This is a genomic window from Caulobacter segnis, from assembly GCF_031454995.1.
GTDB classification, from domain to species: Bacteria; Pseudomonadota; Alphaproteobacteria; order Caulobacterales; family Caulobacteraceae; genus Caulobacter; species Caulobacter segnis_E.
Window position 1 is genome coordinate 56,435 of sequence record NZ_JAVDRV010000006.1, and the last position, 110,481, is coordinate 166,915.

General features: G+C 67.9%; 109 protein-coding genes, 1 other RNA gene and 7 pseudogenes (2 of these 117 only partly in view). 61 read left to right on the forward strand and 56 right to left on the reverse strand.

Features of this window, described 5'->3' with window-relative positions; translation table 11 throughout:
• From metF to J2728_RS17765, 6 genes and pseudogenes are all read left to right on the forward strand, one after another.
• A protein-coding gene (gene metF, locus J2728_RS17740; protein ID WP_310001293.1) for a methylenetetrahydrofolate reductase [NAD(P)H] crosses the window boundary here: on the forward strand, window positions 1-90 show its final stretch. The gene continues 855 nt to the left of window position 1, outside the view; the window shows 90 of its 945 coding nt (coding positions 856-945); its start codon lies off the left edge, out of view; it ends in the stop codon at window positions 88-90.
• Between the two features lies 1 nt (window position 91).
• Window positions 92-233, forward strand: a pseudogene (locus J2728_RS22340) (hypothetical protein); the annotation flags it as partial.
• Entirely contained in the window at window positions 234-1,091 is an 858-nt protein-coding gene (blaCAU, locus tag J2728_RS17750; RefSeq protein WP_404979800.1) for a CAU/MBL1b family subclass B3 metallo-beta-lactamase, read from the forward strand. It abuts the pseudogene before it with no gap.
• A 157-nt stretch (window positions 1,092-1,248) separates the two neighbouring features.
• A complete protein-coding gene (locus J2728_RS17755; RefSeq protein ID WP_310001298.1) occupies window positions 1,249-2,325 on the forward strand; it encodes a homocysteine S-methyltransferase family protein in 1,077 nt (358 codons plus the stop codon).
• 146 nt (window positions 2,326-2,471) lie between these two features.
• Window positions 2,472-5,144, forward strand: coding sequence for a methionine synthase (metH, locus tag J2728_RS17760; protein ID WP_404979793.1), 2,673 nt, complete (start codon window positions 2,472-2,474; stop codon window positions 5,142-5,144).
• A 222-nt stretch (window positions 5,145-5,366) separates the two neighbouring features.
• Window positions 5,367-6,812, forward strand: a complete 1,446-nt coding sequence (locus tag J2728_RS17765; RefSeq protein WP_310001302.1) for a GH1 family beta-glucosidase — start codon at window positions 5,367-5,369, stop codon at window positions 6,810-6,812.
• Window positions 6,813-6,933: 121 nt separating this feature from the next.
• On the opposite strand, the gene J2728_RS17770 is transcribed toward J2728_RS17765, so the two are convergent.
• Window positions 6,934-7,722 carry a hypothetical protein gene (locus J2728_RS17770; RefSeq protein WP_310001304.1) on the reverse strand — a complete coding sequence of 263 codons (789 nt, stop codon included), beginning with the start codon at window positions 7,720-7,722 and terminating at the stop codon, window positions 6,934-6,936.
• 265 nt (window positions 7,723-7,987) lie between these two features.
• Here J2728_RS17770 and J2728_RS17775 point away from each other — a divergent pair, with 265 nt between their 5' ends.
• The 5 genes from J2728_RS17775 (at window position 7,988) to J2728_RS17800 (ending at window position 12,016) form a co-directional block, all read left to right on the forward strand.
• Window positions 7,988-8,683: a tellurite resistance TerB family protein gene (locus J2728_RS17775; RefSeq protein ID WP_310001594.1), complete on the forward strand. Its 696-nt coding sequence runs from the start codon at window positions 7,988-7,990 to the stop codon at window positions 8,681-8,683.
• Window positions 8,684-8,754: 71 nt separating this feature from the next.
• Complete coding sequence (locus J2728_RS17780; protein ID WP_310001305.1) at window positions 8,755-9,093, forward strand: hypothetical protein; 339 nt, start codon at window positions 8,755-8,757, stop codon at window positions 9,091-9,093.
• 90 nt (window positions 9,094-9,183) lie between these two features.
• A complete protein-coding gene (locus J2728_RS17785) occupies window positions 9,184-9,474 on the forward strand; it encodes a putative quinol monooxygenase (protein WP_310001306.1) in 291 nt (96 codons plus the stop codon).
• Window positions 9,475-9,478: 4 nt separating this feature from the next.
• A complete protein-coding gene (locus tag J2728_RS17790) occupies window positions 9,479-10,690 on the forward strand; it encodes an acyl-CoA dehydrogenase family protein (RefSeq protein WP_310001307.1) in 1,212 nt (403 codons plus the stop codon).
• A 234-nt stretch (window positions 10,691-10,924) separates the two neighbouring features.
• Entirely contained in the window at window positions 10,925-12,016 is a 1,092-nt protein-coding gene (locus J2728_RS17800; protein ID WP_310001309.1) for an NADH:flavin oxidoreductase, read from the forward strand.
• Between the two features lie 131 nt (window positions 12,017-12,147).
• Here J2728_RS17800 and J2728_RS17805 read toward each other — a convergent pair whose 3' ends face one another.
• The 3 genes from J2728_RS17805 to J2728_RS17815 form a co-directional block, all read right to left on the reverse strand.
• Window positions 12,148-13,059, reverse strand: coding sequence for an SMP-30/gluconolactonase/LRE family protein (locus J2728_RS17805; RefSeq protein WP_310001310.1), 912 nt, complete (start codon window positions 13,057-13,059; stop codon window positions 12,148-12,150).
• A gap of 95 nt (window positions 13,060-13,154) precedes the next feature.
• On the reverse strand, window positions 13,155-15,233 hold the full coding sequence (locus J2728_RS17810; protein ID WP_310001311.1) for a hybrid sensor histidine kinase/response regulator: 2,079 nt from the start codon (window positions 15,231-15,233) through the stop codon (window positions 13,155-13,157).
• 73 nt (window positions 15,234-15,306) lie between these two features.
• Window positions 15,307-15,822: a dihydrofolate reductase gene (locus J2728_RS17815; RefSeq protein WP_310001312.1), complete on the reverse strand. Its 516-nt coding sequence runs from the start codon at window positions 15,820-15,822 to the stop codon at window positions 15,307-15,309.
• Between the two features lie 114 nt (window positions 15,823-15,936).
• Here J2728_RS17815 and J2728_RS17820 point away from each other — a divergent pair, with 114 nt between their 5' ends.
• The gene (locus tag J2728_RS17820; RefSeq protein WP_310001313.1) at window positions 15,937-16,959 is read left to right on the forward strand and encodes a zinc-binding dehydrogenase; all 1,023 of its coding nucleotides are present in this window, start codon (window positions 15,937-15,939) and stop codon (window positions 16,957-16,959) included.
• Between the two features lie 931 nt (window positions 16,960-17,890).
• Here the strand turns inward: J2728_RS17820 and J2728_RS17825 are convergent.
• The gene (locus J2728_RS17825; RefSeq protein ID WP_310001315.1) at window positions 17,891-18,322 is read right to left on the reverse strand and encodes a PaaI family thioesterase; all 432 of its coding nucleotides are present in this window, start codon (window positions 18,320-18,322) and stop codon (window positions 17,891-17,893) included.
• Window positions 18,319-19,158 carry a thymidylate synthase gene (locus J2728_RS17830; RefSeq protein WP_310001316.1) on the reverse strand — a complete coding sequence of 280 codons (840 nt, stop codon included), beginning with the start codon at window positions 19,156-19,158 and terminating at the stop codon, window positions 18,319-18,321. The genes J2728_RS17825 and J2728_RS17830 overlap by 4 nt, the downstream gene beginning before the upstream one ends.
• Before the next feature lie 95 nt (window positions 19,159-19,253).
• Here J2728_RS17830 and J2728_RS17835 point away from each other — a divergent pair.
• Window positions 19,254-19,353, forward strand: a pseudogene (locus J2728_RS17835) (hypothetical protein); the annotation flags it as partial.
• A 7-nt stretch (window positions 19,354-19,360) separates the two neighbouring features.
• On the opposite strand, the gene J2728_RS17840 reads toward J2728_RS17835, so the two are convergent.
• Both J2728_RS17840 and J2728_RS17845 read right to left on the reverse strand, forming a co-directional pair.
• The gene (locus tag J2728_RS17840; protein WP_310001317.1) at window positions 19,361-20,314 is read right to left on the reverse strand and encodes an SH3 domain-containing protein; all 954 of its coding nucleotides are present in this window, start codon (window positions 20,312-20,314) and stop codon (window positions 19,361-19,363) included.
• 75 nt (window positions 20,315-20,389) lie between these two features.
• Window positions 20,390-20,953, reverse strand: coding sequence for a DUF924 family protein (locus tag J2728_RS17845; protein ID WP_310001596.1), 564 nt, complete (start codon window positions 20,951-20,953; stop codon window positions 20,390-20,392).
• 100 nt (window positions 20,954-21,053) lie between these two features.
• On the opposite strand from J2728_RS17845, the gene J2728_RS17850 reads away from it, so the two are divergent.
• From J2728_RS17850 to J2728_RS22345, 5 genes and pseudogenes are all read left to right on the forward strand, one after another.
• Window positions 21,054-21,821 carry an RcnB family protein gene (locus J2728_RS17850; RefSeq protein WP_310001319.1) on the forward strand — a complete coding sequence of 256 codons (768 nt, stop codon included), beginning with the start codon at window positions 21,054-21,056 and terminating at the stop codon, window positions 21,819-21,821.
• Between the two features lie 222 nt (window positions 21,822-22,043).
• Entirely contained in the window at window positions 22,044-23,096 is a 1,053-nt protein-coding gene (gene ilvC / locus J2728_RS17855; RefSeq protein WP_227878922.1) for a ketol-acid reductoisomerase, read from the forward strand.
• 125 nt (window positions 23,097-23,221) lie between these two features.
• The gene (locus J2728_RS17860; RefSeq protein ID WP_310001320.1) at window positions 23,222-23,581 is read left to right on the forward strand and encodes an ArsR/SmtB family transcription factor; all 360 of its coding nucleotides are present in this window, start codon (window positions 23,222-23,224) and stop codon (window positions 23,579-23,581) included.
• The gene (locus J2728_RS17865; protein ID WP_310001321.1) at window positions 23,565-24,041 is read left to right on the forward strand and encodes an SRPBCC family protein; all 477 of its coding nucleotides are present in this window, start codon (window positions 23,565-23,567) and stop codon (window positions 24,039-24,041) included. The genes J2728_RS17860 and J2728_RS17865 overlap by 17 nt, the downstream gene beginning before the upstream one ends.
• A 26-nt stretch (window positions 24,042-24,067) precedes the next feature.
• Window positions 24,068-24,158, forward strand: a pseudogene (locus J2728_RS22345) (hypothetical protein); the annotation flags it as partial.
• 78 nt (window positions 24,159-24,236) lie between these two features.
• On the opposite strand, the gene J2728_RS17870 reads toward J2728_RS22345, so the two are convergent.
• Complete coding sequence (locus tag J2728_RS17870; RefSeq protein ID WP_310001323.1) at window positions 24,237-25,046, reverse strand: CAP domain-containing protein; 810 nt, start codon at window positions 25,044-25,046, stop codon at window positions 24,237-24,239.
• Between the two features lie 66 nt (window positions 25,047-25,112).
• Between J2728_RS17870 and J2728_RS17875 the strand changes: the two genes are divergently transcribed.
• The gene (locus J2728_RS17875) at window positions 25,113-25,673 is read left to right on the forward strand and encodes a nucleoside 2-deoxyribosyltransferase (protein ID WP_310001324.1); all 561 of its coding nucleotides are present in this window, start codon (window positions 25,113-25,115) and stop codon (window positions 25,671-25,673) included.
• Between the two features lie 99 nt (window positions 25,674-25,772).
• On the opposite strand, the gene J2728_RS17880 is transcribed toward J2728_RS17875, so the two are convergent.
• Both J2728_RS17880 and J2728_RS17885 read right to left on the reverse strand, forming a co-directional pair.
• Window positions 25,773-26,789 (reverse strand): YybH family protein, encoded by a 1,017-nt coding sequence (locus J2728_RS17880; RefSeq protein WP_310001325.1) that lies wholly within the window; start codon window positions 26,787-26,789, stop codon window positions 25,773-25,775.
• Window positions 26,790-26,887: 98 nt separating this feature from the next.
• Window positions 26,888-27,253 carry a ribonuclease E inhibitor RraB gene (locus J2728_RS17885; protein WP_310001327.1) on the reverse strand — a complete coding sequence of 122 codons (366 nt, stop codon included), beginning with the start codon at window positions 27,251-27,253 and terminating at the stop codon, window positions 26,888-26,890.
• A 1,009-nt stretch (window positions 27,254-28,262) separates the two neighbouring features.
• Between J2728_RS17885 and J2728_RS17895 the strand changes: the two are divergent.
• Window positions 28,263-28,382, forward strand: a pseudogene (locus J2728_RS17895) (hypothetical protein); the annotation flags it as partial.
• Window positions 28,383-28,423: 41 nt separating this feature from the next.
• Here the strand turns inward: J2728_RS17895 and J2728_RS17900 are convergent.
• Window positions 28,424-29,167 carry a tRNA1(Val) (adenine(37)-N6)-methyltransferase gene (locus J2728_RS17900; protein ID WP_310001329.1) on the reverse strand — a complete coding sequence of 248 codons (744 nt, stop codon included), beginning with the start codon at window positions 29,165-29,167 and terminating at the stop codon, window positions 28,424-28,426.
• Between the two features lie 103 nt (window positions 29,168-29,270).
• On the opposite strand from J2728_RS17900, the gene J2728_RS17905 reads away from it, so the two are divergent.
• Both J2728_RS17905 and J2728_RS17910 read left to right on the forward strand, forming a co-directional pair.
• Window positions 29,271-30,296: a polyprenyl synthetase family protein gene (locus J2728_RS17905; RefSeq protein WP_310001599.1), complete on the forward strand. Its 1,026-nt coding sequence runs from the start codon at window positions 29,271-29,273 to the stop codon at window positions 30,294-30,296.
• Between the two features lie 112 nt (window positions 30,297-30,408).
• Window positions 30,409-30,807 (forward strand): YccF domain-containing protein, encoded by a 399-nt coding sequence (locus J2728_RS17910; RefSeq protein WP_310001330.1) that lies wholly within the window; start codon window positions 30,409-30,411, stop codon window positions 30,805-30,807.
• A 58-nt stretch (window positions 30,808-30,865) separates the two neighbouring features.
• On the opposite strand, the gene fumC is transcribed toward J2728_RS17910, so the two are convergent.
• On the reverse strand, window positions 30,866-32,257 hold the full coding sequence (fumC, locus tag J2728_RS17915) for a class II fumarate hydratase (protein WP_310001332.1): 1,392 nt from the start codon (window positions 32,255-32,257) through the stop codon (window positions 30,866-30,868).
• Window positions 32,258-32,382: 125 nt separating this feature from the next.
• On the opposite strand from fumC, the gene J2728_RS17920 reads away from it, so the two are divergent.
• Window positions 32,383-32,922, forward strand: coding sequence for a DUF1697 domain-containing protein (locus J2728_RS17920; RefSeq protein ID WP_310001334.1), 540 nt, complete (start codon window positions 32,383-32,385; stop codon window positions 32,920-32,922).
• On the forward strand, window positions 32,880-33,320 hold the full coding sequence (locus tag J2728_RS17925) for a RusA family crossover junction endodeoxyribonuclease (protein WP_310001601.1): 441 nt from the start codon (window positions 32,880-32,882) through the stop codon (window positions 33,318-33,320). The genes J2728_RS17920 and J2728_RS17925 overlap by 43 nt, the downstream gene beginning before the upstream one ends.
• A 7-nt stretch (window positions 33,321-33,327) precedes the next feature.
• Here J2728_RS17925 and J2728_RS17930 read toward each other — a convergent pair whose 3' ends face one another.
• From J2728_RS17930 to J2728_RS17955, 6 genes are all read right to left on the reverse strand, one after another.
• Window positions 33,328-35,478 carry a serine hydrolase domain-containing protein gene (locus J2728_RS17930; RefSeq protein WP_310001335.1) on the reverse strand — a complete coding sequence of 717 codons (2,151 nt, stop codon included), beginning with the start codon at window positions 35,476-35,478 and terminating at the stop codon, window positions 33,328-33,330.
• A gap of 147 nt (window positions 35,479-35,625) precedes the next feature.
• Window positions 35,626-36,099 carry a PaaI family thioesterase gene (locus J2728_RS17935; protein ID WP_310001337.1) on the reverse strand — a complete coding sequence of 158 codons (474 nt, stop codon included), beginning with the start codon at window positions 36,097-36,099 and terminating at the stop codon, window positions 35,626-35,628.
• Window positions 36,096-36,581, reverse strand: a complete 486-nt coding sequence (locus J2728_RS17940) for an SspB family protein (RefSeq protein WP_310001339.1) — start codon at window positions 36,579-36,581, stop codon at window positions 36,096-36,098. The genes J2728_RS17935 and J2728_RS17940 overlap by 4 nt, the downstream gene beginning before the upstream one ends.
• Before the next feature lie 328 nt (window positions 36,582-36,909).
• Window positions 36,910-37,274: a transfer-messenger RNA gene (gene ssrA, locus J2728_RS17945) on the reverse strand.
• On the reverse strand, window positions 37,238-37,519 hold the full coding sequence (locus J2728_RS17950; protein WP_310001340.1) for an Atu4866 domain-containing protein: 282 nt from the start codon (window positions 37,517-37,519) through the stop codon (window positions 37,238-37,240). The genes ssrA and J2728_RS17950 overlap by 37 nt, the downstream gene beginning before the upstream one ends.
• A complete protein-coding gene (locus J2728_RS17955) occupies window positions 37,516-37,683 on the reverse strand; it encodes a hypothetical protein (protein ID WP_310001341.1) in 168 nt (55 codons plus the stop codon). The genes J2728_RS17950 and J2728_RS17955 overlap by 4 nt, the downstream gene beginning before the upstream one ends.
• A 186-nt stretch (window positions 37,684-37,869) precedes the next feature.
• Here J2728_RS17955 and J2728_RS17960 point away from each other — a divergent pair, with 186 nt between their 5' ends.
• Window positions 37,870-38,781, forward strand: coding sequence for an AraC family transcriptional regulator (locus tag J2728_RS17960; RefSeq protein WP_310001342.1), 912 nt, complete (start codon window positions 37,870-37,872; stop codon window positions 38,779-38,781).
• Here the strand turns inward: J2728_RS17960 and J2728_RS17965 are convergent.
• The 5 genes from J2728_RS17965 to J2728_RS17985 form a co-directional block, all read right to left on the reverse strand.
• A complete protein-coding gene (locus tag J2728_RS17965) occupies window positions 38,778-39,548 on the reverse strand; it encodes a hypothetical protein (RefSeq protein ID WP_310001343.1) in 771 nt (256 codons plus the stop codon). The genes J2728_RS17960 and J2728_RS17965 overlap by 4 nt on opposite strands.
• An 83-nt stretch (window positions 39,549-39,631) precedes the next feature.
• Window positions 39,632-40,450, reverse strand: a complete 819-nt coding sequence (locus J2728_RS17970) for a hypothetical protein (protein WP_310001344.1) — start codon at window positions 40,448-40,450, stop codon at window positions 39,632-39,634.
• A gap of 13 nt (window positions 40,451-40,463) precedes the next feature.
• Window positions 40,464-41,021 carry an acetolactate synthase small subunit gene (gene ilvN, locus J2728_RS17975; protein WP_310001345.1) on the reverse strand — a complete coding sequence of 186 codons (558 nt, stop codon included), beginning with the start codon at window positions 41,019-41,021 and terminating at the stop codon, window positions 40,464-40,466.
• 41 nt (window positions 41,022-41,062) lie between these two features.
• Window positions 41,063-42,868, reverse strand: coding sequence for an acetolactate synthase 3 large subunit (locus tag J2728_RS17980; RefSeq protein WP_310001347.1), 1,806 nt, complete (start codon window positions 42,866-42,868; stop codon window positions 41,063-41,065).
• Between the two features lie 101 nt (window positions 42,869-42,969).
• A complete protein-coding gene (locus tag J2728_RS17985; RefSeq protein ID WP_193852718.1) occupies window positions 42,970-43,017 on the reverse strand; it encodes a hypothetical protein in 48 nt (15 codons plus the stop codon).
• A 243-nt stretch (window positions 43,018-43,260) separates the two neighbouring features.
• Here J2728_RS17985 and J2728_RS17990 point away from each other — a divergent pair, with 243 nt between their 5' ends.
• Window positions 43,261-44,259, forward strand: a complete 999-nt coding sequence (locus tag J2728_RS17990; RefSeq protein WP_310001349.1) for a serine hydrolase domain-containing protein — start codon at window positions 43,261-43,263, stop codon at window positions 44,257-44,259.
• On the opposite strand, the gene J2728_RS17995 is transcribed toward J2728_RS17990, so the two are convergent.
• Window positions 44,256-44,741 carry a CinA family protein gene (locus tag J2728_RS17995; RefSeq protein WP_310001350.1) on the reverse strand — a complete coding sequence of 162 codons (486 nt, stop codon included), beginning with the start codon at window positions 44,739-44,741 and terminating at the stop codon, window positions 44,256-44,258. The genes J2728_RS17990 and J2728_RS17995 overlap by 4 nt on opposite strands.
• Window positions 44,742-44,872: 131 nt before the next feature.
• On the opposite strand from J2728_RS17995, the gene J2728_RS18000 reads away from it, so the two are divergent.
• Window positions 44,873-45,418, forward strand: a complete 546-nt coding sequence (locus J2728_RS18000) for a hypothetical protein (RefSeq protein WP_310001352.1) — start codon at window positions 44,873-44,875, stop codon at window positions 45,416-45,418.
• Here the strand turns inward: J2728_RS18000 and miaA are convergent.
• Window positions 45,405-46,340, reverse strand: a complete 936-nt coding sequence (gene miaA, locus J2728_RS18005) for a tRNA (adenosine(37)-N6)-dimethylallyltransferase MiaA (protein WP_310001353.1) — start codon at window positions 46,338-46,340, stop codon at window positions 45,405-45,407. The genes J2728_RS18000 and miaA overlap by 14 nt on opposite strands.
• A gap of 76 nt (window positions 46,341-46,416) precedes the next feature.
• Here miaA and J2728_RS18010 point away from each other — a divergent pair, with 76 nt between their 5' ends.
• The 3 genes from J2728_RS18010 to J2728_RS18020 are packed head-to-tail and all read left to right on the forward strand — an operon-like array spanning window position 46,417 to window position 48,376.
• The gene (locus J2728_RS18010; protein ID WP_310001354.1) at window positions 46,417-46,818 is read left to right on the forward strand and encodes a hypothetical protein; all 402 of its coding nucleotides are present in this window, start codon (window positions 46,417-46,419) and stop codon (window positions 46,816-46,818) included.
• Between the two features lie 47 nt (window positions 46,819-46,865).
• On the forward strand, window positions 46,866-47,714 hold the full coding sequence (serB, locus tag J2728_RS18015) for a phosphoserine phosphatase SerB (RefSeq protein WP_310001356.1): 849 nt from the start codon (window positions 46,866-46,868) through the stop codon (window positions 47,712-47,714).
• Window positions 47,711-48,376, forward strand: a complete 666-nt coding sequence (locus tag J2728_RS18020; RefSeq protein ID WP_310001358.1) for an HAD family hydrolase — start codon at window positions 47,711-47,713, stop codon at window positions 48,374-48,376. The genes serB and J2728_RS18020 overlap by 4 nt, the downstream gene beginning before the upstream one ends.
• Here the strand turns inward: J2728_RS18020 and J2728_RS18025 are convergent.
• A complete protein-coding gene (locus J2728_RS18025; RefSeq protein WP_310001360.1) occupies window positions 48,373-48,558 on the reverse strand; it encodes a hypothetical protein in 186 nt (61 codons plus the stop codon). The genes J2728_RS18020 and J2728_RS18025 overlap by 4 nt on opposite strands.
• A gap of 132 nt (window positions 48,559-48,690) precedes the next feature.
• Here J2728_RS18025 and J2728_RS18030 point away from each other — a divergent pair, with 132 nt between their 5' ends.
• The gene (locus tag J2728_RS18030; RefSeq protein WP_310001362.1) at window positions 48,691-49,800 is read left to right on the forward strand and encodes an Mrp/NBP35 family ATP-binding protein; all 1,110 of its coding nucleotides are present in this window, start codon (window positions 48,691-48,693) and stop codon (window positions 49,798-49,800) included.
• A gap of 61 nt (window positions 49,801-49,861) precedes the next feature.
• On the opposite strand, the gene J2728_RS18035 is transcribed toward J2728_RS18030, so the two are convergent.
• Window positions 49,862-51,160, reverse strand: coding sequence for an outer membrane protein transport protein (locus J2728_RS18035; protein ID WP_310001364.1), 1,299 nt, complete (start codon window positions 51,158-51,160; stop codon window positions 49,862-49,864).
• 222 nt (window positions 51,161-51,382) lie between these two features.
• Window positions 51,383-52,288, reverse strand: a complete 906-nt coding sequence (locus J2728_RS18040; RefSeq protein WP_310001365.1) for an SDR family NAD(P)-dependent oxidoreductase — start codon at window positions 52,286-52,288, stop codon at window positions 51,383-51,385.
• Window positions 52,289-52,592: 304 nt separating this feature from the next.
• On the opposite strand from J2728_RS18040, the pseudogene J2728_RS22350 reads away from it, so the two are divergent.
• Window positions 52,593-52,686: pseudogene (locus J2728_RS22350) on the forward strand (hypothetical protein); the annotation flags it as partial.
• 58 nt (window positions 52,687-52,744) lie between these two features.
• Here J2728_RS22350 and J2728_RS18050 read toward each other — a convergent pair.
• From J2728_RS18050 to J2728_RS18070, 5 genes and pseudogenes are all read right to left on the reverse strand, one after another.
• Window positions 52,745-52,843, reverse strand: a pseudogene (locus tag J2728_RS18050) (hypothetical protein); the annotation flags it as partial.
• A 155-nt stretch (window positions 52,844-52,998) separates the two neighbouring features.
• Window positions 52,999-53,064: pseudogene (locus J2728_RS22355) on the reverse strand (hypothetical protein); the annotation flags it as partial.
• Window positions 53,065-53,203: 139 nt separating this feature from the next.
• Window positions 53,204-54,208: an HlyD family secretion protein gene (locus J2728_RS18060; RefSeq protein ID WP_310001367.1), complete on the reverse strand. Its 1,005-nt coding sequence runs from the start codon at window positions 54,206-54,208 to the stop codon at window positions 53,204-53,206.
• Between the two features lie 20 nt (window positions 54,209-54,228).
• Window positions 54,229-54,978, reverse strand: coding sequence for an ABC transporter ATP-binding protein (locus tag J2728_RS18065; RefSeq protein WP_310001369.1), 750 nt, complete (start codon window positions 54,976-54,978; stop codon window positions 54,229-54,231).
• On the reverse strand, window positions 54,975-56,180 hold the full coding sequence (locus J2728_RS18070; protein ID WP_310001372.1) for an ABC transporter permease: 1,206 nt from the start codon (window positions 56,178-56,180) through the stop codon (window positions 54,975-54,977). The genes J2728_RS18065 and J2728_RS18070 overlap by 4 nt, the downstream gene beginning before the upstream one ends.
• A gap of 281 nt (window positions 56,181-56,461) precedes the next feature.
• On the opposite strand from J2728_RS18070, the gene J2728_RS18075 reads away from it, so the two are divergent.
• From J2728_RS18075 to J2728_RS18080, 3 genes are all read left to right on the forward strand, one after another.
• Window positions 56,462-57,742: a NupC/NupG family nucleoside CNT transporter gene (locus J2728_RS18075; RefSeq protein ID WP_310001375.1), complete on the forward strand. Its 1,281-nt coding sequence runs from the start codon at window positions 56,462-56,464 to the stop codon at window positions 57,740-57,742.
• A gap of 68 nt (window positions 57,743-57,810) precedes the next feature.
• Window positions 57,811-58,221: an endonuclease domain-containing protein gene (locus J2728_RS22360; protein ID WP_404979795.1), complete on the forward strand. Its 411-nt coding sequence runs from the start codon at window positions 57,811-57,813 to the stop codon at window positions 58,219-58,221.
• 38 nt (window positions 58,222-58,259) lie between these two features.
• A complete protein-coding gene (locus tag J2728_RS18080; RefSeq protein ID WP_310001376.1) occupies window positions 58,260-58,877 on the forward strand; it encodes a glutathione S-transferase family protein in 618 nt (205 codons plus the stop codon).
• Between the two features lie 123 nt (window positions 58,878-59,000).
• Here the strand turns inward: J2728_RS18080 and J2728_RS18085 are convergent, their stop codons facing one another.
• Entirely contained in the window at window positions 59,001-59,453 is a 453-nt protein-coding gene (locus tag J2728_RS18085) for a PaaI family thioesterase (protein WP_310001379.1), read from the reverse strand.
• A 102-nt stretch (window positions 59,454-59,555) separates the two neighbouring features.
• On the opposite strand from J2728_RS18085, the gene J2728_RS18090 reads away from it, so the two are divergent.
• From J2728_RS18090 to J2728_RS18110, 5 genes are all read left to right on the forward strand, one after another.
• Window positions 59,556-59,846 carry a DUF3253 domain-containing protein gene (locus J2728_RS18090; RefSeq protein WP_310001381.1) on the forward strand — a complete coding sequence of 97 codons (291 nt, stop codon included), beginning with the start codon at window positions 59,556-59,558 and terminating at the stop codon, window positions 59,844-59,846.
• A gap of 52 nt (window positions 59,847-59,898) precedes the next feature.
• Window positions 59,899-60,483, forward strand: coding sequence for a uracil-DNA glycosylase family protein (locus J2728_RS18095; RefSeq protein WP_310001384.1), 585 nt, complete (start codon window positions 59,899-59,901; stop codon window positions 60,481-60,483).
• Entirely contained in the window at window positions 60,480-61,529 is a 1,050-nt protein-coding gene (locus tag J2728_RS18100) for an alpha/beta hydrolase (RefSeq protein ID WP_310001385.1), read from the forward strand. Before J2728_RS18095 ends, J2728_RS18100 begins: the two co-directional genes overlap by 4 nt.
• Before the next feature lie 71 nt (window positions 61,530-61,600).
• On the forward strand, window positions 61,601-62,662 hold the full coding sequence (locus J2728_RS18105; protein WP_310001387.1) for a Leu/Phe/Val dehydrogenase: 1,062 nt from the start codon (window positions 61,601-61,603) through the stop codon (window positions 62,660-62,662).
• A gap of 49 nt (window positions 62,663-62,711) precedes the next feature.
• A complete protein-coding gene (locus J2728_RS18110) occupies window positions 62,712-63,002 on the forward strand; it encodes a UvrB/UvrC motif-containing protein (RefSeq protein WP_310001390.1) in 291 nt (96 codons plus the stop codon).
• A gap of 95 nt (window positions 63,003-63,097) precedes the next feature.
• On the opposite strand, the gene J2728_RS18115 is transcribed toward J2728_RS18110, so the two are convergent.
• From J2728_RS18115 to J2728_RS18145, 7 genes are all read right to left on the reverse strand, one after another.
• The gene (locus J2728_RS18115) at window positions 63,098-64,549 is read right to left on the reverse strand and encodes a DHA2 family efflux MFS transporter permease subunit (RefSeq protein ID WP_310001391.1); all 1,452 of its coding nucleotides are present in this window, start codon (window positions 64,547-64,549) and stop codon (window positions 63,098-63,100) included.
• Window positions 64,550-64,612: 63 nt separating this feature from the next.
• Window positions 64,613-64,759 (reverse strand): hypothetical protein, encoded by a 147-nt coding sequence (locus tag J2728_RS18120; protein ID WP_310001394.1) that lies wholly within the window; start codon window positions 64,757-64,759, stop codon window positions 64,613-64,615.
• A 31-nt stretch (window positions 64,760-64,790) separates the two neighbouring features.
• Window positions 64,791-65,666 (reverse strand): transglutaminase family protein, encoded by an 876-nt coding sequence (locus J2728_RS18125; RefSeq protein WP_310001397.1) that lies wholly within the window; start codon window positions 65,664-65,666, stop codon window positions 64,791-64,793.
• A 45-nt stretch (window positions 65,667-65,711) separates the two neighbouring features.
• Window positions 65,712-66,380, reverse strand: coding sequence for a TetR/AcrR family transcriptional regulator (locus J2728_RS18130; RefSeq protein ID WP_310001399.1), 669 nt, complete (start codon window positions 66,378-66,380; stop codon window positions 65,712-65,714).
• A gap of 181 nt (window positions 66,381-66,561) precedes the next feature.
• Window positions 66,562-67,740 carry a vWA domain-containing protein gene (locus tag J2728_RS18135; RefSeq protein ID WP_310001604.1) on the reverse strand — a complete coding sequence of 393 codons (1,179 nt, stop codon included), beginning with the start codon at window positions 67,738-67,740 and terminating at the stop codon, window positions 66,562-66,564.
• Window positions 67,741-67,932: 192 nt separating this feature from the next.
• Entirely contained in the window at window positions 67,933-68,463 is a 531-nt protein-coding gene (locus tag J2728_RS18140) for a GNAT family N-acetyltransferase (RefSeq protein WP_310001401.1), read from the reverse strand.
• A gap of 39 nt (window positions 68,464-68,502) precedes the next feature.
• On the reverse strand, window positions 68,503-69,510 hold the full coding sequence (locus J2728_RS18145) for a zinc-binding alcohol dehydrogenase family protein (RefSeq protein WP_310001402.1): 1,008 nt from the start codon (window positions 69,508-69,510) through the stop codon (window positions 68,503-68,505).
• A 121-nt stretch (window positions 69,511-69,631) separates the two neighbouring features.
• Between J2728_RS18145 and J2728_RS18150 the strand changes: the two genes are divergently transcribed.
• The 5 genes from J2728_RS18150 (at window position 69,632) to dxs (ending at window position 73,938) form a co-directional block, all read left to right on the forward strand.
• Window positions 69,632-69,973, forward strand: a complete 342-nt coding sequence (locus J2728_RS18150; protein WP_310001404.1) for a winged helix-turn-helix transcriptional regulator — start codon at window positions 69,632-69,634, stop codon at window positions 69,971-69,973.
• Window positions 69,974-70,113: 140 nt separating this feature from the next.
• Entirely contained in the window at window positions 70,114-70,725 is a 612-nt protein-coding gene (locus J2728_RS18155; protein WP_310001405.1) for a histidine phosphatase family protein, read from the forward strand.
• A 96-nt stretch (window positions 70,726-70,821) separates the two neighbouring features.
• On the forward strand, window positions 70,822-71,076 hold the full coding sequence (locus J2728_RS18160; RefSeq protein ID WP_310001407.1) for an exodeoxyribonuclease VII small subunit: 255 nt from the start codon (window positions 70,822-70,824) through the stop codon (window positions 71,074-71,076).
• Between the two features lie 37 nt (window positions 71,077-71,113).
• Window positions 71,114-71,998 carry a polyprenyl synthetase family protein gene (locus J2728_RS18165; protein WP_310001409.1) on the forward strand — a complete coding sequence of 295 codons (885 nt, stop codon included), beginning with the start codon at window positions 71,114-71,116 and terminating at the stop codon, window positions 71,996-71,998.
• Window positions 71,999-72,015: 17 nt separating this feature from the next.
• On the forward strand, window positions 72,016-73,938 hold the full coding sequence (dxs, locus tag J2728_RS18170; protein WP_310001411.1) for a 1-deoxy-D-xylulose-5-phosphate synthase: 1,923 nt from the start codon (window positions 72,016-72,018) through the stop codon (window positions 73,936-73,938).
• Here the strand turns inward: dxs and J2728_RS18175 are convergent.
• The 5 genes from J2728_RS18175 to flgF form a co-directional block, all read right to left on the reverse strand.
• Window positions 73,935-74,402 (reverse strand): hypothetical protein, encoded by a 468-nt coding sequence (locus tag J2728_RS18175; protein ID WP_310001413.1) that lies wholly within the window; start codon window positions 74,400-74,402, stop codon window positions 73,935-73,937. The two genes, dxs and J2728_RS18175, sit on opposite strands and share 4 nt — an antisense overlap.
• A gap of 115 nt (window positions 74,403-74,517) precedes the next feature.
• The gene (gene flgH / locus J2728_RS18180; protein WP_310001415.1) at window positions 74,518-75,252 is read right to left on the reverse strand and encodes a flagellar basal body L-ring protein FlgH; all 735 of its coding nucleotides are present in this window, start codon (window positions 75,250-75,252) and stop codon (window positions 74,518-74,520) included.
• A 14-nt stretch (window positions 75,253-75,266) separates the two neighbouring features.
• Window positions 75,267-76,031: a flagellar basal body P-ring formation chaperone FlgA gene (flgA, locus tag J2728_RS18185; RefSeq protein WP_310001417.1), complete on the reverse strand. Its 765-nt coding sequence runs from the start codon at window positions 76,029-76,031 to the stop codon at window positions 75,267-75,269.
• Between the two features lie 4 nt (window positions 76,032-76,035).
• The gene (gene flgG / locus J2728_RS18190) at window positions 76,036-76,824 is read right to left on the reverse strand and encodes a flagellar basal-body rod protein FlgG (protein WP_310001418.1); all 789 of its coding nucleotides are present in this window, start codon (window positions 76,822-76,824) and stop codon (window positions 76,036-76,038) included.
• 13 nt (window positions 76,825-76,837) lie between these two features.
• Entirely contained in the window at window positions 76,838-77,575 is a 738-nt protein-coding gene (flgF, locus tag J2728_RS18195; RefSeq protein WP_310001419.1) for a flagellar basal-body rod protein FlgF, read from the reverse strand.
• A 227-nt stretch (window positions 77,576-77,802) separates the two neighbouring features.
• Here flgF and fliL point away from each other — a divergent pair, with 227 nt between their 5' ends.
• The 9 genes from fliL (at window position 77,803) to glk (ending at window position 89,002) form a co-directional block, all read left to right on the forward strand.
• Entirely contained in the window at window positions 77,803-78,408 is a 606-nt protein-coding gene (gene fliL, locus J2728_RS18200) for a flagellar basal body-associated protein FliL (protein WP_310001420.1), read from the forward strand.
• 28 nt (window positions 78,409-78,436) lie between these two features.
• Entirely contained in the window at window positions 78,437-79,549 is a 1,113-nt protein-coding gene (gene fliM / locus J2728_RS18205; RefSeq protein ID WP_310001421.1) for a flagellar motor switch protein FliM, read from the forward strand.
• The gene (locus J2728_RS18210) at window positions 79,546-80,100 is read left to right on the forward strand and encodes a DUF6468 domain-containing protein (protein ID WP_310001423.1); all 555 of its coding nucleotides are present in this window, start codon (window positions 79,546-79,548) and stop codon (window positions 80,098-80,100) included. The genes fliM and J2728_RS18210 overlap by 4 nt, the downstream gene beginning before the upstream one ends.
• Complete coding sequence (locus J2728_RS18215; protein WP_310001425.1) at window positions 80,097-80,873, forward strand: MotE family protein; 777 nt, start codon at window positions 80,097-80,099, stop codon at window positions 80,871-80,873. Before J2728_RS18210 ends, J2728_RS18215 begins: the two co-directional genes overlap by 4 nt.
• 9 nt (window positions 80,874-80,882) lie before the next feature.
• Window positions 80,883-83,756, forward strand: coding sequence for a tetratricopeptide repeat protein (locus tag J2728_RS18220; protein ID WP_310001427.1), 2,874 nt, complete (start codon window positions 80,883-80,885; stop codon window positions 83,754-83,756).
• Between the two features lie 273 nt (window positions 83,757-84,029).
• Window positions 84,030-85,490 carry a glucose-6-phosphate dehydrogenase gene (gene zwf / locus J2728_RS18225; RefSeq protein WP_310001428.1) on the forward strand — a complete coding sequence of 487 codons (1,461 nt, stop codon included), beginning with the start codon at window positions 84,030-84,032 and terminating at the stop codon, window positions 85,488-85,490.
• The gene (gene pgl, locus J2728_RS18230; RefSeq protein WP_404979796.1) at window positions 85,490-86,179 is read left to right on the forward strand and encodes a 6-phosphogluconolactonase; all 690 of its coding nucleotides are present in this window, start codon (window positions 85,490-85,492) and stop codon (window positions 86,177-86,179) included. Before zwf ends, pgl begins: the two co-directional genes overlap by 1 nt.
• A 4-nt stretch (window positions 86,180-86,183) precedes the next feature.
• Window positions 86,184-87,992, forward strand: a complete 1,809-nt coding sequence (edd, locus tag J2728_RS18235; RefSeq protein ID WP_310001429.1) for a phosphogluconate dehydratase — start codon at window positions 86,184-86,186, stop codon at window positions 87,990-87,992.
• Between the two features lie 14 nt (window positions 87,993-88,006).
• Window positions 88,007-89,002: a glucokinase gene (glk, locus tag J2728_RS18240; protein WP_310001430.1), complete on the forward strand. Its 996-nt coding sequence runs from the start codon at window positions 88,007-88,009 to the stop codon at window positions 89,000-89,002.
• A gap of 31 nt (window positions 89,003-89,033) precedes the next feature.
• On the opposite strand, the gene J2728_RS18245 is transcribed toward glk, so the two are convergent.
• Window positions 89,034-89,768, reverse strand: a complete 735-nt coding sequence (locus tag J2728_RS18245) for a hypothetical protein (RefSeq protein WP_310001432.1) — start codon at window positions 89,766-89,768, stop codon at window positions 89,034-89,036.
• Window positions 89,769-89,974: 206 nt separating this feature from the next.
• On the opposite strand from J2728_RS18245, the gene J2728_RS18250 reads away from it, so the two are divergent.
• The 3 genes from J2728_RS18250 to pyk all read left to right on the forward strand — a co-directional run bounded on the left by J2728_RS18250 (window position 89,975) and on the right by pyk (window position 95,209).
• Window positions 89,975-90,994: a LacI family DNA-binding transcriptional regulator gene (locus J2728_RS18250; protein ID WP_310001434.1), complete on the forward strand. Its 1,020-nt coding sequence runs from the start codon at window positions 89,975-89,977 to the stop codon at window positions 90,992-90,994.
• A 290-nt stretch (window positions 90,995-91,284) separates the two neighbouring features.
• Entirely contained in the window at window positions 91,285-93,759 is a 2,475-nt protein-coding gene (locus tag J2728_RS18255) for a glycoside hydrolase family 3 protein (protein WP_310001435.1), read from the forward strand.
• A 19-nt stretch (window positions 93,760-93,778) separates the two neighbouring features.
• Window positions 93,779-95,209: a pyruvate kinase gene (gene pyk, locus J2728_RS18260; protein WP_310001436.1), complete on the forward strand. Its 1,431-nt coding sequence runs from the start codon at window positions 93,779-93,781 to the stop codon at window positions 95,207-95,209.
• 7 nt (window positions 95,210-95,216) lie between these two features.
• Here pyk and J2728_RS18265 read toward each other — a convergent pair whose 3' ends face one another.
• The 5 genes from J2728_RS18265 to J2728_RS18285 all read right to left on the reverse strand — a co-directional run bounded on the left by J2728_RS18265 (window position 95,217) and on the right by J2728_RS18285 (window position 99,222).
• Window positions 95,217-95,789: a Crp/Fnr family transcriptional regulator gene (locus J2728_RS18265; protein ID WP_310001438.1), complete on the reverse strand. Its 573-nt coding sequence runs from the start codon at window positions 95,787-95,789 to the stop codon at window positions 95,217-95,219.
• A 33-nt stretch (window positions 95,790-95,822) separates the two neighbouring features.
• On the reverse strand, window positions 95,823-95,945 hold the full coding sequence (locus J2728_RS18270) for a hypothetical protein (protein WP_310001440.1): 123 nt from the start codon (window positions 95,943-95,945) through the stop codon (window positions 95,823-95,825).
• Between the two features lie 305 nt (window positions 95,946-96,250).
• Window positions 96,251-97,384 (reverse strand): acyl-CoA dehydrogenase family protein, encoded by a 1,134-nt coding sequence (locus tag J2728_RS18275; RefSeq protein WP_310001442.1) that lies wholly within the window; start codon window positions 97,382-97,384, stop codon window positions 96,251-96,253.
• Entirely contained in the window at window positions 97,384-97,995 is a 612-nt protein-coding gene (locus J2728_RS18280; protein ID WP_310001444.1) for a 2-hydroxychromene-2-carboxylate isomerase, read from the reverse strand. Before J2728_RS18280 ends, J2728_RS18275 begins: the two co-directional genes overlap by 1 nt.
• Before the next feature lie 21 nt (window positions 97,996-98,016).
• A complete protein-coding gene (locus J2728_RS18285; RefSeq protein ID WP_310001445.1) occupies window positions 98,017-99,222 on the reverse strand; it encodes an acyl-CoA dehydrogenase family protein in 1,206 nt (401 codons plus the stop codon).
• A 174-nt stretch (window positions 99,223-99,396) separates the two neighbouring features.
• On the opposite strand from J2728_RS18285, the gene J2728_RS18290 reads away from it, so the two are divergent.
• Complete coding sequence (locus J2728_RS18290) at window positions 99,397-101,049, forward strand: phosphatidylglycerol lysyltransferase domain-containing protein (RefSeq protein ID WP_310001447.1); 1,653 nt, start codon at window positions 99,397-99,399, stop codon at window positions 101,047-101,049.
• Here the strand turns inward: J2728_RS18290 and J2728_RS18295 are convergent.
• The gene (locus J2728_RS18295; protein WP_310001448.1) at window positions 101,046-101,261 is read right to left on the reverse strand and encodes a hypothetical protein; all 216 of its coding nucleotides are present in this window, start codon (window positions 101,259-101,261) and stop codon (window positions 101,046-101,048) included. The genes J2728_RS18290 and J2728_RS18295 overlap by 4 nt on opposite strands.
• A gap of 292 nt (window positions 101,262-101,553) precedes the next feature.
• Between J2728_RS18295 and J2728_RS18300 the strand changes: the two genes are divergently transcribed.
• Window positions 101,554-104,337, forward strand: coding sequence for a peptidoglycan-binding protein (locus tag J2728_RS18300; protein ID WP_310001449.1), 2,784 nt, complete (start codon window positions 101,554-101,556; stop codon window positions 104,335-104,337).
• A 178-nt stretch (window positions 104,338-104,515) separates the two neighbouring features.
• A complete protein-coding gene (locus tag J2728_RS18305) occupies window positions 104,516-104,977 on the forward strand; it encodes a DUF3429 domain-containing protein (protein ID WP_310001451.1) in 462 nt (153 codons plus the stop codon).
• A gap of 9 nt (window positions 104,978-104,986) precedes the next feature.
• Here J2728_RS18305 and pdeM read toward each other — a convergent pair whose 3' ends face one another.
• The gene (gene pdeM / locus J2728_RS18310; RefSeq protein ID WP_310001453.1) at window positions 104,987-105,694 is read right to left on the reverse strand and encodes a ligase-associated DNA damage response endonuclease PdeM; all 708 of its coding nucleotides are present in this window, start codon (window positions 105,692-105,694) and stop codon (window positions 104,987-104,989) included.
• The gene (locus J2728_RS18315) at window positions 105,691-108,261 is read right to left on the reverse strand and encodes a ligase-associated DNA damage response DEXH box helicase (protein ID WP_310001455.1); all 2,571 of its coding nucleotides are present in this window, start codon (window positions 108,259-108,261) and stop codon (window positions 105,691-105,693) included. The genes pdeM and J2728_RS18315 overlap by 4 nt, the downstream gene beginning before the upstream one ends.
• A 58-nt stretch (window positions 108,262-108,319) precedes the next feature.
• Here J2728_RS18315 and J2728_RS18320 point away from each other — a divergent pair, with 58 nt between their 5' ends.
• Window positions 108,320-110,481: the 5' portion of an ATP-dependent DNA helicase gene (locus J2728_RS18320; RefSeq protein ID WP_310001457.1), read on the forward strand. The gene runs 694 nt beyond the window's last position; the window shows 2,162 of its 2,856 coding nt (coding positions 1-2,162); the start codon lies at window positions 108,320-108,322; its stop codon lies beyond the right edge, outside the window.

A 110,481-nucleotide genomic window follows, 5' to 3' on the forward strand; every position in this document is an offset into this window, starting at 1 on the left:
ACCCTGAACCGCGCGGACCTGGTCTACGCCATCTGCCGCGTATTGGGCCTGCGCGAGGTTTCGCCCGCCGCTTCCGAGGTCGCCGCATGACGCTGCTAGCGCCCCCTCCGTCTCGTCGCGTATCCGCGCCGATCCACCTCCCCCGTTGCTCGGGGGAGGATGCAACCGTTTCCTCCTCACCCGCGAAGCGGGGGAGGTGGCGCGATGCGAAGCATCGTGTCGGAGGGGGCGCTCTGGCCGCGCTGGCGGCGCTGTTCTTTGTGTTGGCCCCCGCGGCCCACGCCGACATGCCCGCCAACTGGACCAAGCCGACCAAGCCCTACCGCGTAGTCGGCAACATCTATTACGTGGGCACCGAGGGTATTTCGTCCTGGCTGATCACCTCGTCGGCGGGGCACGTCATTCTGGACGGCGGCCCGAACGCCGAGGTCGGCAAGCAGATCGAGCGCAACATCGCCTCGCTGGGCTTCCAGCTGGCCGACGTGAAGTTCCTGATCAACACCCATGCCCACTACGACCACGCGGGGGGCTTGGCGCAGCTGAAGGCCGACATCCCGACCGCCAAGCTGTGGATCTCGCGCGGCGACGAACCAGCGATCGAACAGGGCCACCACATCGGCGACAACGAAAACGGTCCGACGCCGATGCCGGCGGTGAAGGTCGATCGCGCGTTCGGCGACGGTCAGAAGCTCAAGCTGGGCGAGACGAGCCTCGTCGCCCACCTGACGCCCGGCCACACCATCGGCTGCACCACCTGGACGACGGCGGTGACCGAGAAGGGGCGGCCGCTGAACGTGACCTTCCCGTGCTCGCTGTCGGTGGCCGGCAACATGCTGGTCGGCAACAAGGGCCACAAGACGATCGTCGCCGACTATCGCGCCAGCTTCGCGACGATGCGGGCCATCCCGACCGACGTCGTGCTGCCCGGCCACGAGGAGCAGGGCGACCTCTTGGCCAAGCGCCAGAAGCAGCTGCGCGGCGACCCGAACGCCTTCGTCGATCCGACCGAACTGGGCCGCTTCGTCGACGGCTACGAGGCCGCCTTCAACAAGGAGCTGGCGCGCCAACAGGGCGCTGGAGGCGCGCAATGAGAGCGCCCCCTCCGTCTCGTCGCTACGCGCCGATCCACCTCCCCCGTCGCACGGGGGAGGATGCAACTGTTTCCTCCTCACCCGCAAAGCGGGGGAGGTGGCGCGCCGCGGATACGCGGCGTGACGGAGGGGGCGCTTGCGCCTCGGAGTTCTGCCGATGACCGACCTGTCCATCCGCGCGAACCGCGTCGCCGCCCTGAAGGCCGCCGCCAAGGAGCGCATCCTCATTCTCGACGGCTCCTGGGGCGTGATGTTCCAGAAGAAGGGCCTGACCGAGGCCGACTACCGCGCCGAGCGCTTCGCCGCCCACGACGGCCAGATGAAGGGCAACAACGACATCCTGTGCCTGACCCGGCCGGATCTCGTGGCCGAGCTGCACGACGCCTATTTCTCGGCCGGCGCCGACATCTCGGAGACCAACACCTTCTCGGGCACCACGATCGCCCAGGCCGATTATCACCTGTCGGCCCAGGACGTCTGGGACATCAATCTGGAAGGCGCCAAGATCGGCCGCTCGGTAGCCGACCGCTGGAACGCCGAGAACACCGACCGCCCGAAGTTCATCGCCGGCTCGATCGGGCCGCTGAACGTCATGCTGTCTATGTCGTCGGATGTGAACGATCCCGGCGCGCGCAAGGTCACCTTCGACCAGGTCTACGAGGCCTATCGCCAGCAGGTGGACGCGCTCTACCAGGGCGGCGTCGACCTCTTCCTGATCGAGACGATCACCGACACCCTGAACTGCAAGGCCGCGATCAAGGCGATCCTCGACTGGCGCGACGAGGGCCACGAGGAGCTGCCGATCTGGATCAGCGGCACCATCACCGACCGTTCGGGCCGCACGCTGTCGGGCCAGACGGCCGAGGCCTTCTGGAACAGCGTCAAGCACGCCAAGCCGTTCGCGGTGGGCTTCAACTGCGCCCTGGGCGCTGACCTGATGCGCCCGCATATCGCCGAGATGGCTCGCGTCGCCGACACCCTGGTCGCGGCCTATCCCAACGCCGGCCTGCCCAACGCCATGGGCCAGTACGACGAGGAACCGCACCAGACCGGCCACGCCCTGCACGAGTGGGCAAAGGACGGCCTCGTCAACATCCTGGGCGGCTGCTGCGGCACGACGCCGGACCACATCCGCCACGTCGCCGACGAAGTGCGCGGCGTGAAGCCCCGCCAGATCCCCGAGCGCCCCAAGGCCATGCGCCTGGCGGGCCTCGAACCGTTCGAGTTGGCTTAGCCGCTACTTTTCTGCCTTCCTGGGCCTTGTGCCCAGGACCCAGTTTTCCGCTGACGCGGAGCCCGACGTCCTAGGCGCCAAGCTAGCGGCGCCCTGGGTCCTCGCCACAAGGGCGAGGAAGGCGGGTTTATTTGGATCGACCGACCATGAGACCCGTCTTCGTCAACATCGGTGAGCGCACCAACGTCACCGGCTCGGCCAAGTTCAAGAAGCTGATCGTCGAGGGCGACTATCCGGCTGCTCTCTCGGTCGCGCGCCAGCAGGTCGAGGCCGGCGCCCAGGTCATCGACGTCAACATGGACGAGGGTCTGCTGGACAGCCAGCAGGCCATGGTCACCTTCCTGAACCTGATGGCCGCCGAGCCCGACATCGCCCGGGTGCCGGTGATGATCGACAGCTCCAAGTGGGAGGTGATCGAGGCGGGCCTGAAGTGCGTGCAGGGTAAGGCGATCGTCAACTCGATCAGCTTGAAGGAAGGCGAGGAGAAGTTCCTCCAGCAGGCCAAGCTGTGCCTGCGCTATGGCGCGGCCGTGGTGGTCATGGCCTTCGACGAGGTCGGCCAGGCCGACACCGAAAAGCGCAAGGTCGAGATCTGCGAGCGGGCCTACAACACCCTGGTCGACAAGGTCGGCTTCCCGCCCGAGGACATCATCTTCGACCCCAACATCTTCGCCGTGGCGACGGGGATCGAGGAGCACGACAACTACGCCGTGGACTTCATCGAGGCCACGCGGCGCATCAAGCAGATGCTGCCCTACGCGCGGGTGTCGGGCGGGGTGTCGAACGTCTCGTTCAGCTTCCGCGGCAACGAGCCGGTGCGCCGGGCGATCCACTCGGTGTTCCTGTACCACGCCATCAACGCCGGCATGGACATGGGCATCGTCAACGCCGGCGACCTGCCGGTCTATGACGACATCGATCCGGCTCTGCGCGAGGCCGTCGAGGATGTGATCCTCAACCGTCCGCAACGCGATCCGAACCAGACCAACACCGAGCGTCTCGTCGAGATGGCCCCCCGCTACAAGGGCGAGAAGGGCCAGCAGCAGGTCGCCAACCTGGCGTGGCGCGAGGGCACGGTGAACGAGCGCCTGACCCACGCGCTTGTTCACGGCATCACCGAGTTCATCGAGGTCGACACCGAGGAAGCGCGTCTGGCCGCCGAGCGTCCGCTGCACGTGATCGAGGGCCCGCTGATGGACGGCATGAACGTCGTCGGCGACCTGTTCGGCGCGGGCAAGATGTTCCTGCCCCAGGTCGTGAAATCGGCCCGCGTGATGAAGCAGGCCGTGGCCTGGCTGATGCCGTTCATGGAGGCCGAGAAGGAAGGCCAGGTCCGCCAGGCCGCCGGCAAGGTGCTGATGGCAACCGTCAAGGGCGACGTCCACGACATCGGCAAGAACATCGTCGGCGTGGTGCTGCAGTGTAACAACTACGAGGTCATCGACCTGGGCGTCATGGTGCCCGCCGACCGCATCCTCGACGAGGCCAAGAAGCACAAGGTCGACATGATCGGCCTGTCGGGCCTGATCACCCCGTCGCTGGACGAGATGGTGTTCGTGGCCGCCGAGATGGAGCGCCAGGGCTTCGACATCCCGCTGCTGATCGGCGGCGCCACCACCAGCCGCACCCACACGGCGGTGAAGATCGAGCCGGCCTATCGCCGGGGCCCCACGACCTATGTCGTCGACGCCAGCCGCGCCGTCGGCGTGGTCTCGGGCCTGCTGTCGGAAGGCGAGCGCGACCGGATCATCGCCGAGACCCGCGCCGAATACGTCAAGGTCCGCGAGCAGTATGCGCGCGGCCAGAGCAACAAGGCCCGCGCCTCGATCCAGGAGGCTCGCAAGCGCGCCTTCGCCATCGACTGGAAGGGCTATGTCCCGCCCAAGCCGGCCTTCCTCGGCACGCGAACTTTCGAGCCGTCGCTGGCCGAGCTGGTTCCGTTCATCGACTGGTCGCCATTCTTCGCCAGCTGGGAGCTGATCGGCCGCTTCCCGCAGATACTGGAGGACGACGTGGTCGGCCAGGCCGCCACCGACCTCTATCGCGACGCCCGCGCCATGCTGGACAAGGTGGTCGCCGAGAAGTGGTTCGGGGCCAAGGGCGTGATCGGCTTCTGGCCGGCCCAGGCCCAGGGCGACGACATCGTGCTCTACACCGACGACACGCGCACGGCCGAGTTCTCGCGCCTGCACACCCTGCGCCAGCAGATGGACAAGGGAGAGGGGAAGCAGAACGTCGCCCTGTCGGACTTCGTCGCGCCGATCGGGCAGGGCGCGGACTATGTCGGCGGCTTCGCGGTCACGGCGGGCCATGGCGAGGACGAGATCGTCAAGCGCTTCAAGGACGCCGGCGACGACTACAACGCCATCATGGCCTCGGCCCTGGCCGACCGCCTGGCCGAAGCCTTCGCCGAGTGGCTGCACTACAAGGCCCGCGTCGAGCTGTGGGGCTACGCCCCCGACGAGGCGGCCGACACCGACGTCATGATCGCCGAGAAGTATCAGGGCATCCGCCCCGCGCCCGGCTATCCGGCCCAGCCCGACCACACCGAGAAGGGCACGCTGTTCAAGCTGCTCGACGCCGAGGCGGCCACCGGCCTGCAACTGACCGAGAGCTACGCCATGACCCCCGGCGCGGCGGTCTCGGGCCTCTATTTCAGCCACCCGCGGGCGCACTATTTCGGCGTCGGCAAGATCGACGCCGACCAGGTCGAAGACTACGCCCGCCGCAAGGGCTGGGACCTGGCCACGGCCGAGCGCTGGCTCTCGCCGATCCTGAACTACGACCCGCTGGCCCGGGCGCGGGGCGCGGCGGCTTAGGACTTAGTCACCAAAACTCTTGTCATCCCGGAAGCCTCGCAGAGGCTATCCGGGACCCAGGGGCCGCAAGCGCTGCGTTCCCGCATCCCTGGGTCCCGGCTCTCCGCTTCGCTGCGGCCGGGATGACGATGGAATGATGTTGATCTGGGCGAGGTCGACGTTCGCTTGCGAACGGCGTTCTTCAACTCCATCCTCCTCCCAACGAATAGCGGGAGGGACGACATGGAACGCTCGGGCGTCAGCCGCCGGGCGCTGGGGGCCTTGGCCCTGGGCGGCGCGGCGGTGGGACTATCTGGGTGCGAGGGGCCGGGCGAAACGGACCTGACGCCCAAGAGTCGCCAGTTTCCCAAGGACTTCGTGTGGGGCGTCGCCACCGCCGCCTTCCAGACGGAAGGCTCCCAGACCGCCGACGGGCGCGGGCCCAGCGTCTGGGACGTCTTTGAGAAGGTCCCGGGTCACGTCAAGGACGGCTCGGACGCCACGGTCGCCACCGACAGCTATCGGCGCTTCCAGGAGGACGTCGACCTGATCGCGGGGGCAAGCCTCGACGCCTACCGCTTCTCGATCAGCTGGTCGCGCGTCCTGCCGACGGGCGAGGGGGCGGTGAACACCGCGGGCCTGGACCACTATTCGCGGCTGGTCGACGCGCTGCTGGCCAAGGGCGTCACGCCCTACGCCACGCTGTTCCACTGGGACCTGCCGCAGGGTCTGCAAGACAAGGGCGGCTGGAAGAACCGCGACACGGCCCAGCGCCTGGCCGACTACGCCCACGCGGTGGTCGAGCGGCTGGGCGACCGGCTGAAGCACTACATCGTCCTGAACGAGGCGGCGGTGCACGCCGTCTTCGGCCACGTGCTGGGCGAGCAGGCGCCGGGCCTCAAGGACGACAAGCTGCTGGGACCCGTGATCCACCACATGAACCTGGGCCAGGGCTTGGCCATGAAGGCGCTGCGGGCGGGGGGCGAGGGCCTCAAGGTCGGCACCACCATGGCGTTGCAGCCCTGCCGACCAGCCGGCGGCCCGTGGGCGATCTGGAACCGCCTGGCCTCGGACGGGCTCGACGCGTTGTGGAACGGCGCGTGGCTAGATCCCTTGTTCAAGGGGACCTATCCCAAGGCGATGGACGACTTCCTGAAGGGCGTCGTGCGCGACGGGGACATGGCGACGATCCGCCAGCCCGTCGATTTCCTGGGCGTGAACTACTACGCCCCGGCCTATGTGCGGCTGGACCTGAACGCGCCGGGCAAGATCGCCCAGGCCGCGCCGCCGAGGGGCGCGGAGCTGGACGCCTTTGGCCGCCACATCGATCCGTCGGGCCTGTTCGAGATGCTGGACCGCGTGCGCCGCGACTATGGCGCGCCGCCGATGCTGGTCACCGAGAACGGCTGCTCGGATCCGTTCGGCCCGGGACCGGCGATTCTCGACGACCAGTTCCGCATCACCTATCTGCGCCGCCACCTGCAAGCCGTGCTGGCGGCGCGCGAGGCCGGCTGCGACGTGCGCGGTTATTTCGAGTGGACCCTGATCGACAACTTCGAATGGGACCTCGGCTACACCTCGAAATTTGGCCTGGTGGCGATGGACCGCAAGACAGGCGCCCGGACGCCGAAGGCCTCGTACCATTGGTTCAAGGCCTTGGCGGAGAGCGGGGTGTTGGCGGAGCGGTAGATCCTCCCCCGCGCCGCGGGGGAGGTGGCCCAGCGGGCCGGAGGGGGCTAGCGCCGCGTTCGCCGAGCTCGCCCCCTCAGTCGCTTCGCGACAGCTCCCCCGCATCGCGGGGAAGCAACCATCAATTCGGCTTGCAGATCAGCACGTCGCGGCCGCCGCGCTTGGCGGGGAGCAGGCTGCCCGCGCAGGGGACCGGATTGACGGGATCGACGATGATCTCGTTGCCGCCGATCGGCGGAAGCTTCTTGGCCGGCGCGGCGGCCGGCTTGACCTTCGGCGCGGCGGCCGTCGCCGCGGGCATGGCGGCCGCGGGCTTCGGAGCGGGTGTCTCGGCGACGGGCGCCGGCGTCGAGGTCTCCGGCTGGGCGGGCGCTGGCGACGGCGCGGTCGGCGTTGGCGTCGTCGCGGAAGCGGCGTTGTAGTTCAGCGCGCGACCCAGGATGGACGACTTCACCTCCAGCGTCTTGGCGCGCTTCTCGCAGTCGCCCGGAGGGCTCCAGCTCATCCACATCTGAGCCAGACGCGCCTTGTCGACCGAGGCCGCGCCCTGCCAGATGGCCGCGCCGCGCTTGACCTGGGCGCCGCCGTATTCGGAGATCGGGCGGGGGCTGGCCTTCTCGGCCGCCGTGATGGCCGAGGCGAAGGTCTTGAGGTCCTTCTGCGCCTGGGCGCGCATTTCCGGATAGGTCTTCAGCGCGGCCTGAACGCCGTCCGGACCCGGGAACGCCTTCTCGATCCGCGTCACCTCCGGCATCACCTGATCATAAAGCGACGCGTAACCGCCTAGCGCGCCGTAGCACCAGGCGACATAGCCGTACTCGTCGGTCGGCGGCGCGTTGGGGGACGTCTGGGCGCTCGCTTGGCCGTCTTGGGCCAGCAGGGCGAGGGCGAGAAAGAGGGCGTTCGCCATGCGGCGGAGGTCCTTTCGAGTAATCGTATGGAGTGACTAGAGCATTTCGATCGGGATTGGGACCGTTGCATGGCGCTGAGACGCCAAGCGGTGCCATAACGAGCCAGCGGCCAATCGGCTCCCGAAACGTTGAAGCGGCGCTTTCGCCGCATTGCAACGAAGTCATGTGAATGATCATTCTCAATGTGCTAGAAGCACCTTGTCGACGTGATCCGCATCGCCTCGATTTCCGTATTCACCTATGTCCGCTGGTTTCGAGGCGTTCATGAGCTTCTGGCGCAATATCGCGAGCATCGCCGCCCGGCGCCTCGACCTAGCCGACTGCACCGAATGTCCGGGCGGTCTGCCGGGCGAGGACCCGGCCTTCTCGACCGCCGTGACCGCCTTGGGCGCGAAGCTGGCCAAGGTCGATGGTCGCGCCGACGGACACGAGTTCGCCGCCTTCACCGAGGTGTTCCAGCCCGACCCGGCCTCCGAGCCCACCATCCACCGCCTGTACGAGCTGGCGCGCCAGACCACGCACGGCTTCGAGAGCTACGCCAAGCGTCTGGCCAAGCGTTATTCCAGCTGCCCGCAGCTGTTGGAGGACGTGGTCGATGGCCTGTTCCACATCGCCAAGGCAGACGGGGTCGTGACGACCGACGAGCTGGCCTATCTGGAGCGGGTGTCGAATCTGTTCGGCATGTCGCCGCTGGCGTTCCGGCGGCTGCGCGCCACGCACCTGGGCGTCGGCGCCGACGATCCCTACGCCATCCTGGACGTGCCGGCCGACGCCGACGACGCGGCGGTCCACAAGGCCTGGAAGATCGCCCTGATCAACGTCCACCCCGACCGGGCTCGCGCCCGCGGCCTCCCGGCCGAGTTCATCGAGGTGGCCGAGGCCAAGGCGGCGGCGATCAACGCCGCTTTCTCGACCGTGATGCGCGAGCGCCGGGAACTGGGTCTCGCCGCCGCCGGTTGAGGTGGGACGTTTAGTCTCGCTTCGGGCGAGGGAAAAAGGCTTTTCATCCGCGTTCGGCGGGTGTTCAGTTGATGTTCAGCGCTTGTGAACCATCTAGGAATGATCATGAGCGTGACGAGAGGACGCCGATGACCAACACCGCCGCAGTTTCGCCCTTGCGTAATCTCGCTTGGATCGCGGGCGCGCTCGCGACGTCGGCGGCCGTGGTGATCGGCGCGGTCCTGGCGGTGGTCTTCGCCGCCACGGTCGTGGTGGTCGGCTTCATCGGCAGCGCTCTGTTTGGCCTGGCGGCCTTCGCCTTCCGCGGTCGCAAGATGGCTGGCGCCCGCGACGCCGATCCTAGCCTGATCGAAGCGCGCAACGTCGGCGGCCATTCGTGGGTCGCCTACGGCTGGAACGAGCGGCCTTAAGCCGAGCCTGCTCGGCTTCCCCAACGTCGCCCTTGCTCCCGAGCCGCGCCTAACTCATCTTGCCTTTCAAACAAATGTTGGGAGGTAATCATGATCGGCGTCGTCGCGACCCTGTACGTCCAGCCGGACAAGTCCGCTGCATTCGAGAAGGTGTTCCTGGACCTGGCCGCCAAGGTGAAGGCCAACGAGTCCGGCTGCCTGATGTATCAGCTGACCAAGTCCAAGACCGAGGCCGGCGTCTACAAGGTGCTGGAGCTCTATGCCGACGCCGACGCCCTCAAGCACCACGGCGGCACCGACTACTTCAAGGCCGCTGGCGCCGCGATGGGTCCGACCATGGCCGCCCCACCGAACATCGAGTACCTCGACGCGGTGGAGTAGGGCGATGAACCTGGCGTTCTCGGCCGAGGACCTGGCCTTCCAGCAAGAGGTGCGCGACTGGATCGCCACCGCCTATGACGACGACCTTCGCCGCCAGATGAGCCAGTCCAAGAACGGCTATCTGGACAAGGCCGGCCAGGTGAAATGGCAGAAGAAGCTCTTCGAGCGCGGCTGGGCGGCGCCGGACTGGCCCGTGGAGCACGGCGGTCCTGGGTTCACGGCCTCGCAGCGCTACATCTTCAACATGGAGATGAGCCTGGCGGGCGTCCCGACCTCGTCGCCGATGGGCCTGAAGATGGTCGCCCCGGTGATCATGGCCTTCGGAACCGACGAGCAGAAGGCCCAGCATTTGCCGCCGATCCTGCGGTCGGACATCTGGTGGTGCCAAGGCTATTCCGAGCCGGGCTCGGGCTCGGACTTGGCGTCGCTGCGGATGAAGGCCGAGCGCGACGGCGACCACTACGTCCTGAACGGCTCGAAGATCTGGACGACCCACGCCCAGTGGGCCGACTGGATGTTCTGCCTGGTCCGCACCTCGACGGAAGGACGGCCTCAGGAGGGCATCTCGTTCCTGCTGCTGCGGATGGACACGCCCGGCATCCAGATCAAGCCGCTGCCCACCCTGGACGGCCCTCCCGAGGGCGAGCAGGAGATCAACCAGGTCTTCTTCGACAATGTCCGCGTGCCCGTCGCCAACCGCGTCGGCGAGGAGAACAAGGGCTGGACCTACGCCAAGTACTTGCTGGAATTCGAGCGCGGCAACGCCTACGCGCCCGGCCTCATGCACATGCTCAAGAAGGTCAAGCGCATCGCCGCCCTGGAGCTGGCCGACGACGGCGGACGGCTGATCGACGATCCTGACTTCCGCAACAAGATCAGCAATCTGGAGATCCAGGTCCAGGCGCTGAACGCCAGCGAGCTGCGGATATTCTCCGGCCGCTCGGCGGGCAAGGCGATCGGCCCGGCTTCGTCCATGCTCAAATGCGTGGGCTCCGAGCACCAGCAGGCGATCACCGAGCTGACCTTGGAGGCGGTCGGGGCCTACGCCGCGCCGTTCGTGCGCGACTCCTGGTCCAAGAGCAACGAGGGCAGGGCCGGTCCCGACTACGCCGCGCCGGCCGCGCCAGCCTATTTCAGCTATCGCAAGACCTCGATCTACGCCGGGTCCAACGAGATCCAGCGCAACATCATGGCCAAGATGGTGCTGGGGTTGTGAGGTCCCAAAGCCGTGTCATCCCGGCCGTAGCGTAGCGAAGAGCCGGGACCCAGGGGCGGCACGCCGCGGCGCTCATGCGAACCCTGGGTCCCGGATAGCCTCTACGAGGCTTCCGGGATGACACGATTTGTTGGTCCGAAAGCCTCAGCATATGGGCGTTGCAGTTTTTCTAGCTGGTCATGCTTCCGAACAAATGTTTGGATCGCCCGCAACACCCTCTGTTCCGGATATCCGATGTCTATCGACGCCCTGTTCAAGCCCTTCGAGTTCAAGTCGCTGAAGCTGCCCAACCGGGTGGTCATGGCGCCGATGACGCGGTCGTTCTCGCCGGGCGGCGTGCCGACCGACGAGGTCGCCGCCTACTACCGTCGACGCGCCGAGAACCAGGTCGGGCTGATCGTCACCGAAGGCACGGGCGTCGCGCGTCCCGCCTCGCTGAACGACGCCAAGGTGCCGCGCTTCCATGGCGAGAAGGAGCTGGCGGGCTGGAAGAAGGTCGTCGACGAGGTCCACGCGGCGGGCGGCTTGATCGCGCCGCAGCTGTGGCACGTCGGCGCGGCGAAGGGACCGGACCAGCTGGGCAAGGTGGACAGCCCCTCGGGTCTGTCGAAGGCCGGCGGCAACCCGTTCACCGAGCCGATGACCGACGCCGACATCGCCGACACCATCGCCGCTTTCGGGCAGGCGGCGGCCGACGCCAAGCGCCTGGGCTTCGACGCGGTCGAACTGCACGGGGCGCACGGCTACCTGATCGATCAGTTCTTCTGGCCGGGCACCAACGTGCGCGCCGACAAGTGGGGCGGCCCGACCATCGGCGAGCGCGGCCGCTTCGCCGCCGAGATCCTGAAAGCCGTCCGCGCCGCCGTCGGCCCGGACTATCCGGTGATCATCCGTCTGTCGCAGTGGAAGCAGCAGGACTACGCCGCCCGCCTGGCGACCACGCCGCGGGAGATGGAGGCCTGGCTGCAGCCGCTGGCCGACGCCGGCGCCGACATCTTCCACTGCTCGCAACGCCGCTTCTGGGAGCCGGAGTTCGAGGGCAGCGACCTCAACTTCGCCGGCTGGGCCAAGAAGCTGACCGGCGCCCCGACCATCACCGTCGGCTCGGTCGGCCTGTCGGGCGAGTTCATCGCCGCGTTCGGCGGCGAGGGCAGCCAGCCCGCCTCGCTGGATCGCCTACTCGAGCGCCTCGAGCGCGGCGAGTTCGATCTGGTCGGCGTTGGCCGGGCCCTGCTGCAGGATCCCGAATGGGTCGTGAAGGTCCACGAGGGCCGAAGCGACGAACTGAAGAACTTCGAGCGCGCGGCGCTGGGGGTGCTGTACTAGGGGCTTCAGCGCCCCCTCCGTCACGCTGCTTCGCATCGCGACACCTCCCCCGTTCGCACGGGGGAGGAGGGCCGCATCCTCCCTCGCGAAGCGGGGGAGGTGGCCCGAAGGGCCGGAGGGGGCGCTTGTCCCTACCCGTTGAAGTTCAGCTTCAGCCCCGGTCGCGGCCAGCGCGCCTTGTAGAGCTTTCCGGTGCCCGAGGCGGTGATCCAGGCGTCGCGCATGTCGGCGCCGCCAAAGCAGATGTTGGTCACGATCGCGTCCGGGACGGCGTAGTGCTCGGTCGATCCATCCGGGTCGAAGGCGGTGATCCCGCCGTTGATGATCGTCGCCACGCAGACCTTGCCGCCGGCCTCGACCGCCAGGCTGTCCAGGAGTTGGTAGCCCGGCAGGTTGCACACGACGTCGCCGGGTATGAGCGGCGCGGGATCGGCCAGCACGCCGGGCGAGGCGACATCGAACGACCAGAGCCGCCCCAGCATGGTGTCGGCCATGTAGACCGTCTTCTCGTCCGGCGAGAGCCCCACGCCGTTGGGCGAGACGAAGTGGTCGCGCCAGCGGGTGATCTTCGAGCCGTCGGCCAGGGCGTAGTACAGCGCGCCGTACTTGCGGCCGTCCGGCGTCGAGCAGCCGTGGTCGGTGAACCAGAAGCCGCCCTGCTTGTCGAACACCAGATCATTGGGGCCGACTAGGGGCTTGCCGTCGCATTCGGCATAGAGCGTGGTGATCGCGCCCGTCGCGAGGTCGACGCGCTGGATATAGCCCCCCGTGTGCGTCGGCGGCGTCGGGCCGGGGATGTTCAGGCCATTGGCCTCGAAGAAGTGGAAGCTGCCGCCGTTGTTGGTGACATACAGCGCGCCATCGGGTCCGACCGCCGCGCCGTTCGGGCCGCCGCCGGTCTCGGCCACGGTCTCCTTGCGCCCATCGGGCCAGACCCGCGTCAGGCGCTGGCCCTGGATCTCGGTGACGATAACCGAGCCGTCGGCCATCGCCACGGGACCTTCGGGGAACAGCAGGCCGTCGGCCACCAGCTGAATGTCCATCGCGCGTTTCTCCCTATGACGCCTAGCGGCCGATGGGAGGACTATAAACGCGCGTTTGAGCTTGGCGAGAATTCCGTGTGGCGAGCCGGCGAGCTCTAGGGCGTCGCAAGCGAAGCCTGTGAAGCCTCGCGCGAGGAAGGCGTCGCGAACCGCGCCACGGCCGCCAATAGGGCTTCACGGACGATCGGCTTGGCCAGGTGACCATCCATGCCCGCGGCCAGGCATCGCGCGATCTGTTCGGGCATGACGTCGGCGCTGAGCGCCAGGATCGGCACCCGCGCCTTGGGCCCTTGCATGGCGCGGATCGCGTGGGTGGCCGACAGGCCATCCATCACCGGCATGTGCACGTCCATCAGCACGAGGTCGAAGTCCTGGTCGCGCACCAGGGACACGGCCGCCGCCCCGTCCTCGGCCGTGATCGCCTCGTGACCGCCCAGGGTCAGCAGGGCGTAGCCCAGTTCGCGATTGACGTGATGGTCATCGACCAGCAGCACGCGGGCGCCTCGGATGTTCGAAGGTTGAGGCGCGGCCGAGTCCAGCTCGGGCGTCGGTCGGGCCGGCGTGGCGGAGAGCTCCACCCAGAAGCGGGCGCCTTGGCCCGGCGCGCTGACGACGCCGATCTCCCCGCCCATGCGTGTGACCAGCGCCTTGCTGATCGCCAGGCCCAGCCCCGTGCCGCCATAGCCGCGGCTGATCGAGCTGTCGGCCTGGGTGAAGCGTTGAAACAGGCGCGCCTGCACATCGGGCGCGATACCGATGCCGGTGTCTTCGATCTCGAACCGAAGGCGCTGACCCGAGAGCTCCAGCCGAGCGGTCACCCCGCCGTCTCGGGTGAACTTGATGGCGTTGGACAGCAGGTTCAGCAAGACCTGTCGCAGGCGTGTCTCGTCCAGCAGGAACAGCGCCTGCTCGTCACCGCCGATGATTTCGATCCGCAGGGCCAGGTTCTTGGTCTCGGCCGCGGGCGCGGCGATCGCCAGGGCGTCGCGCAGCACCACCGCCGGCGCCAGCGGCTCGGGGTCCAGTTCCATGCGGCCCGCCTCCAGCTTCGAGAAGTCCAGCAGGTCGTTGATGATCTCGACCAGCGAACGGCCGGCGCGGCTGATCAGGTCCAGCCGTCGACGGCTGTCGGGCGACAGATTTGGATCGAGCGCCACCAGGTCGGCGAAGCCCAGGATGCTATTCAGCGGCGTGCGGATCTCGTGGCTGATGGTCGCCAGGAATTCGGACTTGGCCTTGTTGGCGGCCTGGGCGCTGGCTTGGGCGTGGCGGGCGGCGTCGCGTCCTCGGGTCAGAAGCGCCTGCAGGCGCTTCTGCCGCTCCAGGATCATGGCGGCGGTCAGGCATACCGCGAACAGCATCACGTGGAAGACGACGGCGTGGCGCAAGGGCGCCAGCGCCAGGTCGCGATCGATGCCGACCCGGTGAAGCACGGCGGGGATCGAGGCGGCCAGGGAGGCGATCACCAGGATCGCCGCCGCGCGCGGCCCGCCTCGGAACACGGCCAGCATGGCGGGGGCGAACAGCAGGGCCTGCAGGCCAGGATCCGAGGTGAAGATCGCCACGGCGCTGACGACCACCAGCGTGGTCAGCATGGCCAGCTGCCAGGCCGAGGCGGGGAAGAGCGGCTTGTGGCGGCGGTCCATCAGCATGATGGTGGTCGGCATCGCCAGGAACAGCCCCAAGACGTTGGGCGCGATCCAGTCCGCCCAGCCGCTCCACATCGGCTTGCCGCGCGCGAGGGCCAGGCTGACGGTCGTGATCGTCGAGAACACGATGACCATCACCGCGGCCACCGCCGTCATGCGGGCCAGACCCCATGGGCTGCGCATGTGGTTCGTCAGGCCCAGGCGCTCCAGGCCCCAGGCGATCAGGACGTTTTGGATCAGGTCTTGCGGGACCACGAGCAGGATGAACGACACCCGCACCCCGGCGATCAGCTCGATGGCGACGTGGGTGAGGCCGACCAGAGCCAGCATGACCCAGCGCGCGTTGCCCTTCAGGGTCAGCAGGCCGGCGATGACCACCGCGTTGGCGGTCCAGATCGAGGGCAGGTTGTGGGTCGCTCCAGCCAGGAACAGGCTGAAGATGATCGATCCCCCGAAGGCCGCCAAAAGGCCCGCGATCCGGAGACTCTGGTCGTCGCGCGACGGATTTCGGATACCCGCGATCAAGGTCTGCTCCCACACCCAGGGTCGCGTATCGCAGGTTGTCGTTGCGATCGGGTTTACGTTTTGAGGGCGTTTTCTAGAGTCGCTCCAGCACCCTGAATACGAAGGCGTGGTCGTCGCCGTCGCCGGCGGGATGCTCCTGGCGGCGGACCTCGGTCCAGGCGCTTTCGTCGAAGGCCGGGAAATGCACGTCGCCTTCGACCTCGGCGGCGACCTCGGTCAGGTAGAGGCGCTTGGCCTTGGGCAGGGCCAGTTCGAACAGGGCCCGGCCGCCGATCACGCAGACCTCTTCGACGCCGTCGTCGGCCGCCTGCTCCTTGGCCATCTGGACGGCCTCCATCCAGGTCTCGCAGGGGATCGCGCCTTCGGGCTCGAAGCTCTGGTCGCGGGTCAGCACGACATTCATGCGGCCAGGCAGCGGCTTGCGCGGCAGGCTGTCCCAGGTCTTGCGGCCCATGATGATCGGCTTGCCCAGGGTGTTGGCCTTGAACAGCGCCAGGTCCGACTTCAGCCGCCAGGGCAGGTCGCCGTCGCGACCGATCACCCCGTTGGCGGCGCGGGCGACGACGATGGCGAGGGCGGGCTGGGTCATGACCTCTGATTAGCGGGCGTCGAGCGAACGCGCCATGGCTTGATCGAAACCTGAACGTTGATCACTGTCGCGACCGGAGAGCGGGGCGGGCCAAGAACAGGACGGGAGGGCGCGATGTCGGCGACGGCGTTCGAGATGCACATGGCCCGGACGGGCGGCGTCGAGGTGCTGCGCGGCCGCGAGGTCGAGCTGCCGCCGCTGGGACCGGGCGAGGCGCGGGTGGCGATCGAGGCGGCCGGCGTGGCCTTCGCCGATATCGTCATGCGGACCGGCCTCTATCCCGGGGTGAAGGCGCCGGTGACGCCCGGTTACGACTTCGTCGGTCGGATCGAGGCGCTGGGGGCGGGCGTCGAGGGCTTCGCCGTCGGCCAGCGCGTGGCGGCCCTGACCGTGATTGGCTCCTACGCCAGCCGCCGCGATGTCGATGCTCGCTTGCTGGTCGCCGCCCCGGAAGACGCGCCGGCCGAGGCCCTGGTCGCGGGCGTCCTGAACGGCCTGACCGCCTGGCAGATGTTCCACCGTGTCGCCGGCTCGCTCGCCGGCGAGTGGGTGCTGGTCCACGGCGCGGCGGGCGGCGTCGGCGGGCTGCTGCTGGATCTGGCGCGGCTGGCGGGCGTCAGGGCGATCGGCGCGGCGTCGGCCGGCAAGAAGGCCGAGGTCGAGGCCAAGGGCGGTGTCCATCTGGACTACCGCGCCGAGGCCGTGGCGGCCCGCGCCGTCAAGATCTCGGGCGGCGGCGTGGTCGCGGCCTTCGACCACGTCGGCGGCGCGCACCTGAAGACCGCGTCCCTGGCCGCCCTGCGAGCCGGCGGGACGGCGGTGCTGTACGGCGGCTACGACGCGACCAAGGGCGGCAAGGCGCGACCGGGCGCCATGCTCAAGATGCTGCTGGCCGACCGCCTGTCGGCGCTGAAGCTGTTCAGCGAAAGCCGGGGCGTCGTCGGCTACAACGTGACGTCCTGGCGCGACGCGCGGCCCGAGGCCTACCGCCAGGATCTGGCGAAGGTGCTGGGCCTGATCGGGGAGGGCGCGATCCAGCCGACGATCGCCAAGGTCCTGCCGCTCCGCGAGGCCGGCGAGGCCCAGGCGCTGCTGCAGTCGGCGGCGCTGGCTGGGAAGATCGTGCTGAAGCCGTAGGGCGGTTTGCTGGCTCTCCGGGCCGAAGTCGGCTTTCGACCCGTTGCGGACCTTAAATTTATCGGGCAGCGTCGAGGCCAAATGCTTGCGAAGCTACTGCAATTTGGTCGTCGTCCCAGCGTAGTGCAGCGGGCCGAGGGGTTCGTCTATGTCAGCCATGCTGATCAGGGCCCTATGCAGCAAGCGGCAAACGGTGCGGTGATCAGCATCGCGGGCCGTGGCCCTCCATGGATCGTAGTCAACCATGATCCCGCCTCAGTAATTGCAGCCAAATGGCCAGGGCGACTCTGGCGCGTACAGATTTTGGACGCAGCTACTTCTCACGATCAGCGCGCGTCCGGAGGCACCCCACTCCCCTACGCTCGCTACACAAGAGCTGTGGCTGTAAGGATAGTTGGGGAAGAAAATCTCGGTCAGTTGTTCGGTCCCAACGGAGCGGACGTACTACAAGTCTTAGAGGCGGCTTCCAATTTGGCCAGGTCGCGCGCTGAATTGCTTGCAACCAACCGACATGCAGGCGCACCGGCGGCCTGTGATCGCCTATGGCGTGAATGGATGAAGAGCCAAGACGTGCCGGGAGACTATCCCGAGCTCCTAGATGGCACCCTATCGCTAGGGACCTCTGGCTCCCCGATTAATGGTGGTTTGAGTGTACTTCACTCTGTCGTCTTCGCCAGAGCTACGGCCCTTGATGGCGACGCCGCGACGACGATCGATGACGAAGATGTCTGGCTCGCACCGCCTTGGAGTGGTGCATCTGCCGCTCTTGCAGATGCGGCCTTGGCGCTTGGTGCCGCTGCCTGGGCAACGCCAAGTGACCGAGACATCCTTATGCATGGCTGGAAATCGGCTTACGCGTAAGCCGCGAGCTAACGTCCGTTCACCACCCTGAGCGGACGGTCGCGATGTCTGCTCCTGCCGCTGGACCGCTCTAGCCAGCGCCGAAGGGCGTGATGATCTGCTGGGCGCTGGCGCGGGCGATCAGTTCGCCGTCGGGGCGGATGAAGTCGGCCTCGACGTGGATGATCGACTTCGTTTTGGCCACGACGCGGCCTTCCAGGCGCAGCGGCTCGGCCTTGCCGACGCGAATGAAGTCGATCTTCAGGTTGCTGGTGCGGAAGGCGGCGTCGGCGGGCGCGGCGGTCATCGCCGCGAAAGCCAGGATCTGGTCGGCGAGGGCGGCCAGATAGCCGCCGAACAGCGACCCATCGACATTGAGCAGCTCTGGCGACGGCCGCCAGGTCTTACGCGCCCAGCCTGGGCCCCAGGCGTCGAGGCCGCCAAGCTTGAGGGTCTGGACGACGGGCGGCAGGATCACATCGCCAGAGACGAGCTGATCCAGCCGGTCCGTCGCCCAGGTCAAACAGAGACCTCGGCCTTGATGTGCGGGTGGGCTTGGTACCCCTCGAGCGTGAAGTCCTCGTATTCGAACCCGAACAGGTCGCGCTTGTCGGCGATCGTCATGGTCGGGAAGTCGAAGGGCTCGCGGGTCAGCTGCTCGCGGGCCTGGTCGAGGTGGTTCAGGTAGAGGTGCGCGTCGCCGAAGGTGTGAACGAATTCGCCTGGCTCCAGTCCGACGACCTTGGCGACCATCAGGGTCAGCAGGGCATAGCTGGCGATGTTGAACGGCACGCCCAGGAACACGTCGGCGCTGCGCTGGTAGAGCTGGCAGGAGAGCTTGCCGTCGGCGACGAAGAACTGGAACAGGCAGTGACAGGGCGGCAGGGCCATGTCGTCTACGTCGGCCGGGTTCCAGGCCGAGACGATATGGCGGCGGCTGTTGGGATTGGTCTTCAGGTTCTCGACGAGATTGCCGATCTGGTCGATGACGCGACCATCGGGCGTCGCCCACGAGCGCCACTGCTTGCCGTAGACGGGACCCAGGTCGCCGTTCTCGTCGGCCCACTCGTCCCAGATGCGTACGCCGTTTTCCTTCAGGTAGGCGATGTTGGTGTCGCCCTTCAGGAACCACAGCAGCTCGATGATGATCGAGCGCAGGTGCAGCTTCTTGGTCGTCAGGACCGGGAAGCCCTTGGAAAGGTCAAAGCGGATCTGGCGGCCGAAGACGCCGAGCGTGCCGGTGCCGGTGCGGTCGCCGCGCTGGACGCCGTTCTCGAGGATATCGGCCAGCAGGGCCAGATACTGCCGCTCGGGATGGTCGGCGGCGGCTTTCGGGGCGTCGAGGACGGCGGTGCTCATGGGACCGATTGTGGCCGCGAATCGAGCCGTTGAACACCTGCGGCGCCGGAAACGATCCACAGGTCGCTGCTGTTCTCCAGCAATAAAAGACGCGTCATCCCGGCCGTAGCGTAGCGGAGAGCCGGGACCCAGGGGCGGCCGCACTGCCGCTCGCCCCTGGGTCCCGGATCGGCCCGTCGGGCCGTCCGGGATGACGATGAGGTTATTTCGACGGCGCCAGGCCGGTGTTCAGCACCCAGCCGACATTGTCGTTCTCGTCGGCCACTTCCCACCACAGCTCCTGCTGCTTGCCGGTCGGGTAGACGATGGCGCCGGCGGGCAGGGTGCGGATCAGCTTGCCGCCGGCGACCGGGGTCGCGCGCAGGGCGACGGGCCGCTGGGCGGCGAAGGTCTTGGTCGGCGCGGCGGCGGCGGCGGCGGGGCCGGCCTCGGACAGCAGGCCCAGATCGCCGATCATCTTCGAATAGGCGTTGATGAACGACAGGGTGACGATACGGCCGATGTCGGTGTCCTCGTAGCCGCCGCCGACCGCGCCGGCGAAGCCCAGCCCGCCGCCGGCGCCCCAGCCGATGTCGTTCTTCACGGCGTAGCCTTCGGCCACCGACATGGTCTCGGTGGTGCGGACATTGGTCAGCGACAGGACGGTGTTGGCTTCCAGCTTCTTGGTCTTGATGCCGCCGACCAGGCCGCCGACGCGACCGCCGATCAGGCCGCCGATGGCGCCGGCCACCGCGCCGCCGCCGACATTGCTGTTGCTGCCCTGGACCTCGGCGACCAGCACGTAGTCAGCCGCCTTGACCTGGCCCTGGCCGACGTTCGAGCCGCGCTGCAGGCCCAGATTGCCGCCGATGTTGCGTTCCTTCTCGGCCGCGCTGAGACCCGCGCCCCGGTCGACCAGGTTGAAGCAGCCCGAACGCTGGACGATGGCGCGCAGCACCTTCTGCGGCGAGGCGAGATTGTACTGGGTCCAGCCGCTGGAATCGTCGCCGTCGACGATCGACAGCGTACCCAGCTTACGCGAGCACCGCGGCACGTCGCTGGAGGCCTGGGTCTGCATCTGCTGGCCCTTGCTGGCCTTGGCTTGAGCAAAACCGGTGGCGGGCGTGATGGCGGAGAGCGCCAGGCCGACGACCAGCGCGCTGCGGAAAGCTTTCATGTCTTGGCATTCCCCGTAAAAATGAGCGGACGCACTCGTACAGGCGAATTTTTACAAAGCAAAGTTACCGCGTTGTCAGCCCGCGAAGCCGCCTTCATCCAGGAACTCTTGCTCGGCGGCCGTCGTATCCCGGCCAAGACCCGCGTTCCGGTGCGGGAACCGGCCAAACCGCGCGATGATGTCGCGATGAAGCAGGGCGTACTTCATCGACTCCTCGTCGCCGGTGTCGGCCTGCAAGGCGGCGAACAGCTGGACGCTGAACTCCTGGTCGACCAGGGACTCCGAGTGCTCGAACGGCAAGTAGAAGAACGGCCGTAGCGTCGGGTCGATAGCCGGGTCCTGGTCGTGGCCGGCGGCGATGGCGGCGCGGGCGAACATGCGCGCCAGCGGGTCGGTGGCGAAGGCGTGCGGCGTGCCCCGGAACATGTTGCGCGGGAACTGGTCCAGCAGGATCAGCAGGGCCAAGGCGCCTTCCGCCGTTTCCGCCCAGGAGTCATAGCGGCGCATCGAGGCGCGGTAGTGGGTCTGCTCGAACTTCAGCGCGATGGCCGCGTCGAAGGCGGAGTCCTTGGCGAACCACTTGGCCGGGCCGGCCTGGCGCCAGTAGCTGACGACGTCGTTGGGATGCGCGGCCATCAAGTCCTCCGGCGTCATGTTCAAGCGTGGTTCATCCGGCGAGTCCGAGACTGCTATCAAGGGACAAGCCCGGGCCTGCCTTCAAGGCCCTTCGGAGCAAGAAATGAAACGTGTGATCACGACCGCCCTGGCGCTGTCGCTGCTGGCGGGCGCGGCCCAGGCCGGGGCGGCGGAGGCGGTGGTCGCTCAGGAGCAGCAGCAACAGCGGGAGCCGCGGCCACGAGACGAAGGCCAGCGCCCGGATCGAGGCGGCGAGCGCTGGGGCGAGCGCGGCGGCGACCGGGGCGGTCCGCGCCAGCCTGACAGCGGTTGGAACCGGCCGAGCGGCGACAGCGGCTGGAACCGGAGCCAGGCTCAACCCGCGCGACCCGATGGCGACCGAGACCGCGGCCGCGACGATCGCCGGGGCGGCTGGGACCGCCATGACAACAACCGCCCAGGCGGCCCGGATCGAGACCGCGGCCGTGACGACAATCGCTGGAATGACCGGCGCGACCGGGACCGCAACGACTACCGCTGGAACGACAACCGCAACTGGGACTGGAACGACCGTGGGCGAGACCGTTATCGCGATCGCGACCGGGGACGGCCCCACTACGACCGCTACAGCTACCGCCCCAGCTATCGCGCGCCGCAACGCTACCGCGCGCCGGTCTATGCCTATCCGCGCGGCTGGTATGCTCGCCCCTGGGCGTTCGGCGACCGGCTGCCGGGCGGGTGGTACGGAAGCTCGTACTATCTCGACGCCTGGCGCTACGGCCTGCCCCAGCCGCCGATCGGCTGCGAGTGGGTGCGGGTCGGCGACGACGCCATCCTGGTCGATGTCTGGAGCGGCCAGGTCCTGAGCGTCTGGCGCGATCTCTTCTGGTGATCGCTTCTTCCTGGTGATCGAGTGGGGCGGGGGAGCGATCCTCCGCCCTTTTTCATGCGCTAGGCGCGAGGTTTTTTCGTCCCGCCATGGCGAAGCCGCGAGCCCGCGCCTAAAACAGAGTCACGAGGGTCGCGCGTTTTACCCGTTCTGTCGGCTCCGCCTTGACGAAACGGCAAAAAAACGCTCAAACGCCCGGCCTTCGTCGCTCGTCCGTTGCGCCGAGTGACCCTGATCGACCAGTCCTGGAGAAAAAACATGCGCGTCTACTACGACCGCGACGCCGACATCGCCCGCATCCTGGACAAGAAGATCGCCATCGTAGGCTATGGCAGCCAAGGTCACGCGCACGCGCTTAACCTTCGCGACTCGGGCGCCAAGAACGTCGCCGTCGCCCTGCGCGCCGGCTCGCCGACCGCCAAGAAGGCCGAGGGCGAGGGCCTGAAGGTCATGACGGTGGCCGAAGCCGCCGCCTGGGCCGACCTGATCATGATCCTGGCGCCGGACGAGCACCAGGCCGCGATCTACAAGAACGACATCGCCCCCAACATCCGTGACGGCGCGGCCCTGCTGTTCGCCCACGGCCTGAACGTCCACTTCGGCCTGATCGAGCCGAAGAACACCATCGACGTGCTGATGGTCGCGCCGAAGGGCCCGGGCCACACCGTGCGCGGCGAGTACCAGAAGGGCGGCGGCGTGCCCTGCCTGATCGCGGTGCACCACAACGCCACCGGCAACGCCCTCGACCTCGGCCTGGCCTACGCCTCGGCCATCGGCGGCGGCCGCTCGGGCATCATCGAGACCAACTTCCGCGAAGAGTGCGAGACCGACCTGTTCGGCGAGCAGGCCGTCCTGTGCGGCGGCACCGTCGAGCTGGTCCGCGCCGGCTTCGAAGTGCTGGTGGAAGCCGGCTACGCGCCGGAAATGGCCTATTTCGAGTGCCTGCACGAGCTGAAGCTGATCGTCGACCTCATGTACGAGGGCGGCATCGCCAACATGAACTACTCGATCAGCAACACCGCCGAGTACGGCGAGTATGTGACGGGTCCGCGCATCATCACGCCGGAAACCAAGGCCGAGATGAAGCGCGTGCTGGAAGACATCCAGTCGGGCAAGTTCGTCCGCGACTTCATGCTGGAAAACCAAGTGGGCCAGCCCTCGTTCAAGGCCACGCGTCGCCGCGCCGCCGAGCACCAGATCGAGGAAGTCGGCGGTCGCCTGCGCGACATGATGCCCTGGATCGCCAAGAACAAGCTGGTCGACCAGGCCAAGAACTAGGCCTTCTCGGGGGCTTCTAGCTTCCGTACCCAAGTCAAAATCCACGAAGCCCTCGGCCCTTCCAGGCCGGGGGCTTTTCGTTTGCAGCTTGTGTCGCGGTGTTCCGCGTGCATAAACTGAACCAAATGGTTCAGTATTCAGCCGCTCGCCTCGACGCCTCGTTCGCCGCCCTGTCCGACGCCACCCGGCGCGGCGTGCTGGAGGCGCTGGGCCGTGGCGAGGCGTCGATCACCGAGCTGGCCAACCTGTTCCAGATGACTCTGACGGGCATGAAGAAGCACGTCGCGGTGCTGGAAGAGGCGGGCCTGGTGACGAGCGAGAAGATCGGCCGAGTGCGGACCTGCCGGCTGGTCACCCGCGGCCTGGAGGAAGAGGCCGCGTGGATCGAGCGATACCGCCAGCGCTGGGCGCTGCGGTTCGACGCGCTGGACGAGATTGTCGAGGACTTGAAGCAGAGGGAGGACCAGAGTGTCCGCGAAGAATGAGACCGTGGTGACGCGCAAGTCGGACCGGGAGCTGGTCGTGACCCGGCTCTTCGACGCGCCGGCGCGCATCGTGTTCGAGGCCTGGTCCCGGGCCGAGCTGTTCCAGCGCTGGTGGGTCCCGAAGGCCTTGGGCGTGCCCCTGCGCGCCTGCGAGATGGATGTGCGCACCGGCGGCGGCTACCGCCTGGAGTTCGGCCTGGACGCGGCCAACAGCATGGCCTTCTACGGCAAATACACCGAGGTGACGCCGCCCTCGAAGATCGTCTGGACCAATGAGGAAGGCGGGGAAGTCTCCATCACCACCGTCACGTTCGAGGCCCAAGGCGACAAGACGCTGCTGACGCTGAGCGAGCTCTATCCCAGCAAGGCGGCGTGCGACGAGGCTCTTCAGGGCTCGGCCCAAGGCTTCCCCGTGCAGTTCGAACAGCTGGACGAGCTGCTGGTCGAGCTGATCGCCTGACGAGACGACCTGGCCAGTAAAGTCATTCCCCGTGTCATCCCGGCCGGAGCGCGCAGCGCGGAGAGCCGGGACCCAGGGGCGGCGCGCACGGCGCTTCGTCACCCCCTGGGTCCCGGATAGCCTCCGCGAGGCTTCCGGGATGACAAGCTTTTTGCCTTGGGGGAACTTCTGTCCTCGGCGATCAGGTTCAACCCGCTATTCCAGCACGAACACCGGTCCCCAGCCCAGCTGGTACCGGTGCTCGCCCGAGGACAGGTGCGGGCGCAGCTGCCAGGCGCCGGGGCGCAGAACGCCCGGCGGGCGGCCCTCGACATAGGTGACGGTCAGGACCTCGCCGCCCGGCTCCGAGACGGAGAATTGGCGGATCGGCGGCGCGGCGTTGGCCAGGGCGCGGGCGATCTCGTCGGGGCTCCGCGCGCGCAGCGGGGCGGGGGCGGGGAGGCGCGCGGCGACCTCGGCATAGGCGCCGACGGCGATCACTCGAGGGCCTTGGCGCAGGGCGCCGTAGCCGACGTGGGTGAAGCCGGGCGCGACCAAGTTGGCGCGATGGCCTGGACTGTCGCGCCACTGGTTCATGATCTGCTCGGGCCGCACGGCGCCGTCGGCGTTGCGGCGCATGGCGATGTTCTCGGCCGCCGCGCCGACCAGGTCGCGCGCCAAAAGGCCGACGCGGCCGGCGGGCGAGTAACCCTCTCGCGTCAGGTGGTCGAACCGCTCGGTCACGGCCATGTCGGCGGCGTGGGCGCGGGCGGCGGCGGCCAGACCCGAGTCCCAGGCCAGCGACGGCGCGCCCTCCCGGCGGCGGATCAGATTGTTGAGGTCCAGCAGGGTCCGCTCGAAATCCTCGTCGAAGTCGCCACTGGGCGGATCGGAGAGCAGCGCGCGCAGGCGGCGCTCATAGGCCAGCCAAGGTTGCGACGGGGCGGCGAGGGCGGCGGTGGCGAGGGGCGCGGCGGCCAGGGCGAGACCGCCGGCCAACAGGGTTCTTCGCGCGATGGACGTCATTCAGCCTTCCGACAAACATTGAACGCACGCATTGACAGCGGCGCCTGGGGACCAGACGTAAGGCGCATGCGTCCCGTCCGTTCCCTATGGCTCGCCGGCCCTCAAGTCTGGCTCCCCGACTCCGAAGCCCAGGCCGCCCGGGAGCGGGCCCTGTGCCTGGACGCGGGTTTCGAGCCCATCACCCCCGCCGTCATGCCGCCCGGCGAGGGGGGCGACGAGCTGGAGGCGAGACAGTTCTACGCCGCCCGCATGGCGCAATTGCGCCAGGCCGACGCGGGCGTCATCAACCTGACCCCGTTCCGCGGCCCCTCGGCCGACACCGCCGCGGTGTTCGAGGCCGGGGTGCTGGCTGGGCTGGGCCGGCCAATCTTCGCCTATCTGAACGTCGCCAGCGAGATCGAGGCCGAGTACGTCGCCCGGGTCGACCAGATGCTGGGCGCCTCGCTCGACGAGAACCGCGTCTGGCGCGACGCCGACGAGTGTCAGGTCGAGGACCACGGCCTGCCCGAGACCGTGATGCTGTGGGGGGAGGCGCGGCGGCTGTTCGTGATCGTCACGCACGACCCGCTGCGGGATGTGACCGGGCTGGAGCTGTGTCTCGAGGCGTTGGGGCTTTACGCGGAGTAGGGGGCGTCGCGTTCGATCGCGGATCAGCGGACGGTCTGAATGTCCGCGATGGGTTGAAAACGGACATTGGGGAGCGGATTTCGCAAGCGCCCGTGGAGCTCAGGGCTGATACCGCTCAAGCTCAACCCGGTTGAAGATAACGTGCCAGACCTTGAGCGAGCCGTCCGCTGTTCGCCGAAAGGTGATGATGTTGTTCGTCTCGAACGGGACCGGACTTCCGCCGTTCGCGGGATGCCAAGCGCCTTTGACCCGTCCCCTGGTCAGGACCATGTCGGAGTAGGAGTGAAGTGTCACGATCTCGTGGGTCATGTTGGATCGGCCATGTGACGCCTCGGCGGCAAGCGCCTTCCGCAGCTCGGCCTTGCTCGTAATCGCGCGGCTTCCCTGCGCCATGTGAACGACGTCTTCGCTGTAGATGCTGGTGTCGGTGATGTCCGCGTCGATCTTTTTCAGGATCGCTTTCACCTTCCGAGTATCGTCTTCCACCGAATACGCCATTCCGGTGGCCGGCGGGCGAGTTGGACCTGCAACGGCGAGCGCCGAGGCCGGCAGACGGACGAAAGCGCCACCGTACCAGTTCCCTGTCGCACGACCTTCGCGATCGTACTGTGTCGATCTCAAAGTATATTCGTCAGGCGACACCCATTCGTAGCGATACTGGCGATAGCTGCCTTCGGGCTCGTCCGTGAAACGCACCTTGAACGTCAGGTTGGAAGCCTTGTCGAATGTTCCGACGCCGACGCCGGTGCGCTCCGTCCCGAAATGCGAGAGCCAATGCACCTGTTGTTTCGACGCGTCGTAGGTCCACAGCGTGTGACCGTTCAACGCGCCGGCCTTGACGACGCACAACATGCTGCGGTCGGTGTTCACCCTCGCGCACTGGGTGTGATGATTGGGTATGATCTGCATTTCGACCGTTCGCCCATCGCCGACATATTGAAACTTGTCGTCCTTGAGCGTCCACTCGCCGAACAGGGCTGAGAACGGATTTTCGCCGGCGGGCGCGGGGGCTGGCTGGGCGTAAGCGCCAGCACCGCAGAGCGCGATAAGCGATCCGGCCAGAGATCCGCCAAGGACGGCTCGGATCGTTCCACCCAGACAGGTTTGGTGAGCCATTATTGCCCCCTGATCGCGCGGTCGAGCACGTGAGACGCCATGATCTGGCAATGTAACTCACGCTCGGGTGAATGTCCGCAACGGGGGGTGAACAGACCTTATAGCCCGAACCAGCGCTTCTTTTTCTGTGCAACGGTGCCCCATCCATCGTAGCGGACACCGCGCTTTTTCTCTTCGGCCAGAGCGTCGATTGTGAGGGCGCGGATGGCACTGTCTTCCGTCGTCTGGTTCCGGCGTACGTCGAGCGCTAGCTCGTCACCTAGATCAACGATCTGGATCACCTCCCAGCCGCCAGAAGCCTTGGCGAAGGCCTGGATATTCTCCGCTGGACCAACGAAGCGAACATCCACCGGGCGCCTAGTCCGAGCATCGTCGCCGTTGCGGCGCAGCGATTTCAGAACCTCGACATCGCCTTCCCATTCGGCGCTCAACCGCCCTTCATCGAGGTGATCTTTATGGGTCATGTTGCCATCCTAGACAGCGGGGCAACTACCGGGAAGCGGCCTGAGCGAACTTCCGACTTGGGTCGCAAGCCGACCTCCCGAGGTCGGAGCGAACCTTACATCTCTTGGAGGCTGCAGCGTGCAGGGCTGTTCAGGTCAGTCAAGGACGACGCTGCGCGTCGCCGCGGCGCGGTCGCCAGAGGCGATCCTTGAGTGACCTGAACAGCCCTGCGATCGTCTCGCCGTGAGATGTAAGGATGGCTTCCGTCGCGGGGGGGACGGGACCAACCAAAACCCTCTCCTCCCCCAGCGGGGGAGGGGGACCCGCGAACGCGGGTGGAGGGGGCCTCGTGCGGTGGGGTTACATCCTGTGGGCGGCGGGTTCGGGTCTATCCTGACGCCTTGGTTATCGTGTTTGGTTCGGTCGGCCCCTCCACCGCCGTTCGGCGGTCCCCCTCCCCCGGAGGGGGAGGAGAGGAAAAAGTACGAGCGTTCGCCTTGCTCTATCATCCGCGTATCCGGAATCGAACCGAACGATTTCAACGACTTCTCACTTTTACACGTCGCTGGATCATCCGCGTTCAAACCCCGCTCATACTGATCTCACCCGATGGCTTGGAAGGGACGTCCGGCCGGCGATCGTGACGGCTGTCGGGGGTGGTCGAGCGGGAAGCGCTCGCCGGTCTTCCTTAGCTTGGGGAAGACGTCTTCGCGACGGTCCAGCGGCGGGCTCCCTGAAACATCGGGACGAAGCCCTGGCGGCGAAGACTTCGGCGGCGCGACAGGTCCGGGCTGAAATCGCCCGGGCGTTCCGGGACCGGGGTCGTCGCCCCGGCCCGCCCGTCGGGGGCCTAGCGGCGAGAGCGGGTTAAAACCCCGCGCCTCGCGGGCTCACCGGATAACGCGCCACGCGGAGCGTCTGGCTTCGTCGAAACGGTACTTAACTTCCAAACCTCCGGACGGATGTCCGGCGCTCCGCGTCTCTTCCACACCTTCAGCGGCAAGCCGCGTGAAGCGGCGGTGGTGCGTCTCAAGCGCCCCCTCCGTCTCGTCGCGTATCCGCGCCGATCCACCTCCCCCGCAAGCGGGGCAGGAGGGGAGCGGCTTCCTCCTCACCCGTAAAACGGGGGAGGTGGCGCGCGGCGAGAGCCGCGTGACGGAGGGGGCGCTACAAGTGCGAAGAGGCTTGGTTCACCACCCCAGCGCCGCCTCGCCCCGCAGGATCGCCTCGGCTTCCGCCGAGTGCTTGCCGCCGTCGCGGTCGTGCAGCACCAGGGGGGGCAGCAGGACCAGCGGGGCCTTGCCGGTCTTGATGGCCCGCACGATCACCCGCTTGGCCGGGACGTCGGAGAAGGGCGCGATCGGGCGGATGCGGAACGAGCCGGCCTTGGGCGCGAGTTCCGCCAGGATGTCGGCCAGGCGATCGGCGCGGTGGATGATCGTGATCGTCCCGCCCTCGCGCACGGCCTTCAGGCAAAAGGTCGTCCAGGCCTTGAGGCCGCCGTCGGCCATCCAGGCGCCGCTCTTGGCGGGATGGGGCGCGCGGAGAGCCGCCGGGTCGTCGAAGAACGGGGGATTGGTCATCACCGCGTCGAAGACCGGCAGGCCCAGGGCGCGGAAGCCCGAATCGATATCGCCCGCTTGGATGGCGACGCGGTCGGACAGCACGTTAAGGTGGGCGTTTTCGGTCGCCAGGGCCGCCGAGACCGGGTCGCGCTCCACGCCTTGGAACAGGACGTCGGGCCGGCGCGCCGCCGCGGCCAGCAGAGCGCCGCCCACGCCGCAGCCAGGCTCCAGCACCCGCTGGCCCGGCAGGGCGTCGCATGCGGCCGCCAGCAGGGCCGCGTCCATGCCGGCCCTATAGCCGTCGGCCTTCTGGCGTAGCCTTACGCGGCCCCCCAGAACCCGATCCTCCGTCACCCGCGGATCGTCCAATGCTTTTGAGCCCTTGTGCTCGCCTTGACCCTGACCTATCCCGCCACCATTGTCCCTCGCAACGGTTCTTCCCGGGAGGGGACGCCGCAAGGAGATCATGGTTTTGGACGCAGCCGCAGCGACCCTCCCCCGGAAGTCGGGCTCGGTGGATCGTCTCGTGCGCCTCGCCGAGACCGACATGGCGGGCGTGAACCGCCTGATCACCGAGCGCATGCAGAGCGACGTGCCGATCATTCCGGCCCTGGCCGAGCACCTGATCGCCGCCGGCGGCAAGCGCCTGCGGCCGCTGCTGACCGTCGCCGCCGCGCGGCTCGCTGCTTCGGATGGGGCCGGCTCTGACAACGACCACTGCCTGAAGCTGGCGGCCGCCGTCGAGTTCATCCACACCGCCACGCTGCTGCACGACGACGTCGTCGACGGCAGCGCCCTGCGTCGCGGCAAGGTCGCCGCGCACCTGATCTGGGGCGGCGCCCAGAGCGTGCTGGTCGGCGACTTCCTGTTCGCCCGCGCCTTCGAGCTGATGGTCGAGACCAACTCGATGAAGGCGCTGGAGATCCTGGCCCGCGCCAGCCGCGTCATCGCCGAGGGCGAGGTCATGCAGCTGATGCGCAGCCACGACCTGAACCTGTCTCAGGCCCTCTATCTCGAGATCATCCAGGCCAAGACCGCCGAGCTGTTCGCCGCGGCCTCGGAGGCCGGGGCGGTCTCGGCGGGCGTTGATCAGACGCGGGCCGACGCGCTGAAGGCCTACGGGTTGAACCTGGGCCTGGCTTTTCAGCTGGTCGACGACGCGCTCGACTACAGCGGCGCCACCGAAACGCTTGGCAAGAACGCGGGCGACGACTTCCGCGAAGGCAAGGCGACCCTGCCGCTGCTGCTGGCCATCGCGCGTTCCGGACCGCGCGAGGCCGAGTTCTGGGAGCGGGCCGTCGGCCGTCGCGAGCAGACCGAAGCCGACTTCCGCCGCGCCCGCGAGCTGATCATCGGCACGGGCGCTCTGGACGCGACCCTGGACCTGGCCACCGACTACGCCGACAAGGCCAAGGCGGCCCTGGCGATCTTCCCGGCCAACGACTGGCGCGAGTCGCTGGAAAGCCTCGCCGACTTCGCGGTCAGCCGCACGGCCTAGCGGCTCGAGCGGTGAATTCGGCGTAATCCGGACATCCTGGTCTTCACAGCAAGGCCGAGCGGGGCCACCTAAGTCCTCGTCGGGCCTACCGGCCTACCAAGGGGACAAGTCGTTGATCCGTTTCGTTCTGAACGTTCTCTGGTTCCTTTTCGGCGGTTTCCTGACCGGCCTGGGCTGGCTGCTGGCCGGCGTTTTGCTGGCCATCACCATCGTGGGCCTGCCCTACGCCGGCGCGGCCTGGCGCATCGCCGGCTTCGCCTTCTGGCCGTTCGGCAAGGAGATCGTCAGCCGCGAGATCCTGACCGGCCGCGAGGACCTGGGCACGGGACCGCTGGGCTTCCTGCTGAACGTGATCTGGTTCGTCCTGGCCGGCTGGTGGCTGGCCATCGGCCATATCGTGGTCGCCGCGGCCGAGGCCATCACGATCATCGGCATCCCGTTCGCCCTGAAGGACCTGCAACTGGCCCAGATCGCCATCGCCCCGATCGGCCGCGTAGTGGTCCGGCGCTAGGCGCGAAAGAAAAGGGGCCGCCTCGCGGCGGCCCCTTCGTCGTTTGGATGTCCGGCGATCAACCCGGCGAGATCATCTTTTCCGGGCGGACGTACTGGTCGAACTCCTCGTTCGTCAGATAGCCGCCGCCGACGGCCTCCTCGCGAAGGGTGGTGCCGTTCTTGTGCGCGGTCTTGGCGATCTTGGCGCAGGCGTCATAGCCCAGCTTGCCGTTCAGCGCCGTGACCAGCATCAGGCTGTTCTCGACGCCCTTCTTGATGTTGTCGACGCGCGGCTCGATGCCGACCACGCAGTTGTCGGTGAAGCTGATCGCGGCGTCGGCGACCAGGCGGACCGACTGCAGGAAGTTGTAGGCCATCACCGGGTTGAAGACGTTCAGCTCGAAGTGGCCCTGGCTGCCCGCGAAGGTCAGGGTCGAGTGGTTGCCGAACACCTGGGCGCAAACCTGGGTCAGGGCTTCCGACTGGGTCGGGTTGACCTTGCCCGGCATGATCGACGAGCCCGGCTCGTTCTCCGGCAGGGCCAGTTCGCCCAGGCCGGCGCGCGGGCCAGAGCCCAGGAAGCGGATGTCGTTGGCGATCTTGAACAGCGAGGCGGCGACGGTGTTGATCGCGCCGTGCGTGAAGACCATGGCGTCGTGGGCGGCCAGGGCCTCGAACTTGTTCGGCGCGGTGGTGAAGGCCAGGCCCGTGATGCTGGCGATCTGCTCGGCGACCTTCTCGGCGAAGCCGATGGGCGCGTTCAGGCCGGTGCCGACGGCGGTGCCGCCCTGGGCCAGTTGCATCAGCATCGGCAGAGTCATCTCGATGCGGGCGATGCCGTTCTCGATCTGCTGGGCGTAGCCGCCGAACTCCTGGCCCAGCGTCAGCGGGGTGGCGTCCTGGGTATGGGTGCGGCCGATCTTGATGATGTCCTTCCACTCGGCCGACTTGGCGGCGAGGGCCTTGTGCAGGTGCTTGAGGGCCGGGATCAGGTCGTGGACCACCTGCTCGGCGCAGGCGATGTGCATGGCCGTCGGGAACGTGTCGTTCGACGACTGGCTCATATTGACGTGGTCGTTCGGGTGGACGGGCTTCTTGCTGCCCATCTCGCCGCCCAGCATCTCGATGGCGCGGTTCGAGATGACCTCGTTGGCGTTCATGTTCGACTGGGTGCCCGAGCCCGTCTGCCAGACGACCAGCGGGAAGTGGTCGTTCAGCTTGCCCTCGATGACTTCGTTGGCGGCGGCGATGATCGTCTCGGCGATCTTCGGGTCCAGCTTGCCCAGGGCCAGATTGGCCTCGGCGGCGGCGCGCTTGACGATGCCTAGGGCGCGGACGACGGGCAGGGGCTGCTTCTCCCAGCCGATCTTGAAGTTGCCCAGGCTACGCTGGGCTTGCGCGCCCCAGTAGCGGTCGGCGGCGACTTCGATGGGGCCGAAGGTGTCGGTCTCGGTGCGCGTGGCGGTCATGCGGCGGGTCTCCCAAAAACGGTCGTGCGCGGTCTAGACCTTGAGCGGCTGGAGGGCAATGTTCGCGGTTGCGATAAGCGCGAGGCCCGCCTACGGCTCGTCCTTCGCTTAACGGGAGAGGCGCCATGAGTCCCCACATCGCTCTGCTGCGCGCCGTCAATGTGGGAGGGCGCAAGGTGCTGAAGGACGACCTTCTGGGCCTGGCGCGCGACCTGGGCTTTGGCGAGGCGAAGACCCTTCTGGCCAGCGGCAATCTCGTGATCTGGGGGCGGCACGAGGGCGGCGCGGCCCTCGAGAAGGCTCTAGAGGACGGTCTGGAGGCGCGGATGGGGCTGCGCACCGACTTCATGGTTCGCGCGCCCGCAGAGCTTCGAGGCGTCATCGACGCCAACCCCTTCCGCGAGCAGGCGGTGGCGCGGCCGAACCATCTGCTGGTCAGCTTCCTCAAGTCGCCGATCGATCAGGGCACGGCGGAGGTTTTGCGCGCGGCGATCACCGGCCCCGAGGAAATCCACACGGACGGACGCACGCTCTACATAGATTTCAAGGACGGCATCGCCGAGTCGACGCTGGACCGTGACTGGAAGAAGACCAAGCGCGCGCCGCTCGGCACCATGCGCAACTGGAATACGGTTCTGAAGCTGGCCGCGATGGTGGCCGCGTGAGCCAGGCTTTCGATGGACCTGACTGGACCCTCCACGGCAAGGTGCGGGCCCGCGAGGCGGGCGGCGAGCTGACCCTGGTGGTCGATGGCCTGACGACCCAGGGCAAGTACTACAAGCCGCTGATCTACGAGTTCTTCCGCAAGTCCTGGCGCGGCTCGCGTCCGGCCTGGGGCGAGTTCAGCGTCGAGATCGGCATGGAATATGTCGGCGAGCCCCCGTGGATGGACCTCGACAACCTGGCCAAGGCCTTGCTGGACGCGATCAAGGGCTACGCCTTCCACGACGACGCCCAGGTCGCCCGGCTGCTGGTCGAGCGACGGCCGGGCGATCGCGAGCGGATCGTCATCCAGGTGCGGAAGCTGAGCACCAACCTGATGCGGCGGACCCTGGAGGACTGAGGGCGTCTTAGCTCCAGGGCAGCAGATAGCCCCACAGGCCCAGAAGCACGCTCAAGAACACGAACAGAAGCGCCGTGAACGTGAAGGCGACCTTGCGCCCGGCGGTCCAGCTATCGACCCGCCGGCCGCCTCGCCACACCATCGGAAGGGCGCCCAACGTGACGACGGCCATCAAGGCCGCCACGAGGGCGCAGGCCGAGCCGCTGAGCAGCCAGCCACTGGGCCAGCCGAAGAAGGCCGCTGTCTGGTCCGAGGACCGGACCGCGAAGACGCCCATGCACACGGACGAGATCAGCCACAGCACGGCCTGGGCGGTCTGCATCTGGCTGGCGCGGGCCTGGACGGGCGTCTGCCGGGCTTCGCGACGATTGCGGACGATGGTTCCAAGGACCGTGGCGAGGCTGGCGAGGCCCGCCAGGGCGGCGATCACGATCAAGAGACGCGCGGACCTGAGGGGGCTTACGCGTTCGTAGGTCGCGAAACCGCGCGCGGCGTAAAAGCGCGACGGACGATCGCCGTTGGCGTCGAAGACGATGACCAACGGTCCTTCGACGGCCTTGAACACGCCGGGGCGTCCGGCGGCGTTGAAGAGAGCGGTCGAGCCGCCTTCGCTGATGGACAGGCGACCTTCTGGCGTCGCCCGGACCGAGGCTCGGCCGACGACGCGGTTGATGAAGCCTTCCAGGCCGCCATAGGCGCGGCGGGTGGTCAGATAGTCGCCCTCGTAGAGCTTGGCCTGCTCGTAGCTCATCGCGCTGGGCGGCGGGACCGCTGGCGGCTTGGCGTAGAAGTGCTCGATGATCGTCGCGGGCAAGGTGGCGGGCAGGTTCGCGCCGCTGTCGGTGTTGACCGAGATGAAGACACCCAGACCCAGGTCGGGCGCGACCACCATGTTCGAATGGAAATAGAGCGTCGCGCCGGCGTGGCCGAAGCCGCGACGTCCGCCGGGCAGGGGAATGTCCTGAAAGCCGGCGTTCCAGCCGGCCGCTTCCGGCGCGGGGCGGTACATGGGCGCGCGGAAGGCCTGGGCGGCCTTGGGCGAGAACACCGTCTTGCCGTCGATGGCGCCGCCGTTCAGCAGCAGGGTCATGTACCTGGCCATGTCGCCGGCTGTGCTCGAGGCTGAACCCGCGGGAGCGACCTGGCCGATGAATTCACGCGGCCGCACCGTCCAGCCAAGAGGCGTCCAGGAGAAGCCGTCCGACAGCTCGGCGGCGAGATCTTCCGACATCGGCGCGGGCAGGTTGTCCCGCCATGGACGCGCTTCGCGGAAGGTCGTGTGACGCATGCCGGTCGGCAGGATGATCTCCTCGCTGACCAGCTGTTCGAACGGCTTGCCGGTGACATTGGCCACGGCGGCGCCGGCGAGGGCGGCGCCGTAGTTCGAATAGCTCGGCAGCAGGCCGGGTTCGCGCACCCGGCGCGGGCGCTCCTGACGCAGATAGTCGGCCAGCGGACGGATCCGGTTGGGATCGCGCTCGAACAGCTGGCCCATCGCCCGGTCCTCGAAACCCGCGGTGTGGGTCATCAGGTCGCGCAGCCGCACCTGGGTTTTCTTGCCTTGATCCTTCAGCTGCAGCGGCTCGGGCAGATACAGGTTCACGGGACCGTCGAGGCGCATGTGGCCCGACTCGATCTCGTTCATCAGGGCGATCCAGGTGAACGTCTTCGAGATGGAGGCGATGCGGAACAGGGTCTTGTCGGGATCGACGGGCCTGCGTTGACCGAGGTTCGCGAAGCCGTAGCCCTTCTTCAGAACGACCTGTCCGTTCTGCACGACCGAGATGGTCACGCCAGCGATGTGGTCGCGCGCCATGGCGCGTTGCACGACGCCGTCCACGAAGGCTTCGAGCTCTTGGCGGGGCAGAGGGGCGACGCCGGCCGCGATGGGCGCCGCGGCGGCGACGCTCGGCGTCTCGGGCGCGGTGGTCGCGGCGACGGGCGGCTTTGGCGCCTGAGTCGCCCGCGCGGCGGGGCGAACCCGGCGCGGACGGAGGCTGGAATAGGGACGGGGGCCCTGCTCGGTCACGGCGGGCGCGTCGCTGACCGGCGGCGGGCTAGGCGTGACGTCCTGAGCGTGCGTCTCCGATCCCGGAGCGGACCATAGTGCGATGAAGGCCGCGGCAAAGGCGGCCGCGGTCGAAACGCGCGACGTCAACGATGTCCCCCGGGTGAAGCGGTAACCCTAGGGTTTGTGTAACCTGCTTGCCGCGTGGGTCAAAGCCGATCGCGCGAGCTGATGTGGAACAGGCGGCGAGCCTTGGCGGTCCGCCCGGCTCCTCCCGCCTTGCCGCGCTTTCCCCGGCTATTTCTTCTTGAAGTTGGCGAACGGAGTCGGCAGCGCCGTGCCCGTGGACTTGGCCAGCAACCGGCCTTCGGCGTCATAGAGCTCGCCTTCCATGAAGCAGACGGTGCGGCCCCACTTCACGACGCGTCCGACCCCTCGCAGCCGTCCCGGCATGGCCGGGCGCAGGAAGCTGGTCTTCATTTCCAGGGTCGGGACGACATGGGTCATGCCCGAGGTGATCATGCCGGCCACCGACATGGCCTCGTCCAGCATGGCGCAGACATAGCCGCCCTGTATCTGGCCCATCGGATTGCAGAGCAGATCGGCGCGCGCGTTGAAGGCGACCTCGATCTCGCGATCGGCTTGGCGCACGGCGAGCATCTCGAAGCCAAGCGTCACCGATCCGCTCGGCGGGTTCTTGGATGCCCGAAAGCGCGCGAGGATCGCCTCGTCGCTCAGGCTTTGCGGAGCGTCCGAGGCGATGTCGCTCATTTCTTTCGGAACTGGTCCAGCGACACGATCTTGGGGCCTTCGTCGCCGGACGGCGCCGGGGCCTTGGTTTCCGGCTCGGCCTCGGGCTCGGGGTCGTCCTCGATGATCTCCGGCGGAGCGAACTGCAGCGCGAACTGCACGGACGGATCGTAGAAGCGGGTCACGGCCGCGTAGGGCACGTTGAGGCGCTTGGGTTGACCGCCGAACTTCAGCGTCACCGAGAACGAGCTCTCGCCGGGGGCCAGGTCCCAATACTGATGCTGCAGGACGATGGTCATCTCGTCCGGGTACTTGCCCAGCAGGTCCTGCGGACCCGACACGCCGGCGGCCTTGGTCTTGAAGGTGATGTACAGGTGATGCGGCTCGGGCAGGCCGCCCGGCTCCGCCGCCTTCTTCAAGGCCGCCCTGACCACGCCGCGCAGGGCGTCCTGGGCCATGGCCTCGTACTGCATGAGGTCTTCGGGCTGTTCGGTCTGGGACATGCGCTGGGGTCGATACTTCGGACTGAAAACGAAGCCGGGAGCCTAGCGTGTCGGAGGCCTGTCGCAAAGCTCTCCGATGCCATTCCGAAGCGCGTGCGACAAAGGCGCCGGGGTGTCAGGGCCGCAAGCGTTTGCATCGCATGGGGCGAAGAGGGTGTCCCGACGACGCGGATGAAAGTGGAGGGATTCTGTTGGCGGGCTCCCCCACGTCTTCTCGAAAAGAGAGGAGGGAGCCTCGGCGATGTGGTGGAAAGTGGAGGGATTCTGTTGGCAGGCTCCCCCACGTCTTCTCGAAAAGAGAGGAGGGAGCCTCGGCGATGTGGTGGAAAGTGGAGGGATTCTGTTGGCAGGCTCCCTCCGGGCCCCGCCTAGGGATCTGAACCCCTAGGACTTAAGAGGCGAATTCACCTGCACCGCATTACGCGGCGACGGCGAACTCTTCAGCGAAGTTATCGTTCGCATTTAGATAAAGGCCCGAAACGGTGGGCCAAGCCGAGAGAAAGCAGTCACCTTTACACGTCTGTCGATGCTGATCGGCCCCATGCAGTCCCATGATAACTTGGGAGAGATTTGGTGGAGCCGCCGGGAATCGCACCCGGGTCCAGTCCGCTTATTACGTGCGCGTTTATCCCCATAGTTCGGCCGAAGCCGGACAATCACAATATAGGGGCTTCGACCTCGGTATGGAAGGCCGGACGCTGGACTGTCCCCAGGCTGAGGCGCCCGTCCACCAAAGTGCCGCTGACGACAGCGCCGCGATCCTCGAACAGCTTCAGGGTCTCGCCGACCAAAACGTAGACGCCCGTGAACACGTCGGCGAAGTCGTCGCGCGTCTCGATGAAGCGGCCGTCGGCGCGCAGCTCCAGCGAGATGTGGCCGTCGGGCGAGGTCCAGACGCCGGCGACGGGGATGTGAGGAACGATGGCGGACATCATCATTGGGCGATGCTCCATGCGGGGGTGGCGGCGGGGGCGGGGGATGTCGTAAGCGCGGGTTTCGGGAGCACGGCGGTGGCGGCGGTCAGCGCGGCGGTCACGCCCAGCAGGGCGGCGACAAACCAGCGCGGCGCCGTCACGCCGTTTCGGGGCGTGTAGCGTCTCATCGCGGAGCTCGGGTTTTCGGAGTTGGCCGCATCGGGAGCGGAACGAGGCCACTATGCGGCGGGGGCGGGTCCAGTCGGTAGATCGATGCTCCGGCATGATTGCCTGATCCTCCGGAAGCGAACACCGTCGCGTGACGGAGGATCGTGCAAGGCTTACAAATGGCCTCGAAGAAGTAAGGAAAACCGATGAGCACGCGTGAGGCGCTGGCAGCCCTGATTGAACGATTCACGCCGGAGGAAGGGCCGGTCGACACCTGCTGCCCCAGGGTCAACCTCTATCGTCTCTCTCAACCCAGCGAGCCCAACCACGGGCTCCATGACCCGTCCTTCTGCGTTCTGGCGCAGGGGCGAAAGCGTGTCACGGTTGGCGACGCCCTCCACGAATATGACGAGCGCAACTTCTTCCTGTCGTCGATCGACGTGCCGGTGACCGGGCAGGTCGTCGAGGCGTCACCGGACAAGCCTTACCTGAGCTTCCGGATCGTGCTCGACGCCAAACTGATCAGCGAGATGATCATGGAGTGCGGCCTTGCCGCCCGGCTCGACGCCGCCGCGCCCTTGGTGGGCGGCATGTCGGCCGGCGCGATGACGCCGCAGCTGCTCGACGCGGTCTACCGAATGGTGTCGCTGCTCGACACGCCCGAGGACATGGCGGTCATGGCGCCGCTGATCGAGCGCGAGATCCTCTATCGGCTCCTGACCGGGCCGCAGGGACCGCGCCTCGCCCAGATCGCTCGCCGCGACAGCCGCCTGCGGCAGGTCAACCGGGCCATCGGCTGGATCCGGCGCAACTTCGACCAGCCGTTCAGTATCGACGCGGTCGCCGAGGAGGCGCGCATGAGCGCTTCGGCGCTGCACCAGCATTTCAAGGCCGTGACGTCGCTGTCGCCGCTGCAGTACCAGAAGCAAATCCGCCTCCAGGAAGCCCGTCGCCTGATCCTGGTCCAGCGCCTGGACGCGGCGACCGCGGGCCATACCGTCGGCTACGACAGTCCCTCCCAGTTCAGCCGCGAGTACGCGCGGCTGTTCGGCGCGCCGCCGCTCAGGGACGTGGCGCGCCTTCGGGAACAGCCGGAGATGGCGGCCGCGGGAGCCTAGGGCAGGGCCGACCAGGGCAGGGTGACCTTGGCGTCGGCCTGACCCCAGATCGTCACGGTCTGAGCATTGGGATCCACGGTGATCTTGTAGACGTAACGCGCGCCGTTCTGGGTGTTGTTGGACAGGACGTTGTTCGAGGCGTCGTAGGTCACCACGCCATAGGCGACGCGGTTGTCCATGAAGCTGAACGCCCAGGTCGTGTGGCCCTTGTACTTTATGACAGGACACGTCGGGCTGGACTCCAGCGTGTTGGGACCCTTCAGGCACGTGACCTTCAGGCCGCCAGGAACCGGCGGCGGCGCGTTGGCGGGGACCTGAACGATTTCCGGCGCGGCGGTTGGCAGGTCGCTCCACGCGACGTCCACCTTGGCGTTGGCTTGGCCCCAGACGCCGACGGTCTTGGCGTTGGGATCGACGGTCATCTTGTAGACGTAGCGCGCGCCGTCACGCGTGACGCTCTTCACGACGTTATTGGCGGCGTCGTAGGTGACGATCCCATACGAGACCCGGTTGTCGATGAAGCTGAACGCCCAGGTCGTGTTGCCGCCGTACTGGATCACGGGGCAGGTCGGGCTCGATTGCAGCGAGTCGGGACCGGTGAGACACGTCACCTTCATGCCGCTGGGCACGGGCGGGGGACTGTTGGCGGGGACGAGAGCGATCGTGGGCGCGGACTGCGCGAGGGCGGTCGAGCCCCCGGCCAACGCGGCGAGCACGGTAAGCGGGACTAGGACGCAAGCCGACAGACGCGAGATCATGCGGAACATGTGAGCCTCCCTTTATGTGCAAAAGCTCATACCGCCGTTGTGTCGTTTGAACAACTATAACAAGTATTTTTCGTCCATTCTCGCTATGGGCGGGTTGGCGAGGCGCCCTCATCGTCCTCGAAGGGGACGGCGGCAGGCTGCGAGCGGCTTCCTTGGCCGGGGAGAAGGGCGCCGCCTGACGCCAACAGGTCGGCGTAGGCCTTATGCTGCCGTGAGAAATCCGACCCGCGCGGGAGCGTTGCGTCGAGGCGGGCGTCTCGGCCAAGCGCCGCTCCGACGGCCGTGGTCAGGATCGAAGCGATCGAGCCGACCTCCGCGTCGTCGCAGGCGCGCCGAAGGTGCCGCGCCTGGCCGGGAACAAGCAGTGTGACATCCCAGGAAACGCCGTCGACGCAGAGCGCCGAGACCGCGCCGCCGCCATAGTCCACGATCACCGAGCGGGGCTGAGCCCAGGCGGGATCGGCTGGAGCAGCCCTGAGGGCCTCGACGGCCTGTCCCCCCAGTTCGGCGTTGATGTCGACGCGCCGGCCGATCTCGGGCGTGCAGCAGCCCAGGCCCGCCCGCGCTTGGACAAAGGCGCGGCCGTCGCGTCGCAGGGTCAGGCGGATGACCGTCTGGCGGACGCCTCGCGCGGGTCGGGCCCAGACCTCGAGGATCAGCTCGCCCGTGCGCAGAACCTGGCTCTGCAAAGGCTGAAGGCCCCAGAGGCGGTAGAGGAGGGGCTCGACGCCGTTATCGATCGGTATGGGCTGTTCGCCCTTGCCGAGCTGGCGGTTAGCGAGGGGCTCAAGCTCCGCCGAGGGGCGTGGAACGTCCGGCGACCACCAGGCGGCGGGATCGGGCGGCGGCGCCTGCTGGACGGCGAGAACTAGCCCCGCGATCGCTCCGGTCAGGCCGCTCATCCGCCCATCTCCGCTACATGCCTTCGACGCCCCGTTCGATGGAAAGGACGCCCGTGCGGGAAAGTTCCACCAGGCCCAAAGGGCGCATCAGGTCCAGGAACTTGTCGATCTTGGACGGCGCGCCCGAGATCTCGAACACGAAGCTCTCCAGCGTCGTGTCGACCGGCTTGGCGCGGAAGATCTCGGCGATGCGTAGCGCCTCGACGCGGTCGACGCCCGAGCCGCGCACCTTCACCAGGGCCAGTTCGCGCTCGACGCCGTTGGGGTCGCGGGTGACGTCGTGGACGCGGCGGACGTTCACGACCTTGTTCAGTTGGGCCTCGATCTGGTCCAGCACCTGGCGCGTGCCGCGGGTCACCACGGTGATGCGGCTGGTGTGGGCGTTGCGGTCGGTTTCGGCGACCGTGAGGCTCTCGATATTGTACCCACGCGCCGCGAACAGGCCGACGACGCGATGCAGCACGCCGGGCTCGTTGTCGACGAGCAAGGCGAAGGTCGCGGTCTGTTCGGCTTGGCCCGAGGGGCTAAGGTCGTAGGCCGAGGCGGGGGCGGGTTGGACGTTGGCGGTCATGGATCGCTTCTATGCCAAAGGAATGGGGAAGGGCGAGGGGCCTAGACCAGCCCCGCGCCATCCTCGCCGATCACATTACCGATGTCCTCGACCTCGCCCATGATCATCTCGTTGTGGGCCTTGCCCGAGGGGATCATCGGCAGGCAGTTCTCGTGCTTCTCGACGCGGCAGTCGAAGATCACCGGCTTGTCGCTGTTGATCATCTCCAGGATCTTGCCGTCCAGCTCGGCCGGGTCGTCGCAACGGATGCCGACCGCGCCGTAGGCCTCGGCCAGCTTCACGAAGTCGGGCAGGCTGTCCGAATAGGAGTGGCTGTAGCGCTCGCCGTGCAGCAGCTGTTGCCACTGGCGGACCATGCCCATCCATTCGTTGTTCAGGATGAAGATCTTGACCGGCAGGTCGAACTGGATCGCGGTCGACAGCTCCTGGATGCACATCTGGATCGAGGCTTCGCCGGCGATGTCGACGACCAGGCTGTTCGGGTGCGCCAGTTGCACGCCCAAGGCGGCGGGCAGGCCGTAGCCCATGGTGCCCAGGCCGCCGGAGGTCATCCAGCGGTTCGGCTCCTCGAAGCGGAAGAACTGCGCGGCCCACATCTGGTGCTGGCCGACCTCGGTCGTGATGTAGACGTCCTTGTCCTTGGTCAGCTCGTACAGCCGCTGGATGGCGTACTGGGGCTTAATGACCGTGTCGGACGACCGGTACTTCAGGCACTGGCGCGCGCGCCATTGGTCGATCTGGGCCCACCAGTCGCTGAGGGCGGCCTTGTTGGGTTGCAGGTTCGCGGCCTTCCAGGCGGCGATCAGGTCTTCCAGCACCGAGCCGGCGTCGCCGACGATCGGCAGGTCGACGCGGACGTTCTTGTTGATCGACGAGGCGTCGATATCGATGTGGATCTTCTTGCTGCCCGGCGAGAAGGCGTCCAAGCGGCCGGTGACGCGGTCGTCGAAGCGGGCGCCGACGCAGATCATCACGTCGCAATCGTGCATGGCGTTGTTGGCCTCGAACGTGCCGTGCATGCCCAGCATGCCCAGCCACGCGGGATCGGCCGCCGGGAAGGCGCCCAGGCCCATCAGGGTCGAGGTGACCGGCGCGCCGGTCATGGCCGCGAATTCGCGTAGCGCCGCGCTGGCCTTGGGGCCGGCGTTGATGACGCCGCCGCCGGTGTAGAAGATCGGACGGCGAGCATTGGAAATTAGCTTGACCGCGTCCGCGATCCGGCCCGCGTCGCCCTTGATGCGCGGCGCGTAGGCGTGGGTCGATTGGACCTCTTCGGGCCCGTAGTACTCGCCCTTGGCGAACTGGACGTCCTTGGGGATGTCGATCAGCACGGGACCGGGGCGGCCGGTCGTGGCGATCTTGAAGGCCTCATGGATGATCTGCGGCAGGTCGCGGACGTCTTTGACCAGGTAGTTGTGCTTGGTGCACGAGCGGGTCATGCCGACGGTGTCGGCTTCCTGGAAGGCGTCGGTGCCAATCAAGTGCGTCGGGACCTGGCCGGTGATGACGACCATCGGAATGGAGTCCATCAGGGCGTCCATGATGCCGGTGATGGCGTTGGTCGCGCCGGGCCCCGAGGTGACCAGAACGACGCCCGGCTTGCCCGAGCTGCGGGCGTAGCCCTCGGCCGCGTGGGTCGCGCCTTGCTCGTGACGGACCAGGATGTGCCGCAGGCGCGGCTCGTGGAACAGCGCGTCATAGATCGGCAGGACCGCGCCGCCTGGATAGCCGAAGAGCACCTCGACGCCCTGGTCCACGAGGCCGCGAACCACGATCTCGGCGCCGGTCATGGCGCGATCGGCGGTGTCGGCGGGAGCCTTGCTCTCGATGGTCTGGTGGGCGGTCATGGGACGGATCCGGTGGGAAGCGGGAAGGGTGTAGGCGGAAAAGAAAAAAGGTCCCGAAGGACCTTTGCGCGCGCGACCGAACTACGGCGTGACTTCTAAGGTCACGTCGCGGACGGCCGCTCCATAAGTACGATCATGGTTTTGCGCACGAGTCTTGCTCCAAAGCTACGGAATGGGTCATGGCATGCGCGCGTTAACCCGTCAAGGCGCGGATCGCCGCAAGGATGTGCCTTTCCCGCGCGGTGTGACCTTACCGGAGTTTCACGTGACAGGGGCAGGTTTTCCCCATCACGGTCGCCCTCCCGCAATCGAGGAGCGTGCAAGTGTTCGGTCGGCGCGAATTTCTAGTTGGAGCAACGGCCCTCGGTGTCGCTGGAAAGACGTCAGCGGCGGTGCTGTCGGGCGGCGCCGCGGACAAGGCGGTGGACGCGTTCCTCAGGGCTCAGCCGTTCCAGGGCGTGGTGCTGATCGGCAAGGCCGGCAAGCCAATCTATTCGCGGACGGTCGGGTTCGCCGACATCGAGGCCAAAACGCCGGCTAAGCTTGGCACGCCCTATCTGATCGCCTCGATCTCCAAGTGGCTGACCTCGACCGCGCTGCTGAAGCTGGCGGAGCTTGGGAAGGTCGATCTCGAGGCCCCAATCTCGACCTACCTGCCGGACTACCGCGCCGACACCGGCGCCAAGGTCAAGCTGAGGCACCTGATGACGAACGTCAGCGGCGTGCCGAACGGCTTTTCGAGCTGGACCAAGGCCAATCCGGATCCGGACCTCTTCAAGAAGCCGATGACGACGGCCCAGGCCGTCAAGCTGTGGTGCTCGGGCGATCTGGCGTTCGAGCCGGGGACCAAGTTCGACTATGCCCTGACCAACTGGGTGATCATCACCGCGATTATCGAGGCGGTCACCGGCGAGGCCTATGCGGACGCGATGTCCAAGCTGGTCGTCGAGCCTCTGGGCTTGGCTCAAACCGCGCCGGTCGATCCGCCGGATCTGGCCGTCTCCTATCGCACGCTCGACCCGCTGGTTCGGCAATCGAACGACCGCTTCCCCTTCTTCGCCGCCAGCGGCGGCTATTCCAGCACGGCGGGGGATTTGCTGAAGGCCGCGCACGCGATCTTCGATGGCGGGTTCCTGCCGCCGGCCCGCAAGAAGGCGCTGCTGACCGTGGGCTGGCCGGACCAGGACTACGCGCTGGGTGGCCGCGTGAAGACCTTGTTCGCCGATGGCATGCCGCGCGTCTTCGCCTGGGAGACGGGGCGAGCGGCGGGCTACCGCTCGGTGCTGGGTCACCGTTTCGACGACCAGACGACTGTTGTCCTGCTGAACAACACCAGCATCACCCAGAGGGCGATGGACGAGTTCGCCTACGGCCTGTTCGCGACCGTCTAGGTTTCCAGCGTGCGGGCCAGCAGCTCCAGCGCCGCGGCGGCGAAGGCCCGCATGTTGGGGCCGCGTTCGGGGCTGCCGGTCTCGATCGTGGCGCTGACCGAGGCGTCCTCGCCGACCACCGCCATGCAGCAATGGCCGGGCGCGTCGCCGTAGCGGTTGCCGTCGGGCCCGGCGGCCCCGGTTTCCGACAGGCCCCAGGTCGCTTTCAGGTTCTTGCGGGCCACGCGCGCCAGTAGCTCCGCATAGGGCTCGCTGGCCGAGCGCAGGCCGTCCATCGCCTTCTGAGGAATGTCCATCAGGGTCAGGCGCGCCCGAGCCGTATAGACGACCGCGCCCCCGACATAGAACTTCGACGCGCCCGGCACGGCGAGTAGCGCCGCCGAGATCAGGCCGCCGGCGGAAGACTCCGCCACGGCCACGGTCTCGCCCCGGGCGATCAGGCGTTCGGCGACGCGTTCGGCGAGGGCGTTGAGATCGGACATGGGGCTTCCTTGGGAACGAGCGCCTCTCCCATAGGGGCCAAGACGGGGGCATGCAAACCTAGGCGAGAATGGCTGTCGTCAGGATCGCGCGGACGTGCTCACTATGGCCTAGCTCAACCTGGGAGATCCTTGTGCCGCTACAAGCCGTCCCGCCGCCCACGACCCCGCCCGCCCAGGCCGCCGCGCCAGCGCCCGCCGCCACCGCGCCTCTGCCGCCACAGCTTCAGAAGTTGGCGCCGGTCGCGCAGAAGGCCAAGCGGCTGACGCTGGCCAAGGGCGGTCGGACCGAGGAGGCGGTGGCGCGCTACCAGATTTTCCTGCGCACGATCGTCAAGCCCGGCGCGGTCCCAGCCGCGCCGGAAGGCGTGACGGTCTCGGCGATCCCCTGTGTCTGGGTGGTGGAGTCTTACCTGCAGCGCGATCTTTGCTTCTATTCGATCACGGGCCTGCTTGGCTGCGAGGAGGGAGCCACCCAGCCGCTGCGGGCGATCGAGAACGGCCAGGCTGATCTGCCGGCCGACACGGCCTGCGAGGTCTACGCCAAGCCGGTGACGGCCGCCGAGGATCGGGTGATCGCGACCCTGGATAGCCTCAAGGAGCAGATGTTCGACGAGGACTATCAGCTGGCCGTGAAGCCTCGGCTGGTCAAGGCCGGCGCGACCGTCACGGAGCGCTGACCGTCCCGACCGCGACCCGCTCCCAATCCGGCGTCTGGTTGCGGAACCAGGTCAGCTGGCGCTTGGCGTAGCGGCGGGTTTCCTGCCGCGCGGCCTCCAGCGCCTGCTCCAGAGTGGTCTCGCCCCGCAAGTGCGCCGCGAACTCGCGATAGCCGACGGCCTTGAGGGCGGGGAGGGACGGATCGAGCCCGCGCGCCTCCATGGCCCGCACCTCCTCCAGCGCGCCTTGCTCGACCATCACCGCTAGGCGCGCGTCGCAGCGGGCGTAGAGGTCGGCTCGGGGCGGATCGAGCACCAGCCCCTTCCAACTGCCTGGCTCGAGCGCCGGCTTGGTGTCGGTCTGCCAGGCGGTCAGCGACTTGCCCGTCGCGATGGCCACCGCATGGGCCCGGACCAGGCGCTGGCGGTCGCCGACTTCGATCCGCGCCTCGGCTCGCGGGTCCAGCGGCTTCAGAATCTCGCGGAACTCGGCTTCGCCTCGCGCGGCGTAGAGCAGGCCGGAGATTTCCCGCTGGGTCTCGGGCACGGGCGGCACATCGGCGAGGCCGTGGGTGAGGGCGCGGAAATAGAGACCAGTGCCGCCGACCACGATCGCGGGCTTCCCGCGCGCGGCGATCTCGGACAGCGCGATGGTGGCGGCTTCCAGCCAACGCCCGACCGACCAGCCGACGGCCGCGTCGACCACCCCGAAAAGATGATGCGGCGCGCGGGCTACCTCGTCGGGCGAGGGTCCGGCGGTAAGCACGCGCAGGCCAGCGTAGATCTGCATGGAGTCGGCGTTGACGATCTCGCCGCCGATCCGTTCGGCCAATCGCAGCGCATGGGCCGACTTGCCGCTTGCGGTCGGGCCCGCGATCAGCCAGATGCGATAGCCATCGCCTTGGGAGCGATCCAAGGTTGCGTCAGACTGGGAAGAGCTCATGCGTCCGTCCTGCCTCATCGCGGCCAGCCTTGCCGCATCCGCCCTTCTTTCGCCAGCCTTCGCGAACGCGGCGGATGTGAACGCGAAGGCGCAGGTCGCCCAGTCGCCCGCGGCCAGCCCCTCGGTGACGGGGCCGGCCCTCTCCGCCGCCACGAGCGAGAAGGCGGGCTGCGGCGCGGTTCTCATGATTCTGGGCAAGGTCGCCGACGGCTATCCCGAGATGTTCGCCAAGCAGAGCAACGGCAAGACGGTGCAGTCCATGCTCAGCGCCTTCGGGTTCAAGGGCAAGGCCATGCTGGACGAAGCCTTCGCGGAAGGCGGGGCCTTGGGCCTCACGCCGAGCCAGACCTATGAGGCCGGCGTCGCCTCGCTGCTCAGCCTGGCCAAGTCCGAAGTCACCGGCGCCAGCGATCCGAACGCGGCGGGCCGGCAGGCCGGCGTCGCCCTGATGAAGCGCTGCACGGGACTGGGCGGATAGCCGAGGCGGGTTGACGGGCGGGACGGCCTGGCTTAGCGCCCCCCGGCATGCTCGCCATCACGCTCGTCGGCCAAGGGGCCGAAACCGTCGCTCGCGCCCTGGACCTGGGGCCGTCGGTCCTTTTGGGGCCTAACGCCGTGGATCTTTCGACGGACGTCGCGCTGGCGGACGCCAAGGCGCGGGTCGCCGAGATCATCGGAGAACAGGCGATCGACTTCGCCCTCCAACCGATCGAGAACCGCCGGAAGCGCCTGCTGATCGCGGACATGGACTCGACGATCATTAACGTCGAATGCCTGGACGAGCTGGCGGACTTCGCCGGCGTGAAGGCTCAAGTCTCGGAGATCACCGAACGGGCCATGCGCGGCGAGTTGGCTTTCGAGGGCGCGCTGCGCGAGCGGGTCGGCATGCTGAAGGGCCTTTCGGTCGATGCGCTGCGGAGCTGCTATGAACAGCGCGTCCAACTGAACCCCGGCGCGCGGACCATGGTCATGACCATGGCCCAGCACGGCGCGCGCTGCGCCCTGGTCTCTGGCGGCTTTACCTTCTTCACCAGTCGCGTGGCGCAGGCGGCGGGTTTCCACCTGAATCGCGCCAACACCCTGATCGAACGGGACGGCGCCCTGACCGGGGAGGTCGCCGATCCGATCCTCGGCAAGGAGGCCAAGCTGGCGGCTCTGCGCGAAGAAACGGCGGCCTTGGGGCTCACCCCCGCCGACGCCCTGGCGGTCGGAGATGGCGCCAATGACCTGGCGATGATCGAGGCCGCGGGCCTGGGTGTCGCCTATCGCGCCAAGCCGATCGTCGCGGCCCAGGCCGACGCCAAGGTCGACCATACCGACCTGACGACCTTGCTCTACTTCCAGGGCTACAAGGCCGAGGAGTTCGTCTCGTGAGCTTTCCACGCCGCGTCGATGCGGTTGTCTTCGACATGGACGGCCTGCTGCTGGACACCGAGATTGTCTACCGCGCGGCGATGATCGAGGCTGGGAGCGTCTTCGGCGTCCAGTTCACCGGCGAGACCTACGCCTCGATGGTGGGCAAGACGAACCCCGAGTGCGGGGTGATGCTGCAAGGGCTGTATGGCGAGGCCTTCCCGGTGCAGGCCTATTTCGAGCGCGTTTGGGCCGACGTCGAGGATCTGCTGGAGGCCGAAACCAAGCTGAAGGCGGGCGTGGTCGAAATCCTCGACTATCTGGATGACCGGGGACTGCCGCGAGGCATCGCCACCTCGAACGGCATGGCCGCCGTGGAGCGTTATCTAGGCCGCTTCGATCTGCTGCACCGTTTCAACGCCGTGGTCGCCCATCACGACGTGACGCGCCACAAGCCCAATCCAGACCCGTACCTGCTGGCGGCGCAACGCATCGGCGTCGATCCCAGCTACTGCCTGGCGCTCGAGGACTCGCACCCCGGCGTCCGCGCCGCCCACGCGGCGGGCATGATGACGGTGATGGTGCCGGACATTCTCGACCCGAACGAGGAGATGCACGACAAGTGCGTCCACATCGCCGAGAGCCTGCATCACGTGATGGATTTGCTGAAGGCCGCGTCCTAGCCGACGAGCGACACGATCGATGCGGTCGAGACCAGCATGACGGACTGGGCCGCCTCGTTGTTTCGACGTTGCTGCTCAATGCGCTTCGCGGCGCGAGCCTCAGCGGATTCAGTGAGGATTTCGTGCCAGCGCTGTGGCTTGCCGTAAGCGCCGGGCCGAAGGGGAGATCGTCTGGCCATCATGTGAAAAGCTCCACGATGGCCGGAGCTTAGCACGACAGGCGTCGCCGACCAAACGCCCTAAGGGCCGCGCCCGGCTTGTAAATGCCGCCGGTCGCGCGGATATGGGGGCTCGCAATACGAGGCCTGACTGACGTGACCGGCGTAACCCCCGCTACCCTCGACGACGCCCGCGTGGCGCTGGACCGCATTCCCGACCCCGTCAGCGGGCGAGGGCTGGTGGCGGCCGAGCTGGTCCAGGGGCTGGTGGTCCGCAACGGCCGGGCGGGCTTCATGCTGGAGGTCCCCGCCAGCCAGGCCGCGACCTACGCCCCGGTCCGCGACGCCGCCGAGAAGGCGTTGGCGGCTCTGCCTGGGATCGACGTCGCCCAGGTGGTGCTGACCGCCCAGGCCGCCGAGGGCGCGACCCGGGTGCGCAAGGGGGCCAAGGTCTCCGAGGATCCGCAAGCCCGCATGGTCCCGCCGCCGGAAGCCGAAAAGCCCGCCCACGTTCGTCACGTGATCGCGGTGGCCTCGGGCAAGGGCGGGGTCGGCAAGTCCACCGTCTCGACCAACCTCGCCGTCGCCTTCGCCAAGATGGGCCTGCGCGTCGGTTTGCTGGACGCCGACGTCTACGGGCCTTCGGCGCCCAAGATGATGGGCGTCGACGGCGACCCGCTGTTCGAGAACGAGAAGCTCCAGCCGCTCGAAGCCCACGGCGTCAAGCTGATGTCGATCGGCTTCATCGTCGACGAGGGCAAGGCGATGATTTGGCGCGGACCGATGGCCTCGTCGGCCGTCCGCCAGATGATCCGCGATGTCGCCTGGGGCTCGGAGAAGGAGCCCTTGGACGTGCTGGTCGTCGACTTGCCGCCGGGCACCGGCGACATCCAGCTGACCCTGGTGCAGAAGCTGCGCATCGACGGCGTCGTGCTGGTGACCACGCCGCAGGAGATCGCCCTGATCGACGCCCGCCGCGCGGCGGTGATGTTCGAGAAGACCGCGACGCCGATCCTGGGGCTGATCGAGAACATGGCCTTCTTCGCCGATCCCTCGACCGGCGCGCCGATCCCGATCTTCGGCGAAGGCGGCGGCGTGGCCGAGGCCGCGCGCCTGCAGGTTCCGCTGTTGGGCCGCGTGCCGATCGAGATGGGCGTGCGCATCGGCGGCGACGAGGGGGTTCCCGCGGTGATCGGCGAGCCGAAGGGCCAGGCGGCCCAGGTCTTCGTCGCGGCGGCCAAGACGCTCTGGGAAGCGGTCGGTTAAGCCACGAAAAAGCCCGCCAGGATCGCTCCTGGCGGGCTTTCTTTTGGATCGTCCGCGGCGCTTAGAAGCTGAAGCGCGCGCCTGCCGACAGGACCACGGCCGAACCCGTGACGTCGCCCCTCAGGCGAGCGGTCGAGCTGGTCGCCGTCACGTCGGTGCGGTTGATCTCGCTATCGTCGAAGCTGATGTAGTTGATCGCCGCGTCGAGCTTGAGGTCGTCCGTCGCGGCCCAGGTGGCGCCGGCGGCGTACATCATGCGGTCGCCGTCCGGCACGCGGGCGGTGCGGCCGACGTCCGGCGTCGGGGTCGGGTCATACTGGACGCCGGCCCGCAGGGTCAGGCGCGGCGAGGCCTGGAAGTCGACGCCGGCGGCGTAGGTGGTGACGTCCTTGTAGTCCTGGACGCTGGTCGAGGCGCCGCCCGGGAAGCTGACGCGGATGGCGTCGAACTCACCCCAGCCCACGCGGCTGACCGAGGCGTTCAGGGTCCACTGGTCGTTCACGGCCCAGCGGGCGCCGACATTGGCGATCCAGGGCAGGGTGATCTTGGCTTGGCCGTCGACCGAAAAGTTGCTGGCGGCCGGGATCGGGGCCAGCAGGCCCGAGACGGCGACCGTGCCGTCAAGCTTCTGGTCGATCTTAGAGCGATAGCTGGCGCCGATGGTCAGGCTCTTGGACGGGTGCAACTGGGCGCCGACGGTGTAGCCATAGGCCCAGCCGTCGCCCTTCAGCGACTGGCGGCCATCGGGCTGCAGCGGCGAGATGTTCGGCAGGGCGTTAGTCAGGGTCGCGTCAGCGTAGAGGGCCGTGAAGCCGACGCCCAGGTCCAGCATGTCGTTGACGCGGTAGGCGACGACCGTGTCGATGTTGATCGTGCGCAGGTGCGACTTCAGCGCGTCGTAGCGGGTGAAGCTATCGGGGTTGTACTCGGTGGTGAAGTTGTACGGAGCCGAGACGGCCATGCCCAGCGACAGCTTGTCGTTGATCTTGAACGCGCCGCCCAGGTTCGGGACCACGCCGTCATTGATCGGGTCGAAGGCCGTGCCGGCGCCGCCGATCGGCGTGGTCAGGCCGGCCGGCGGAACCGGGCGCGTGATGGTCGAGCCGTTGTTGACGACCTTGGAGTTCACCTGGATCGCGTTCACGCCCAGGGCGATCTCGCTGCGGTCGATGCCGGCGATCGAGGCCGGGTTCCACCACAGGCTGCCGACGCCCTTGTCGGCCACTTCGCCGGAATAGGCGCGACCGGTGCCGCGCACCGACTGCTCTTGCAGATAGAAGGCCGAGGCCGAGGCCTGCGTGGCGGCGGCGAGGGTCAGCAGGGCGACGCCCGCGGCGAGGTGTGTACGCTTGAGAGACATAAGACTGACGACCTTGTTAAATTTGGGCTCGCCGATCACCCGGACGGCGCCTTTGAGCGCCGCTTTAACGCACCTGCTGGAAGAATGTTGCTCTAAATTGATCAGAGTGTGAATTTTGTCAGTTTTGTAAAAGAACTGGGGCCATAAAGGCCCCAGATCAATCGTCGTTATGTCAAAACTATCCCTTTAGCCTGACAATTGAACGTGAATGCTCAAGCGGAGTCAGCCACCCGCCATCTTGCGGAAGAACTTCTGACCCTGCTCGCCGCCGTTGAAGTAGGCCTTCTGGCCAGCCTCGTCGGTGATCTTGTCCCAGCTGTCGCGGACCTCCTCGGCCGACAGGCCGCCTTCGCCCAGATAGACACCTTCGGTCTCGTAGATGCGCGACAGGGCGAAGGCGCCGGCGCCGGCGGTCAGGATCGCGCCGGTCGGGGCCTCGTCCGAGCAGAGATAGACGACGCCGGGCGTCACATATTCCGGCGCCAGCTTGGCCAGCACTTCCGGCGGCATCAGGCCTTCGGTCATGCGGGTGGCCGCGACCGGGCTGATGGCGTTGATCTTCACGTCGTTCTTGGCGCCCTCGAGCTTGAGGGTGTTCATCAGGCCCAGCACCGCCATCTTGGCCGCGCCGTAGTTGCTCTGGCCGAAGTTGCCGTACATGCCCGAGGACGAGGTGGTCACGACGATGCGGCCGTAATTCTGGGCCTTCATGATGTCCCACACCGCCTTGATCGGCTTGAAGGTGCCGAACACGTGCACCTGCATCACGAGCTCGAAGTCGGCCAGCTCCATCTTGGTCAGGGTCTTGTCGCGCAGGATGCCGGCGTTGGCGATCAGGATGTCGATGCGGCCCCAGGCGTCCATGGCCTGCTTGACCATGTGGGCGACGCCGGCGTCGTCGGTCACGGACGAGCCGTTGGCGATGGCTTCGCCGCCGAAGGCCTTGATCTCCTCGACCACGCTCGTGGCCGCTTCGGACGAGCCGCCCGAGCCGTCGACGCTGCCGCCCAGGTCGTTGACGACCACCTTGGCGCCGCGACGCGCCAGCTCCAGGGCGTGCTGTCGGCCAAGGCCGCCGCCGGCGCCCGTCACGATCGCCACCTTGCCGTCGAAGCGGATGTCCGCCATGCCGAAGTCTCCCTCAAACGCGTGTTTGGTTTGGCCGTGTTGTGCGGCGCGGGGCAGGGGAGGTCAAGGGGAGTGGTTCTGATCCGTCCGCCTTGCCTCAAGCTCCCTTCCCCTTGAGGGGGAAGGGCCGGGGATGGGGTGTCTACCGAGGCCGCGGCGGCGCGCTGCATCTGACGCTGTATTCACCCCACCCCTACCCCTCCCCTTCAAGGGGAGGGGACGTGGTTCATCGGCTTCACGCGGTCACCCGCTGAAGAGATGGAAAGGGACGCGGAGCGCCGGACATCCGTCCGGAGGGTGAGTAGTGATTACCGTTTCGACGAAGCCCGACGCTCCGCGCGACCGTTATCCGCCAGCGTCCCGGGAAGGTGGCCCTGTTCGGGCCTTACCGGGAACCAGGCGTGTCCGTTTCCGGAAGCGCCCGGGGATCGGAGAGGGACGAACCCTTTCCCCCGACCACGCCCACGGCGGGCGGGTGAGCCCAGCAAGCTCAGCCCCGGACCGTCCGAGTAACCCCCTCGAACCTGTCCCCGCTCGATCGCCCCCCGCCGCCACGATGGTCGCTGGCCATGCGCCCTTTCCTCGCGACGAGGTGGTTAGAGCATACGGGCGGTTTCAACGCGGATGATGGAGCGACGTGTAAAAGCGGGAAGTGTTTGAAATCGCTGGATTCGATTCCGGATACGCGGATAATAGAGCGCCGCGAATGCTCGTGGTTTTGCTCTCCTCCCCCTCTGGGGGAGGGGGACCGCCGAACGGCGGTGGAGGGGCCAGCCGAGCCGGCGAAGCCCGCCATTGGCTTCATGACGGGCGCGAAACGATCATCCACAGGATGTAGCCCGGGACACAGGGCCCCCTCCACCCGCGTTCGCGGGTCCCCCTCCCCCGATAGGGGAGGAGAGGCCGCGCTTTATCCTACGCCTTCTTCTTCGCCCCACCGGCCACCGGCGGGGTCGGCTTGTCGCGCTTCACGCCGGCCTTCTGGCCGGGCTTCATGAACTTGACCAGGACGCGTTGGCCGACCAGCAGCGGGGCGCCGTCGGCGCTGACCACCACTTCGACGACGCGCTCGTCGCTGCGCTGGCTGGGATCGTCCGAGGCCAGCTTGCGGGCGCCGAACACCGAGGCGCGGCGCAGCACCTTGCCGATATAGGTCTTGCTGGGGTCGCTTTCCGGCTGAATCTCGACCTCCTGGCCGATCGCCACGTTCGGGATGTCGGCCTCGACGATCTCGGCGCGGACGATGCGTTGGGTGTTCGGCTCAAGGTCGAACATGGCCGTGACGTTCAGGGTCGAGGCGCCGGCGCCGGGGTTGGCCTGGCGGCGGGCGATGCGGCCGTCGGCCGGCGCGCGGATCACCGTCAGTTCCTGATTGTATTGCGACTGGGCCAGCTGGGCCGAGGCGACGCTGATCGCCGCCTGCTGGGCGCCGATATTGGCCTGGGCCTGGGCGATCTGGTCACGCGCCGCGTCCAGACGCTGGGCGGCGACGAAGTTCGAGGCCGACAGGGCCTGCAGGCGGTTGTACTCGCGCTGGGCGGTGCGCTGCTGCACCTGATAGAGCTGAAGCTGGGCCTTGGCCGAGGCCAGGGCGGCCGAGGCGGTCTGGGCCGCCAGGCGCGCGTCGTCGTCCTCCTGCTTGGCCAGGGGCTGGCCGGCTTTGACGATGTCGCCTTCCTGGACGAAGACCTCGCGCACGATGCCCTGGCGGCGCGCGGCCACCTGGATCACGCCGCCCTCGACGTCGGCCTTGCCCTGGGCGATGGCCGCGTAGGGGGAGGGCTCCTCCTGGGCGGCGGCGGCTTCGAGTTTCTTCTTCTTCTCGGCCGCCTGGCCCTTCATGTAGAAGAATCCGCCGCCAAGCAGCGCGACGACGACAAGAACGATCCAGAAAGCGGGTCGGCGCAGGAAGCCGGGCATGTCGAGGTTCCCCCAGAAAATCAGTGGCTGAGCGGCGCGGGATTGGCGTCGGGCGTGCGGCGCACGTCGTCCAGGATCCGGCCGTCTTCGATGTGGATGACGCGGTCGGCATAGGCCTCGAGCCGCGGGTCGTGGGTCACGCAGATCACCGCCGCGCCGCGCTCGGTGGCGGCCGCGCGCAGCAGCTTGATCACGATCTCGCCGCTCTTGCCGTCGAGGGCCGAGGTCGGTTCGTCCGCGAAGATCAGGTTCGGGTTCTTGGCCAGGGCGCGGGCGATGGCCACGCGCTGCTTCTCGCCGCCCGAAAGCTCGGAGGGGCGCTGGTTGACGCGGGGCCCGAGGCCCACCGACTCCAGCGCCGCCTGGGCGCGCTTGGCCGCCTCGCCGGGGCTGACGCTCTGATACTTCAGAACCGTCATCACCTGCTGCTTGGCGGTTAGCGCCGGGAACAGGTTGAAGCCCTGGAAGATGAAGCCGCAGTGGTCGAGGCGGAACTTGTCGATCTTGCCCTTGGGCATGGCCCACAGGTCCTTGGCCTCCAGCGCCGAGACCTTGCCCTCGTCGGGCATCAAGAGGCCCGAGAGCGCCGCCACCAGCGTGGACTTGCCCGAGCCCGACGGGCCCATGACCATGGTCACGTCGCCGTGCTTGGCGTCGAAGTCCACGCCCTTGAGCACCTCGATGAAGGTGCGTCCGGTCTTGAACCGCTTGACCAGGCCCTTGGCGGTCAAGGCGGACTCGCCGCGCTTGTGAGCGTTGTCACCGTTCATCGCAGCAGGTCCGCGGGTTGGCTGTTCTTGAGGATGCCCAGCGACAGGAAGCCGGACAGCATGGCGATGACGATCAGGAACACCGCGACGATGATGACCAGCGTCGGCGGGAAGTACATCGGCACCCCGCCGGCGACGGCCAGCATGGACACCAGCCAGGTCAGGAGGCCGGCGGCCAGCACGCCGACGATGCCGACCCAGAAGGACAGCTCCATGACGATGTTGCGCAGGTCGCCCATCGACACGCCCAGGGCGCGCAAGGAGGCGAATTCCTTGATGTTGGCCATGATCGCGCCGCGCAGGGTCTGCCAGGTGATGGCCACCCCGATCAGCAGGCCCAGGAAGGCCGAGAAGCCCAGCATGATGCCGATGATCTGGTCTTCGAGCATGGCGTTGGAATTGGCGTCGGCCAGTTCCTGACGGGTCCAGGCGCGGAACTTGCCGTCGGCCTTCTTGTTCAGTTGGGCGGCGACGATCTCGGCGCGCGAGGAGTCGCGAATCTCGACCATCAGCGGGCCGACGCGCTGGCCGGTGTCGGCCTCGCCCAGCATCCGCAGGGTGTCGCGGGACACGACCAGCGTGGGCTGGATGATGTTCGGATAGCCGCGGGTGACGACGGCGATGTTGATCGTCTTGCCGTTGTAGATGGCCTTGTCGCCCTTCTTGACGCCCAGGCGCTTCAGCGCCGTCTCGTCGACCGCGACCGCGTAGGGGCGGCGCAGGGCCTCGATCATCGACTGCGTGTAGTCGGTGGGCACCGTGACGTAGCCGGGGATGGCGTCGATGACGGTGACATTGACGAATTCGGTCTTGCGGGCCGTGCCGCCGCCGCCGCCCTTCTCACCCTTGCCCGCCTTCTTGGCGCGCGCCTCTTCCTTGGCCTGCTGCTCGGGCGACAGGATGTTCTGGAAGCGACCGCCCGAGCCGTCCAGCGGCGCGACCTGGGTGACCTCGGGATGGCTGTAGACCAGCGGGATCATGCGGCGCGGCAGGCCGGAGGGGCCGCCGAACAGCGCCTTGGCGCCCGGGCCCAGCACCATGATGTCGGCGCGGGCGCGGTCGATCTGGGCGGTGAAGCCCTTGCCGATACCCACGAACATGCCGACCTGGGCCAGCACCAGCAGGCCCGAAAAGGCGAGGGCGACAACAGCCGCCATGTAACGACGCCACTCGTATAGCAGAGTGGACAAGGCCAACGACATTCGGACTCTCGCTCCCCCAAACCTCAGGTGGCAGGAATGACCGGCGATCGATGAAGGTCCAAGTTAAATCGGGGTAAGGCGGATTTCCGGCCTGAAACAACCGGGCCGCGCCAGGGCCGCGTTCGCTGGCGCGGCGGGTAAGCGGCTTATGACTTAGGCTTTTGGCGAGGTCCTTAACCATTTCCTAAGCAAGCCGCTTGCGTGCGACGGGCGTCTTGGTGTCATTTCGCCCCTTGGCGGGCGTCGCGGGGGCGTCGCCCTTTTGTAAGGTCTTCGTCTTGATGTTTCGTCCCGAGAACGTTCAGGCCCTGGCGGGTCTGGCGCTCACCCTCGGCCTCTGCTGGCTGGTCTCCGAAAATCGCAAGCGATTCCCCTGGGTGCTGGCCGTCGCCGCCCTGGTCGTCCAGGTGCTGTTGGTCCTGGTGTTGTTCGGCCTGCCGCAGGCGCAGAAGCTGATGCAGGGCGTCAACGGCGCGGTCGAGGGCCTGGCCGCCTCCACCCAGGCGGGGACGGCCTTCGTGTTCGGCTTCCTGGCCGGCGGCGACCAGCCCTATCCGGTCAGCAATCCGGGCGCGGGCTTCCTGTTCGCCTTCCGCGTCCTGCCGGTGATCCTGGTCGTCTGCGCCCTGTCGGCGCTGCTGTGGCACTGGAAGATCCTGAAGTGGCTGGCCCAGGGCTTCGGCCTCCTGTTCCAGCGGACGCTGGGCCTGCGCGGCCCGCCGGCCCTGGCCACCGCCGCCACTATCTTCATGGGCCAGATCGAGGGGCCCATCTTCATCCGGGCCTATCTGGACAAGCTGAGCCGCTCGGAGCTCTTCATGCTGATCGCGGTCGGCATGGCCTGCGTCTCGGGCTCGACCATGGTCGCCTACGCCACCATCCTGGCCGACGTGCTGCCCAACGCCGCCGCCCACGTGTTGACCGCCTCGATCATCTCGGCCCCGGCCGGCGTGCTGCTGGCGCGGATCATCGTCCCCTCGGACCCGATGGAGAAGGGCGCGGACCTTGATCTCGCCACCGAGGACAAGAGCTACGGCAGTTCGATCGACGCGGTCATGAAGGGCACCACCGACGGCCTGCAGATCGCGCTGAACGTCGGCGCCACCCTGATCGTCTTCGTCGCCCTGGCCACCATGGTCGACAAGATCCTGGGCGCCATGCCGGACGTCGGCGGCCAGCCGCTGAGCATCGCGCGCGGCCTGGGCGTGATCTTCTCGCCGCTGGCCTGGGCCATGGGCGTGCCGTGGAAGGAAGCCGGGACCGCCGGCGGCCTGCTGGGCGTGAAGCTGATCCTCACCGAGTTCACCGCCTTCATCCAGATGGCCAAGGTGGGCGCGACGTCGCTGGACGAGCGCACCCGCATGATCATGACCTATGCGCTGTGCGGCTTCGCCAACATCGGCTCGGTCGGCATGAACGTGGCCGGCTTCTCGGTGCTGGTGCCCCAGCGGCGCGCCGAGGTGCTGAGCTTGGTGTGGAAGGCGATGATGGCCGGCTTCCTCGCCACCTGCCTGACCGGCTCGCTGATCGGCCTGATGCCGCGGTCGCTGTTCGGGCTGTGATCAACTAAAAGTTGCTCCATCTTCTCCCTTCCCCTTTGATGGGGAAGGGTTGGGGATGGGGTGACAGCATGTCCGATGGAACGCCGAGGCCAAGGCATGCCGCTGGCGCCGTCAAACGGGCTCGCCGCCTCCGCAACGACATGACGGCGAGCGAACGGGCCTTGTGGAAAGCCCTCCGCGCCCTTGATCTTCACGTCCGACGACAGGCTCCAATTGGGCCATATGTCGTGGACTTCGCCCATCACTCCGCCCGGCTAGTCATCGAGGTCGACAGCGGCTGGCATGACAATCCCGACGCCCAACTGCGTGACGCCACGCGTGATGCCTGGCTTGCCGAGCAAGGCTATCGGGTCATGCGCGTTCGCGATGGGGAGGCGTTTGGCAACCCTTACCTCGTGGCCGAGCGCGTCGCGGCCGAGATTCAGCGATCACCCCATCCCAACCCTTCCCCATCGAGGGGAAGGGCTTCTCTGCCGTAGCGGAAGCAGCGCATTCTCCTAGGCAAAGGGAGGACTCCATGAAGCTCTATGACAGCCGTCGCGCGCCCAATCCTCGGCGGGTGCGCTGGTTCATGGCCGAGAAGGGGATCGAGGACATCGAGATCGTCGATGTCGACATCTTCGGCGGCCAGCACCGCCAAGCGGACTATCTGGCCAAGGCCGGCCTGCCCAACGTGCCGGCGCTGGAGATTGACGAGACCACCTGCATCACCGAGTCGGTGGCGATCTGCCGCTATCTGGAGAGCCTCTATCCCGAGCCGAACCTGTTCGGCCGCGACCCGCTGGAGACGGCGGTGATCGAGATGTGGACGCGGCGGGCCGAGATGCTGCTGTCGACGCCGCTGATGATGGCCGTGCGCCATAGCCATCCGGCGCTGGCGGCCATCGAAACCCAGGTCCCCGAGATCGCCGAGACCAACCGCAAGGCGGCCGAGCGCGCGCTGAAGGTCTTCGACCGCCGCCTGGCCGAGAGCGAGTTCATCGCCGCGGATCGCCTGACCATCGCCGACATCCTGGCGGTCACGGGCATCGACTTCGCGCGCATGGTCCGCTTCCGGCCGTCCGAGGAGCTGGTCCACGTGAACCGCTGGCTGACGGCGATGATGGCGCGTCCGGCCGCGAAGGCGGGGGTTTGAGATCCTCCCCCGCGATGCGGGGGAGGTGGCCCAGAGGGCCGGAGGGGGCAAGCTGGGCCTAAGCCGCGTTCGCCCCCTCAGTCACTTCGTGACAGCTCCCCCGCATCGCGGGGGAGCATCTTCTCACCGCGCCCGGATCTTCTTGATCACGCCCGAGAAGTTCAGCATCGGGCCGGTCCCGGTCGAGACCAGGCCGCGCACGAACAGCAGGGATCCGCCGGCGCGCACCACCTCGCCGGTGGCGGTCACGAGATCGCCGGGCCGAGCGGGACCGACGAACTCGCCGTTCAGGCTGACGGTCACCGCGCGACTGTCGGCCAGCTCTTTCCAGGCGATGGCGAACAGCGAGAAGTCGGCGAAGGTCATCATGCAGCCGCCGTGCATGAAGCCGCCGCCGTTCATGTGCTTCTTCTCGGCGCGGAAGGCGGTGGTGACGCGGCCGTCCTCGCCCTCGCGGAAATAGAAGGGCCCGGACTGGTCCTCGAACGGATCGAGACCCGACCAGGTCCGCCAGCCCGCCCAGTCGCCCGTCTCGATCAGGCGCGGTCCGCCGATGACTTCGTTGCCGCCGTCCATGGTGCTCCCCTCGACCTTATCGATGTTCAGTTAGATGGCTCGGCGATGGCGTGCAAGGCGTCGGTCTCGCCTCTGCTGACAATCCATGGCATGGGAGCGCGCATGACGAGCCCGATCCAAGACACGATCCTGTCCCAACTAGCCGCCTTGCCGGAAGGCAAGTCGATCGACCCCATGAATGTCGCCAAGGCGATCCAGCCGGAGCGCTGGCAGCAGATCCTGGGCCACGTGCGCACCAACGCCATCGAGCTGGCCCGCGAGGGCAAGGTCATGATCCTGCGCCACAACAAGCCGACCAACCCCGAGAAATTCCGCGGCGTCTACCGCATCCGCCTGCGGATGGAGGGGGATCCGACCACTTTCGAGGACGAGGTCGCCGGCGACGAGGACTGATCCTCGAACGACAGCCCTTGGGCGGAGGGGCGCGGGCGCCTAAATCGGCTGCATGTCGCTCGACGCGCTCCTATCCGACATCGCCGCCTGCCGGGCCTGCGCGCCCTACCTGCCGCACACGCCTCGGCCCGTGACGCGGGTCCGAGAGGAGACCCGCATCCTGATCGCCGGCCAGGCGCCAGGAAGGCTGGTGCATGAGACCGGCCTGCCGTTCAACGATCCGTCGGGCGTGCGCCTGCGCCAGTGGATGGGGATCGACCGCGAGACCTTCTATGGCCGCCCCGAGATCGGCGTCGCGGCGATGGCCTTCTGCTTTCCCGGCACCAATCCGAAGGGCGGCGATTATCCGCCGCCGCCACGCTGCGCGGCGACCTGGCGGGCGCGGCTGCTGGAGCAACTGCCGAATATCGAGCTGACCCTGCTGGTCGGCAGCTACGCCCAGGCCTGGGCGCTGCCGGGACGGACCGGCAAGACCATGACCGACACCATCGCCGCCTGGCGCGACTTCGGGCCGAACGTCCTCCCGCTGCCGCATCCGTCCTGGCGCAACACCGCCTGGCTGAAGCGCAATCCCTGGTTCGAGGCCGAGGTGACGCCTTATCTTCGCCAGCGGATCGCGGAAATCCTCGGGACATGAACCGCCGCGCGCTGATCCTGACCGCCTCGGCCCTGGGCCTATCCGCGTGCGCGCCGCTGGCGCAGCGGCCGGAGCTCGCCGCCCTCGGTTTTCGCGGGCCAAGGCTGCTGGACGACGCCTTCGTCAGCTTCGATGGCGCGAGGCTGGGCCTGATGCGCTGGCTGCCGGCCGGCGAACAGGACTGGGTGGTGGTCGGCCTGCACGGCATGAACGACTACGCCAACGCCTATCACCTGGCGGCGGCCTGGTGGGCGGAGCGGGGGATCGCGACCTACGCCCTGGATGTCCGAGGCTTCGGACGCTCGCCCGAGCGCGGGGTCTGGGCGCCGAACGATCTGGTGCTGGAGGACGTGCGCGCCCTGGTGGCGGCGGTTCGCGAGCGGCATCCGAACGCCAAGGTCGCCCTGGCCGGGATCAGCATGGGCGGGGCGCTGGCCATCTGCGCCATGGCCTCGAGCGATCCGCCGCCCGTCGACAAGCTGATGCTGTTCGCCCCGGCGGTCTGGGGCTGGTCGAACCAGCCCTTGCCGAACCGGATCAGCCTGTGGGCCACCGCGCACCTGATGGGCGAATGGGTGGTCAAGCCGCCAGACTGGCTGGCGCGGAACATCATGGCCAGTGACAACATCGACGAGCTGCGCCGCATGGGCCGCGATCCTCTGATGATCTGGGGCGCGCGGTCCGACGCGATCTACGGCCTGGTCGGGCTGATGGAGCGGGGCTGGCGCTCGGCCGACCAGATCCGCGTTCCGACCGCCTGGTTCTATGGCGCCCGCGACCAGATCATCCCGCGAGAGCCGACGGTCGAGGCGGTGCGTCGCCTGCCGGCCCAGGCTCGCACCGCCTACTACGCCGAGGGCTATCACCTGCTGCTGGTCGATCGGCAGGCCGAAAAGGTCTGGAGCGACGCCGAGGCGTTCCTGCGCGACCCCTCGGCCGTCTGGCCGCCGTCGGGCGCGCCCGCCATCCCCACGTCGGTCGCGGCCATGACCGCCCTCGACCCGCCCAAGCCCGCCAAGCGCAAGATGTCGCGTCGCCAGCCTTGAGGGTTGTTCGGGGCGGCGAGGGGGCGTAAACCCCGCGCCACATTCATTCTGGCTGACACGAGACCGACGGCATGACCTTGTTCGATTCCCCCGATTTCGAGGGACACGAAGGCGTTCACGCTTTCTTCGACGAAAAAACCGGTCTGAAGTCGATCATCGCGATCCACTCCACCGCCCGCGGCCCGGCCGCCGGCGGCTGCCGCATGTGGGACTATTCCAGCGCGGACGCGGCGATCACCGACGCCCTGCGCCTGTCGCGCGGCATGTCGTACAAGAACGCCATGGCCGAGCTCGATTTGGGCGGCGGCAAGGCCGTGATCATCGGCGATAGCCGCAGCCAGAAGACGCCGGAACTGTTCGAGGCCTTCGGTCGGGCGGTCGACAGCCTGGCTGGCAAGTACTGGACGGCCGAGGACGTCGGCGTCTCGCCGGCCGACCTGGAAAGCACCCGCAAGACCACCCGTTTCGTCGCCGGCCTGGAAGGCCACGCCGCCGCCTCGGGCGATCCCTCGCCGGTGACGGCCGAGGGCGTGTTCCGGGGCGTGCGCCTGTGCGTCGAGCGCGCCCTGAACCGCGACCTCAACGGCGTCCACGTCGCCATCCAGGGCGTCGGCCACGTCGGCGCCTATCTGGCCGAGAAGCTGCACGCCGCCGGCGCGCGCCTGACCATCGCCGACGTCAACCAGCCCGCCCTCGAAGCGGTCGTCGCCAAGACCGGCGCGACGATCGTGCCGACCGACGCCATCTTCGACGTCGAGGCCGACGTCTTCGCGCCTTGCGCCCTGGGCGGGGCGATCTCTGCCGCGACCCTGCCGCGCCTGAAGGCCAAGATCATCGCCGGCGCCGCCAACAACCAGTTGGCCGACGCGACGATCGGCCAGGCCGTGTTCGAGCGCGGCCTGCTGTACGCCCCCGACTATGTGATCAACGGCGGCGGCATCATCAACGTGGCCGCCGAGATCCGCGGCCTGGAGGCTGGCGGTTCGTTCGACGGCGACTGGGTCGCCGCCAAGCTCGATCGCCTGGCCCAGACCCTGGCCGAGGTGATCGACCAGTCGATCGCCGAGAAGCGTCCGGCCAACCTGGTCGCCGACGAGATCGCCCGCGCCCGCATCGCCGCCGCGCGCGCCTAAACCCGGATTCGCGCGTTTCTCTGGGAGCAACCTGTTCCCGGAGAGCGCGATGTCCCATCTCGACGAGCTGAAGACGCAGCTAGAAGTGGCCGTCGCGGCCGAGGATTTCGAGGCGGCGGCGAAGCTGCGCGACCACATTCTCTCCATCCAGCACAGCGCCCTGGTGCGCGACGTCGAGGCGTCGCCACAGGCGTCTTATTTCCAGCGCCAGGTTCCGGGGCGAATGGGCCTGGGCACCGACCAGCCCGTGCCGCGCAAGCCCGAGGGCTGGGTTCCGCCCGTCAAGCCCGACCCGATGACCGCTGGACACTCCCGCGGCGGGCGGCGACGGAAGGGCTGAGCGCGGATCTATCTCCAAGCCAGGTTCAACTCGCCTTCCTGGGCATAAGGCCCAGGAAGGCGGGAATTGATCCCTGCCTTCTACGTCGATCCGCCCTAGGCCGATTTGGCGCGTCCGCTGATCGTCGCGCCGGCGTCCTTGTCCAGAGCCAGATAGACGGGCAGGGCCAGCAGGGTGACCACGCCGATCGCCACGAACGGCAACACGAAGCGGTCCGGCGTCAGGGCGCCGTCCGAGCCGCGCGCCAGGTGCAGCATCACGCCGCCGAAGCTGACGCCCAGGGCCAGGCCGACCTGCTGCATGACGGCCGACAGGGTCGAGGCCGAGGCGGTCTTGCTCTCGGGCACGTCGGCATAGGCGATGGTGTTGATGGCGATGAACTGGTTCGACCGACAGAAGCCTCCCAGCAGCAGGGCCGCCATCATCACCACCATCGGCGTTTCCGGGGTGAAGAATCCGGGCGCGGCGGTCAACAGCGCCGTCAGGGTGACGAACACCGCCAGCGAGGTTCGGAAGCCGAAGCGTCGGAGCCCCGCGGCGGCGAAAGGGCGGGCGATCAGGACGCCGACGCCGGTCGTCAGCGTGACGAAGCTGGCCTTCAAGGGGCTCCAGCCCAGGGCCACTTGCAAGAGCAGCGGCATCAGGAACGGCGTGGCGCCGATGCCCAGCCGCACCAGGGCGCCCCCCACGAGGCTGGCCCGATAGGTGGGATAGCGCAGCAGGGAAAGGTCCAGGATCGGCCGGCCGGTCCGCCAGCAAACCCTTAGATAGACAAGGCCGCAAGCGATGGAGACGACCAAAAGAGCGACCTGGAGCCAGACGGGCAGAAGGCCGACGCCCGCGGTTTCGGCCACGATGACCAGGCCGCTGATCGCGGCCGCCGAGAGCGCGAAGCCGAGGGTGTCGAAGCGTCCCAGATCCCGTTGGGGCTGGCCTCGCGGCACGAACCGCAGCACGGCGATCGCGCCCAGGAGGCCGATCGGCAGGTTGATGTAGAAGATCCACGGCCACTCGGCCAAGCTCAGCACCAGGCCGGCGATCGGCGGGCCGATCAGCGGTCCGACCAAGGCGGGCATGGTGAACCAGCCCATCGCCGACAGCAGCCGCGCCTTGGGCGCGGCGCTGACCACGATCAGTCGCGCCACCGGCGTCATCATCGCCCCGCCCAGGCCCTGGATGATGCGCGAGGCCACCAGCGTTTCCAGATTGCGCGACAGCCCGCACAGCGCCGAGCCCAGCAGGAACACGGCCATGGCCCACAAGAACACGCGCCGCGCCCCGAACCGCTCGGCCGCCCAGCCGCTGGCGGGGGTGAAGACCGCCAGCGCCAGGATGTAGGAGGTCAGGGCCAGCTTCAGATGGATCGGATCCACCGCGAAGGCCCGGGCCAGGGTCGGCAGGGCGGTGGACAGCGCCGTGGAGTCGATGAACTCCATCAAGAGCGCGCTGGCCACGGCGATCGAAACCAGCCGTGTCGATAGCGGGGACGCCTGGGGCTCTAAGGCCTGGGGGTTTGGCGCTGGGGGCTCTGGATGGAGATCGGGCACGGGGGGCGTGTTACGCCCGCGCGGAACGCGGGTCTAGCGAACCGAAGCGTCCGTGGGCGGGGGTCAGTGACCCGGGCGGGGTTGGAAGGTCCGTTTTTCCTTCAGCTTGACGCAGGCCTTGTCCGGCGTCTGGCCGTGCTGAGGCTTGGGCTCGGCCTTGGGAAAGCAGAGGTTGGTCATCGGGTTCTGGTTCTGGAAGCCGCTGGTCATGGCCGTTTCTCCCATATGCCGTTAACCATTATCACGCCGCGTGGCCGATTTCATCGATAAGTCGCACGTCCACCGAGACTTGCAGGCGCGACTTGCCCGGATCGCCGAGGATCGCCCCGGACACCGGCAGAGCCTGTCCGGGCGTCCGCGTCGCGGCGACGCGGATCAGGTCGGGCGACTCGGCCAACCCGTTGGTCGGGTCGAACTCCAGCCAGCCCAGGTCCGGCAGGAAGACCTCGCACCAGGCGTGGGTGGCGCCCGCGCCGCGGATCTTGGCGTTGGGCGAGTGGATGTAGCCGGTGGCGAACAGGGCCGCGTAGCCCAGGCGTCTTAGGCCCTCGACCATCAACCAGGCCAGGTCCCGGCAGGCGCCGCTGCGCATGCGAAGGGTTTCCACGGGCGTCTGGACGCCTGCCTCGTCGCGGGCGCGGTACTCGAACTGCTTATGGATCAGGTCGTTGACCCGCAGCAGGAAGGCGAGGGCGGGCTCGTCCTTGTGGCTGGCCAGACCGCGCAGCCAGCGCAGCAGCACGGCGTCGGGATCATCGGTCACCGGGGCGATGAACGGCTCCAGCGTCGCGCGGTCCTCGCGCGAATAGACGATGGGCGTCAGGGTGTCGGGGTTCTCGATCCGCTGGGGGACCAGCGGGGCGGGGTAGCGGTCGATGACCAGCTCGCTGGCCACCCGCATGGCGTCGGCCTTGCCGTTCGGCTGGAAGATGCAGATGCAGTTGCCGTTGGCGTCGTAGCTCCAGCGCGTGTCGCCGGGCGGGAACAGGCGCAGGGAGGCCTCGACGATCCGCAGGGCGTGGCTGTCGCGTGGTCGCAGCATCAGCCGCTGAGCGCCGAAGCTCACCGGCCGCTCATAGTAATACCGCGTCTCGTGCAGGATGCGCAGCCGTCCCATGTCGAACCCAAAAGCACGACCAAGACTTGGGTTCCCGCGTAACGCTTAAGCGCGGAAGCCGGCCTCGGCGAAGTTGAGCATCCGCTCGAGCAACGCGGACACGTCGGCTTCGCTGGTCTGGCCTTCCGACAGCACGTTCAGCCGGTCGAACTCGGCGAAGCGGTTGTTGTGCAGCATGCCCAGCGTGAAGTGCAGGCGCCAATAGACCTCTTCCGGCGACAGGTCGGGACGCGCGCCCAGCAGGGCGTCGGAGAAGCGGCGCAGGTGCGAGACGTCGGTCTTCAGCACCTGGCGGATCTCGTCGGTGCCTTCGCTGCGGGCGCGGATCAGGAACTGTAGCGAGATGCGGCGTTCGTGGTCCGGCGCCAGCCAGCGCAGGGGGGGAGTCAGCAGGGCGGCCAGGATCTCGCGCAGCGGCGGCGAGCCGCCGTTCCGGTCGTTGGCCTCGTGCAGCATCTTGGCCCGCTCGCGGTTGAGCTCGGCCGTGCGCCGCTTGAAGATGTCGAACAGCAACGCGTCCTTGGAGCCGAAGTGATAATTCACCGAGGCCAGATTGACGCCCGCGGCGGCGGTGATGTCGCGCACCGAAACGTTCTGGAAGCCATGCAACGCGAACAGACGCTCGGCGGCGATGAACACCAGGTTCTTGGTGGCGGCTTCGGTTTCCGCGCCCTCGGCTTCGACGGAGGCGGCGGCTTCGGTCGTCGGACTCACTAGATAATCCCCTTTACCCGTGGGGAACTCTTACGACCGTTCGAATTTGGCGCAAGCGTCAAGATCGATCCGTACAATGCAAATCGCTCGCGAGGGGCGTCGCGGGGGCCCGGATCCCTCCCGACGAGTTGTTGCGTTTTTACGCAATGTGTAACTACTAGCGAGCTCCCGGTTAGCGTCCTCAGCCGCGAACCAACTCGCGCATGGCCTTGTCCAGGCCTTCCAGCGTCAGCGGATACATGCGGTCCGACAGGATCTGCTTCATCACCCCGATCGACTGGGTGTAGTCCCAGTGCCGCTCGGGCGTGGGATTGAGCCAGACGCAGCTCTGATAGATGTCGGTGACCCGCTGCATCCAGATCGCGCCGGGCTCCTCGTTCCAGTGCTCCACGCTGCCGCCCGGATAGGTGATCTCGTAGGGGCTCATGGTCGCGTCGCCGACGAAGATGACCTTGTAGTCGGCCGGGAACTTGTGGAGCACGTCGAAGGTCGGGATCTTCTCGGTGTGCCGGCGCTTGTTGTCCTTCCAGACCGTCTCGTAGAGGCAGTTGTGGAAGTAGTAGAACTCCAGGTTCTTGAACTCGGTCTTGGCCGCGCTGAACAGCTCCTCGCAGAGCTTGATGTGGCCGTCCATCGAGCCGCCGATGTCGAAGAAGATCAGCACCTTGATGGCGTTGCGCCGCTCGGGGCGTAGCTGGATGTCGAGATAGCCCTTCTCGGCCGTGCCCTTGATCGTGCCGTTCAAATCAAGCTCGTCGGCCGCGCCGGTGCGGGCGAATTTGCGAAGGCGGCGTAGGGCGACCTTGATGTTGCGGGTGCCGAGTTCGACCGAGTCGTCGAGGTTCTTGTACTCGCGCTTGTCCCAGACCTTCACCGCCCGGCCGTGGCGGCTCTTGTCCTGGCCGATCCGCACGCCCTCGGGATTGTAGCCGTTGTTGCCGAACGGACTGGTGCCGCCCGAGCCGATCATCTTGTTGCCGCCCTCGTGGCGCTTCTTCTGCTCGCGCAGGCGCTCCTGCAGGGTCTCCATCAGCTTCTCGAAGCCGCCCATGGCCTCGATCTGGGCCTTCTCCTCGTCGGTGAGGAACTTCTCGGTCAGGGCTTTGAGCCATTCCTCGGGAATGTCGGCGGTCAGGCCTTCGCTGACGGTCTCCAGGCCCTTGAAGACGTGGCCGAATACGCGGTCGAACTTGTCGAGGTTCTTCTCGTCCTTCACCAGGCTGGCGCGCGAGAGGAAATAGAAGTCCTCGACGGTGCGGTCGATGACGTCCTTGTCGAGGGCTTCCATCAGCAGGAGGTACTCGCGCAGGCTGACGGGGACCTTGGCCTGGCGAAGCTCGGAGAAGAAGCGAAGGAACATCGGCGCGGCTTTCGAACGGTTGTTCGAGAGAATGGCGGCGATCGCGGACCGACGCAATCCAATCCTCCCCCTAGCGGGGGAGGTGGCCCGAAGGGCCGGAGGGGGAAGTTTTGCCGAGCTTGCCTCTTCCCCCCCCCGTCGTCTCTTCGAGCCGACACCTCCCCCGCTAGGGGGAGGATTTTGAAAGACTCGTCACCCCCGTCGCAGGATGAACTCCAGATCCCGCGTCTCGCCCACGGGGAAATGGTACTCCCCGACCTTCTCGAAACCCAGGCGGCCGTAAAGCCGCTGCGCGCCGAAGTTCTCGGACCAGACGCCGATCCACAGGGGCCGGGGGCCGTCCTTCTCCAGCCATTCCAGGGCGGTGTTCAGCAGACGCGAGCCCCGCCCGCCGCCTTGATGGGTCTTGAGCACATAGATGCGCTTGAGCTCGCCATGATCCGGCCTAGCGTCGTCATGCGGTAGGTCGCAGGAGCCGGCGAGGGCGTAGCCGATCGCCTCGCCGTCCTCGTCTTCCAGGATCCACGAGGCCTTGTCGGGATCTGCCAGATCGTTGCGCGTCCGCTCAAGGCCGTAAGCGTAGGCCAGGAAGGTCTCCAGGTCCTCGGGCGGATAGAGGTGCGCGAACGTCTCGGTGAAGGTGCGCGCGCCCAGGCTAGACAGGGCGTCGGCGTCCTCGATGGTTGCCCTGCGAAGGCGATCCGGGCGGAGCGTGTCGGTCATGGCGACTTGAGTAGCCGCCATGACCGGGCCCTTCAACGGTCAGAAGCCTTCCAGCGCCACCTTGCCGATGGTGCGGGCGCTCTCGACGATGCGATGGGCTTCCAACAGGTCGGCCGCGCGGATCTTGCCGACCACCTGGGTCAGGGTGGTGCGCAGGACGCCTTGATCGACCAGATCCGCGACTGTGTTCAGCAGCCTGTGCTGCTCGATCATGTCCGGCGTGCCCTGCGGGCGGGCGAACATGAACTCCCAGTGGATCGAGGCGGCCTTATGGTGCAGCGGGCGGATGTCGAGGTCGCCGTCGGCCTCGATGATCCCGATCTTCCCTTGCAGAGCGATCGCTTCCGAGACTTGCGGGAAGTGCTGGGCGCTGTGGGTCAGGCAGGCGATATAGGCCGGAGCCTCGAGGCCCAGACGCGCCAGCTCCTGGTCGAGCGGCTCGGTATGGTCGAAGATCTGGTGCGCGCCGAGATCCTGAACCCAGCGGCGGGTTTCCTCCCGCGAGGCGCTGGCCACCACGTTCAGCTTGGTCAGCTTGCGCGCCAGCTGGATCATGGCCGAACCGACCCCGCCGGCGCCGCCGATGATCACCAGCGTCTGACCCTCGCCGCCGTCGCGCGCGACGCCGAAGCGATCGAACAGCAGTTCCCAGGCGGTGATGAACGTCAGCGGCATGGCGGCGGCCTGGGCGTAGTCCAGGCTCTTGGGTTTGCGGCCCACGATGCGCTCGTCGACCAGCTGCAGCTCGGCGTTGGAGCCCTGGCGGCCGATGGCGCCGGCGTAGAAGACCTCGTCGCCGGGCGAAAACAGGGTCACGGCCTCGCCGACGGCCTCGACCACGCCGGCGGCGTCGAAGCCTAAAACCCGGACCTCGCCAGGGGCGGGCTGGGCGCGGCCGCGCACCTTGGTGTCGACCGGGTTCACCGAGGCGGCTTTCACCCGCACCAGGATGTCGTGGCCGCTCGGCGAGGGGGCAGGCGCTTCGAGATCGAGCAGGGCGTTGGGATCGGTGGCGGGCAGCAGCTCGCGGAAGCCGACGATCTTCATGATGGTCTCCAAAAAGGGCGGCGGTCTCGAACCGCGAGGAGGAGATCACTCTAAGATACGATCTTCGCAAGTACGGTCATTTTTTGTATGTAGTACCCATTTGGATACTGTAGGGCCGAGAATGGAAGACCCCAAGGAATGCGGCGTCGAAGCCGCCTTGAGCCTGATCGACGGGAAGTGGAAGGGCGTCATCCTCTACCACCTGATGGACGGACGGATGCGTTTCAACGCGCTGGCGCGCCGGTTGGGCGCCGTCACCCAGCGGATGCTCACCAAGCAGCTTCGCGAGCTGGAAAGCGATGGTCTGATCGTCCGCACCGTCTATGCCGAGGTCCCGCCTCGCGTCGAGTACGCGTTGTCGACCAAGGGGCGCAGCCTCGAGCCGGTGATCTGCGCGCTCAAGGCGTGGGGCGACGCCAATGTCCTGAACGCCAAGGCCCCACCCGCCCGCAAGGCGGGCTGACGGGTTTCAACCCGCGCCGGCGCGGGTTGTGTCGCCGCGCCAGGGGGGCTACGACCGTCCGGCGCGGGGGCGTTCGCCGCCGTCGCGCGTACGCTTTTCCAGGAGGAACGAGAGGACGGTCCCACCGTCTTCTCCTCAATATGGCCGACGTCACCGCCGACCACGCACCCCCCATCGCCCGCCCGGGCGTCATCACCCTGGCCCGCCATGGCGAACCCGCCTTGTCGCGCAAGGTGCGTCTCAACGCGCCCGAATACGGGCTGTGGTGGGCGCGCTACGAGGAGGGTGGTCTGAAGGACGGCCAGATTCCTCCGCCAAGCCTCGTGGAGCTGGCCAAGACCGCCGACGTGATCATCGCCTCGACCCGCCGTCGTTCGATCGAGACGGCGCGGGCGGTGGTGGGCGAGCGGGCCTTCGCCACCGATCCGACCTTCATCGAGGCCCCGCTGCCGCCGCCGCCGTGGCCGACCTGGATTCGCATGTCGCCCAAGCGCCTGGGCTTCTTCGCTCGCTTCTGGTGGTGGTTCTTCGACAATCACGGCGGCCAGGAGACGCGGAAGGCGGCCGAGGCCCGGGCGGGGCAGGCCGCGGACCTGCTGATCGAGCTTTCGGACTCCGGCCAGGATGTGCTGGTGCTGGCCCACGGCTTCTTTAACTGGATGATCGCCGACGCCCTCAAGACGCGCGGGCTGACCAAGCTTGTCGACCAGGGCCACGGCTACTGGAGCATCAAGCGCTTCCACCGCGCGTGAGTTCAAACCCTCTTCCCTTAACTGGCGGCAAGCTCTAGGCCGTTGTCGATGAGCTTGCGGGCCACTAGGCTTAGGCTCGCACACCTGAGAGTTGCAATGACCGACGTCACGAACCCTTCCGCCGACATCTCCGCCTTGAGCTTCGAGGAAGCCCTGGCGCAGCTGGAACGGATCGTGGCCGAGCTGGAATCGGGTCAGGCGCCGCTGGAGCGCTCGATCGACATCTACGAGCGCGGCGCTGCCCTGAAGGCCCACTGCGAGAAGAAGCTGGAGGCCGCGCGCCTGAAGGTCGAGAAGATCGTCCTGGGGCAGGGCGGAGCCGTCGCCGCCGAAGCGGCCGAGTTCAATTGATGAGCGGCGTCCAGCCGAAGATCGAGGGGAGCCGCCCTTGACCGACCTCGCCAGAAGGATCGTGCAGGCCGCCGACATCGTCACGGTCGCGCTCGACGAACTGCTGCCGCGCGCGGATGGTCCGGAAAGCCGCCTGACCGAGGCGATGCGCTACGCGGCGCTGGGGCCAGGCAAGCGCCTGCGGCCGTTCTTCGCGCTGGAAACGGGCAAGATGTTCGACCTGGCCGAGCGGCCGGTGCTTCGGGCCGCTTGCGCGCTGGAGTGCATCCACGCCTACAGCCTGGTCCACGACGACCTGCCGGCCATGGACGACGACGACGTGCGTCGCGGCCGTCCGACCGTGCACAAGCAATATGACGAGGCGACCGCGATTCTCGCCGGCGACGCCCTGCAGACGGCGGCCTTCGAGATCATGGCCCACCCGGACACCCACGACGATGCTCACATCCGCTCGGAGTTGGTGCGCAAGCTGGCCATCGCATCCGGCGCGCGGGGCATGGTCGGCGGTCAAATGATCGACATCCTGGGCGTCCGCGACGACCTGGGCGCGGTGGCGCGGATGCAGCGGCTCAAGACCGGGGCCCTGATCGCCTTCGCCTTCGAGATCCCGCTGATCATCGCCCGCGCCAAGGAGTCCGAGCGCCACGCCCTGATGGCCTTCGCCCAGGACCTGGGCCTGGCCTATCAGATCGTCGACGACATCCTCGACGCCGAGGGCGACGAAAAGACCTTGGGCAAGGCCGCCGGCGGCAAGGACGCCGCCAAGGGCAAGGCCAACTACGTCACCCTGCTGGGACTGGACGCGGCGAAGGATCGGGTGACCCTTCTCGCCGAACAGACCCGCTCCCATCTCGAAATTTTTGGCGAGCGGGCCGAACATCTCCGCGAAAGCGTTGATTTCGTACTGGACCGCCGCAACTGACCGCGCTTTCTTCCGACATGTCTTCCAAAACGCCCTTGCTCGACACGATCGCCTCGCCCGCCGACACGCGAGGTCTGTCCGTCGGCGAACTGAAACAGCTGGCCGCCGAGGTTCGCGCCGAGACCATCGACGCCGTGTCGGTGACGGGCGGGCATCTGGGCGCGGGCCTGGGCGTGGTCGAGCTGACCGTGGCCCTGCACCACGTGTTCGAGACGCCTAAGGACATTCTGATCTGGGACGTCGGCCACCAGGCCTATCCGCACAAGATCCTGACCGGGCGACGCGATCGTATCCGCACCCTGCGCCAGGGCGGAGGCCTGTCGGGCTTCACCAAGCGGGCCGAGAGCGAATACGACCCCTTCGGCGCGGCTCACGCGGCGACCTCGATCTCGGCGGCGCTGGGCTTCTGCGCCGCGCGCGACGCCAAGGGCGAGGACAACAGCGTCATCGCCGTGATCGGCGACGGCTCGCTGGGCGCGGGCATGGCCTACGAGGCGATGAACGCGGCGACGGATACGACCAAGCGCCTGATCGTCATCCTCAATGACAACGACATGTCGATCGCCCCGCCGGTGGGCGGCATGAGCGCCTATCTGGCCAACCTGGTCTCGGGCGGCGCCTACCGCTCGGTTCGTAAGCTGGGCAAGACAGTGGTCGAGAAGCTGCCGAGCCCGATGCGCGAGGCGGCCCGCAAGGCGGAAGAATATGCCCGGGGCATGGTCACCGGCGGCACCTTCTTCGAGGAGCTGGGCTTCCACTATGTCGGCCCGATCGACGGCCATGACATGGACGCCCTGGTCAGCGTGCTGAAGAACGCCAAGGCCTTCGCCGACAAGCCGGTTCTGGTTCACTGCGTGACCCAGAAGGGCAAGGGCTACGCCCCGGCCGAGGGCGCGGACGACAAGCTGCACGCGGTGGTCAAGTTCGACGTCGTCACCGGCCAGCAGCAGAAGTCGGCCGGCGGCCCGCCCAGCTACACCAAGGTGTTCGCTCGGGAGCTGATCAAGCAGGCGGAAAAGGACGACAAGATCGTCGCCATCACCGCCGCCATGCCGTCGGGCACGGGCCTTGATCTGTTCGGCAAGGCGTTCCCAGAGCGCACCTTCGACGTCGGCATCGCCGAGCAGCACGCGGTGACCTTCGCCGCGGGCCTGGCCGCGGACGGCATGAAGCCGTTCACGGCGATCTATTCGACCTTCCTGCAGCGCGGCTACGACCAGGTCGTCCACGACGTGGCGATCCAGGGCCTGCCGGTCCGCTTCGCCATGGACCGCGCCGGTCTGGTCGGCGCGGATGGTCCGACCCACGCCGGCAGCTTCGACATCGGCTTCATGGGCGCTCTGCCCGGCATGGTGCTGATGGCCGCCGCCGACGAGGTGGAGCTGGCCCGCATGGTCGCCACCGCCGCGGCGATCGACGATCGCCCCAGCGCCTTCCGCTATCCGCGTGGCGAGGGCTTGGGTTTGGAAATGCCGGCCAATGTCGACCCGCTGGAGATCGGCAAGGGCCGGATCGTCCGCGAGGGGACCAGTGTCGCCATCGTCTCGTTCGGCACGCGCCTGTCGGAGAGCCTCAAGGCGGCCGACCTGCTGGCCGCGCGCGGCCTGTCGGCCACCGTCTGCGACGCCCGCTTCGCCAAGCCGCTGGACCTCGACCTGCTGCTGCGTCTGGCGCGCGAGCACGAGGCGATCGTCACGGTGGAGGAGGGCTCCATGGGCGGCTTCGGCGCCTTCGTGCTGCAGGCCCTGGCCCAGCATGGCGCGCTGGATCGCGGCCTGAAGATCCGCACCCTGTGCCTGCCCGACGTCTTCCAGGACCAGGACAAGCCCGACGCCATGTACGCCCAGGCAGGTCTCGACGCCGAGGGTATCCTGCGCGGCGCTCTGTCGGCCCTGGGCATGGACAATGTCAGCGCGGCGGGAGCCGGCCGCCGGGCCTAGACCCCGCAGGCCTTGAAGAAGGCGCGCACCTGGCCTCGGTCGGCGGAGCCCGCCGCCAGGCTGTGTCGCTCGCCTCCGCTGAGCAGCGCCAGATCGCCCGACTTGCGAAACCCCTCTAGGGCGGGCGCCTTGGCCGAGCCACGCGCCTCCATCAGTCCGCCCTCGCTCATCGCGTCGTCGATCCGAGCGGCGCCGAAGCGGCTTTCGCCGCGTCCCGAGGCCAGGACCAGCTCGCCGCCGGACAGGCCGACGGCGGAGATCGCGATGTCGTCTCGTCCAGGATGGCAACGCATCATCAGCACGACGTCGTCGCTGTTGGGACGCCCGTAGGCCAGGCGCGGTTCCTCTCCCGTCTCGGCGAGGTATGCCCATTGATATCCGGCGACGCCGACCTTCTCGTGGGCGCAACCCGCGAGGGCGGCGGTCAGCATCAGGGCGGCAAGGGCGACGGCGCGAGACGGCATGAGAGGTCCTCCTCGCCCGATCAACGCGGCTTGGACCTGAATGGCTCCTGAAAGCGAAACGGGCGCGGAGACCTCGCGGTCGCCGCGCCCGTGAAGGCCGTTCTTCGGATCGTCCTCAGAAAGGCGAGAACTTCTCGATCAGCGCCTGGCCGGCCGGGGTCTTCTGCACGCGGCTGATGTCGCCGCGGCCGCCGTAGCTGATGCGGGCCTCGGCGATCTGGGTGTGGCGGATGGTGTTGGCCGAGGAGATGTCCTCCGGACGCACGATGCCGGCCACGGTCAGCTGGCGCAGCTCGGCGTTGGCGCGCACCTCCTGGGTGCCTTGGATGATCATGTTGCCGTTCGGCAGAACCTGGCTGACCACGGCGGCGATGGTCAGGCTGATCTTCTCGGATCGCTTGATGCTGCCCGCGCCCGAATTGGTCGTGGTCGAGCCGGTTTCCAGCGCTTTCGCCGGGTCGAAGCCGCCCGGCAGCACCTTGCCCAGGCTCGACTCCAGGCCCAGCAGGTGCGGGACGCCGGCCTTGGTGGTGGCGGCGCGCGAGCTGGCGGTCTGGTTCTTGGTGTCGACGCTGTCGTCGATGTCGATCATCACGGTCAGGATGTCGCCGACGCGGCTGGCGCGTTGGTCGTTGAAGAAGGCGCGCGCGCCGACCCGCCACAGCGAGTTGGCCGAAGCCGCCTGCGGCGCCGGTTCGCGGGCCGAGACATATTGCTGCTGGATGGGGGCCAGGGCGGCGGGATAGCCGACCGGGGCCAGTTCCGGACCCTTGACGGCTTCCTTGACGGTGGAGCAGGCGGCCAGCGGAGCCAGCAGCAGGGTGGCGGCGATGAGAGCGGGACGACGCATGAGTCTTAGGCCTCTTAGCGAGCGGCGAAACGGACGGGTTGCGAACGGGCTTGCAGGGTCTGGGCCCGCGGACCGACGGCGGCGGCGCCAGGGCCGGTCGCGACGGCTTGGATGATCTTCTTCGAGAGCGTGTTCTGGACGGCGAGCACATCCCCGGTCGAGGCGGCGGCCAAGGCCTTGCCTTGAAGCGAAAGGGAAATTCCGTCGTCTTCGTAGGTGACGGTGATCAGGTCGCCGGTCTTGATGACCTGCGGCGCGGTCACGTCGCGGGTCGAGACCGCGGCGCCTTCACGCAGGGGGCGTTTAGCGGCGAGACCGATGACGGCCTCGGAGTCGCGGGGCGCGTCGGTCGGAGCGCCGGCCATCTTGGTCCACACCAGGTCTTCCGGCTGGACGATTTCGCCGGCCGGAATGCTGCGGGCGTAGGCAAGAACTTCAACGTTGCCGCGCGGGGCGCCGGCTAGGCCGGCCCGCGGCGAGGCGGCGCCGTTCTCCGCGCCCTCGCGCACGATGATCCGGCGCACGCCTTGGCTATTGGCCCAGTCGAAGCCGGCCCGGCGCGCGAACATTTGCACCTGGCCCGCCTCGAGCACGGCGCTTGGACCGATCCGGGCGGCGACCACGAGGTCGGCGGCCGATCCGCCGACGCCGTCGAACAGGTCGCCCAGGGTGACGCGGCCGTCCGCGTCGGTGGTGTCCATCCGCAGGGTCACCGGGGTTCCTCCGACGGCGGGGGACGCGAAGGCGAGAGCGGCGGCGGCGATCAGCAGCGCTTTCATCGGCTTACGACCTCATCTGCGAGGTGGTCTGCAGCATCTGGTCGGCCGTCGAGATGACCTTGGAGTTCATCTCGTAGGCGCGCTGCGCGGTGATCAGGGCGGTGATTTCCGAGACCGAGTCGACGTTGGAGGCTTCGGTGTAGTGCTGCATCAGCACGCCAAAGCCCGGTTGACCCGGCGCCGCGAGGGTCGCCGCGCCCGAGGCGGCGGTCTCCAGGAACATGTTGTCGCCGATGGCCTCGAGGCCGCCTTCGTTCATGAAGTTGGCGAGCTGCAGCTGGCCGATGGTCTGGGGCTGCGGGTCGCCGTCCAGCTTCACCTGCACCAAGCCGGTCTTGCCGATGATGATGTCGATGGCGTTCTGCGGGACCGTGATGCCGGGCTGGACCGTGTAGCCATCCTCGGTGACGATCTGGCCCTGGTCGTTGGTCGAGAAGTTGCCGGCGCGGGTGTAGGCCGTCTCGCCCGAGGGCAGCAGGATCTGCAGGTAGCCCTTGCCCTGGATCGCGAGGTCCAGGGGGTTGTCGGTCAGGGTCGGGGTGCCTTGCTCGGTGATGCGGTAGACCGAGCCGGCCTTGACGCCGCCGCCGACCTGCACGCCCGTCGGGACGATGTTGCCGTCGCTGGACGACTGCGAGCCGGCGCGCTCGATCGTTTGGTACAGCAGGTCCTGGAACTCGGCCCGTTGGCGCTTGAAGCCAACGGTGTTCATGTTGGCGATGTTGTTCGAGATGACTTCGACGTTCAGCTGTTGCGCTGACATGCCCGAAGCGGCGGTGCGGAGAGCTTGCATCGGCTAGCGTCCCTTAGTTGGGTTTGCCCAGCCGCTCGACGGCGGTCCGGGACAGTTCGGAGGTGTTGTCCATCATCCGCGAGACGCTTTCGTAGGCGCGCTGCACCTGGATCAGCTTGGTGATCTCGATCACGGACTGGACGTTGGAGGATTCCAGCATGCCCTGGTGGACGACGGCGTCCGGCGCGGGCTGCGGGGTGGCGTTGGTGGTGTTGCGGTAGAGATTGTCCCCGTCCTTGGCCATCGAGGCCAGGTTGTCGGGGCGAACCACGGCGATCCTGCCGACCCGGATCGCGCCCTGGGTGACGATCCCGTCCTTGCCGATGCTCACCGGGCCCAGCGTCGGGTCGATGTTCAGCGGGCCGCCGCCCTCGTCCAGCACGGGGTAGCCGCCCTGGGTGACCAGCTGGCCTTCCGGATTGGTCGTGAAGCGGCCGTCGCGGGTGTAGCGGTCTCCGTTGGCGGTCTGGACGTGGAAGAAGCCTTGGCCCTCGATCGCCAGGTCGAAGTCGCCGCCGGTCTTGGCCATCGGGCCTTGCGTGAAGTCGCGGGCGACGCCCGAATCCAGCACGAACTTGACGGGCGCGCCTCCATCCAAGGTCTTGGCGGGCTTGGACTGCTCGGTGCGGACCATCAGGTCCTCGACCTTGAAGCCCGTGGTGTTGGCGTTGGCGATGTTGTTGGCCACGATGTCCAGCTCGCGGCGAAGCGTCAGTTGGCGCGAGAGGCCGACGTAAAGCGCGTTGTCCATGGCGAGTTAACTCGGGCGGCTGGCGCGACAAATGCGCCGCACCTCCTGAAGCAACCTTCGTGCCAGAGCGAAAAGATCAATAAAAACAGCAAATAGAAAGGTTAATGCGGGGGTGTTGGTCGGACTCTGCCGGGCAGATTCAGCCTGCGACCAAATGGCCTCCAAAACACATCGTTAACCATGCTCGCGCATGAGTAAGGGCATATAGATTCCAAGGAACCGCGCGCGTGGCTCAGAACGATCAGGAAGCTCCCGAAGGTGAAGAGGGCGCCGAAGGCGAAGCCCCCGCCAAGAAGAAGCCGCCTATTCTCATCATCGCGATCGCGGCCGGCGTCCTCGTCCTGGGCGGCGGTGGCGCCGCGGCCTTCTTCCTCATGAAGCCCAAGCCGGCCGCCGAGGCGGGTGAGCATGGCGAGGAAAAGAAGGAAAAGAAAAAGGAAAAGAAGAAGGAAGAGGGCGAGAAGAAGGAAGGCGAGGGCGGCGCCGCCGCGGCCGGTCCGGCTCCCGTCATCAAGGAAGGCCCCGATGGCGTGTTGTTCTACACCCTGCCGGACATCGTCGTGAACATGCAGACGGCGGACGGCAAGTCGACCTTCCTGAAGCTGAAACTGACTTTCGAGCTGCCGGACGAAGAGACGGCCGAGGCTTTGACGCCGAATCTGCCCAGGTTGCAGGACATGTTCCAAACGTTCCTGCGCGAACTGCGTCCCGAAGACCTGAACGGCAGCCAAGGCACCTACCAACTGCGCGTCGAGCTGCTGCGCCGGGTGAACCTGGTCGCGGCGCCGGCCAAGGTGAACGCGGTCCTCATCGAGGAGATGCTGATCAACTAAGCTCTTGGGCTAGTTGGGGCGAACGATCATGGCGGACGAGAACGATCAGGCCCAGTGGGGCGCGGAGAATCCTCCCGGCGGTGACGGGGTGAACGCGTTTGGCGATTTCTCGGGCGGCATGGCCGGCTGGGACGACGGCGGCGGCGCCGACGGCGCGTCCGAACGCATCCTGAACCAGGATGAGATCGACAGCCTGCTGGGCTTCGATCTGTCTGGCGACGGCTCCGAGGACCGCACGGGCATCCGCGCGATCATCAACTCGGCGCTGGTGTCCTACGAACGCCTGCCGATGCTGGAAATCGTCTTCGACCGCCTGGTGCGGTTGATGACGACCTCCCTGCGGAACTTCACCTCCGACAACGTCGAGGTCAGCCTCGACAACATCAGCTCGATCCGTTTCGGCGACTATCTGAACTCGATCCCCCTGCCGGCCATCCTGGCGGTGTTCCGGGCCGAGGAGCTGGATAACTACGGCCTGCTGACCGTCGACTCGAACCTGATCTACTCGATCGTCGACGTGCTGCTGGGGGGGCGTCGCGGCACGGCGGCGATGCGGATCGAAGGCCGGCCCTACACCACGATCGAGCGCGTGCTGGTTCAGCGGATGATCGAGGTCGTGCTGCACGACCTGAAGAGCGCCTTCGAGCCGCTGCATCCGGTCGCCTTCTCGCTGGACCGCCTGGAGACCAACCCGCGCTTCGCCGCCATCGCGCGTCCCGCCAACGCGGCGATCCTGGTCAAGCTGCGGATCGACATGGAAGACCGCGGCGGCCGCATCGAGCTGCTGCTGCCCTACGCAACGCTGGAACCCATCCGGAAGATGCTGCTGCAGCAGTTCATGGGTGAGAAGTTCGGCCGCGACAACATCTGGGAAGGCCACTTGGCCACCGAGCTGTGGACCACCCAGATGGAGGTCCGCGCGGTGCTCGACGAGCAGCAGCTGCCGCTGTCGCGGGTGCTGAACATGCAGGTTGGCGACACCCTGATGCTGAACGCCACGCCCGACAGCCTGGTCGAGCTTCGCGCGGGGTCCATCCCGCTGACGCGCGGCCGCATGGGCCGTCGCAACCACGCGATCGCCATCCGCGCCGAGGCGCCGCTGACGCCGGCGGCCAAGAAGGCCGTGCAGAAGCTGAAATGAGTTTCATCGCTTTCGCCATGAACGGTCTGCTGGCGGTGCTGCTGGTCGTGGCGCTGGGCTTCGGCTGGCGTCTGGAGCGCCGCCTGAAGGCGCTGCGCGACAGCCACGAGGGCTTCGCCAAGGCCGTCAAGGACCTGGACCAGGCCGCCGCCCGGGCCGAGCAGGGTCTCGCGGACCTGCGCGCGGCCACCGACGAGGCCGCGGAGACCCTGGCCATCCGCATCGAGCGCGCCCAGGCCCTGGCCGCCCAGTTGGACGAGCGGATCAGCAACCCGCCGCCGGCGCGTCCGGAGCGCGACGTCTCGGCGCCGTCGGCCGTGCGGGGCCGCGTGGAGAAAGCTCCGCCCTCCGCCGAGCGTCGCCTGAAAGCCGAGGACTTCGAGCGTCTTCTGGAGCGCGAATCGCGCCTCCCCGCCGACGCTCGCCCGAGCCTGAGCGCGCCCGTCGCGCCTTCCGAAACCCCGCGTTCACGGGCGCGGGTCGATGATGATCTCTTCGACGGACCGGGCGAGCCCCCGCGTCCCGGACCCCAATCCAGAGCCCGCCGATGAAGAACGTTCCGCGCATCCTGCCCCTGGTCGGCGTCGCCGTCGGCGGCGTCCTGGCCATCAACGCCATGGCCGGCGCCAAGTCGCTGCCGGAAATGCTGAGCGGCGCCAAGGCTTTCGCCGAGGGGGTGGTCAAGCCCGAGGGCAAGGCCGGTGAAGGCGAGGGCGCGCCCTCGGCCGAGGGCGCGGGTCAGCCCGCCGCCGCCAAGACCTTGCCGCGCGCCTGCGCGCCGTCGGCCGACGCCCTGGCCAAGGAGGCCGGTCTGTCCCCCGCCGAGCTGCGCGTCCTGCAGAGCCTGGGCGCGCGTCGCGGCCAGCTGGATCAGCGCGAGCAGGATATCGACGTCCAGCTGCAGCTGCTAGCCGCCGCCGAGGCCAAGCTGGACGCCAAGATGAAGGCCCTGACCGGCCTGAAGGGCGACATCCAGGGGCTGCTGGGCCAGGTCGACGCCCAGAAGCAGGCCGAGGTCGATCGTCTGGTCACCGTCTATCAGGGCATGAAGCCCAAGGACGCCGCCGCGCGCATGACCTTGCTGTCGGACGAGGTCCGCCTGCCGATCGCGGCCAAGATGAAGGAACGCACCCTGGCGATGATCCTGGCCAACATGAGCCCGGCCGAGGCCAAGACCCTGACCGAGCGCTTGGCCGCGCGCCTCGCCAACCCCGTGGTCGAGAAGGGCAAGGCCGCCGTTGCCGACAACGCGGCCCAGGCCGCCGCGCCGGGTCAGCAAGCCGATGGCGCTCCGCTGGCCGGCGCGCCCAAGAAGGCCGGTTAAGGGAGGCTCATGACCCTTCGCCAGCTCCTGCGATCCAGCGTCGCCGCCGCGTGCATCGCGGGCGTGCTGGCGCCGTCCGGCTACGCCGCGCCGCCGCCCGTCGCGGCGCGGTCGGCCCTGGACGTGCGTGTCGCGCAGGCGGCGGACTTCTCCCGGGTCGAGTTCCACTGGAACGGCTCCGCCCGCGTGGCCGCGCGTCGCGAGGGCAATACGCTGATCTTGAGGTTCAGCCGCGACGCCAATCCCGATCTCTCCAGCCTGAAGATCGCGCCGCCGCGCTGGGTGAAGGGCGCCGACGCCCGCCACGTGGGCGGCGCGCTCGAGATTGTCCTGACTCTCGCCGAGGACGCGGAATTCAAGGTCGACTCGGCGGACGGCGTTAGCTTCGCCAACATCTTCGCCAAGGACGGGGCGATCGCCGCCGCTCAGGCCACGCCCGCCGCCGCGCCGCCTCCGCCGGTGGGGCGGCCGAACCCGATGCCGCGCGACGGCGTCGTGCGCGCCGGGATCGAGCGTGACGATGGCCAGGTCACCCTGTCGTTCACCTGGGCCGCGCCGGCCGGCGCGGCGGTGTTCCGGCGCGGCGAGGCGGTCTGGATCGTCTTCGATACGCCGGCGCGGATCGACATCTCGAAGCTCCCGGCCAACACCCCCCGCTACGCGCGCATCCAGGCGCTGAAGGGCGGCGACTATTCGGCCCTGCGTATCGTGGCGCCCGTCGGCGAGCCCTATGTGGCGGTGGGCGCGGGGCCGACCTGGAGGATCAGCTTCGGTCCCGGGCCGCAGCAGAGCCCCGACATCATCCAGATCAATCGTGACGAGGCCGCGCCATCGGCCGCGCTGACGGCGGCCGTGGCCGGCGTCACGCGCGCCATCTGGGTCGACGACCCGGCCGTGGGCGACAAGATCATCGTCGCGCCGGCCCTGCCGCCCGCCAAGGGCCTGTCCTCCCGTCGCGACTATGTCGAGTTCGCGCTGCTGCAATCGGCCCAGGGCCTGGCGGCGGAGGCCTACGCCTCGGACCTGATGGTCCAGGCCAGCGCCGACCAGGTGCGCATCGGCCGCCCCAAGGGGCTGGCCCTGTCGCCGGCCTCCGCGGCCGCGCCGCCGGAGGAAGCCGTCGCCGGCGCGCCTCAGCCGTTGTCGATGCCAGCCCTGATCGACCTCGAGGATTGGCCCAAGCTCGGATCGGGCGGATTCCTGACCCGCTACAACGCCCTGCAGAAAGCCGTCAGCACGGCGGCGGACGAGGACGCGGACGTGGCGGCCCGGCTGGCGTTGGCGCGGTTCCTGGTCGGCTCCCAGATGTCGTTCGAGGCGATCGGCGTGTTGAACGCCGGCGCCCGCCAGCATCAGACGATGATGGCCAATCCAGAGTTCCGGGGCCTGCGCGGCATGGCGCGCGTTTTGGCTGGCCGCTACGCCGAAGCGGACGCCGACTTCTCCTCGCCCGTCCTGGCCGACGAACCGTCCAGCGCCATGTGGCGCGGTTACATCTCCACCAAGAACGGCCAATTTCTGGACGCCCGCACCAAGTTCGCGAGCGGCGGCCGGGCGCTGGATCTCTTCCCGCCGATCTGGAAGGCGAGGTTCCTGGGCGCCCAGGCCGAGGCCGCCCTGGGCGTCGGCGACCTGACGGGCGCCTTGCAATACGCCGCCAAGGCGCTGGATCAGCCAAAGATCCCCGTGAAGGATCAGCTGGCCATCCGCCTGGTTCAGGCTCGCGTGTTCGAGGCCAAGGGCGAGAAGGTCCGCGCCAAGAAGATGTTCCAGGCCATCGCCAAGGCGCCTTACGACGACCTGGCCGCGCCGGCCCTGCTGCACGCCACCCGGCTGCAGTACGAGAAGCGCGAGATCAACGCGGCCAAGGCGGCCGACACCCTGAACCAGCTCCGCTATCGCTGGCGAGGCGACGGCGTCGAGATGGAGGTCATCCGCGCCCTCGGGAAGCTCTACATCGACCAGGGCCGTTATCGCGAGGCGCTGGAGGTGATGCGTTCGGCGGGCAGGGGCGGCTCCGACCGGCCCGAGGCCCTGGCCCTGCGGAACGAGATCTCCAGCACCTTCCGGGCCTTGTTCCTCGACGGTCTGGCGGACGGCATGCAGCCGATCCAGGCGGTGGGCCTGTTCTACGACTTCCAGGAGCTGACGCCGATCGGCGCCGATGGCGATCAGATGGTGCGCAACCTAGTGCGTCGCCTGGTCGATGTCGACCTGCTGGACGACGCCTCCAAGCTCTTGAAATACCAGGTCGACAACCGCCTGAACGGGGTGCCCAAGGCGCAGGTCGCGACCGACCTGGCCTGGATCTATCTGATGAACAAGCGTCCCGAGGACGCGCTGAACACCATCAACGCCACGCGCACGACCATCTTGCCGCCAGCCCTGAACGCCGAGCGGCGCCTGGCCACCGCCCGCGCCTTGATCGGCCTTGGCCGCTACGACGACGCCGCGGAGCTGGTGGAGCGCGACAACTCCAAGGACGGCCAGGAAATCCGCGCCGACATCGCCTGGAAGCAGCGCGCCTGGCCGACCGCTGGCGCGCTCTACGAGCGCATGCTGGGTGATCGCTGGAAAGGGCAGGGCGCGCTGTCGGCGGCGGAGGAAGCCCGTCTCCTCCGCGCGTCGGTGGCCTACAGCTTGGCCGATGACGACACGGCCCTGGCTCGTCTGCGCCAGCGTTGGACGCGCTTCGTCGACAACGCCGGTAACCCGGACGGCTTGCGCGTGGCCCTGCAGGGCCTCGGCTCCGAGGCCGTGTCGCCTTCCGACTTTGGCAAGGTGAGCGCCGACAACGAGGCGTTCAGCGGCTGGGTCGCCCGGATGAAGGACAAGTTCCGCACCGGCCAGCCGGCGGGCGCGGCGGCGCGCGCGGGCGGTTGAGGCAAACCCGTTCGTCGCCTTGACCTTTTCGCGCGCATCGCGGGCAAGGTCTTTCATTCGCCCCAGGCTGGATGAATAAACCTCCGCCGAAACTCCATTGGTCTTATGGCGGCGACGCGGGGTTTGCCCTAGTTAGGGCCCGCTCGCCTGGCTCATGATTGGGCGGGTTCGGTTCGCGTTGGAGAGCCCCTCCAGCTCGGCTCTCACGCTCGCGCGCTTGCCATTCTACCGCAGGCATGTCATGACAACGTTGTCATAGGGTGGAAGACATTGGTGACGAAGAACAACGACGGCGATAATGGCCGCGAGGTCCTTGTGCTGCTGGGCGGCGCGGGGGATCTGGCTCTGCGAATGCTGCTGCCTTCGCTGTATTTCCTCGAAGTCGATCGACTGCTGCCGCACGACCTGCGGATCATCGGCGTGGCGCGCGCGAACCACGACGCCGCCAGCTACAAGGCCCTGGTGCGCGAGCAACTGGGCAAGCGCGCGACGGTGGAGGAGGCGGCCTGGAATCGTCTCGCGGCCCGTCTCGACTACGTGCCCGCCAACATCACCAGCGAGGACGACACCAAGAAGCTGGCCGAGCGGATCGGCGAGCATGGCGACCTCGTCATCTTCTTCTCGCTGTCGCCCAGCATCTACGGCCCGGCCTGCCAGGCGCTGCAAGCCGCCGGCCTGACGGGTCCTCGGACTCGCCTGATCCTGGAAAAGCCACTGGGCCGCGACCTGGAGAGCTCCAAGGTCACCAACGCCGCCGTCGCGGCCGTGGTCGACGAAAGCCAGGTCTTCCGGATCGACCACTATCTGGGCAAGGAGACGGTCCAGAACCTGACCGCCCTGCGCTTCGCCAACGTGCTGTTCGAGCCCCTGTGGGATCGCAACACGATCGACCATGTGCAGATCACCATCGCCGAGACCGAGAAGGTCGGCGACCGCTGGCCCTATTACGACGAATACGGCGCGCTGCGGGACATGGTGCAGAACCATATGCTGCAGCTGCTGTGCCTGGTCGCGATGGAAGCGCCGTCGGGCTTCGATCCCGACGCGGTCCGCGACGAGAAGGTCAAGGTTCTGCGCAGCCTGCGCCCCTTCACCAAGGAGACGGTGGCCCACGACACGGTGCGCGGCCAGTACGTCGCCGGCGTGGTCGAGGGCGGCGCGCGCTCCGGCTATGTCGAGGAAGTTGGCAAGCCCACCAAGACCGAAACCTTCGTCGCCATGAAGGTGGCGATCGACAACTGGCGCTGGGACGGCGTGCCGTTTTTCCTGCGCACGGGCAAGAACCTGCCCGACCGCCGCACCCAGATCGTCGTCCAGTTCAAGCCGCTGCCGCACAACATCTTTGGCCCGGCCACCGACGGCGAGTTGTGCGCCAACCGTCTGGTCATCGACCTGCAGCCGGACGAGGACATCTCGCTGACGATCATGAACAAGCGTCCGGGCCTGTCGGACGAGGGCATGCGCCTGCAGTCGCTGCCGCTGTCTCTGTCGTTCAGCCAGACCGGCGGCCGCCGCCGCATCGCCTACGAAAAGCTGTTCCTGGACGCCTTCCGCGGTGATCGCACCCTGTTCGTGCGTCGTGACGAGGTCGAGCAGGCCTGGCGCTTCATCGATGGCGTCTCGGCCGCCTGGGCCGAGGCCGGGATCGATCCCGCGCCCTATGCCGCCGGCACCTGGGGCCCCCAGACGGCCAACGCGCTGATCTCGCCCGGCGGCCGGTCCTGGAAGGCCTGATGATGCCGAAACTGGAAGCCTTCGGCTCGCGCGAAGCCCTCTATGACGCGACCGCCTCGATCCTGGTCGACGCCCTGACCAACGCGGTCGCCGCCTCCGGCCGCGCGGGCTTCGCCGCGACGGGCGGCACGACGCCGGCGCCGGTCTATGACCGCCTGGCCACGCTGACCGCGCCCTGGGACAAGATCACGGTCACCCTGACCGACGAGCGCTTCGTCCCGCCGACCGACCCCAGCAGTAACGAGGGCCTCGTACGCCGTCACCTGCTGGTGGGGGAGGCGGCCAAGGCTAGCTTCGCGCCGCTCTTTTTCGACGGCCTGAGTCACGCCGACAGCGCGCGCGCCGCCGAGGCTGGTGTCGAAGCCGCGACGCCCTTCGGCGCGGTGCTGCTGGGTGTCGGCCCCGACGGCCACTTCGCCTCGCTGTTCCCGGGCAACCCGGTCCTGGCTCAAGGCCTGGACCCGCGCTCGGACCGCTTGGTCCTGGACGTGCCGCCCAGCGATCCCGCGCCCGACATTCCTCGTCTCAGCCTGACCTTCGCCGCCCTGACCCGCACCGATTTGATCGTGCTGCTGGTGACCGGAGCGGCCAAGAAAGCGTTGTTGGAAGGCGACGTCGATCCGGCTCTGCCGGTCGCCGCCATCCTCAAGCAGGACCGCGCCAAGGTCCGCATCCTTTGGGCGGAGTAACGCCATGAGCCTCAATCCCGTCATCGCCGAAGTCACCGCCCGCATCGTGGCCCGCAGCAAGGACAGCCGCGCGGCCTACCTCGACAACATGCAGCGCGCGATCGACAGCCAGCCGGGCCGCGCCAAGCTGTCCTGCGCCAACTGGGCCCACGCCTTCGCGGCGTCTCCCGGCGTCGACAAGGTGCGCGCGCTGGATCCGAACGCGCCGAACATCGGCATCGTCTCGGCCTATAACGACATGCTGTCGGCCCACCAGCCGCTGGAAGAGTATCCGGCGCTGATCAAGGCGGCCGCTCGCGAGGTCGGCGCCACGGCCCAGTTCGCCGGCGGCGTGCCCGCCATGTGCGATGGCGTCACCCAAGGCCGCCCGGGCATGGAGCTGTCGCTGTTCTCGCGCGACGTGATCGCCATGGCCACGGCCGTCGCCCTGACCCACGACGCCTTCGACTCGGCGCTGTATCTGGGCGTCTGCGACAAGATCGTGCCCGGCCTGGTGATGGGCGCCCTGACCTTCAGCCACCTGCCGGCCCTGTTCGTGCCCGCGGGGCCCATGACCTCGGGCCTGCCCAATTCGGAGAAGGCCCGCATCCGCGCCCTTTACGCCGAGGGCAAGGTCGGTCGCGCCGAGCTCCTGGAAGCCGAGAGCGCCAGCTATCACGGCCCCGGCACCTGCACCTTCTACGGCACGGCCAACACCAACCAGATGCTGATGGAGCTGATGGGCTTCCATCTGCCGGGCTCGGCCTTCGTGCATCCCAACACGCCGCTGCGCGAGGCCCTGGTCAAGGAAGCCGCGCGCCGCGCCGCCGCCGTCACCGCCAAGGGCAACGAGTACGTCCCGGTCGGCCGGATGATCGACGAGAAGTCGATCGTCAACGGCGTGGTCGGGCTGATGGCCACGGGCGGCTCGACCAACCTGGCCCTGCACATCATCGCCATGGCCCACGCGGCGGGCGTTCAGCTGACGCTGGAAGACCTGGACGATATCTCGCGCGCCACGCCGCTGCTGGCCCGGGTCTATCCGAACGGCTCGGCCGACGTGAACCACTTCCAGGCCGCCGGCGGCATGGCCTTCGTGATCCGTGAGCTGCTGAAGGCGGGCCTCGTCCACGAGGACGTGCTGACCATCGCCGGGCCCGGTCTCTCGCGATATGCTCAGGAGCCTTTCCTGGACGACGGCGAGCTGAAGTGGCGCGACGGCGCGGCCGAGACCCTCGACCCGGCCATCGTCCGTCCGGTCTCCGACCCGTTCAGCAAGGAAGGCGGCCTGCGCCTGATGGCCGGCAACCTGGGTCGCGGCGTGATGAAGATCTCGGCCGTGAAGCCCGAGCACCACGTGATCACCGCTCCGGCGGCCGTGTTCCAGGAGCAGGAAGACTTCATCGCCGCCTTCAAGCGCGGCGAGCTGGATCGCGACGTCGTGGTCGTCCTCCGCTTCCAGGGCCCGTCGGCCAACGGCATGCCCGAGCTGCACAACCTTTCACCGTCGATCTCGGTGCTGCTGGATCGCGGCCATAAGGTCGCCCTGGTCACCGACGGCCGCATGTCCGGAGCCTCGGGCAAGACGCCCGCCGCCATCCACGTGACGCCCGAGGCGGCCAAAGGTGGACCTTTGGCCTATGTCCAGGACGGCGACGTGATCAGCGTCAACGCCGAAACCGGCGAACTCAAAATCCTGGTGGACGAGGCGACGCTGCTCGCCCGGACGCCAGCGAACGTCCCGGCGTCCAAGCCGGGCTTTGGCAGGGAATTGTTCGGATGGATGCGCGCGGGGGTCGGCGCCGCCGACGCCGGCGCCTCCGTCTTCGCTTAGGGAAACACCAGGTCATGGACGGCAATCACAGCGGGGGTCTCGGCCTCGTCGGCGACATCGGCGGCACGAACGCCCGCTTCGCCCTGGTCGAGTTCGATGGTCCGGACCCGCGCCTGATCGAGCCCACCGCCTTCAAGGGCGAGGACTACGGGACGGCCGAGGACGCCATCGAGGCCTATCTGCACAAGGTCGGCGTCAAGCACGCCGACCAGGCGGTCGTGGCGGTGGCTGGTCCGATCGATCACGGCCAGGTCCACATGACCAATCTGGACTGGCGGATCTCCGAGGACGGCCTGCGCCGCGCCGGCGGCTTCCGGACGGCCAAGCTGATCAACGACTTCACCGCCCAGGCCCTGGCCGCGCCGCGTCTGGCGCCCAAGGACCTGCGTCAGGTCGGGCCGCTGCCGACCTCGGGGGAGGGCGATCTGGCCATTCTGGGTCCGGGCACCGGCTTCGGCGTCGCGGGCCTCGTCCGCCGACACGGCCAAGAGCTTCCGCTGGCGACCGAGGGCGGCCACGTCGCCTTCGCGCCGCTGGACGAGGTCGAGATCGAAGTGCTCCGTCTGCTGACCAAGCAACTGGACGGCGGCCGCGTCTCGGTCGAGCGCATCCTGTCGGGTCCCGGCATGGAAGACCTTCACGTCGCCTTGGGCGAAGCCGAAGGTCGCAAGGTCGAGGGTCTGACTCCCAAGCAGATCACCGAACGCGCCGTCGAGGGTTGCTCCGATTGCCTGGCGACGGTGAACCGGTTCTGCGCGGTGCTGGGCTCGACGGCCGGCGACATCGCCCTGACCCTGGGCGCTCGCGGCGGCGTCTTCATCGCTGGCGGCATCGCGCCTCGGATCATCGATATCCTGGAAAAGAGCCCGTTCCGCGCGCGCTTCGAGGCCAAGGGCCGTCTGTCGGGCTTCACCCAGGCGATCCCGACCCACGTGATCCTACACCCCCACACGGCGCTGATCGGCGCGGCGGTGGCGCTGACGCCGGAGGGGAGGGCGGCGGTTTCGTAGTCGACGCCCCCTTGGTGAAACGGACAGGCGGTTAGCGAGCCGCCTTAAGCGCCTCCGCGTTACGGGCTACTACGCCTTTGCACTCCGCCGCGTCGAAGCTGCTATTGGCGCTGTTTCGCCGCGCTCGCTGCTTCACTTGGTCGAAATAGGCCACGGCTTTGCCGCGCACGGCCGGCGGAAAGCGGGTTGGCGCGTACAGTTCCGCGACATAGGCGTCCGATTGAGGGCGGGTCAGGTACTTGGCGCAGTAGTTGACAGCCCTGATCATATCGCCACCAGCCCGGATGTAGGGCGTCTGCCAGCTGGCTAGACCGGCGGGCGCGAGCATCTCGTCCGAGAGCTCGCGCACCAAGTCCTCGTTGCTAACCGGCGGGTCCTCGACGAGCACACGGGTCACGGGATCCTTCGCGATCGCTCGACAAGATTTGACGATCTTCCCCACGCCTCTTCGAGTGTTTTCAGCGAAAAGGGCTTCGTCGCTCATGTCGAACGCCGTCATCTGCTCCATTTCCTGATCAACTTCCCGCGTGGCCCTGTCCCTGGCGTTCGTAAGGCGGCTAACGGCGAGATCTTCCGAGAACCCTTTGCCCCTGGCGTCCGCGATGACTTCACCGGCCATCGCGCCGATATTTTCCCCGTGAACCTTGAACCCAAACTCACCGCAGCTCGGGCCTCGACCCATGTTGTAGCCGATCTGATCCAGGCGCTTGGCCAGATCCGTCGTCGCCTGAGCCTCGGCCGAATTCGCCCACAGGGCGCCAAGCATGGCCGTTAAGGCCAAGTTTCTCCAATTTCGCACAGGTGTCCCCCAACGGCCGAAAAGGGCCTCGAGGGATGATAATATTCAATTTCTGGATGAGAAGCGCGGGCAATGCTCGCGAAGGCGTGGGGTTCATAAAGGGATCGCCATGACAGCCTTGTCATGGCTAAGTAACCGCCAAACCGAACGAATCGGGGCGGCGGGGGACGGAATTGAGCGCCAAGATCACGATCCACGACGTGGCCCGCGAGAGCGGCGTCTCGATCAAGACCGTTTCGCGGGTCCTCAATCGCGAGCCCAACGTCAAGGCCGATACGCGCGATCGGGTGCAGGCGGCGGTGACCGCCTTGAACTACCGGCCCAACATCTCTGCCCGGAGTCTGGCGGGCGCGAAGGCCTATCTGATCGGCGTCTTCTTCGACAACCCCAGCCCCGGCTACGTCACGGACGTGCAGTTGGGGGCGATCGCGCAATGCCGGCGAGAGGGCTATCACCTGATCGTCGAGCCGATCGATTCCACGGGGGATGTCGAAGAGCAGGTCGCGCCGATGCTGGCGACCTTGCGGATGGACGGCGTGATCCTGACCCCGCCGCTCAGCGACCATCCCGTGGTCCTGTCCGCGCTTGAGCGCGAGGGGGTCGCCTATGTCCGTATCGCGCCGGGCGACGATGTCGAGCGCGCGCCCTGGGTCAGCATGGACGACCGCAAAGCCGCGTACGACATGACCAATCACCTGATCGGCCTGGGTCATCGCGACATCGGCTTCATCATTGGCCACCCCGACCACGGAGCCTCGGCCCGGCGGCATCAGGGCTTCGTCGACGCTATGCGCGACGCGGACCTGCCGGTGCGCCAGGATCGGGTGGAGCAGGGCTGGTTCTCGTTCCGCTCGGGTTTCGAGGCGGCCGAGCGGCTGCTGGGCGGGACCGATCGTCCGACCGCGATCTTCGCCTCCAACGATGACATGGCGCTGGGGGTCATGGCGGTCGCTAACCGCATGCGGCTGGACGTGCCGGCGCAGCTGTCGATCGCCGGTTTCGACGATACGCCGGGCGCGCGAATTACCTGGCCGCAGCTGACCACGGTCCGCCAGCCGATCGCCGCCATGGCGGGCGCGGCCGCCGACATGCTGATGAGCGGCGTCCATCAAGAGGAGGGCGAGCCCCCGCCATCGCGATTGCTGGATTTCGAGCTGGTCGTTCGGGAGTCCACCGGCAAGGCGCCCAACTAGGCCGCTAGCCAAGCATTTCGGGTAGATTATCCTTGACAGCGCTGTCCATTCAACATGAGATCGTCGGTGATCAAGACGGTCGCCCACGGAAAGGCGGCGTCAGGAGGAAACGTCATGACCCCGCCTGGCCAATCCAGCGCCCGTCGCGCCGTCCTGCGCGCACGATCACTCCCCTCCAAGCGGTACCTCTAGCCGCTTTCTTTCGCTCGGCGCGGTACCCCGCAAGCGCCGCGCCGAGCGCTTTTCTCTCAAGAACCCGTAGCCTTTTAGAGGCCCTTCGAGGACCGCCTATGTTTTCGCGTCGCTCCCTCCATGCTTCCGTCCTGGCCTTGGCGATCGCCGGTGGACTTTCGGGAGCGGCCCTGGCCCAGACGCCTTCGAGCGCGGCGACCACCCATCCGGCGCTTTGGCCGAAGGCCGCCAGCCCCGCGACCATCACCGACGCCAAGACCGAGGCCTTCATCACCAAGCTGATGAGCCAGATGACGGTAGAGGAGAAGGTCGCCCAGACCATCCAGGCCGATGGCGCGTCGATCACGCCCGAGGAACTCAAGCATTACCGCCTGGGCTCGGTGCTGGTGGGCGGCAACAGCGCGCCTGACGGCAACGATCGCGCCTCGGCCCAGCGCTGGATCGAGTGGATCAACGCCTTCCGCGCGGCCGCCCTGGACAATCGCGGCGGCCATCAGGAAATCCCGATCATCTTCGGCGTGGACGCCGTCCATGGTCACAACAACGTCGTCGGCGCGACGATCTTCCCGCACAACATCGGCCTGGGCGCGGCGCGCGATCCCGACCTGATCCGCCGCATCGGCGAGGCGACGGCCAAGGAAATGGCCGCCACCGGCGCGGACTGGACCTTTGGCCCCACCGTGGCCGTGCCGCGCGACGTGCGCTGGGGCCGGACCTACGAAGGCTATGCCGAAGATCCGGAGGTCGTGAAGACCTACGCCGGTCCGATGACCCTGGGCCTGCAAGGCGCGCTGGTCGCCGGCAAGCCGTTGGCGGCGGGCCACATCGCCGGCTCGGCCAAGCACTTCCTAGGTGACGGCGGCACCGAGGGCGGCAAGGACCAGGGCGACGCCGTCCTGCCCGAGGCCGAGCTGATCCGCCTGCACAACGCCGGCTATCCGCCCGCGATCGACGCCGGCATCCTGTCGGTGATGGTCTCGTTCTCCAGCTGGAACGGCGTCAAGCACACCGGCAACAAGAGCCTGCTGACGGACGTGCTGAAGGGGCGGATGGGTTTCGAGGGCTTCGTCGTCGGCGACTGGAACGCCCACGGCCAGGTCGAGGGCTGCACCAACACCAGCTGCGCCCAGGCCTACAACGCCGGCATGGACATGATCATGGCCCCCGACAGCTGGAAGGGTCTCTATGACAACACCCTGGCCCAGGTGAAGGCTGGCCAGATTCCGATGGCGCGGATCGACGACGCGGTGCGCCGCATCCTGCGCGTCAAGGTCAAGTCGGGCCTGTTCGAGAACAAGCGCCCGCTGGAAGGCAAGCTCGAGCTGCTGGGCGCGCCCGAGCACCGCGCGATCGCGCGAGAAGCCGTCAGCAAGTCGCTCGTTTTGCTCAAGAACGAGGGCGTGCTGCCGCTGAAGAGCTCGGCGCGGGTGCTGGTGGCCGGCGACGGCGCCGACGACATCGGCAAGGCCGCTGGCGGCTGGACCCTGACCTGGCAGGGCACGGGCAACAAGAACAGCGACTTCCCTCACGGCCAGTCGATCTTCGGCGGCGTCGCCGAGGCGGTGAAGGCCGGCGGCGGCAGCGCCGAGCTGTCGGTCACGGGCGACTACAAGCAAAAGCCCGACGTCGCGATCGTCGTGTTCGGCGAGAACCCCTATGCCGAGTTCCAGGGCGACATCGCCACGGCCGAGTATCAACCGGGCGACAAGACCGATCTTGCCTTGCTGAAGAAGCTGAAGGCCCAGGGCATTCCGGTGGTGTCGGTGTTCCTGAGCGGTCGCCCGCTATGGACCAACCCCGAGATCAACGCCTCGGACGCGTTCGTGGCGGCCTGGCTGCCGGGCTCGGAGGGCGGCGGGGTCGCGGACGTGCTGATCGGCGACAAGGCCGGCAAGCCGCGCTTCGACTTCAAGGGCAAGCTGTCCTTCTCGTGGCCCAAGCGCGCCGACCAGGAGCCGCTCAATGTCGGCGACAAGGGCTATGACCCGCTGTTCGCCTATGGCTATGGCCTGAGCTACGCCAAGCCGGGCAAGGTCGCCGCGCTGTCGGAGGAGTCCGGCGTGACGTCGTCCGCGGCCGCGAACGTGGATCGCTACTTCATGGCTGGTCGCTCGCCGTCGCCCTGGACGCTGACCACGTCGGGGGCCGTCGCGACCAAGACGATCGACGCCGGCGCCCAGGAGAACGCCCGCCAGGCGGCGTGGACCGGGGAGGGGCAGGGGCTGCTGGCCATCTCCGGCCGTCCCGTCGACCTCTCGCGCCAGACCACGGGCGACATGGCGGTGATGCTCCGCTACCGGGTCGATACGTCCCCAGAGAAACCGGTTTCAATGGCCATCGCCTGTGGCGAATCCTGCGGGGCGACGCTAGACGTTACGTCAACGTTTTCAGGTGCGAAAATCGGCGAATGGCGTACGGCCAAGATCAAACTTTCCTGTTTCAAGGCCAAGGGCGCGGACATGACGCGGGTCACCGCGCCGTTCGCGCTGATGACGTCCGGTCGCCTCGCCGTGACCTTCACCGAGATCCGGCTGGCCTCCAACGAGGGCGACGCGGTCTGTCCGACGAACTGACTTTCCAAGGAGCGACGGCATGATCCGCGCCCGTCGCTCCCGCATCGTGGCCACGATCGGCCCCGCTTCCAGTTCGCCCGAGATGATCGTCACCCTGGCCAAGGCCGGGGCGGACGTCTTCCGTCTGAACTTCAGCCACGGCGCGCACGAGACGCACGCCGCAGTCTACAAGGCCATCCGGGAGGCCGAGAAGGTCGTGGGACGTCCGCTGGGCGTGCTGGCCGACCTGCAAGGGCCCAAGCTGCGCGTCGGCAAGTTCGCCGACGGCCCGGTCATGCTGAAGCCCGGCCAGGCCTTCCGCTTCGACAGCGATCCGACGCCGGGCGACGAGACCCGCGTGCACCTGCCGCATCCGGAGATTCTGACGGCCATGCGGCCGGGGGCGACCCTGCTGCTGGACGACGGCAAGCTGCGGATGACGGTGACCGACGCTGGTCCCGGCTACGCCAACACCACGGTCGTCAACGGCGGCAAGCTGTCCGAGCGCAAGGGCGTGGCGGTGCCGGACGTGGTGATCCCGATGTCGCCCCTGACCGCCAAGGACCGCGAGGACCTGGCCTTCGCCCTGCGCCTCGGCGTCGACTGGATCGCGCTGTCGTTCGTGCAGGCGCCTGAGGACATGGCCGAGCTGCGCCGCATCGTCGAAGGCCGCGCCGCGGTCCTGGCCAAGATCGAGAAGCCCCAGGCGCTGAAGGTGCTGGGCCCCATCCTTGACCTGTGCGACGGCGTCATGGTCGCGCGCGGCGACCTCGGCGTCGAGATGGCGCCGGAAGAGGTGCCCGTGGCGCAGAAGGTTATCCTGCGGGCGGCGCGCGAGCGCGGCATTCCGGTGATCGTCGCGACCCAGATGCTGGAGTCGATGATCAGCTCGCCGACGCCGACGCGCGCCGAAGCCTCCGACGTCGCTAACGCCGTCTATGAAGGCGCGGACGCGGTGATGCTGTCGGCGGAATCGGCGGCCGGCGAATATCCCGAGGAATCCGTCTCGATGATGAACCGCATCATCGAGCGGGTGGAGCGCGACCCCCGCTGGCCCGAGCTGATGCAGGCCGAACAGAAGCACGACGACGACGACGCCGACGTCCTGGTGGTCGCCGCCGCCGGCGCGGCCAAGGCGGGCTCGACCAAGTGCCTGGTGGCGTTCACGACCACTGGCGCCACCGCCCGCCGTCTGTCGCGCGAGCGCCCGCTTCAGCCGGTTCTGGCTCTGTCGCCCGAGATCAACGCCGTGCGCCGCCTAACCCTGGTCTGGGGCGTCGAGCCGCGCGTCAGCGCTCAGCCCGACAGCCTCGAGGTTGTCACCACCGACGCCTCGAGCAAGGCCTTGGAACTGGGCCTCGTGGCGCCGGGCGAGCGTCTTCTGGTCGTGGCCGGCACGCCGTTTGGCGCGCCGGGCGCCGCGAACCTGTTGCGCCTGGCCCACGCTCCCGCGCCGGTTCGGCGGCGGTAGACTTAGCTCAGCCCCGCAAGCGCGCCTCGGGGGCGTCTTCGTCTCCGAACGGATCGGGCAGGAGCCGCTCGTAGCTCCGGCGCACCGCCCCGTAGCATTCGCAGGTCATGCCTTCGATGCCGTTGCGGTCCAGGATGTCGACCACGCCGCGCCGATAGCGGATCAGGCCCTTGGTCTGCAGCGAACCGGCGACGGCCGTGACGGTCGTGCGCTGGACGCCCAGCATGTCGGCGAGGAACTCCTGGGTGAGACTCACCGTGTTGGAGTCGATCCGGTCATGGCACGACAGCAGCCAGCGGCAGAACCTGGCCTCGACGGCGTGAAGGGCGTTGCAGGCGACAGACTGGATCGCGTGGCCAAACAGCGCTTCGTTGTGGCGATCCACCAAGTCCCGCAGCACGGTGCTACGTGTCCAGACCTCGTGCAGCGGTCCCGCCGCGATGCGAAGGGCCGAACCCGGCGCCTGGACGATCGCGCGCGACAGCGACTGCCGCGGGGCCACGGCCGCCATCAGGCCCAGCGCCCCTTCGCGGCCGATCGCGGCGGATTCGATGGCCGCGCCACTCTCCATCAGCGTCATCAGCGAGATGACGCCGTCATTGGGAAAGTAGATCTAGTCGATGGCGTCGCCTGGGTCGTAGAGCAGCCGACCTTTGTCGAGCTCGATGGGCGTCAGGTACGGGACCAGAAGAGCCTTGTCCTCTGGCGGCAGCGCGGAAAGGAGGCGGTTCTTCAAGGGATGTGGAGGCCCTAGCATGCGGAATCGAACGCCGGTTAACGGCAAGGGTTGCAAGCTATAGGTGGGTCAAAAGAACGGCGCCGTCGCGTAGTCGACACAATCCAGTCAGGAGCGGTGCAAAAATAGATGGCATCGGGCGGCTCGCGTTGCGAGCTCATCATTTGACGGAACGCGCATACGTCGGGTTGTCGACACTATTACTCAATCCAGATGCGCGCCGACTTGCGTTAGCTATATGATACGCAAGAAAAAAGCCGCCGAGATGGCGGCTTTTAGGTCGTGAAAGGGCTGTGACGCTCGGATCAGAAGCCCATCAGCTTCGCGTAGCGGTCGCGGTGAAAGCTCGCGCCCCCGAACAGCGCTTCGGTGACCCGCGCGCGCTTCATGTAGAGGCCGGCGTCATGGGCGTCGGTCATGCCGATGCCGCCGTGCATCTGGACCATCTCGTTACTGGCCAGGTGGACGAGTTCGCTGGCCTTGGCCTTGGCCAGGGAAGCGAGGGCGCGGGTGTCGCCGCCCGCGTCGAACGCTTCGAGCGCGGCCTCGACGCAGGAGCGGGTGGTCTCCAGATCGGTGAACCACTTGGCGGCGCGGTGCTGCAACGCCTGGAACGAGCCGATCACCTGGCCAAACTGGGTGCGGGTCTTCAGGTAGTCCAGCGTGATGTCGAACGCGGCGCTGGCGCTGCCCAGCATCTCGGCCGCAAGGCCGGCATAGGCGCGGTCCAGGGTGGGCTCCAGCACCGCCCAGCCCTTGTCGATTTCGCCCAGAACGGCATCGGCCGCGACCTCGACGCCGTCGAAGGCGATCTGGGCCGCGCCGCGGGAGTCGATCAGCGCCAGATGCGTGCGGCTCACGCCCGAGGCGGCGCTGGGAACCAGGAACAGGGTGAGCCCATCCGTCTGACCCGGCGCGCCGCCGGTGCGGGCGACGACGATCAGCAGGTCGGCGGCCTCGCCGTCCAGCACGAAGGTCTTGGTCTCGTTCAGCACGTAGCCCGAGCCGTTTTTGGTCGCGGTCAGAGCCGTGCGGGCCGGCGCGTGGTGCGAGCCTTCGTCGACCGCCAGGGTCGCGACGATCTCGCCGCTGGCGATGCGCGGCAGCCAGGCCTGCTTCTGCGCCTCGGAGCCGGCCAACTGCAGCGCCGAGGCGGCGATCATGGCGGTCGAGAGCAGGGGAGAGGCGGTCAGGGTGCGCCCGGTCTCCTCCAGGATCAGACCAAGGCCCAGATAGCCGAAGGCCGAGCCGTCATAGGCCTCGGGCACGATCACGCCGGCCCAGCCCATCTGACCCATCTCCGCCCAGGCGGCGGGATCGAAGCTCTCGCCGCTCTTGCCGTCGCGCAGCTTGCGCAGGGCCCCGACGGGCGCGCTCTCGCTGGCCCAGCCCTTGGCGGCGTCGCGCAGCATCGTCTGTTCTTCGGTCAGGACGGCCATCAGGCGTGCTCCCTGGATTGATGACGGGCGGCCCAGTCGAGGGCCTGTTCCAGACGGTCGTTGCCCCAGAAGAGCTCGCCGTCGGCGGTGAGAAAGCTGGGCGCGCCGAACAGGCCGCGCTCCTTGGCCTGGCGGACGTGGTCCTTCAGCAGCGCCTTGATCGGGTCGGACTGGGCGGCGGCCAGGACGTGTTCCGGCCCGGCGCCGACCGACGCTATCAGAGGGGCGAGAACGTCGGGGCTGCCGATGTCCTGGTCGTCGACGAAATTGGCCTGATAGACCGCGCGGCTGAAGGCCGGCGTCCAGCCATCCTCCAGGCCACAGATCGCCACCCGCGCCGCCAACAGGCTGTTGCGGGGGAACTGGCTGGGATGGCGCAGCGGCAGGCCTTCGGCGTCGCAGACGCGCTCGAGGTCGCGCCACATGTACTCGCCCTTGACCGGGAAGGCGTTGAACGGACTGTCGTTCAGCCCCTGCTGCTCATGGAACAGCGGGCCGACGATGAACGGCCGCCACGCCACGGCCACGCCCTTGTCGGCGGCGAGCGTCTCGATGCGCATGGCCGCCGGATAGGAGTAGGTCGAGGCGAATTCGTACCAAAATTCTAACATGGCCAGAACTCGATCATGGCCTCACTGGTGGTCCAGCAGGCCCAGGACGCGCTTGGCGACCACGTTCAGGTTCACCTCGCTGGTGCCGCCCTCGATCGAGTTGCCCTTGGCGCGCAGCATGGCGCGCGGCGCGGCCAGCTCCTCGGCGCCGAAGCCTTCGCCTTCCCAGCCCAGGCCTTGCAGGCCCAAGGCCTCGACCAGAAGCTCGGTGCGCTCCTGGTTCATCTTGGCGGCGGCGTACTTGATGATCGAGACGGCGGCGCTGGGGCCCGAGCCCTGCTTGGACTCGGCTTCGGCGCGGCGGACGGTCAGGATGAAGGCGTGGGCGTCCATGGAATGGGCCGCCAGGCGCGCGCGGAAGTCGCCGTCGGCGATCCGGCCTTCGCTATCGACGCCGATCTCCTTCTTGGCCGCCTCCACGGGCGACAGCCCGCCGCCGCCGCCAAAGCCCGAGGCGCTGATGTTCTGGCGCTCGTACTGGAGCAGGCGCTTGGCGATGTCCCAGCCGCCGTTCAGCTTGCCGACCAGTTGTTCCTTGGGGACCTTCACATTGTCGAAGAAGGTCTCGCAGAAGGGCGAGGAGCCGCTGATCAGCTTGATCGGACGGGCCTCGACGCCGGGCGAGGTCATGTCGAACAGCACGAACGAGATACCCTCGTGCTTCTTGGTCGTGTCGGTGCGCACCAGGCAGAAGATCCAGTCGGCCTGATCGGCGTAGCTGGTCCAGACCTTCTGGCCGTTGATCAGGTAGTGGTCGCCCTTGTCCTCGCACTTGGTCTGCAGGGAGGCCAGGTCCGAACCGGCGCCAGGCTCCGAATAACCCTGGCACCATCGGATTTCGCCGCGGACGATCTGCGGCAGGAAGCGCTGCTTCTGTTCCTCGGTGGCGTATTCGAGCAGCACCGGGCCCAGCATCCAGATCCCGAAGCTCATCAGGGCCGGGCGAGCCTTGAGGCGGCGAAGCTCCTGCTCCAGCACCTTGTTCTGGGCCTTGGAGAGGCCGCCGCCGCCATATTCCTTGGGCCACATCGGCGCCGTCCAGCCGCGCTCGGCCATGCGCTCCAGCCAGAGCTTGGCGTCGGGATTCTTCCAGACCATCTTGCGCCCGCCCCACGGCGCCTCGTCCTCGGCCATCGGCGCGCTCAGGGACTTTGGATAGTTGGCTTCCAGCCAGGCGCGGGTCTCGGCGCGGAAGGCGTCGAGTTCGGTTCCCCCGAAATCGGCCATCGTCTCATCTCCCTAAGCGAACGATCTTTCTTGCAACCACACTACGCCTCGCGTCGGCTCGGGCAAGTCGATTCAAACGGTCGTTCGCCGCAAGGGCCACGACCACTTCACACTTTGCGGGCTATATGAGGCGGTTACTGGATCCCTTCGGGGATTCGTCGTTACGGGATCTGGATGTCCTCGACCGTTTTCAGGCCCGCGGCTCTCGCGATCGCCCCCACCTTGGCGGCGATCCTGACCGCGTCGGCCGGGGTCATGCTTCTGGCCTCGGGAGCCACGCCCTCCGAGCCCACCCGCTTCCTGCTGCTTCTGGCCTTCGCGCCCGAGCTGCTGATCGAGATCAGCCACTTTTTCTCGTCGATCCTGGGGCTGGTGCTGCTACTGCTGGCCTTCGGCCTGCGCTCGCGCTTGGGCGCGGCCTGGTGGGCGGCTCTGATCGTGCTGGCCTCGTCGGCGGTTCTGGCGATCTTCAAGGGCCTGAACTGGGAAGAGACGGCCATGCTGCTGCTCTGCTTCCTGGCCATCGCGCCGTTCCGGGAGGCGTTCCCGCGCCGGGCCGCGCTGTCGAAGATGGAGATCACGCCGGGCTGGCTGTTGTCGGCCGCCGCCGCGATCGGCGGCGCGGGTCTGCTGGGCTGGTGGTCGTTCCACCACACCGAGTTCGCCGACAAATCCTGGATCCGTATCCTGCAAGACCATGACGAGGCGGCGCGGGCCATCCGCTCGTCGGTCGCCGCCGCCATCGTGCTTCTGGCCGTCGGCGTCTGGCGCCTGATCTCGACGGCCGCGACGCCGGCCGTGGTCGACGACACCGATCCGGAGTTCGATCGAGTCCGCGCCATCCTGGCCAAGGCCGAGGACGCCGAACCCAGCGCCAATCTGGCCCTGCTGGGCGACAAGCGTTTCCTGTTCTCGGCGTCGGGCGAGACCTTCCTGATGTTCGGCGTGCGCGGGCGCTCCTGGATCGCCCTGGGCGCGCCGGTCGGTCGCAGCGACGAGCGCATGGAGCTCTTCTGGCGTTTTCGCGAACTGGCGGACGCCCACGCCGCGCGCGCGGGCTTCTATGGCCTGGGTCCCGACGACCTGCCCGACACCGTCGACCTGGGCCTCGCCATCCAGAAGACCGGCGAGAGCGCGGCCGTGCCACTAGAGGCGTTCAGCCTGGTCGGTCGCCGTCGCGAGGTCCTGCGCCGCAACTGGCGCAAGGCCGGGGAGGGCGGAGCGGCCTTCGAGATCCTGCCCGTGGGCGCGGCCAACGCGATCATGGACGAGCTGAGGGCGATCTCCGATTCCTGGCTCAGCCACCACGCCGGCGGCGAGAAGAGCTTCTCGATGGGCGGCTTCGACCCGCGCTACGTCGCGGAGTTCCCGGTGGCGGTGGTGCGCGGCGAGGAGGGCAAGATCGTCGCCTTCGCCACCCTATGGCTGACCGCCTCCAAGACCGCCTTCTCGATGGACCTGATGCGCTACTCCGACGAGGCGCCCAAGAACGTCATGGACTATCTGTTCGTCGAGCTCCTGCAGTGGGGCAAGGACGAGGGCTATCAGGCGTTCGAGTTCGGCGTGGCGCCCCTGGCCGGGCTGGAGGACCGCCGCCTGGCGCCGATCATGTCCCGGGTCGGCCGGCTGCTCTACGAGCGCGGCGAGGAGATCTACAATTTCCAGGGCGTTCGGCGGTATAAGGACAAGTACGACCCCGTCTGGCAGCCGCGCTACATTGCCGCGCCCCAGAAATGGGCCATCCCTTTTCTGCTCGCCGACATCGGTTTGCTGTCCTCGGGAGGGGTCTCGGGGCTGACGAAGCGCCCGAAGAAGGCCGCGACCTAGTAGCGCGGTTGGTTGCCGGTCTGGACACCCAAAAGGTTCGCCAGATGCACCATCATCAGCATCAGAGCGACGACGCAGGCCATCATCAAGGGACGCCAGGGCACCATGCGCGGGCCCTTTAAAACATTGATCGGACGGGCGCCGAGCCAGCCGCAGAGAACGGCGAGAACAAGGAAAAGGGCCGAGGCCGCGAGGGTCAGGGTCAGGTCCATGGCGGCTTCTAGGCCCGCGACAATATGCCTGGCAAATGGTTAAGTCGCGTTAACCCTCTTGCTTTTGAACCGCGCTACAGAACTACGGACGCGTGTCCCGATTCCTCCACAGTGATTTGGCAAGGCGCTATATCTAGCGTTTACGTCGCGTTTACACCCCAGGAATCGCTGACTAGCGTTTTCCCCAGATGCGGGGAGATAGATTCGCATGACGGCGGCTTCGCCATGGAGCGTTAAGGGGATAGACCCCAAGGCACGGGAGGTCGCTAAAGACCTCGCGCGTCGCTCCGGCATGACCTTGGGCGAATGGCTGAACCGGATGATCATCGAGGGCGATGGTCAGGCCGACTATCGCGCCGCCGAAGAGTCCTCCAGCCGCGCCCATCTTGAAGTCGTCCGAGACCAGCCCTCGCGCGCCGAGATCGCCGAGCAGACCGACCAGGTTGGCCGCGTCGCCGTGGCGCTCGATCGCCTGACCCGGCGGATCGAGGTGGCCGAGGGCCGCAACGCCGCCGCCATCTCCGGCATCGACCATTCCGTCCGCGACGCCATCGCCCGCCTGAGCCGCGCCGAGCGCGAACAGATCGCCGTCGCCGCCCGCTTCGAGGGCGCGGTGGACGATCTGAAGACCGAACAGGTCCGTACCGCCGAGCGCGTGCGCCGGATGGAGGCCGAGGCGGCGGGGCCGCGCTCGGTGGAGGCCCTTCGCGCTCTGGAAGGCGCCCTGGGCAAGGTCGCCGGCCATCTCTACGACGGCGAGGCGCGCACCCGCGAAGCCATCGCCGCCCTGGAAGCGCGCCTCGACGCGCAGGCCGCGCCTCAGCCGCAAGACCCGAATGAACTGGTCGAGGCCGTCGTGGCTCGCCTGGGCGAACGGCTTGAAGCCGCCGAGACCCGGACCAGCGAAGCCCTGCGTGAGCTCGGCGCCTCGTTCTCGACCCTCGACGAGCGCCTCGGCGTCGTGGAGATCGCCAACCCGGCGGCCGGCGTGCAAGAGCGCCTCGACAGCCTGGCCGCCACGCTGAGCGAAAAGATGGAAGCCGCGCGCCTGGAGATGGCCGAGCGGCTGCGCGAGACCGCCGACGGCCGCTTCGATCGCATGGAGCGAAAGCTCGGCGAGATGGCCGCCCATGTCGAGGCCGCCGAGCAACGCTCGGCCCAGGCCATCGAACGGATGGGCCGCGAGGTCGTCAATGTCGCCGACGCCTTCAACCGTCGCGTCCAGACCGCCGAAAACCGTAGCGCCGCCGCGATCGAACAGGTCGGCGGCGAGGTCGCCCGCATCGCGGCCAGCGTCGAAACCCGCCTCAATCGCGCAGACAGCGTCCAGGGCCAAGCGCTTGAAAAGCTTGGCGCGGAGATCGCGCGCATCACCGAACGGCTGACCGAGCGCATCGGCAGCGCCGAGCGCCGCAACGCCCTGGCTATCGACGATGTCGGCGAGCAGGTCGCGCGCGTGACCGAGCGCCTGAACCAACGCCACGAACGCTCCAGCCAGGAGCTGCTGGACCGCATCCGCCAGAGCGAGGAGCGCACGCTCCGTATGCTCGAGGAAGCGCGTGACAAGATCGACCATCGTCTGCACGAGATCCCGCGCAGGCCGGAACCCGTCGCGCCGCCCCCCGCGCCCGATCCCGTCGCCGAGTTCGTCCCGCCGCCCGCCTCTCCGTTCGAGGACGACATTGTCCTTGGCGAGGCCTCGCCGTTCGCCGATGACGTCTTCGACGCGCCGTCCTCGGCGGACCGCGACCTCGACGCCGCGGAATTCCCGCTGGACGACGCCGAGGATGAGGGGTTCGACGACGAAGACTTCGCCTTCGCGGGCGCGTTGGACGAGGAAGAAGACGAGATCGCCGCGGCTCCCGAAGCGGACGCTCCCCGGGCCGCGCCGGTCGAGCCCGAACGCCCGCTGTCGACTCGCGAGATCATCGAACAGGCGCGCGCCGCCGCCCGCGCCGCCGCCGCCGCGGACGCCAAGGGCCTCGGCGCGGGCCGCAAGGCCAAGACCGAGAAAACCGGATCGCTGTTCGGCGGCTTCGGCGCCTTCTCCTCGAAGAAGCCCAAGCGTCGCATCGGCACGACGATCGCCAGCGTGGCGGTCGCGATTGGCAGCGCCGCCGTGGTGGGCGCCTGTGTCGGCGGCCTGCTGCTGCTGGGCGACCAGAACGCCAGCGGCGCGCCTCGCGTGGCTCAGGCGCTGGTGAACCCAAAGCCGGTTCAGGCCGTCGCGGCCCCGAACGGTTCGCGCGCGTCGGTCGCTCTGGCGAACACGCCCGCCTCGCCGGTCCAGGCCGAAGCCGCCGCGGCCTTGCCGACCCTGTCCGACGAGGCCAAGGCGCTGTTCGCGGCGTCCATCCGCAAGATCGAGACCGGCGACCGCACGGGCCTCGAAGGCCTGAAACGCGTCGCCAATGGCGGCGACCCGGCGGCTCAGTTCTATCTGTCCAAGCTGCTCGAGAGCGGCAAGGGCGGCGTCAAGCGCGACATGGTCGAGGCGCGCCGCTGGAGCGAGCGAGCCGCCAACGGCGGCGATCCGCGCGCCATGCACAACCTGGCGCTCTACTACTTCAAGGGCGAGGGCGGTCCGCGCAACTCGACGACCGCCGCCCTGTGGTTCCGCAAGGCCGCCGACACCGGCCTGGTCGACAGCCAGTTCAACCTGGCCCAGCTGTACGAGAGCGGCCTCGGCGTCAGCCAGAACGCCGCCGAAGCCTACAAGTGGTACGTGATCGCCGGCCGGGCTGGCGACGCCACCGCCCGCGGCCGCGCCAACGCCCTGCGTCCGCAGCTGACGGCCGAGGCCCTGGGAACGGCGGATCGCTCGGCCCAGGCGTTCCGCGCTCAGGCTCCCGTTCAGACCGCCGCCCTGGCCCCGGCCAGCGCCCGCGCGAGCGGCGATCTCGGCGTGGCGCAGCAGGCCTTGTCGCGGCTCGGCTACTATCAAGGTCCGCGTGACGGCGTCGCCTCGCCGGCGCTGCGGATGGCCATCGCCGCCTTTCAGCGCGACCAGGACCTGCCGGCGTCGGGCGAGGTCGATGGCGAGACTCTGAGCCGGCTGACGACCTCCGCCCGCTGATCCGTGTCGAGGCCGAATCCGCTAACATCATCCCGCGTTTGAGAGCGAATAGGGCGATCCGCCAGGGGGGACCCCGCGATTTCGCCAAAGATCGTCCGTGGACCTCTGGCTTCGTGTCGGTAATAGTCCCGGGCGGGGCAGGGGAGGCGGCCTTGGTCGCCTTCCGAAGGAGTTGATCATGAACGAGTCCGTGGGCGCGCGGACGCCGGTTCCTCCGGCGGTATGGGTTTTCGGGCTTTCGACGCTCATTCCATTCTTCGTCTCGGCGGCTTTGTTCTGTTATGGCTCCGCCAATGTCCGGGGCCCTTCCCTGGTGGCGCTGCTGGCCTATTCGACCGCTATGGTGTCGTACTTCGGCGGCGTGCGCACGGGCCTGGAGATCGAGAACCCCAGCCCGCGTTGGTCGGTCCTCGGGCTTTCGCTGCTGTTTCCGCTGGCCGGGTTCGGCCTTTTACTGGGCGAGCTGAAATTCGATCCCGCCTGGCAGCTTTCGGGCTTCCTTCTCGTCCTGCTGCTGCAATGGGTTTGGGATGTGACCGACCATGACGGCCCGACTTGGCGTCCGCGCATGCGCACTCTGCTGACCGCCGGCGCGGCGATCTCCTTGGCATTCTCGCTGGAGCAGGCGCTGCACATGTGAAGCCGCGGCCTAGTCAGGCCGCAGAGACTTCACGCCCACCGCATGGACTCGCTTGGGGCCGAGGGCCCCGGCCAGCATCGGCCCGCCGAACAGGTTCGAGAACGCTTCGTCCAGGATATTGAGCCCGCCGGTGAAGGCGCCGAACGCCGGCAGCACCAGCCGCTGGCCATCCGTGACGAAGCATCGCCGCCGAACGGTTCCTCGCCCGCTTGAGACCTTCGCTGCCGGATGCAAGTGGCCCGCCACCTCGCCCAGCTGAACGCCCGGCTGGGGCTCGTGGCGCAGGGTCAGCCCCATCAGGGCGGCTTCGTCGATGATATCGCCCGGCAGGGCCTTGGGCCCGTCGGCGTCGTGGTTGCCCACCGCCCAGACGAGTTCGCGGCCCAGCGCCAAGCCTTCCAGACGCCGGTAGTCGTCCGCCGCCAGACGCGTTTCGCCGTCGCCGTCGTGGAAGCTGTCGCCCAGGAAAACCAGCCGCTCGGGCGAGAGCAGGGCGATCTCGCGGTCGAGCCGGTCCAGGGTCTCGCGCGTGTCGTACGGCGGCAGCATCTGGCCAAAGCGCGCCGCGTAGCTGCTGCCCTTCTCGAAGTGCAGGTCGGCGACCACCAAGGTTCGCTCGGTCTCCAACCATAGGGCGCCGGACCAGCGCAGCATGACCTCGATGTTCGAAAGCGCGATCCGCAGGCCGCCGCAGGGGGACGGAGAAAAGCGCGTCACGACATGGCCTCGGCGATCAGGTCTTCCTCGGCCTCGGCCAGGATCATCTCGCCGGCGGCGTCGCCCGGCGCGCGTTCGCGGCCGATCTCCAGCATGATCGGCACGGCGAAGGGCGAGACGCGGTCCAGCGTCGCGTGGCGGATCCTGCCTCGCACGCGCGAGAGCATGTCGCCCAGGCGGGCGATGTCCAGCATGCCGGTCGCCGCGTCATGGCGGGCGCAGCGGAGCATCAGGTGGTCGGGTTGGTGTTTGCGCAGCACGTCGTAGATCAGGTCCGTCGAGAAGGTCACTTGCCGCCCGGACTTCTCCGCGCCGGGATGGCGGCGCTCGATCAGGCCGGCGATCAGGGCGCAGTGCTTGAAGGCCCGCTTCATCATGAAGCTCTCGTCCAGCCAAGCCTCGAGGTCGTCGCCCAGCATGTCCTGGGCGAACAGTTCGTCGAGATCGAGGCCGTCCATCGGCCGCAGGGACCAGATGTTCAGCGCGTAGTCGTTGCAGACGAAGCCCAGCGGCCCGACGCCCAGCCGATCCAGTCGCCGCGTCAGCAGCATGGCCAGGGTGGTGTGGGCCAGGCGGCCGTCGAACGGATAGCAGACCAGGTGGAACCGCTTCCCACGCGGGAACGTCTCCAGCAGCATCTCGCCCTCGTCCGGGATCACCGAGCGGATCTTCTGCCAGGCCAGCCACTCCTGGACGTCGCCGGGTAGGGCGGTCCATTCGCGCTCGTCGTGCATCATCTGGCGCACGCGGCCGGCCAGATAGGTCGAGAGCGGGAACTTCGAGCCGCCCCAGCTGGGCATCTTCGGATCGTCGTTCGGGGCGGGCGTGACGAAGGCGTCGGCCCCGATCAGGCTGTTGTAGCGCCAGACCTGGCCCGCGAAGACGAAGGTGTCGCCGGGCGTCAGCTGCTCGAAATAGCCTTCCTCGGCCTCGCCGATCTTGCGCCCGCCCATCGGACGACGCCCGCCGCCGATGCGGATATTGATCATGCCGGGCGAGACGATGGCACCGACGTTCATCCGGTGCTGCTGGCGGGCCTGGGCGTTGCGGGCGGTCCATAGCCCGTCGGCGTTCTTCACGATGCGCCGGAACTTGTCGTAGGTGCGCAGCGCGTAGCCGCCGGTCGAAACGAAGTCGACGACGGTCTCGAAGTCCTCCCAGGTCAGCTCCGCATAGGGGCCGGCCGAGCGGACCTCGTCATAGAGCGCGGTCATCTCGAACGGCTCGGAGCAGGCGCACCCCATGATGTGCTGGGCCAGGGTGTCCAGCGTGCCCACGCGCGGCGGATCGCCGTCGAGGTGGTTCTCCAGGATGGCGTCGGCGGCGGCGCGGCACTCCAGCATCTCGAAGCGGCTGGCGGGCACGAACAGGGCGCGGCTGGGCTCGTCCAGGCGATGGTTGGCGCGGCCGATCCGCTGGACCATCCGCGAGGCCCCCTTGGGCGCGGCCAGCTGGATGACCAGATCGACGTCGCCCCAGTCGATGCCCATGTCCAGGGTCGAGGTGCAGACCACGGCCCGCAGCGCGCCGCGCGCCATGGCGGCCTCGACCTTGCGGCGCTGTTCGGCCGAGAGGCTGCCGTGGTGCAGGGCGATCGGCAGGTCGTCCTCGTTCAGCTCCCACAGCCGCTGGAACGCGAACTCGGCCTGGAAGCGGGTGTTGACGAAGACCAGCGCCGTCTTTGACGACTTGATGATCTCATAGACCTCGGCCATGGCGTGCTCGGCCGTATGGCCGGCCCACGGTACGCGACCGCCGGAGACCAGCACCTCGACGACCGGCTGCGCGCCGCCCGAGCCGAGGACGAGGTCGATCGAGGGTTTGAAGTCCTCCCCCCGTGGGGGAGGTGTCGCCGGCACGGCGACGGAGGGGGGCGTGGCGGGGGCGGCAGGACTTCCCCCTCCGTCCGCTTCGCGGACACCTCCCCCGCTAGGGGGAGGATTTCCGTTCCAACCCAGCCACTTCCGCACCAGGTCCGGATCATCGACCGTCGCCGACAGCCCCACCCGCCGCATCTTCGGCGCGAACCGCTGCAGCCGCGCCAGGCCCAGCGCCAAGAGGTCGCCGCGCTTGGACGGCCAGATGGCGTGGGCCTCGTCGATGATCACGCAGGAAAGGTCGGCGAAATACTCGCGCGCGCCCTCCCAGGCGCAAAACAACGCCAGCTGCTCGGGCGTGGTCAGCAGGATGTCCGGCGGCCGGACGCGCTGGCGGGCCTTGCGGCTCTCACCGGTGTCGCCGGTGCGGCTCTCGGCCACGATCGGCAGCCCCATCTCGCGGATGGGGGTGAGGAGGTTGCGCTCGACGTCGACGGCCAGCGCCTTCAGCGGCGAGATGTAGAGGGTGTGGACGCCGGCCGGCGCGTTGCGCGGCGGGCGCTCGGCCAGCTCGATCAGGCTGGGCAGGAAGCCGGCCAGGGTCTTGCCGCCGCCGGTCGGCGCGATCAGCAGCGCCCCGCGCCCCTCACGGGCTTTCTCCAGCATCGCCAACTGGTGCGCGCGCGGGCTCCAGCCACGATCGGCGAACCATTGCTGGAAGCGAGGGGGAAGGGCGTCAGCCGCGAGCATTCATCGCCATATAGCATGTTCCCTTTCTGTTTCACCCGGCTTTTGCTAACAGACTCAAGTGACCGCCTTCCCGCCGACTCTGGACCTGGCTCCGGCCCTGGTCGTCCTGCCCGGGCCCCGCGCCGGCATGGCCGACGGCGGGGGCGAGGGGCGCATGCTGCGCGCCCCGGATGCGCGCGATCTGTTCGAGCATGGTCCAGTTCTGGTCGCCCACGCGGCGATGACGGCGCGGCGGCTGAACCTATCGCCGCCGGCCCGGGGACAGCGTCTGTTCGACGTGCTGGAGTTGCACGCGTTCGTCCGACCCGGCGCCTTCTGCGCGCCCTCGGCCGTGGGCTTGGCCATGGCGCTGGGCTTGCCCGAGCCGCACGGCGCCGCCCAGCAGGCCCAGAGCCTGCGCGAGAGCGCCGACGCCCTGCTGCGCGAACTGGCCCTGACGCCGGTGCCCTCGCGTGAGGAGGCCCTGGCCGTCGCCGAGACCCTGGCCAAGGCCGGCTGGTCGTGGGGACCCGCCGCGATCGGCGCCCTCCGCTCGGTCCCGGTCGGCAATCAGTTCCGCGGTTCGGGCCTCGACGTCTGGGCGCGGCTCGCCGAATGGGAGGACCAGGCGCCGCCGGGCGAGGCCGGATCGCGACCGATCGATCCCGAACGCGCGGGACAGCGCCTGACCGAGCTTCTGCAACGCTCGGGCCTGGAGGAGGTCCGCGAAGCCCAGGCCACCTTCGCCAAGGAGGCGTCCTACGCCTTCCAGCCACGCGAGCGGGAAGGCGAGCCGCGCATGATGCTGGCCGAGGCCGGCACGGGCGTTGGCAAGACGCTCGGCTACCTGGCGCCCGCCTCGCTGTGGGCCGAGGCCAATGGCCCGTCGGTGTGGGTTAGCACCTACACCCGCGCCCTGCAGCGCCAGATCGAGCGCGAGAGCCGGTCGATCTATCCCGACCCCAAGGAGCGGGCGAAGAAGGCGGTGGTCCGCAAGGGCCGCGAGAACTACCTGTGCCTGCTGAACTTTCAGGAGCAGATCAACGGCGCCCAGCTGGGCAATGGCGACCTGATCGGCCTGGCCTTGACCGCGCGCTGGGTCCGCGCGACGCGCGATGGCGACATGACCGGCGGCGACTTCCCTGCCTGGCTGCCGACGCTCTCGGCCGTGCCGCCTTCGGCCCAGGCCAGCCCAGCGAACCTGGTCGACCGGCGCGGCGAGTGCATTCATGCCGGCTGCCAGCACTATCGGATCTGCTTCATCGAAAAGGCCGTGAGGGCCTCCAAGCGCGCCGACATCGTCATCGCCAACCACGCCCTGGTGCTCACCCAGGCCGCCTTCGACGGCGCGCGGACGGCGCGGGGCCTGAAGGGCGACAACGAGACCACCAGCCTCAAGCGCATCGTCTTCGACGAGGGCCACCACCTGTTCGAGGCCGCCGACAGCGCTTTTTCCGCGGCTTTGTCGGGCGCGGAAGCGGCGGAGCTGCGGCGCTGGATCCGAGGACCCGAAGGTCGTGGCCGGCGGGGGCGGGGGCTGGAGGCCCGGCTGCTCGACATCCTGGGCGACCGCGAGGGGGCCCGGCAGGCGATGGGTCAAGCCATCCACGCCGCCGCCGCCTTGCCGGGCGAGGGCTGGTCGGGCCGCGTCGCGCCGCCGGACGGCCAGATCAATCCGATCGGTCCGATCGAGAACTTCCTGGTCGCCGTGATCGAGCAGCTTCGCGCCCGGACCAGCGATCGGGGCGGGGCCGACCTTGGCCTACAGTGCGACGCCCGCCCGCCGATCGACCTGGTCCGCGAGCGCGCGCCGGAGGCCGCCAAGGCCCTGGCGGCGATCGAAGCGCCGCTGCTGGCCCTGGCACGCGCGCTGGAGGACGTGCTGGACGAGGAGGCCGAGCACCTCGCGCCGTCTGAGCGCGCCCGCATCGAAGGCGCGCTGCGGGGCCTGGACCGGCGCGCCCGCATGACCCTGCCGGCCTGGCGCTCGATCCTGAAGGCGCTGGAGGAGGACGACGTCGATCCCAGCGAGACCGACCCCGACTTCGTCGACTGGTTCGAGGCGACCTTCCTCTACGGCCGTGTCGTCGACGCCGCCTGTCGCCGCCACTGGGTCGATCCGACCGAGCCGCTGCGCGCGGCGGTGTTGTCGCCGGCGCATGGGGTGCTGGTGACCAGCGCCACCCTGGTCGATCCCGCGCTGGAGGACCCGTTCGCTCTGGCCGAGATGCGCACGGGCGC

Bases quoted from the DNA above. Each gene is read 5' to 3' on its own strand.
- miaA (WP_310001353.1), bottom strand. From the start codon at position 46,340: ATGAGCTCTTCCCAGTCTGACGCAACCTTGGATCGCTCCCAAGGCGAT.
- J2728_RS17950 (WP_310001340.1), bottom strand. From the start codon at position 37,519: ATGATGATGTCCGCCATCGTTCCTCACATCCCCGTCGCCGGCGTCTGG.
- J2728_RS18120 (WP_310001394.1), bottom strand. From the start codon at position 64,759: ATGACCAGCGGCTTCCAGAACCAGAACCCGATGACCAACCTCTGCTTT.
- J2728_RS17880 (WP_310001325.1), bottom strand. From the start codon at position 26,789: ATGGCTCACCAAACCTGTCTGGGTGGAACGATCCGAGCCGTCCTTGGC.
- J2728_RS18220 (WP_310001427.1), top strand. From the start codon at position 80,883: ATGACCCTTCGCCAGCTCCTGCGATCCAGCGTCGCCGCCGCGTGCATC.
- J2728_RS18090 (WP_310001381.1), top strand. From the start codon at position 59,556: ATGACGAGCCCGATCCAAGACACGATCCTGTCCCAACTAGCCGCCTTG.
- J2728_RS18265 (WP_310001438.1), bottom strand. From the start codon at position 95,789: ATGACGCTGATGGAGAGTGGCGCGGCCATCGAATCCGCCGCGATCGGC.
- flgA (WP_310001417.1), bottom strand. From the start codon at position 76,031: ATGAAAGCGCTGCTGATCGCCGCCGCCGCTCTCGCCTTCGCGTCCCCC.
- J2728_RS22360 (WP_404979795.1), top strand. From the start codon at position 57,811: ATGTCCGATGGAACGCCGAGGCCAAGGCATGCCGCTGGCGCCGTCAAA.
- J2728_RS17940 (WP_310001339.1), bottom strand. From the start codon at position 36,581: ATGTCCCAGACCGAACAGCCCGAAGACCTCATGCAGTACGAGGCCATG.
- J2728_RS17995 (WP_310001350.1), bottom strand. From the start codon at position 44,741: ATGTCCGATCTCAACGCCCTCGCCGAACGCGTCGCCGAACGCCTGATC.
- J2728_RS18245 (WP_310001432.1), bottom strand. From the start codon at position 89,768: ATGCTTGGCGCCCTGTGGGCGAATTCGGCCGAGGCTCAGGCGACGACG.
- glk (WP_310001430.1), top strand. From the start codon at position 88,007: ATGGACGGCAATCACAGCGGGGGTCTCGGCCTCGTCGGCGACATCGGC.
- J2728_RS17875 (WP_310001324.1), top strand. From the start codon at position 25,113: ATGCGTCCCGTCCGTTCCCTATGGCTCGCCGGCCCTCAAGTCTGGCTC.
- J2728_RS17775 (WP_310001594.1), top strand. From the start codon at position 7,988: ATGAGCTTCTGGCGCAATATCGCGAGCATCGCCGCCCGGCGCCTCGAC.
- J2728_RS18295 (WP_310001448.1), bottom strand. From the start codon at position 101,261: ATGGACCTGACCCTGACCCTCGCGGCCTCGGCCCTTTTCCTTGTTCTC.
- fliM (WP_310001421.1), top strand. From the start codon at position 78,437: ATGGCGGACGAGAACGATCAGGCCCAGTGGGGCGCGGAGAATCCTCCC.
- J2728_RS17960 (WP_310001342.1), top strand. From the start codon at position 37,870: ATGAGCACGCGTGAGGCGCTGGCAGCCCTGATTGAACGATTCACGCCG.
- J2728_RS17830 (WP_310001316.1), bottom strand. From the start codon at position 19,158: ATGAGCACCGCCGTCCTCGACGCCCCGAAAGCCGCCGCCGACCATCCC.
- J2728_RS18100 (WP_310001385.1), top strand. From the start codon at position 60,480: ATGAACCGCCGCGCGCTGATCCTGACCGCCTCGGCCCTGGGCCTATCC.
- J2728_RS18280 (WP_310001444.1), bottom strand. From the start codon at position 97,995: ATGTTAGAATTTTGGTACGAATTCGCCTCGACCTACTCCTATCCGGCG.
- J2728_RS17870 (WP_310001323.1), bottom strand. From the start codon at position 25,046: ATGACGTCCATCGCGCGAAGAACCCTGTTGGCCGGCGGTCTCGCCCTG.
- J2728_RS18160 (WP_310001407.1), top strand. From the start codon at position 70,822: ATGACCGACGTCACGAACCCTTCCGCCGACATCTCCGCCTTGAGCTTC.
- flgG (WP_310001418.1), bottom strand. From the start codon at position 76,824: ATGCAAGCTCTCCGCACCGCCGCTTCGGGCATGTCAGCGCAACAGCTG.
- J2728_RS18305 (WP_310001451.1), top strand. From the start codon at position 104,516: ATGAACGAGTCCGTGGGCGCGCGGACGCCGGTTCCTCCGGCGGTATGG.
- J2728_RS18150 (WP_310001404.1), top strand. From the start codon at position 69,632: ATGGAAGACCCCAAGGAATGCGGCGTCGAAGCCGCCTTGAGCCTGATC.
- J2728_RS18315 (WP_310001455.1), bottom strand. From the start codon at position 108,261: ATGCTCGCGGCTGACGCCCTTCCCCCTCGCTTCCAGCAATGGTTCGCC.
- edd (WP_310001429.1), top strand. From the start codon at position 86,184: ATGAGCCTCAATCCCGTCATCGCCGAAGTCACCGCCCGCATCGTGGCC.
- J2728_RS17755 (WP_310001298.1), top strand. From the start codon at position 1,249: ATGACCGACCTGTCCATCCGCGCGAACCGCGTCGCCGCCCTGAAGGCC.
- J2728_RS17965 (WP_310001343.1), bottom strand. From the start codon at position 39,548: ATGTTCCGCATGATCTCGCGTCTGTCGGCTTGCGTCCTAGTCCCGCTT.
- J2728_RS18110 (WP_310001390.1), top strand. From the start codon at position 62,712: ATGTCCCATCTCGACGAGCTGAAGACGCAGCTAGAAGTGGCCGTCGCG.
- J2728_RS18215 (WP_310001425.1), top strand. From the start codon at position 80,097: ATGAAGAACGTTCCGCGCATCCTGCCCCTGGTCGGCGTCGCCGTCGGC.
- J2728_RS18285 (WP_310001445.1), bottom strand. From the start codon at position 99,222: ATGGCCGATTTCGGGGGAACCGAACTCGACGCCTTCCGCGCCGAGACC.
- J2728_RS17815 (WP_310001312.1), bottom strand. From the start codon at position 15,822: ATGACCCAGCCCGCCCTCGCCATCGTCGTCGCCCGCGCCGCCAACGGG.
- J2728_RS18135 (WP_310001604.1), bottom strand. From the start codon at position 67,740: ATGTTCCTTCGCTTCTTCTCCGAGCTTCGCCAGGCCAAGGTCCCCGTC.
- J2728_RS17850 (WP_310001319.1), top strand. From the start codon at position 21,054: ATGAAACGTGTGATCACGACCGCCCTGGCGCTGTCGCTGCTGGCGGGC.
- J2728_RS18040 (WP_310001365.1), bottom strand. From the start codon at position 52,288: ATGGCGGACATCCGCTTCGACGGCAAGGTGGCGATCGTGACGGGCGCC.
- J2728_RS17920 (WP_310001334.1), top strand. From the start codon at position 32,383: ATGAGTCCCCACATCGCTCTGCTGCGCGCCGTCAATGTGGGAGGGCGC.
- metH (WP_404979793.1), top strand. From the start codon at position 2,472: ATGAGACCCGTCTTCGTCAACATCGGTGAGCGCACCAACGTCACCGGC.
- ilvN (WP_310001345.1), bottom strand. From the start codon at position 41,021: ATGACCGCCAACGTCCAACCCGCCCCCGCCTCGGCCTACGACCTTAGC.
- J2728_RS17785 (WP_310001306.1), top strand. From the start codon at position 9,184: ATGATCGGCGTCGTCGCGACCCTGTACGTCCAGCCGGACAAGTCCGCT.
- J2728_RS17860 (WP_310001320.1), top strand. From the start codon at position 23,222: ATGGTTCAGTATTCAGCCGCTCGCCTCGACGCCTCGTTCGCCGCCCTG.
- J2728_RS17840 (WP_310001317.1), bottom strand. From the start codon at position 20,314: ATGAAAGCTTTCCGCAGCGCGCTGGTCGTCGGCCTGGCGCTCTCCGCC.
- J2728_RS18075 (WP_310001375.1), top strand. From the start codon at position 56,462: ATGTTTCGTCCCGAGAACGTTCAGGCCCTGGCGGGTCTGGCGCTCACC.
- J2728_RS17955 (WP_310001341.1), bottom strand. From the start codon at position 37,683: ATGAGACGCTACACGCCCCGAAACGGCGTGACGGCGCCGCGCTGGTTT.
- J2728_RS18085 (WP_310001379.1), bottom strand. From the start codon at position 59,453: ATGGACGGCGGCAACGAAGTCATCGGCGGACCGCGCCTGATCGAGACG.
- dxs (WP_310001411.1), top strand. From the start codon at position 72,016: ATGTCTTCCAAAACGCCCTTGCTCGACACGATCGCCTCGCCCGCCGAC.
- J2728_RS18140 (WP_310001401.1), bottom strand. From the start codon at position 68,463: ATGACCGACACGCTCCGCCCGGATCGCCTTCGCAGGGCAACCATCGAG.
- J2728_RS17935 (WP_310001337.1), bottom strand. From the start codon at position 36,099: ATGAGCGACATCGCCTCGGACGCTCCGCAAAGCCTGAGCGACGAGGCG.
- J2728_RS18300 (WP_310001449.1), top strand. From the start codon at position 101,554: ATGACCTTGGGCGAATGGCTGAACCGGATGATCATCGAGGGCGATGGT.
- J2728_RS18080 (WP_310001376.1), top strand. From the start codon at position 58,260: ATGAAGCTCTATGACAGCCGTCGCGCGCCCAATCCTCGGCGGGTGCGC.
- J2728_RS17820 (WP_310001313.1), top strand. From the start codon at position 15,937: ATGTCGGCGACGGCGTTCGAGATGCACATGGCCCGGACGGGCGGCGTC.
- J2728_RS18210 (WP_310001423.1), top strand. From the start codon at position 79,546: ATGAGTTTCATCGCTTTCGCCATGAACGGTCTGCTGGCGGTGCTGCTG.
- J2728_RS17980 (WP_310001347.1), bottom strand. From the start codon at position 42,868: ATGACCGCCCACCAGACCATCGAGAGCAAGGCTCCCGCCGACACCGCC.
- J2728_RS17770 (WP_310001304.1), bottom strand. From the start codon at position 7,722: ATGGCGAACGCCCTCTTTCTCGCCCTCGCCCTGCTGGCCCAAGACGGC.
- J2728_RS18125 (WP_310001397.1), bottom strand. From the start codon at position 65,666: ATGGGACGGCTGCGCATCCTGCACGAGACGCGGTATTACTATGAGCGG.
- J2728_RS18155 (WP_310001405.1), top strand. From the start codon at position 70,114: ATGGCCGACGTCACCGCCGACCACGCACCCCCCATCGCCCGCCCGGGC.
- J2728_RS17970 (WP_310001344.1), bottom strand. From the start codon at position 40,450: ATGAGCGGCCTGACCGGAGCGATCGCGGGGCTAGTTCTCGCCGTCCAG.
- pyk (WP_310001436.1), top strand. From the start codon at position 93,779: ATGATCCGCGCCCGTCGCTCCCGCATCGTGGCCACGATCGGCCCCGCT.
- J2728_RS18025 (WP_310001360.1), bottom strand. From the start codon at position 48,558: ATGATGGCCAGACGATCTCCCCTTCGGCCCGGCGCTTACGGCAAGCCA.
- J2728_RS17805 (WP_310001310.1), bottom strand. From the start codon at position 13,059: ATGGACATTCAGCTGGTGGCCGACGGCCTGCTGTTCCCCGAAGGTCCC.
- fumC (WP_310001332.1), bottom strand. From the start codon at position 32,257: ATGACCGCCACGCGCACCGAGACCGACACCTTCGGCCCCATCGAAGTC.
- J2728_RS17800 (WP_310001309.1), top strand. From the start codon at position 10,925: ATGTCTATCGACGCCCTGTTCAAGCCCTTCGAGTTCAAGTCGCTGAAG.
- flgH (WP_310001415.1), bottom strand. From the start codon at position 75,252: ATGCGTCGTCCCGCTCTCATCGCCGCCACCCTGCTGCTGGCTCCGCTG.
- J2728_RS18065 (WP_310001369.1), bottom strand. From the start codon at position 54,978: ATGAACGGTGACAACGCTCACAAGCGCGGCGAGTCCGCCTTGACCGCC.
- J2728_RS17790 (WP_310001307.1), top strand. From the start codon at position 9,479: ATGAACCTGGCGTTCTCGGCCGAGGACCTGGCCTTCCAGCAAGAGGTG.
- J2728_RS17780 (WP_310001305.1), top strand. From the start codon at position 8,755: ATGTTCAGCGCTTGTGAACCATCTAGGAATGATCATGAGCGTGACGAG.
- pgl (WP_404979796.1), top strand. From the start codon at position 85,490: ATGATGCCGAAACTGGAAGCCTTCGGCTCGCGCGAAGCCCTCTATGAC.
- J2728_RS18095 (WP_310001384.1), top strand. From the start codon at position 59,899: ATGTCGCTCGACGCGCTCCTATCCGACATCGCCGCCTGCCGGGCCTGC.
- J2728_RS17885 (WP_310001327.1), bottom strand. From the start codon at position 27,253: ATGACCCATAAAGATCACCTCGATGAAGGGCGGTTGAGCGCCGAATGG.
- J2728_RS17765 (WP_310001302.1), top strand. From the start codon at position 5,367: ATGGAACGCTCGGGCGTCAGCCGCCGGGCGCTGGGGGCCTTGGCCCTG.
- J2728_RS18035 (WP_310001364.1), bottom strand. From the start codon at position 51,160: ATGTCTCTCAAGCGTACACACCTCGCCGCGGGCGTCGCCCTGCTGACC.
- J2728_RS18290 (WP_310001447.1), top strand. From the start codon at position 99,397: ATGTCCTCGACCGTTTTCAGGCCCGCGGCTCTCGCGATCGCCCCCACC.
- J2728_RS18255 (WP_310001435.1), top strand. From the start codon at position 91,285: ATGTTTTCGCGTCGCTCCCTCCATGCTTCCGTCCTGGCCTTGGCGATC.
- J2728_RS18175 (WP_310001413.1), bottom strand. From the start codon at position 74,402: ATGCCGTCTCGCGCCGTCGCCCTTGCCGCCCTGATGCTGACCGCCGCC.
- J2728_RS18145 (WP_310001402.1), bottom strand. From the start codon at position 69,510: ATGAAGATCGTCGGCTTCCGCGAGCTGCTGCCCGCCACCGATCCCAAC.
- serB (WP_310001356.1), top strand. From the start codon at position 46,866: ATGCTCGCCATCACGCTCGTCGGCCAAGGGGCCGAAACCGTCGCTCGC.
- J2728_RS18060 (WP_310001367.1), bottom strand. From the start codon at position 54,208: ATGCCCGGCTTCCTGCGCCGACCCGCTTTCTGGATCGTTCTTGTCGTC.
- J2728_RS18105 (WP_310001387.1), top strand. From the start codon at position 61,601: ATGACCTTGTTCGATTCCCCCGATTTCGAGGGACACGAAGGCGTTCAC.
- flgF (WP_310001419.1), bottom strand. From the start codon at position 77,575: ATGGACAACGCGCTTTACGTCGGCCTCTCGCGCCAACTGACGCTTCGC.
- J2728_RS18070 (WP_310001372.1), bottom strand. From the start codon at position 56,180: ATGTCGTTGGCCTTGTCCACTCTGCTATACGAGTGGCGTCGTTACATG.
- J2728_RS18275 (WP_310001442.1), bottom strand. From the start codon at position 97,384: ATGGCCGTCCTGACCGAAGAACAGACGATGCTGCGCGACGCCGCCAAG.